The 109,614-nt window shown below is 68.2% G+C and carries 122 protein-coding genes, 6 tRNA genes, 1 other RNA gene and 1 pseudogene (1 of these 130 cut by a window edge); 79 read left to right on the forward strand and 51 right to left on the reverse strand.

The genetic code is table 11. The features are described 5' to 3' along the window. Positions 1–91 precede the first annotated feature (91 nt). A complete protein-coding gene (locus K3G64_RS10335) occupies positions 92–1,288 on the forward strand; it encodes a cysteine desulfurase-like protein (RefSeq protein ID WP_238949630.1) in 1,197 nt (398 codons plus the stop codon). An 8-nt stretch (positions 1,289–1,296) separates the two neighbouring features. On the opposite strand, the gene K3G64_RS10340 is transcribed toward K3G64_RS10335, so the two are convergent. After that, a complete protein-coding gene (locus K3G64_RS10340) occupies positions 1,297–2,271 on the reverse strand; it encodes an NAD(P)H-quinone oxidoreductase (protein ID WP_238949631.1) in 975 nt (324 codons plus the stop codon). Positions 2,272–2,348: 77 nt separating this feature from the next. On the opposite strand from K3G64_RS10340, the gene K3G64_RS10345 reads away from it, so the two are divergent. Further along, complete coding sequence (locus K3G64_RS10345) at positions 2,349–2,861, forward strand: MarR family winged helix-turn-helix transcriptional regulator (protein ID WP_238949633.1); 513 nt, start codon at positions 2,349–2,351, stop codon at positions 2,859–2,861. A 42-nt stretch (positions 2,862–2,903) separates the two neighbouring features. Next, a tRNA-Ser gene (locus K3G64_RS10350) sits at positions 2,904–2,990 on the forward strand. Here K3G64_RS10350 and K3G64_RS10355 read toward each other — a convergent pair. Both K3G64_RS10355 and pdxR read right to left on the reverse strand, forming a co-directional pair. Next, positions 2,972–4,378: an HNH endonuclease signature motif containing protein gene (locus tag K3G64_RS10355; RefSeq protein ID WP_238949635.1), complete on the reverse strand. Its 1,407-nt coding sequence runs from the start codon at positions 4,376–4,378 to the stop codon at positions 2,972–2,974. The genes K3G64_RS10350 and K3G64_RS10355 overlap by 19 nt on opposite strands. Before the next feature lie 98 nt (positions 4,379–4,476). Continuing rightward, positions 4,477–5,862 (reverse strand): annotated as a pseudogene (gene pdxR / locus K3G64_RS10360) (MocR-like pyridoxine biosynthesis transcription factor PdxR). 46 nt (positions 5,863–5,908) lie between these two features. On the opposite strand from pdxR, the gene K3G64_RS10365 reads away from it, so the two are divergent. Next, positions 5,909–6,319 carry a hypothetical protein gene (locus tag K3G64_RS10365; protein WP_238949636.1) on the forward strand — a complete coding sequence of 137 codons (411 nt, stop codon included), beginning with the start codon at positions 5,909–5,911 and terminating at the stop codon, positions 6,317–6,319. After that, on the forward strand, positions 6,319–7,242 hold the full coding sequence (locus K3G64_RS10370; RefSeq protein ID WP_238949638.1) for an NAD-dependent epimerase/dehydratase family protein: 924 nt from the start codon (positions 6,319–6,321) through the stop codon (positions 7,240–7,242). The genes K3G64_RS10365 and K3G64_RS10370 overlap by 1 nt, the downstream gene beginning before the upstream one ends. Here the strand turns inward: K3G64_RS10370 and K3G64_RS10375 are convergent. Then, the gene (locus K3G64_RS10375; RefSeq protein WP_238949639.1) at positions 7,229–8,053 is read right to left on the reverse strand and encodes a crotonase/enoyl-CoA hydratase family protein; all 825 of its coding nucleotides are present in this window, start codon (positions 8,051–8,053) and stop codon (positions 7,229–7,231) included. The genes K3G64_RS10370 and K3G64_RS10375 overlap by 14 nt on opposite strands. Before the next feature lie 17 nt (positions 8,054–8,070). After that, positions 8,071–8,529, reverse strand: a complete 459-nt coding sequence (locus K3G64_RS10380) for a hypothetical protein (RefSeq protein ID WP_238949643.1) — start codon at positions 8,527–8,529, stop codon at positions 8,071–8,073. A 41-nt stretch (positions 8,530–8,570) separates the two neighbouring features. Between K3G64_RS10380 and K3G64_RS10385 the strand changes: the two genes are divergently transcribed. Further along, on the forward strand, positions 8,571–9,164 hold the full coding sequence (locus tag K3G64_RS10385) for a TIGR03086 family metal-binding protein (RefSeq protein ID WP_238949645.1): 594 nt from the start codon (positions 8,571–8,573) through the stop codon (positions 9,162–9,164). Here the strand turns inward: K3G64_RS10385 and K3G64_RS10390 are convergent. Then, positions 9,161–9,643: a DUF4334 domain-containing protein gene (locus tag K3G64_RS10390; RefSeq protein ID WP_238949646.1), complete on the reverse strand. Its 483-nt coding sequence runs from the start codon at positions 9,641–9,643 to the stop codon at positions 9,161–9,163. The two genes, K3G64_RS10385 and K3G64_RS10390, sit on opposite strands and share 4 nt — an antisense overlap. Next, a complete protein-coding gene (locus K3G64_RS10395) occupies positions 9,640–10,704 on the reverse strand; it encodes a pyridoxal phosphate-dependent aminotransferase (RefSeq protein WP_238949648.1) in 1,065 nt (354 codons plus the stop codon). The genes K3G64_RS10390 and K3G64_RS10395 overlap by 4 nt, the downstream gene beginning before the upstream one ends. 83 nt (positions 10,705–10,787) lie before the next feature. Here K3G64_RS10395 and K3G64_RS10400 point away from each other — a divergent pair. From K3G64_RS10400 to K3G64_RS10410, 3 genes are all read left to right on the forward strand, one after another. Next, positions 10,788–10,876: transfer RNA gene (locus K3G64_RS10400), tRNA-Ser, on the forward strand. Positions 10,877–10,917: 41 nt separating this feature from the next. Then, a tRNA-Arg gene (locus K3G64_RS10405) sits at positions 10,918–10,990 on the forward strand. 231 nt (positions 10,991–11,221) lie between these two features. Next, positions 11,222–11,977: a L,D-transpeptidase gene (locus tag K3G64_RS10410; protein ID WP_238949649.1), complete on the forward strand. Its 756-nt coding sequence runs from the start codon at positions 11,222–11,224 to the stop codon at positions 11,975–11,977. Between the two features lie 22 nt (positions 11,978–11,999). Here K3G64_RS10410 and K3G64_RS10415 read toward each other — a convergent pair whose 3' ends face one another. Next, a complete protein-coding gene (locus K3G64_RS10415; protein WP_238949654.1) occupies positions 12,000–12,611 on the reverse strand; it encodes a hypothetical protein in 612 nt (203 codons plus the stop codon). Positions 12,612–12,821: 210 nt separating this feature from the next. After that, entirely contained in the window at positions 12,822–13,094 is a 273-nt protein-coding gene (locus tag K3G64_RS10420; protein ID WP_370647182.1) for an SHOCT domain-containing protein, read from the reverse strand. A gap of 160 nt (positions 13,095–13,254) precedes the next feature. Here K3G64_RS10420 and K3G64_RS10425 point away from each other — a divergent pair, with 160 nt between their 5' ends. After that, the gene (locus tag K3G64_RS10425) at positions 13,255–13,926 is read left to right on the forward strand and encodes a hypothetical protein (protein WP_238949658.1); all 672 of its coding nucleotides are present in this window, start codon (positions 13,255–13,257) and stop codon (positions 13,924–13,926) included. A 24-nt stretch (positions 13,927–13,950) separates the two neighbouring features. Here K3G64_RS10425 and K3G64_RS10430 read toward each other — a convergent pair whose 3' ends face one another. The 3 genes from K3G64_RS10430 to K3G64_RS10440 all read right to left on the reverse strand — a co-directional run bounded on the left by K3G64_RS10430 (position 13,951) and on the right by K3G64_RS10440 (position 16,227). After that, positions 13,951–14,694: a DUF4396 domain-containing protein gene (locus K3G64_RS10430; protein ID WP_238949659.1), complete on the reverse strand. Its 744-nt coding sequence runs from the start codon at positions 14,692–14,694 to the stop codon at positions 13,951–13,953. Positions 14,695–14,899: 205 nt separating this feature from the next. Next, positions 14,900–15,847, reverse strand: coding sequence for a M56 family metallopeptidase (locus K3G64_RS10435; protein ID WP_238949660.1), 948 nt, complete (start codon positions 15,845–15,847; stop codon positions 14,900–14,902). After that, positions 15,844–16,227 (reverse strand): BlaI/MecI/CopY family transcriptional regulator, encoded by a 384-nt coding sequence (locus K3G64_RS10440; protein WP_238949661.1) that lies wholly within the window; start codon positions 16,225–16,227, stop codon positions 15,844–15,846. Before K3G64_RS10440 ends, K3G64_RS10435 begins: the two co-directional genes overlap by 4 nt. Positions 16,228–16,404: 177 nt before the next feature. Here K3G64_RS10440 and K3G64_RS10445 point away from each other — a divergent pair, with 177 nt between their 5' ends. From K3G64_RS10445 to K3G64_RS10460, 4 genes are all read left to right on the forward strand, one after another. Next, positions 16,405–17,514 carry an FAD-dependent oxidoreductase gene (locus tag K3G64_RS10445; RefSeq protein WP_238949662.1) on the forward strand — a complete coding sequence of 370 codons (1,110 nt, stop codon included), beginning with the start codon at positions 16,405–16,407 and terminating at the stop codon, positions 17,512–17,514. Between the two features lie 227 nt (positions 17,515–17,741). Further along, on the forward strand, positions 17,742–18,245 hold the full coding sequence (locus tag K3G64_RS10450; protein ID WP_238949663.1) for a metallophosphoesterase family protein: 504 nt from the start codon (positions 17,742–17,744) through the stop codon (positions 18,243–18,245). Beyond that, positions 18,238–18,651 (forward strand): MmcQ/YjbR family DNA-binding protein, encoded by a 414-nt coding sequence (locus K3G64_RS10455; protein ID WP_238949665.1) that lies wholly within the window; start codon positions 18,238–18,240, stop codon positions 18,649–18,651. The genes K3G64_RS10450 and K3G64_RS10455 overlap by 8 nt, the downstream gene beginning before the upstream one ends. Before the next feature lie 82 nt (positions 18,652–18,733). Further along, complete coding sequence (locus tag K3G64_RS10460; RefSeq protein WP_238950586.1) at positions 18,734–20,617, forward strand: alkyl/aryl-sulfatase; 1,884 nt, start codon at positions 18,734–18,736, stop codon at positions 20,615–20,617. A 42-nt stretch (positions 20,618–20,659) separates the two neighbouring features. Here the strand turns inward: K3G64_RS10460 and K3G64_RS10465 are convergent, their stop codons facing one another. Further along, a complete protein-coding gene (locus K3G64_RS10465; protein WP_238949677.1) occupies positions 20,660–21,430 on the reverse strand; it encodes an SDR family NAD(P)-dependent oxidoreductase in 771 nt (256 codons plus the stop codon). 17 nt (positions 21,431–21,447) lie between these two features. On the opposite strand from K3G64_RS10465, the gene K3G64_RS10470 reads away from it, so the two are divergent. The 3 genes from K3G64_RS10470 to K3G64_RS10480 are packed head-to-tail and all read left to right on the forward strand — an operon-like array spanning position 21,448 to position 24,056. Beyond that, positions 21,448–22,047 carry a histidine phosphatase family protein gene (locus K3G64_RS10470; protein ID WP_238949679.1) on the forward strand — a complete coding sequence of 200 codons (600 nt, stop codon included), beginning with the start codon at positions 21,448–21,450 and terminating at the stop codon, positions 22,045–22,047. Between the two features lie 46 nt (positions 22,048–22,093). Beyond that, positions 22,094–23,122, forward strand: a complete 1,029-nt coding sequence (locus tag K3G64_RS10475) for a phosphotransferase family protein (protein WP_238949680.1) — start codon at positions 22,094–22,096, stop codon at positions 23,120–23,122. A gap of 1 nt (position 23,123) precedes the next feature. After that, positions 23,124–24,056, forward strand: coding sequence for an alpha/beta fold hydrolase (locus K3G64_RS10480; RefSeq protein ID WP_238949682.1), 933 nt, complete (start codon positions 23,124–23,126; stop codon positions 24,054–24,056). A gap of 18 nt (positions 24,057–24,074) precedes the next feature. On the opposite strand, the gene K3G64_RS10485 is transcribed toward K3G64_RS10480, so the two are convergent. Next, complete coding sequence (locus tag K3G64_RS10485) at positions 24,075–24,464, reverse strand: LapA family protein (RefSeq protein ID WP_238949686.1); 390 nt, start codon at positions 24,462–24,464, stop codon at positions 24,075–24,077. 121 nt (positions 24,465–24,585) lie between these two features. Between K3G64_RS10485 and K3G64_RS10490 the strand changes: the two genes are divergently transcribed. Genes K3G64_RS10490 through K3G64_RS10510 form a run of 5 tightly spaced genes read left to right on the forward strand, consistent with a single transcriptional unit; the run spans position 24,586 to position 28,764 of the window. Beyond that, on the forward strand, positions 24,586–25,530 hold the full coding sequence (locus K3G64_RS10490) for an ABC transporter substrate-binding protein (protein WP_238950587.1): 945 nt from the start codon (positions 24,586–24,588) through the stop codon (positions 25,528–25,530). 28 nt (positions 25,531–25,558) lie between these two features. After that, a complete protein-coding gene (locus tag K3G64_RS10495) occupies positions 25,559–26,668 on the forward strand; it encodes an ABC transporter ATP-binding protein (RefSeq protein ID WP_238949687.1) in 1,110 nt (369 codons plus the stop codon). A 4-nt stretch (positions 26,669–26,672) separates the two neighbouring features. After that, on the forward strand, positions 26,673–27,356 hold the full coding sequence (locus K3G64_RS10500; RefSeq protein ID WP_238949688.1) for an ABC transporter permease: 684 nt from the start codon (positions 26,673–26,675) through the stop codon (positions 27,354–27,356). A gap of 5 nt (positions 27,357–27,361) precedes the next feature. Further along, positions 27,362–28,162 (forward strand): ABC transporter permease, encoded by an 801-nt coding sequence (locus K3G64_RS10505; RefSeq protein ID WP_238950588.1) that lies wholly within the window; start codon positions 27,362–27,364, stop codon positions 28,160–28,162. A gap of 53 nt (positions 28,163–28,215) precedes the next feature. Further along, positions 28,216–28,764, forward strand: coding sequence for a putative glycolipid-binding domain-containing protein (locus K3G64_RS10510; protein WP_238950589.1), 549 nt, complete (start codon positions 28,216–28,218; stop codon positions 28,762–28,764). On the opposite strand, the gene K3G64_RS10515 is transcribed toward K3G64_RS10510, so the two are convergent. After that, positions 28,727–29,686 carry a prephenate dehydrogenase gene (locus K3G64_RS10515; protein WP_238949689.1) on the reverse strand — a complete coding sequence of 320 codons (960 nt, stop codon included), beginning with the start codon at positions 29,684–29,686 and terminating at the stop codon, positions 28,727–28,729. The genes K3G64_RS10510 and K3G64_RS10515 overlap by 38 nt on opposite strands. A 92-nt stretch (positions 29,687–29,778) precedes the next feature. On the opposite strand from K3G64_RS10515, the gene K3G64_RS10520 reads away from it, so the two are divergent. From K3G64_RS10520 to K3G64_RS10540, 5 genes are all read left to right on the forward strand, one after another. Beyond that, positions 29,779–30,300, forward strand: coding sequence for a tRNA adenosine deaminase-associated protein (locus K3G64_RS10520; RefSeq protein ID WP_238949690.1), 522 nt, complete (start codon positions 29,779–29,781; stop codon positions 30,298–30,300). Between the two features lie 21 nt (positions 30,301–30,321). After that, positions 30,322–30,777 carry a nucleoside deaminase gene (locus tag K3G64_RS10525; protein ID WP_238949691.1) on the forward strand — a complete coding sequence of 152 codons (456 nt, stop codon included), beginning with the start codon at positions 30,322–30,324 and terminating at the stop codon, positions 30,775–30,777. 29 nt (positions 30,778–30,806) lie between these two features. Continuing rightward, a tRNA-Ser gene (locus K3G64_RS10530) sits at positions 30,807–30,897 on the forward strand. A gap of 286 nt (positions 30,898–31,183) precedes the next feature. Further along, on the forward strand, positions 31,184–31,426 hold the full coding sequence (locus tag K3G64_RS10535) for a hypothetical protein (protein ID WP_238949692.1): 243 nt from the start codon (positions 31,184–31,186) through the stop codon (positions 31,424–31,426). 198 nt (positions 31,427–31,624) lie between these two features. Then, on the forward strand, positions 31,625–32,632 hold the full coding sequence (locus tag K3G64_RS10540) for an acyl-ACP desaturase (RefSeq protein ID WP_238949693.1): 1,008 nt from the start codon (positions 31,625–31,627) through the stop codon (positions 32,630–32,632). Here K3G64_RS10540 and K3G64_RS10545 read toward each other — a convergent pair. Further along, the gene (locus tag K3G64_RS10545; protein ID WP_238950590.1) at positions 32,623–33,774 is read right to left on the reverse strand and encodes a SpoIIE family protein phosphatase; all 1,152 of its coding nucleotides are present in this window, start codon (positions 33,772–33,774) and stop codon (positions 32,623–32,625) included. The two genes, K3G64_RS10540 and K3G64_RS10545, sit on opposite strands and share 10 nt — an antisense overlap. 2 nt (positions 33,775–33,776) lie before the next feature. Further along, positions 33,777–34,586, reverse strand: coding sequence for an alpha/beta fold hydrolase (locus tag K3G64_RS10550; protein WP_238949694.1), 810 nt, complete (start codon positions 34,584–34,586; stop codon positions 33,777–33,779). Between the two features lie 234 nt (positions 34,587–34,820). On the opposite strand from K3G64_RS10550, the gene K3G64_RS10555 reads away from it, so the two are divergent. Genes K3G64_RS10555 through K3G64_RS10565 form a run of 3 tightly spaced genes read left to right on the forward strand, consistent with a single transcriptional unit; the run spans position 34,821 to position 38,037 of the window. Further along, positions 34,821–36,032, forward strand: coding sequence for a PP2C family protein-serine/threonine phosphatase (locus tag K3G64_RS10555; RefSeq protein WP_238949700.1), 1,212 nt, complete (start codon positions 34,821–34,823; stop codon positions 36,030–36,032). Continuing rightward, a complete protein-coding gene (locus K3G64_RS10560) occupies positions 36,029–37,600 on the forward strand; it encodes a sensor histidine kinase (protein WP_238949701.1) in 1,572 nt (523 codons plus the stop codon). The genes K3G64_RS10555 and K3G64_RS10560 overlap by 4 nt, the downstream gene beginning before the upstream one ends. After that, entirely contained in the window at positions 37,597–38,037 is a 441-nt protein-coding gene (locus K3G64_RS10565) for a response regulator (protein WP_238949702.1), read from the forward strand. Before K3G64_RS10560 ends, K3G64_RS10565 begins: the two co-directional genes overlap by 4 nt. Here K3G64_RS10565 and K3G64_RS10570 read toward each other — a convergent pair. Both K3G64_RS10570 and K3G64_RS10575 read right to left on the reverse strand, forming a co-directional pair. Further along, positions 38,010–38,450, reverse strand: a complete 441-nt coding sequence (locus tag K3G64_RS10570; RefSeq protein ID WP_238949704.1) for an ATP-binding protein — start codon at positions 38,448–38,450, stop codon at positions 38,010–38,012. The two genes, K3G64_RS10565 and K3G64_RS10570, sit on opposite strands and share 28 nt — an antisense overlap. 149 nt (positions 38,451–38,599) lie before the next feature. Continuing rightward, positions 38,600–38,971 carry a hypothetical protein gene (locus K3G64_RS10575; RefSeq protein ID WP_238949705.1) on the reverse strand — a complete coding sequence of 124 codons (372 nt, stop codon included), beginning with the start codon at positions 38,969–38,971 and terminating at the stop codon, positions 38,600–38,602. A 55-nt stretch (positions 38,972–39,026) separates the two neighbouring features. Here K3G64_RS10575 and K3G64_RS10580 point away from each other — a divergent pair, with 55 nt between their 5' ends. Beyond that, positions 39,027–39,374 (forward strand): DUF732 domain-containing protein, encoded by a 348-nt coding sequence (locus K3G64_RS10580; RefSeq protein ID WP_238949706.1) that lies wholly within the window; start codon positions 39,027–39,029, stop codon positions 39,372–39,374. Positions 39,375–39,443: 69 nt separating this feature from the next. Here the strand turns inward: K3G64_RS10580 and K3G64_RS10585 are convergent, their stop codons facing one another. Next, positions 39,444–39,905, reverse strand: coding sequence for a lipoprotein LpqH (locus K3G64_RS10585; protein WP_238949707.1), 462 nt, complete (start codon positions 39,903–39,905; stop codon positions 39,444–39,446). Positions 39,906–40,028: 123 nt separating this feature from the next. After that, positions 40,029–40,463 (reverse strand): lipoprotein LpqH, encoded by a 435-nt coding sequence (locus K3G64_RS10590; RefSeq protein ID WP_238949708.1) that lies wholly within the window; start codon positions 40,461–40,463, stop codon positions 40,029–40,031. Between the two features lie 17 nt (positions 40,464–40,480). Here K3G64_RS10590 and tgt point away from each other — a divergent pair, with 17 nt between their 5' ends. The 4 genes from tgt to K3G64_RS10610 all read left to right on the forward strand — a co-directional run bounded on the left by tgt (position 40,481) and on the right by K3G64_RS10610 (position 45,559). Further along, positions 40,481–41,731 (forward strand): tRNA guanosine(34) transglycosylase Tgt, encoded by a 1,251-nt coding sequence (gene tgt, locus K3G64_RS10595; RefSeq protein WP_238949710.1) that lies wholly within the window; start codon positions 40,481–40,483, stop codon positions 41,729–41,731. Between the two features lie 4 nt (positions 41,732–41,735). Next, positions 41,736–42,950 (forward strand): cytochrome P450, encoded by a 1,215-nt coding sequence (locus K3G64_RS10600; protein ID WP_238949711.1) that lies wholly within the window; start codon positions 41,736–41,738, stop codon positions 42,948–42,950. A 65-nt stretch (positions 42,951–43,015) separates the two neighbouring features. Further along, positions 43,016–44,221 carry a saccharopine dehydrogenase family protein gene (locus K3G64_RS10605; protein WP_238949713.1) on the forward strand — a complete coding sequence of 402 codons (1,206 nt, stop codon included), beginning with the start codon at positions 43,016–43,018 and terminating at the stop codon, positions 44,219–44,221. Positions 44,222–44,242: 21 nt separating this feature from the next. Continuing rightward, entirely contained in the window at positions 44,243–45,559 is a 1,317-nt protein-coding gene (locus tag K3G64_RS10610) for an acetyl-CoA hydrolase/transferase family protein (RefSeq protein WP_238949715.1), read from the forward strand. A gap of 8 nt (positions 45,560–45,567) precedes the next feature. On the opposite strand, the gene gluQRS is transcribed toward K3G64_RS10610, so the two are convergent. The 5 genes from gluQRS to K3G64_RS10635 are packed head-to-tail and all read right to left on the reverse strand — an operon-like array spanning position 45,568 to position 49,087. Then, positions 45,568–46,437, reverse strand: a complete 870-nt coding sequence (gene gluQRS, locus K3G64_RS10615) for a tRNA glutamyl-Q(34) synthetase GluQRS (protein WP_238949717.1) — start codon at positions 46,435–46,437, stop codon at positions 45,568–45,570. 46 nt (positions 46,438–46,483) lie between these two features. Continuing rightward, positions 46,484–46,909: a hypothetical protein gene (locus tag K3G64_RS10620; protein ID WP_238949719.1), complete on the reverse strand. Its 426-nt coding sequence runs from the start codon at positions 46,907–46,909 to the stop codon at positions 46,484–46,486. Between the two features lie 34 nt (positions 46,910–46,943). Continuing rightward, on the reverse strand, positions 46,944–48,065 hold the full coding sequence (locus K3G64_RS10625; protein WP_238949722.1) for an ATP-dependent DNA ligase: 1,122 nt from the start codon (positions 48,063–48,065) through the stop codon (positions 46,944–46,946). Between the two features lie 15 nt (positions 48,066–48,080). Further along, positions 48,081–48,488 (reverse strand): DUF1801 domain-containing protein, encoded by a 408-nt coding sequence (locus tag K3G64_RS10630; RefSeq protein WP_238949724.1) that lies wholly within the window; start codon positions 48,486–48,488, stop codon positions 48,081–48,083. Continuing rightward, the gene (locus tag K3G64_RS10635; protein ID WP_238949725.1) at positions 48,485–49,087 is read right to left on the reverse strand and encodes a glyoxalase; all 603 of its coding nucleotides are present in this window, start codon (positions 49,085–49,087) and stop codon (positions 48,485–48,487) included. The genes K3G64_RS10630 and K3G64_RS10635 overlap by 4 nt, the downstream gene beginning before the upstream one ends. A 70-nt stretch (positions 49,088–49,157) precedes the next feature. On the opposite strand from K3G64_RS10635, the gene K3G64_RS10640 reads away from it, so the two are divergent. The 4 genes from K3G64_RS10640 (at position 49,158) to K3G64_RS10655 (ending at position 52,572) form a co-directional block, all read left to right on the forward strand. Beyond that, complete coding sequence (locus tag K3G64_RS10640; protein WP_238949728.1) at positions 49,158–49,811, forward strand: TetR/AcrR family transcriptional regulator; 654 nt, start codon at positions 49,158–49,160, stop codon at positions 49,809–49,811. 63 nt (positions 49,812–49,874) lie between these two features. Then, entirely contained in the window at positions 49,875–50,927 is a 1,053-nt protein-coding gene (locus tag K3G64_RS10645; RefSeq protein WP_238950591.1) for an ATP-dependent DNA ligase, read from the forward strand. Position 50,928: 1 nt separating this feature from the next. Further along, positions 50,929–51,987, forward strand: a complete 1,059-nt coding sequence (gene ligD / locus K3G64_RS10650) for a non-homologous end-joining DNA ligase (protein ID WP_238949730.1) — start codon at positions 50,929–50,931, stop codon at positions 51,985–51,987. A 72-nt stretch (positions 51,988–52,059) separates the two neighbouring features. Beyond that, positions 52,060–52,572, forward strand: a complete 513-nt coding sequence (locus tag K3G64_RS10655; protein WP_238949731.1) for a hypothetical protein — start codon at positions 52,060–52,062, stop codon at positions 52,570–52,572. Between the two features lie 7 nt (positions 52,573–52,579). On the opposite strand, the gene K3G64_RS10660 is transcribed toward K3G64_RS10655, so the two are convergent. Beyond that, positions 52,580–53,647, reverse strand: coding sequence for an NAD(P)H-dependent amine dehydrogenase family protein (locus K3G64_RS10660; protein ID WP_238949732.1), 1,068 nt, complete (start codon positions 53,645–53,647; stop codon positions 52,580–52,582). Between the two features lie 88 nt (positions 53,648–53,735). Between K3G64_RS10660 and K3G64_RS10665 the strand changes: the two genes are divergently transcribed. Next, complete coding sequence (locus K3G64_RS10665) at positions 53,736–54,398, forward strand: TetR/AcrR family transcriptional regulator (RefSeq protein ID WP_238949733.1); 663 nt, start codon at positions 53,736–53,738, stop codon at positions 54,396–54,398. Here the strand turns inward: K3G64_RS10665 and K3G64_RS10670 are convergent. The 3 genes from K3G64_RS10670 to K3G64_RS10680 all read right to left on the reverse strand — a co-directional run bounded on the left by K3G64_RS10670 (position 54,395) and on the right by K3G64_RS10680 (position 56,388). Further along, positions 54,395–55,396 carry a S1C family serine protease gene (locus K3G64_RS10670; RefSeq protein WP_238949734.1) on the reverse strand — a complete coding sequence of 334 codons (1,002 nt, stop codon included), beginning with the start codon at positions 55,394–55,396 and terminating at the stop codon, positions 54,395–54,397. The genes K3G64_RS10665 and K3G64_RS10670 overlap by 4 nt on opposite strands. A gap of 28 nt (positions 55,397–55,424) precedes the next feature. Beyond that, complete coding sequence (locus K3G64_RS10675; protein ID WP_238949735.1) at positions 55,425–56,231, reverse strand: hypothetical protein; 807 nt, start codon at positions 56,229–56,231, stop codon at positions 55,425–55,427. Positions 56,232–56,302: 71 nt separating this feature from the next. Continuing rightward, positions 56,303–56,388: transfer RNA gene (locus K3G64_RS10680), tRNA-Ser, on the reverse strand. A gap of 68 nt (positions 56,389–56,456) precedes the next feature. Here K3G64_RS10680 and ffs point away from each other — a divergent pair. From ffs to K3G64_RS10695, 3 genes are all read left to right on the forward strand, one after another. Then, positions 56,457–56,551: signal recognition particle sRNA small type (gene ffs, locus K3G64_RS10685), an RNA gene on the forward strand. A gap of 46 nt (positions 56,552–56,597) precedes the next feature. Then, on the forward strand, positions 56,598–57,884 hold the full coding sequence (locus K3G64_RS10690) for an aminotransferase class I/II-fold pyridoxal phosphate-dependent enzyme (RefSeq protein WP_238949736.1): 1,287 nt from the start codon (positions 56,598–56,600) through the stop codon (positions 57,882–57,884). Positions 57,885–57,933: 49 nt separating this feature from the next. Further along, positions 57,934–59,790, forward strand: coding sequence for a DNA polymerase III subunits gamma/tau (locus K3G64_RS10695; protein ID WP_238949737.1), 1,857 nt, complete (start codon positions 57,934–57,936; stop codon positions 59,788–59,790). Here K3G64_RS10695 and K3G64_RS10700 read toward each other — a convergent pair. Continuing rightward, positions 59,787–61,100: a class I SAM-dependent methyltransferase gene (locus K3G64_RS10700; RefSeq protein ID WP_238949738.1), complete on the reverse strand. Its 1,314-nt coding sequence runs from the start codon at positions 61,098–61,100 to the stop codon at positions 59,787–59,789. The two genes, K3G64_RS10695 and K3G64_RS10700, sit on opposite strands and share 4 nt — an antisense overlap. Positions 61,101–61,203: 103 nt before the next feature. Beyond that, on the reverse strand, positions 61,204–62,595 hold the full coding sequence (locus K3G64_RS10705; RefSeq protein ID WP_238949740.1) for an FAD-binding oxidoreductase: 1,392 nt from the start codon (positions 62,593–62,595) through the stop codon (positions 61,204–61,206). A gap of 70 nt (positions 62,596–62,665) precedes the next feature. On the opposite strand from K3G64_RS10705, the gene K3G64_RS10710 reads away from it, so the two are divergent. After that, positions 62,666–63,112, forward strand: coding sequence for an SRPBCC family protein (locus K3G64_RS10710; protein ID WP_238949741.1), 447 nt, complete (start codon positions 62,666–62,668; stop codon positions 63,110–63,112). Here the strand turns inward: K3G64_RS10710 and K3G64_RS10715 are convergent. Then, positions 63,109–63,846 (reverse strand): Rv3717 family N-acetylmuramoyl-L-alanine amidase, encoded by a 738-nt coding sequence (locus K3G64_RS10715; protein WP_238950592.1) that lies wholly within the window; start codon positions 63,844–63,846, stop codon positions 63,109–63,111. The two genes, K3G64_RS10710 and K3G64_RS10715, sit on opposite strands and share 4 nt — an antisense overlap. A 148-nt stretch (positions 63,847–63,994) precedes the next feature. Here K3G64_RS10715 and K3G64_RS10720 point away from each other — a divergent pair, with 148 nt between their 5' ends. The 4 genes from K3G64_RS10720 to K3G64_RS10735 all read left to right on the forward strand — a co-directional run bounded on the left by K3G64_RS10720 (position 63,995) and on the right by K3G64_RS10735 (position 66,362). Further along, positions 63,995–64,327 (forward strand): YbaB/EbfC family nucleoid-associated protein, encoded by a 333-nt coding sequence (locus K3G64_RS10720; RefSeq protein WP_238949742.1) that lies wholly within the window; start codon positions 63,995–63,997, stop codon positions 64,325–64,327. Between the two features lie 9 nt (positions 64,328–64,336). After that, positions 64,337–64,948, forward strand: coding sequence for a recombination mediator RecR (gene recR / locus K3G64_RS10725; RefSeq protein ID WP_238949744.1), 612 nt, complete (start codon positions 64,337–64,339; stop codon positions 64,946–64,948). Between the two features lie 11 nt (positions 64,949–64,959). After that, positions 64,960–65,358 (forward strand): hypothetical protein, encoded by a 399-nt coding sequence (locus tag K3G64_RS10730; protein ID WP_238949747.1) that lies wholly within the window; start codon positions 64,960–64,962, stop codon positions 65,356–65,358. Positions 65,359–65,474: 116 nt separating this feature from the next. Continuing rightward, on the forward strand, positions 65,475–66,362 hold the full coding sequence (locus K3G64_RS10735) for an endonuclease domain-containing protein (protein WP_238949749.1): 888 nt from the start codon (positions 65,475–65,477) through the stop codon (positions 66,360–66,362). Between the two features lie 45 nt (positions 66,363–66,407). On the opposite strand, the gene K3G64_RS10740 is transcribed toward K3G64_RS10735, so the two are convergent. After that, positions 66,408–67,079 (reverse strand): type 1 glutamine amidotransferase, encoded by a 672-nt coding sequence (locus K3G64_RS10740; RefSeq protein WP_238950593.1) that lies wholly within the window; start codon positions 67,077–67,079, stop codon positions 66,408–66,410. 37 nt (positions 67,080–67,116) lie between these two features. Next, a complete protein-coding gene (locus tag K3G64_RS10745) occupies positions 67,117–68,376 on the reverse strand; it encodes a Mur ligase family protein (protein WP_238949754.1) in 1,260 nt (419 codons plus the stop codon). Between the two features lie 85 nt (positions 68,377–68,461). Between K3G64_RS10745 and K3G64_RS10750 the strand changes: the two genes are divergently transcribed. Both K3G64_RS10750 and K3G64_RS10755 read left to right on the forward strand, forming a co-directional pair. Next, positions 68,462–69,451 (forward strand): DEDDh family exonuclease, encoded by a 990-nt coding sequence (locus K3G64_RS10750; protein ID WP_238949755.1) that lies wholly within the window; start codon positions 68,462–68,464, stop codon positions 69,449–69,451. Further along, on the forward strand, positions 69,452–69,742 hold the full coding sequence (locus tag K3G64_RS10755; RefSeq protein WP_238949756.1) for a hypothetical protein: 291 nt from the start codon (positions 69,452–69,454) through the stop codon (positions 69,740–69,742). On the opposite strand, the gene leuA is transcribed toward K3G64_RS10755, so the two are convergent. Then, complete coding sequence (gene leuA, locus K3G64_RS10760; protein ID WP_238949757.1) at positions 69,739–71,571, reverse strand: 2-isopropylmalate synthase; 1,833 nt, start codon at positions 71,569–71,571, stop codon at positions 69,739–69,741. The two genes, K3G64_RS10755 and leuA, sit on opposite strands and share 4 nt — an antisense overlap. Positions 71,572–71,769: 198 nt before the next feature. Between leuA and K3G64_RS10765 the strand changes: the two genes are divergently transcribed. From K3G64_RS10765 to egtE, 17 genes are all read left to right on the forward strand, one after another. Continuing rightward, the gene (locus K3G64_RS10765; RefSeq protein ID WP_238949758.1) at positions 71,770–72,219 is read left to right on the forward strand and encodes a hypothetical protein; all 450 of its coding nucleotides are present in this window, start codon (positions 71,770–71,772) and stop codon (positions 72,217–72,219) included. 103 nt (positions 72,220–72,322) lie between these two features. Then, positions 72,323–73,588 (forward strand): aspartate kinase, encoded by a 1,266-nt coding sequence (locus K3G64_RS10770; protein WP_238949760.1) that lies wholly within the window; start codon positions 72,323–72,325, stop codon positions 73,586–73,588. Between the two features lie 2 nt (positions 73,589–73,590). Further along, positions 73,591–74,625 (forward strand): aspartate-semialdehyde dehydrogenase, encoded by a 1,035-nt coding sequence (locus tag K3G64_RS10775; RefSeq protein WP_238949762.1) that lies wholly within the window; start codon positions 73,591–73,593, stop codon positions 74,623–74,625. Between the two features lie 44 nt (positions 74,626–74,669). Continuing rightward, positions 74,670–75,779, forward strand: coding sequence for a DUF4185 domain-containing protein (locus K3G64_RS10780; protein WP_238949764.1), 1,110 nt, complete (start codon positions 74,670–74,672; stop codon positions 75,777–75,779). Positions 75,780–76,054: 275 nt separating this feature from the next. Next, positions 76,055–76,570, forward strand: a complete 516-nt coding sequence (locus K3G64_RS10785) for a YkgB family protein (RefSeq protein ID WP_255727996.1) — start codon at positions 76,055–76,057, stop codon at positions 76,568–76,570. Then, positions 76,567–77,202, forward strand: coding sequence for an RNA polymerase sigma factor (locus K3G64_RS10790; protein WP_238949766.1), 636 nt, complete (start codon positions 76,567–76,569; stop codon positions 77,200–77,202). The genes K3G64_RS10785 and K3G64_RS10790 overlap by 4 nt, the downstream gene beginning before the upstream one ends. Further along, entirely contained in the window at positions 77,199–77,435 is a 237-nt protein-coding gene (locus tag K3G64_RS10795; protein ID WP_238949768.1) for an anti-sigma factor family protein, read from the forward strand. The genes K3G64_RS10790 and K3G64_RS10795 overlap by 4 nt, the downstream gene beginning before the upstream one ends. A 73-nt stretch (positions 77,436–77,508) precedes the next feature. Then, positions 77,509–77,898 (forward strand): hypothetical protein, encoded by a 390-nt coding sequence (locus tag K3G64_RS10800; protein WP_238949769.1) that lies wholly within the window; start codon positions 77,509–77,511, stop codon positions 77,896–77,898. Positions 77,899–78,136: 238 nt separating this feature from the next. Continuing rightward, positions 78,137–78,517, forward strand: coding sequence for a hypothetical protein (locus K3G64_RS10805; protein WP_238949771.1), 381 nt, complete (start codon positions 78,137–78,139; stop codon positions 78,515–78,517). A gap of 231 nt (positions 78,518–78,748) precedes the next feature. Further along, the gene (locus tag K3G64_RS10810) at positions 78,749–80,209 is read left to right on the forward strand and encodes a catalase (RefSeq protein ID WP_238949772.1); all 1,461 of its coding nucleotides are present in this window, start codon (positions 78,749–78,751) and stop codon (positions 80,207–80,209) included. 45 nt (positions 80,210–80,254) lie between these two features. Continuing rightward, positions 80,255–80,683: an organic hydroperoxide resistance protein gene (locus K3G64_RS10815; protein ID WP_238949774.1), complete on the forward strand. Its 429-nt coding sequence runs from the start codon at positions 80,255–80,257 to the stop codon at positions 80,681–80,683. A 4-nt stretch (positions 80,684–80,687) separates the two neighbouring features. After that, positions 80,688–81,371, forward strand: coding sequence for a sensor domain-containing protein (locus tag K3G64_RS10820; RefSeq protein ID WP_238949776.1), 684 nt, complete (start codon positions 80,688–80,690; stop codon positions 81,369–81,371). 123 nt (positions 81,372–81,494) lie between these two features. Continuing rightward, positions 81,495–82,790 (forward strand): ergothioneine biosynthesis glutamate--cysteine ligase EgtA, encoded by a 1,296-nt coding sequence (gene egtA / locus K3G64_RS10825; protein WP_238949777.1) that lies wholly within the window; start codon positions 81,495–81,497, stop codon positions 82,788–82,790. Next, positions 82,787–84,115 (forward strand): ergothioneine biosynthesis protein EgtB, encoded by a 1,329-nt coding sequence (gene egtB / locus K3G64_RS10830; RefSeq protein ID WP_238949778.1) that lies wholly within the window; start codon positions 82,787–82,789, stop codon positions 84,113–84,115. Before egtA ends, egtB begins: the two co-directional genes overlap by 4 nt. Further along, entirely contained in the window at positions 84,115–84,822 is a 708-nt protein-coding gene (gene egtC, locus K3G64_RS10835; RefSeq protein WP_238949780.1) for an ergothioneine biosynthesis protein EgtC, read from the forward strand. The genes egtB and egtC overlap by 1 nt, the downstream gene beginning before the upstream one ends. Next, a complete protein-coding gene (gene egtD / locus K3G64_RS10840; RefSeq protein ID WP_238949781.1) occupies positions 84,819–85,784 on the forward strand; it encodes an L-histidine N(alpha)-methyltransferase in 966 nt (321 codons plus the stop codon). Before egtC ends, egtD begins: the two co-directional genes overlap by 4 nt. Beyond that, positions 85,781–86,905, forward strand: coding sequence for an ergothioneine biosynthesis PLP-dependent enzyme EgtE (gene egtE / locus K3G64_RS10845; RefSeq protein ID WP_238949783.1), 1,125 nt, complete (start codon positions 85,781–85,783; stop codon positions 86,903–86,905). Before egtD ends, egtE begins: the two co-directional genes overlap by 4 nt. On the opposite strand, the gene K3G64_RS10850 is transcribed toward egtE, so the two are convergent. Beyond that, positions 86,902–88,386: a glutamate--cysteine ligase gene (locus tag K3G64_RS10850; protein WP_238949785.1), complete on the reverse strand. Its 1,485-nt coding sequence runs from the start codon at positions 88,384–88,386 to the stop codon at positions 86,902–86,904. The genes egtE and K3G64_RS10850 overlap by 4 nt on opposite strands. A gap of 215 nt (positions 88,387–88,601) precedes the next feature. Here K3G64_RS10850 and K3G64_RS10855 point away from each other — a divergent pair, with 215 nt between their 5' ends. Then, positions 88,602–89,765 carry an acyltransferase family protein gene (locus tag K3G64_RS10855; RefSeq protein WP_238949787.1) on the forward strand — a complete coding sequence of 388 codons (1,164 nt, stop codon included), beginning with the start codon at positions 88,602–88,604 and terminating at the stop codon, positions 89,763–89,765. A 28-nt stretch (positions 89,766–89,793) separates the two neighbouring features. Then, positions 89,794–89,931: a hypothetical protein gene (locus K3G64_RS10860; protein WP_238949789.1), complete on the forward strand. Its 138-nt coding sequence runs from the start codon at positions 89,794–89,796 to the stop codon at positions 89,929–89,931. Here the strand turns inward: K3G64_RS10860 and K3G64_RS10865 are convergent. After that, positions 89,907–90,677: a class I SAM-dependent methyltransferase gene (locus tag K3G64_RS10865; protein WP_238949796.1), complete on the reverse strand. Its 771-nt coding sequence runs from the start codon at positions 90,675–90,677 to the stop codon at positions 89,907–89,909. The genes K3G64_RS10860 and K3G64_RS10865 overlap by 25 nt on opposite strands. A 1-nt stretch (position 90,678) precedes the next feature. Here K3G64_RS10865 and glpK point away from each other — a divergent pair, with 1 nt between their 5' ends. Continuing rightward, positions 90,679–92,253 (forward strand): glycerol kinase GlpK, encoded by a 1,575-nt coding sequence (gene glpK, locus K3G64_RS10870; RefSeq protein WP_238950596.1) that lies wholly within the window; start codon positions 90,679–90,681, stop codon positions 92,251–92,253. 1 nt (position 92,254) lies between these two features. Here the strand turns inward: glpK and K3G64_RS10875 are convergent, their stop codons facing one another. Further along, positions 92,255–92,776, reverse strand: a complete 522-nt coding sequence (locus K3G64_RS10875) for a PadR family transcriptional regulator (RefSeq protein WP_238949798.1) — start codon at positions 92,774–92,776, stop codon at positions 92,255–92,257. A 76-nt stretch (positions 92,777–92,852) separates the two neighbouring features. On the opposite strand from K3G64_RS10875, the gene K3G64_RS10880 reads away from it, so the two are divergent. Continuing rightward, positions 92,853–94,202 (forward strand): carotenoid oxygenase family protein, encoded by a 1,350-nt coding sequence (locus tag K3G64_RS10880; RefSeq protein ID WP_238949800.1) that lies wholly within the window; start codon positions 92,853–92,855, stop codon positions 94,200–94,202. On the opposite strand, the gene K3G64_RS10885 is transcribed toward K3G64_RS10880, so the two are convergent. Further along, complete coding sequence (locus K3G64_RS10885; RefSeq protein WP_238949801.1) at positions 94,199–95,041, reverse strand: RDD family protein; 843 nt, start codon at positions 95,039–95,041, stop codon at positions 94,199–94,201. The two genes, K3G64_RS10880 and K3G64_RS10885, sit on opposite strands and share 4 nt — an antisense overlap. 28 nt (positions 95,042–95,069) lie before the next feature. Between K3G64_RS10885 and K3G64_RS10890 the strand changes: the two genes are divergently transcribed. Next, on the forward strand, positions 95,070–96,062 hold the full coding sequence (locus tag K3G64_RS10890; RefSeq protein ID WP_238949802.1) for a stage II sporulation protein M: 993 nt from the start codon (positions 95,070–95,072) through the stop codon (positions 96,060–96,062). On the opposite strand, the gene K3G64_RS10895 is transcribed toward K3G64_RS10890, so the two are convergent. Genes K3G64_RS10895 through K3G64_RS10915 form a run of 5 tightly spaced genes read right to left on the reverse strand, consistent with a single transcriptional unit; the run spans position 96,059 to position 101,315 of the window. After that, positions 96,059–97,399 (reverse strand): DUF58 domain-containing protein, encoded by a 1,341-nt coding sequence (locus tag K3G64_RS10895; RefSeq protein ID WP_238949803.1) that lies wholly within the window; start codon positions 97,397–97,399, stop codon positions 96,059–96,061. The two genes, K3G64_RS10890 and K3G64_RS10895, sit on opposite strands and share 4 nt — an antisense overlap. Further along, positions 97,399–98,361 carry an AAA family ATPase gene (locus K3G64_RS10900; RefSeq protein WP_238949804.1) on the reverse strand — a complete coding sequence of 321 codons (963 nt, stop codon included), beginning with the start codon at positions 98,359–98,361 and terminating at the stop codon, positions 97,399–97,401. Before K3G64_RS10900 ends, K3G64_RS10895 begins: the two co-directional genes overlap by 1 nt. Beyond that, positions 98,358–99,512: a DUF4350 domain-containing protein gene (locus tag K3G64_RS10905; protein ID WP_238949805.1), complete on the reverse strand. Its 1,155-nt coding sequence runs from the start codon at positions 99,510–99,512 to the stop codon at positions 98,358–98,360. Before K3G64_RS10905 ends, K3G64_RS10900 begins: the two co-directional genes overlap by 4 nt. Further along, the gene (locus K3G64_RS10910) at positions 99,509–100,162 is read right to left on the reverse strand and encodes a DUF4129 domain-containing protein (protein WP_238949806.1); all 654 of its coding nucleotides are present in this window, start codon (positions 100,160–100,162) and stop codon (positions 99,509–99,511) included. The genes K3G64_RS10905 and K3G64_RS10910 overlap by 4 nt, the downstream gene beginning before the upstream one ends. Position 100,163: 1 nt before the next feature. Further along, positions 100,164–101,315 carry a hypothetical protein gene (locus tag K3G64_RS10915; protein ID WP_238949807.1) on the reverse strand — a complete coding sequence of 384 codons (1,152 nt, stop codon included), beginning with the start codon at positions 101,313–101,315 and terminating at the stop codon, positions 100,164–100,166. Between the two features lie 83 nt (positions 101,316–101,398). Between K3G64_RS10915 and K3G64_RS10920 the strand changes: the two genes are divergently transcribed. From K3G64_RS10920 to K3G64_RS10930, 3 genes are read left to right on the forward strand one after another with little or no spacing between them, the layout of a single operon-like run. Next, complete coding sequence (locus K3G64_RS10920; protein WP_238949808.1) at positions 101,399–101,863, forward strand: GatB/YqeY domain-containing protein; 465 nt, start codon at positions 101,399–101,401, stop codon at positions 101,861–101,863. Positions 101,864–101,900: 37 nt separating this feature from the next. Then, positions 101,901–102,887, forward strand: coding sequence for an LLM class F420-dependent oxidoreductase (locus K3G64_RS10925; protein ID WP_238949809.1), 987 nt, complete (start codon positions 101,901–101,903; stop codon positions 102,885–102,887). Positions 102,888–102,899: 12 nt separating this feature from the next. Next, entirely contained in the window at positions 102,900–103,061 is a 162-nt protein-coding gene (locus tag K3G64_RS10930; RefSeq protein WP_238949811.1) for a hypothetical protein, read from the forward strand. Between the two features lie 15 nt (positions 103,062–103,076). On the opposite strand, the gene K3G64_RS10935 is transcribed toward K3G64_RS10930, so the two are convergent. Further along, positions 103,077–103,748 (reverse strand): phosphodiesterase, encoded by a 672-nt coding sequence (locus K3G64_RS10935; RefSeq protein WP_238949813.1) that lies wholly within the window; start codon positions 103,746–103,748, stop codon positions 103,077–103,079. Positions 103,749–103,871: 123 nt separating this feature from the next. Here K3G64_RS10935 and K3G64_RS10940 point away from each other — a divergent pair, with 123 nt between their 5' ends. Together K3G64_RS10940 and K3G64_RS10945 are read left to right on the forward strand one after the other, a co-directional pair. Further along, positions 103,872–104,564, forward strand: a complete 693-nt coding sequence (locus K3G64_RS10940) for a HemK2/MTQ2 family protein methyltransferase (protein WP_238949814.1) — start codon at positions 103,872–103,874, stop codon at positions 104,562–104,564. Continuing rightward, positions 104,561–104,791 (forward strand): CDGSH iron-sulfur domain-containing protein, encoded by a 231-nt coding sequence (locus K3G64_RS10945; RefSeq protein WP_238949815.1) that lies wholly within the window; start codon positions 104,561–104,563, stop codon positions 104,789–104,791. Before K3G64_RS10940 ends, K3G64_RS10945 begins: the two co-directional genes overlap by 4 nt. On the opposite strand, the gene K3G64_RS10950 is transcribed toward K3G64_RS10945, so the two are convergent. Continuing rightward, positions 104,771–105,790, reverse strand: a complete 1,020-nt coding sequence (locus K3G64_RS10950) for an iron-containing redox enzyme family protein (protein ID WP_238950597.1) — start codon at positions 105,788–105,790, stop codon at positions 104,771–104,773. The genes K3G64_RS10945 and K3G64_RS10950 overlap by 21 nt on opposite strands. A gap of 136 nt (positions 105,791–105,926) precedes the next feature. Here K3G64_RS10950 and K3G64_RS10955 point away from each other — a divergent pair, with 136 nt between their 5' ends. Continuing rightward, positions 105,927–106,172 (forward strand): hypothetical protein, encoded by a 246-nt coding sequence (locus tag K3G64_RS10955; protein ID WP_238949817.1) that lies wholly within the window; start codon positions 105,927–105,929, stop codon positions 106,170–106,172. Between the two features lie 175 nt (positions 106,173–106,347). Next, positions 106,348–106,725, forward strand: a complete 378-nt coding sequence (locus K3G64_RS10960; RefSeq protein WP_238949818.1) for a helix-turn-helix transcriptional regulator — start codon at positions 106,348–106,350, stop codon at positions 106,723–106,725. A 22-nt stretch (positions 106,726–106,747) separates the two neighbouring features. Here K3G64_RS10960 and K3G64_RS10965 read toward each other — a convergent pair. The 4 genes from K3G64_RS10965 to ponA2 form a co-directional block, all read right to left on the reverse strand. Continuing rightward, positions 106,748–106,821, reverse strand: a tRNA-Pro gene (locus tag K3G64_RS10965). A gap of 277 nt (positions 106,822–107,098) precedes the next feature. After that, positions 107,099–108,214, reverse strand: a complete 1,116-nt coding sequence (locus K3G64_RS10970; protein WP_238950598.1) for a PLP-dependent cysteine synthase family protein — start codon at positions 108,212–108,214, stop codon at positions 107,099–107,101. Continuing rightward, positions 108,214–109,173: a metallophosphoesterase gene (locus K3G64_RS10975; protein ID WP_238949819.1), complete on the reverse strand. Its 960-nt coding sequence runs from the start codon at positions 109,171–109,173 to the stop codon at positions 108,214–108,216. Before K3G64_RS10975 ends, K3G64_RS10970 begins: the two co-directional genes overlap by 1 nt. A 75-nt stretch (positions 109,174–109,248) precedes the next feature. Next, a protein-coding gene (ponA2, locus tag K3G64_RS10980; protein ID WP_238949820.1) for a transglycosylase/D,D-transpeptidase PonA2 crosses the window boundary here: on the reverse strand, positions 109,249–109,614 show its end. Its footprint extends 2,094 nt past the window's final position; 366 of the gene's 2,460 nt are visible here — the last part of the coding sequence; its start codon lies beyond the right edge, outside the window; the stop codon is at positions 109,249–109,251.

The following is a 109,614-nucleotide window of genomic DNA, read 5'->3' on the forward strand; positions in this document are numbered from 1 at the left end:
GGTGACCCAGTCCGACACGGCGGGTCAGGGCCGCAACAGGCCAGAATCGTGTCGGTATGTGCATTTCACAGACGCTCTAAGGTGGGCTGGCATGGCATACGACGTCGCCCGGGTGCGCGGTCTGCACCCGACCCTGGGCGATGGCTGGGTGCGTTTCGACGCCCAGAACGGGATGTTGCTGCCCGACACCGTCGGCAGGGCGGTGTCGACCGCCTTCCGCGGTTCGACGCCCACCCCGGTGGGGCCCCATCCGTCGGCGCAGCGCAGCGCCGCCGTCCTCGACGCCGCCCGCCAGGCGATGGCGGATCTGGTCAACGCCGACCCGCGCGGTGTGGTTCTCGGGGCGGACCGGGCGATCCTGCTGACGTCGTTGGCCGACGCGTCGTCGTCCCGGGTGGGACTCGGCTACGAGATCGTGGTGACCAGACTCGACGACGAGGCCAACATCGCTCCGTGGTTGCGGGCCGCCAACCGGTACGGCGCCAAGGTGAAGTGGGCCGAGGTCGACATCGAGACCGGCGAATTGCCGAGTTGGCAGTGGGAGAACCTGATCACCCGGCCGACGCGGCTGGTCGCCATCACGTCGGCGTCGGCGACCCTGGGAACCGTCACCGATCTGCGCGCGGTGACCAAGCTAGCGCACGACCTCGGCGCGCTGGTGGTGGTCGACCATTCCGCGGCCGCGCCCTACCAGTTGATCGACATCGACGACATCGATGCCGACGTCGTCGCGGTCAACGCGTTGGCCTGGGGCGGACCGCCGATCGGCGCGCTGATCTTCCGCGACCCTTCGCTGATCGACACGTTCGGCTCGGTGTCACTGAACCCCTACGCCATCGGCCCGGCGCGGCTGGAGTTGGGCGCCCACCAGTTCGGCCTGCTCGCCGGAGCGGTGGCCAGCATCGAGTACCTGGCCTCGCTGGAGGAGTCGGCACACGGCACCCGCCGCGAACGGCTGACGGTGTCAATGCAATCGGCGAGTTCGTACATGAACCGGCTGTTCGACTACCTGTTGATGTCGCTGCGCTCGTTGTCGGCGGTGATGGTCATCGGCAGCCCTGAGGCCCGAATCCCGGTGCTGAGCTTCGCGGTCAGCGACGTGCCCGCCGAGCGGGTCGTGCAGCGGCTCGCCGACAACGGCATCCTGGCGATCTCGAACGCAAGCTCACGGGTGCTCGACGTCATCGGCGTCAACGACATCGGGGGTGCCGTGACCGTCGGTCTCGCCCACTACACCACCACCGCCGAGGTCGACCAGCTGGTACGCGCGCTCGCCTCGCTGGGCTGATCTAGAGTTCAGTCGGCAACGCGCAGAAGGACTTTGCCCGCCACCTCGCCGGAGTCAAGCAACTCGTGTGCGGCGCCGGCCTCCGCGACCGGGAACTCGGCGCCGATGATCGGTCGCACCTGGCCCGTCTCGATCATCGGCCATACGTTGGCGACCACCTCGGCGACGATTTCGCTCTTACTGCCGGGCCCGCTGACCGGGCGCGAGCGCAGGGCGGTGGCGATCACGCCTGCGCGTTTGCCCAGCAGCTTGCCGATGTTAAGTTCGGCCTTCACGCCACCCTGCATCCCGATGATCACCAGTCGACCACCCACGGCGAGTGCGTCGATGTTGCGGTCGAGATAGGCGGCGCCCATGATGTCGAGAATCGCGTCGGCGCCACCCTCGGCCCGGACCCGCTCGACGAAATCCTCGTCGTGGTAGTTGATGGTCAGCTCGGCGCCCAGTTCGGCGCACAGGTCGAGCTTGTGTTGTGAGCCTGCAGTCACCGCGACGCGACTGCCGATGGCGCGGGCCACCTGCACGCCGTGTGTTCCGATGCCACTGGCGCCGCCGTGGATCAGCACCAGTTGTCCGGCCCGCAACCCGGCCGTCATCACCAGGTTCGACCACACGGTGCAGGCGACCTCGGGCAGCGCCGCGGCCTCGTGCAGCGACACCGATTCCGGCACCGGCATCACCTGTCCGGCGGGCACAGCGACGTATTCGGCGTAGCCACCGCCGGCGAGCAGCGCGCACACCTGTTGCCCCACGGGGCGCTCAGTCACCCCTGCGCCGAAGGCGGCGATGGTTCCCGAAACCTCGAGACCGATGACGTCGCTGGCGCCGGGTGGGGGCGGGTACTTTCCCGCCGCCTGCAGCAGGTCGGCCCGGTTGACGCCGGCGGTGCTCACCTTGATCAGCACTTCGCCATCGGAGGGCCTGACATCGGGAACGTCGCGCCAGCTCAGTCGGCCTTCCGGCGAGGCCACGATCGCACGCATTCAATTAACGCTACAGCCTGCACAAAGAGTCTGATCAATCGCTCCGCAGCAACATTCCCGGCGTTTACCATGACCGGATGGAGGGGATGATCGCGGGGCGTACCGCAAGCGCGATGCCCGGCTTGGACATCGCTGAACAGCGCAGTTGGCAAAATTTTCTGGACTCGGCGTTGAGGCTGTACGCGACCCTGAACCGGTCGCTGGTCGACACACATCAGCTGACGCTCAACGATGTCCGGCTGCTGGACATGCTCGACAAGTCCGCGAAGGGTTCGGCGCGGATGGGCGATCTCGCGGACGCCCTGATGTCGCTGCCGAGCAGGGTCACGCGGCAGATACGCCGACTGGAGATGCAGGGACTGGTGCGCCGGGGCGCGAGCCCGGACGACGGCCGCGGCGTGCTGGCCAGCATCACAGACGAGGGCACAGCCGCCGTGCGCAAGGCGATGGTCACCTATGGCGAGGGAGTGCGCGCGCATTTCCTCGGGAGACTTTCGCGGCCACAGGTCGCGGCGATGGGGGAGAACTGCAGGCGTATCGGTGTCGCACTGAAGGACGGGGTACCGAACGCCAAGGTCGGTCGGGTCTGACCTCTTCGCCGCCGAGGCGCCGATGGCCGTACTCTTGTCGGCGGTGGCGTGGCAGAGCGGCCTAATGCACTCGCCTTGAAAGCGAGAGACGGCTAACACCGTCCGGGGGTTCAAATCCCTCCGCCACCGCTCTCTTCATTCGTCCTCCCATCGTCGTCATCCGGCAGCAGGTACCGCTGCGGATGGTGGTAGTTGTTGACCCGAGCCTGGCCGGTATCGAGCAACGGCGGCGGAATCCATTCGATGCGACCGTCTTTTCGTTTTCGCGTCGTCCATCCACCCTCGGTGACGAGGCGGTTGTGCGGGGGACACGCCAGCACCTCATCGGTGATGTTCGTCAGTCCACCGTCGACCCAGTCCAGCACCGCGTGGTGCACCTCGGAGCCGTACCCGGGCACGGTGCAGCCCGGTGCCGTACACCCGCGATCCCTGGAATGCAACACAATTCGCTGCCCGGCAGAGGCGAGCCGCTTGGTTCGCCCGAGATACAGCGGCTCCTGTGTGTGCTTGTCGAAGATTGCAAGATAGTGGTGGGCATGGCGGGCCAGGCGGATGACGTCGCTCATCGGCAGCGTCGTGCCGCCGCCTGTCACCGCAATGCCGGCGGCGGACTCCAGGTCCTGCAGCGTCGTCGAGACGATGATGGTCACCGGTAATCCCCTGTGCTTACCCAACTCTCCTGATGAGAGCACGGAGCGGCCCATCGCCTTCAGGGCATCGTGATTGCGCTGGCTCTGTGTGCGTTGATCGGCGCGCACGTGGACTTCGCTTGGCTCGCCGTCGACGCACGGTGCCTCGTCGTCTGGGTTGCACATGCCCGGCGCCGCCCACTTGCCCAGCACCGCATCGAGCGTCGCGCGTGCTTCCGGATCGAGCAGCCCGCGGACAGGGCTCATCCCGTCGGCTTCCTGCTTGCCGATGGTGAAGTGCCGACGGCGGGCCCGGTCCACGTCGTCGAACACACCATCGGGATTCACCAGTGCGGCCAGCCGGTCGGCGGCCTGGCGCAGTACGTCCGGCGTGTGCTCTGCGGCCAGCTGCGCGAGCGTCTCCTCGCACCCTTCGCGCGTCTGATAGTCCACTGCCACTGGCAGTTCGCGGAAGAACTTGCGGATCACCCGGACATGGTCAGCGCCGAGTTCGCCCGCGGCCTGGCGCTTGGCGACGTTGGGCAGCGGTGGCTCCAGAGCCTCCCCGGTCATCGTGCGCCGAGGGCCCAGATCCTTGGCTTCGTCCAGGCGCCTGCGCGCGTCGGAGACGCCGATTCGTAGCCGCCGTTGGAGCACCTCACTCCAGTTCTTGGCGCCGATGTCTGCCGGTGCGACACGGCGGCTGAGCTCCCCGAGGATTTGGTGTTCGAGCGCCGGCGCGCGACGTCGGTCGCTTTCGAGAGTGTCGAGCAAGCCCAGCAGCTCACCGACGTCCGCCGCCTCGAGGCGCAGGTCCATGAGGCCGTCCCGAGCGGCCCGCAGGCGTGCGACTGCCGCCTCGACCTCGCTACCGGGCACCAAACTCATAATTCGAACATATATTCGACCACCGACAAGAAGTGTCGATCCGGGGCCAGTGGTGCCAATGAGTTCAGAGTTGTTCCGCTGTGCCCGTCGAGCCCTGCTCAGTCGACCAGCTGCGCCAACGTCCGCACGCCCGAAACGATCTGCGACTCGGTCAGATTGGCGTAGCCGAGCAGCAACCCCGGCGGTGCGGCCCCGGGATCGGCGTAACACGGCGCTAGCGCCTCGATGCGCACTCGCCGACCCGCCGCCCGGCGCACCAGTTCGTCGATCACGAAGCCATCGGGGAAGCGCACGGTGAGGTGCACTCCAGCGGCAGCGCCGAGCACGGTCGCCTGCGGCAGGTGCTGCGCCAGCGCCCGCAGCAGCACGTTGCGGCGGTTGAGGTAGCGGCGACGCATCTGACGCAGGTGACGGTCGTATCCGCCCGATGACAGGAGGTGCGCGAACGCCAACTGGTCCATCACCGAACTCCCGGTGTCGGCAAGGCCTTTCGCCCGCGCGATCGGCCCCGCCAGATGAGATGGCACCACCATCCAGCCGATCCGCAGTCCCGGAGCCAGCGTCTTACTCGTCGATCCCATGTACACCACGCGGTCGGGTGTGATGCCCTGCAGGGCGCCCACCGGCGCTCAGTCATAGCGATACTCGGCGTCGTAATCGTCCTCGATGATCAGCCGACCACCACGGGCCCATTCGGTCAGCGCGGCGCGGCGCGCCGCCGATAGCACTACACCGGTCGGCGACTGGTGCGCCGGTGTGGTCAACACCGTATCGGCGCCGCTGCCTGCGAGCGCTGCGACGTCGATGCCGTCCTCGTCGACCGGCACCGGGATCGGTTCGACGCCGTTGTGCCGCAGTATCTTTCGATGTAGCCAGAAGCCTGGGTCTTCCATCGCCAGCGGCGCAGGGCGCAGCGACTGCCCCAGCAGCGCGACGGCCTGGGTGGCGCCGGAGCACAACACGATGCGCTGCGGGTCGGCGTGCACCCCGCGGGCGCGGCGCAGGTAGTCGGCCACCGCGACCCGGGCTGCCAGCAGGCCCTGCGGCGCGACGTAGCCGAAGGCGTCGGCCTCCGCATCGGCCAGGCCCTGTCGCAGTGCCCGTAGCCAGGCGTGCCGTGGAAAGCTGTGCAGGTCCGGCAATCCCGGCAGAAAGTCGACCTCGTAGCGCGGTTGGCGGTCCACGCCGCCGGTGGGATCGCCTGCGGCGGCATCCACCGTGGCCACCACGGTGCCCGAGCCATGCCTGCTCAGCAGGAAGCCCTCGGCGACGAGTTGGCCGTAGGCATCGACCACCAGACGGCGCGACACCCCGAGGTCGGCGGCCAGCACCCGCGTCGACGGCAGCCGGGTGCCCGGGCTGAGGTGACCCGTCCGGATGGCGTCGCGCAATCCGGCTGTGAGCTGTCGGTGCAGCGGTTGACCGTCGGCGCGGTCCAGTTCCACCAGCAATTCTGGACCGGAAGTGGTACCCGAAATGGGCATCGAAGTGGTGCCTATCTTGAGGCCAGTGGACAACTAGCGTGACCGTATGACAACCACGCCGACGCGCACAAGGGCTGGATTCGTCGAAGTCACCCTCATCGCGTTCGGGGTCTACGCCCTGGCCATCGGCCTGTTTATGATCGTCGCCCCCGGAACGTTCTTCGACACGCTGGGCGCCTTCGGCGTGCGCAACGACCACTATATCTTCGACAACGCCTCCTTCGAGGTGCCGCAGGGCCTGATGCTGCTGGCGGCGGTGCGATGGCCGTCGTGGCGTGTTCCCGCTCTGGCCTTCGCAACGGTGCACTGGGCGCTGCACTCGATCAGCCACCTCGTCGACCCCCACCACGCCGCCGGCGACTGGGTCGGGTGGCTGGAGGCCGGCGGACTGGTGGTCACCACCGCGATCCTGGCGCTCGCGCTGCGCAGCAGCCTGGCGGCGGAGCGAAGCCGCTGATGCGGGTGCTGGTCGCCGGTGCGACGAGCGTGCCGGGGCTGCCGTTGCTGCGGGAGCTGATGAGGCGGGGCCACGACGTCGTCGGCGTGACCCGGTCGTCGGACAAGACCGCCGACATCGCCGCGGCCGGAGCGAGGCCCCTGGTCGCCGACGTGTTCGACGCCGAGAAGATCGACAAGGTGGTCGCCGACGTCGGCCCCGAGGCGGTGGTGTCGCTGCTGACCACCCTGCCGAAGTGGGGCCCGTTGCGCTACAAGCACTTCGAGCCTGCGCGGGAATTGTGGAGCCGCGGTGCGCCCAACCTGGTGCGCGCCGCACAGCGGTCCGCGGTACCGCGGGTCATCGCCGAGTCGGTGATCTTCGCCTACGGCTATCCGAGCAGCGGGCCCGCGCTGATCGACGAGTCCGATCCCTACCCCGGCCCGCCGCCCAAGGGCGGGGAGGCGATGCTCGCGGCGCTGCGCAGCATGGAGCAGACGGTGCTTACGTCGGGCCGCAGCACCGATACCGAGGGGATCGTGTTGCGCTACGGCGCGTTCTACGGGCCCGGCGTGCCGCACGACGAGTTGATCACCCGGCTGGCGAAGTTCTGGGCGTTCCCTGCGGTCAGCGGCAGCGGGGTCGTGTCGTGGGTGCACATCGACGACGTCACGACGGCGACGGCCCAGGCGCTCGAGCACGGCAGGGGCGGCGAGATCTACAACATCGTCGACGATCGGCCGCAGTCGTTCGGCGACTACGTCCGCGAAGTGTCGGCCAACCTGGGCCGGCCTCGGCCGCTCCCTGTGTCGCCGAAGCTGGTAGGCCTCGTGGCGCCGTATGCGGCGGCGGCGTTCGGCACCACGTGGCTGCCGTTGTCGAACGCGAAGGCCAAGGCCGAACTCGACTGGACGCCGCGCCCCCGGTCTACTACTCGCCGGTGAAGTTCGGTGCGCGCTTCTCGAAGGTCGCCTTGATGCCCTCGCTCAGATCCTTGCTCGGCAGGAACGCGGCATTCCAGGCGGCGACATAGCGCAGCGACTCGGACACGCGGGCGATGCGCTGCTGGTCGAGCACGTCCTTGACGCCGTTGACCACCAGCGGCGGGTTGGCGGCGATCTCGGCGGCGGTCTGGTGGGCGGCCGCCAGCGAAGCCTCGGCATCGGGGTAGACGTCGTTGACGAGCCCGATTCGTTCGGCGCGCTCACTGTCTATGTCCTTGCCCGTCAACGCCAGCTCGCGCAGATGGCCGTCGGACAGGATCAGCGGCAGCCGCGCCAGGCTGCCCACGTCGGCGACGATCGCGATCTTGACCTCGCGGACAGAGAACTTCGCGTCGGCGCTGGCATAGCGGATGTCGACCGCCGAGATCAGGTCCACCCCGCCGCCGATGCACCAGCCGTGCACCGATGCGATGGTCGGTGTGCGGCAGTCGGCGACGGCGTTGATGGCTCCCTGCATCCGCAGGATCGTGGCGTGAAAGTCGGCTCTGGGGCGGGCCGTCGCACCCTCGGCCAGCACCTCCGACAGCGAGCCGCCCATCGCCATCAGATCCAGGCCGTAACTGAAGTTCTTGCCCGAGCCGGTCAGCACGATGGCCCGCACGTCGCGGTCGGCGTCGAGCTTGGCGAACACCTCCGGCAGCTCGGTCCAGAACGCGGGTCCCATGGCGTTGCCCTTGCCGGGACCGATCAACGTCACTCGCGCGACGTGGTCGTTGATGTCGACGGTGACGGATTCATAGGTGTCGGCCATGGAAAAAGGCTAGCGACTCACCCGCCGGGGATCCCGATCACCACCTCGTTGACTTCGGCGTCGGGCATGAACTGGCACAACGCGTCGGCCATCAGCAGCGCGGCGAGTTCGGCCTCGGGCACGGGCGGGTTTGCCCCATCGGCGATGATCGCCCGGATGACCGCCAGCTTGGTCGCCTCGTCGAGGTCGGTGTACTCGCGGCACGACATGGTCGTCGCGTTCGGTGGCGCAGGCACCTCGGGCACGTCGGTGCTCGGCAGACCGGGGATCTGGATGTCGGGCAGGCCCGGGATCGACGGGAGCCCCGGGATGCCGGGCGTTGACGGCGAGCGCGGCGTCGTCGGCGACGACGTCAGCGGCGGCCCTGGTTCGGTGGTCATCGCGACCGACCCCTCGGTGGTCTGCGTGCATCCCGCCACGGCAAGAAGGATCAGCGCCGCCCCGGCCAACCAAGCGATCCGCACGTGCGTCCTCACCCCGGCAACGATATGCCCATGCGCGACGTAGCGTGTGCCTCATGCCCGATGACTTGCGACCCGGCCCCGAATCCCCGCCGACCGACGAGCTGCGCAGCGCCGAGAGGTCCTTCGCGGTTCTGCAGCAAGTCCTGCACGGCATCGCCGCCGACGATCTGCACAAGCAGACCGGCTGCCGCGAGTTCGATGTCGCCGCGCTGACCGACCACCTGCTCAACTCGATCACCACGATCGGCGGAATGGCCGGCGCCGAGTTCGGTGAACGAGATCGCGACGCCTCTGTCGAGGAGCAGGTGGTTCTCGCGGCGCGGCCCGCCCTCGACGCGTGGCGGCGCCGTGGCATCGACGGCACCGTCGCGTTCGGTGGCAACGAGGTGCCCGCCAAGGTGATGGTCGGCATCCTGTCGCTCGAGTTCCTGGTGCACGCCTGGGATTACGCAAGCGCTGTCGGTCGTGAGGTCGACGCCGAGGAATCGCTGTCGGACTATGTGCTCGGCCTGGCGCGCAAGATCATCACGCCGGAGGGACGGGCCGACGCCGGCTTCGACGACCCGGTCGAGGTGCCTGCCGACGCCGCGGCGCTGGACCGGCTGCTGGCCTACACCGGCCGCCGGGCCCAGTCACCTAGCAGCTAAACCCGCTCGAGGTAGAAGTACAGGTGCCGCCCTGCCCCAGAGCTGAAGTCGAGGGCGCCCTTGCCGTTCATGATGCCGACGACGGCGTTCTCGTCGACCACCTTGAAGTGATCGTGCACGGGGGCGCCGTCGTAAACCATCGACGCGACGACCTCGCCGCGGAACTCCTCCATCCAGAGGCTGGCTTCGCCCTTCATCGCCTCGGTGTTGGAGAACCTGTTGCCGTCGGCGTCAAGGCAGACGAGCGGCTTGGCGTCGGCGGCCGAGTGGAACGTCTTGCCGAACCAGTTGAGTCGCTCCATGAAGCCGTTGGCCTTGTGGCCGGTGTGGAACTCGCCGCCCTTCCACTCGCCGAGCATGAACTCGATGGTGGCCGGCTCCAGCGTGGCCCAGAAGTCATCGAGTTCGGCGTCGGTCAGCTGGTCGGTGCGCTCCTTGAGCGCGGTGAACGTCTCACGTGCGGTTCGCGTGGCGGTCATGCGGTTCCTTTCCAGCGTCGGGCGAATTCGATGAAGGCGTCATTCTCTTGCGGCGCGGCCACGGTGACGCGCACGCCGTCGTCACCGTAGGGGCGGACGATGATCCTGTTGTTCGCCGCGGCCTCGGCGAATTCCTGGGCGCGGCCGAGCAGCGGCAGCCAAACGAAGTTGGCCTGCGAGTCCGGCACGGGGTAACCGGCGTCGCGCAGCACCGCGGTGACACGCGACCGTTCGGCGACGACGGCGTCGGTGCGTGCGAGCAGTTCGTCGGCCGCATCCAGCGAGGCGATCGCCGCGGCCTGCGACACGCTGGTCGCGGTGAACGGCACGTACACCTTGCCCAGCGTGGTGATCACGTCCGGGTCGCCGACCGCGTAACCCACCCGCAGCCCCGCCAGCCCGTACGCCTTCGAAAAGGTACGCAGCACAACGACGTTGCTGTGCCTCTGGACCAGACCCAGGCTGTCGGGCCGCATCGGCTCGCGGATGTATTCGACGTAGGCCTCGTCGATGGCGATCAGGATGTGCGGGGGCACCGACGCGACGAAGCGGGCCAGCGCGTCGGGGTCGACGACCGTGCTGGTCGGGTTGTTCGGGTTGCACACGAAGATCAGCCGCGTGCGATCGGTGATCGCGGCGAGCATGGCGTCGAGGTCATGGGTGTGGTCGACCAGCGGCACCTGCACGGGCGTGGCGCCGGCGGTGCGCACCTGCAGCGGGTAGATCTCGAAGCTGCGCCAGGCGAACAGGACCTGGTCGCCGGCGGAGGCGGTGATCTGGATCAACTGCTGGCACAAGCTGACGGACCCGCAGCCGACCGAGATGTGCTCGGGGGCGAATGCCCCGTCGCCCACGTGCTTGGCCAACCGCTCCTTCAGTTCGACGTAGCCGTTGTCGGGATAGCGGTTGATGGTCTCGGTCGCCTGCACGATCGCGGCGCGCACACTCGGGAGTGGACTGTCGACGGTCTCATTGCTGGCGATCTTGATCGCGCCGGGCACCGTCCTGCCCGGTGTGTAGGCGGGCAGGTCGGCCATCTCGGGGCGCAACCGGACTGTCACCGGACCAGTCTAGGGGCCGCCGACGTGCGCTTTGCCTGCTGCCATGGCCGATGTGTACGCTGTCGGATCGGCGGTAATCGTCGGGAGGCGTGCCAGAGCGGCCGAATGGGGCTCACTGCTAATGAGTTGTCGCCCTCAAAGGCGACCGGAGGTTCAAATCCTCTCGCCTCCGCCGAGCCGACGAACGTCGGCCGACAACTGAAGATCGACCATGCGCCCGTAGCTCAACGGATAGAGCATCTGACTACGGATCAGAAGGTTAGGGGTTCGAATCCCTTCGGGCGCGCCCACTCACCCTCTTGTTGTGCCGTGGCCAATGGCGTGGCGCCATGACCCGACACTGTGTAGGAGCCGCCGGTCGCCTGCACCGAAGTCGAGCATCTCGTCGGCACGCTCACCGTGAAGCGGACGGGCGAGCGGATTGGGTGACTCTCGGGTGACACCGTCGAGGTTTGGTCTTAACTACGTATGTCAATAGTAGATTGGACCGGTATCACCGTCGAAGAAGAGGGAATCGATGCTCGCCATTGCCCGCGCTCCGCTCGCGGTCCTAGCCGCCGTCACGCTCGTGTGTGCCGGTTCGGGCGTTGCCGGTGCCACGGCGGCGGACGCTGTTCGGAATAACGCCGCTGTCACCGCCATCTCTCCCGGCAACGGCCAGGTCGTGGGCATCGCCCATCCCGTCATGGTGGAGTTCGCCGCCCCGGTGCGCTATCGGCTGGCCGCGCAACGGGCAATGACGATCGAGACACCGAGCGAGGTGTCCGGGCGTTTCACATGGATGTCCGACCGGGTGATGCAGTGGGAGCCGACCACCGTCTGGCCCGCCTACACCCCGGTCTCGGTGACCGCGGGTGATCTCTCGGTGGAGTTCGACGTCGGCGCGGCGGTCACGTCGGTTGCCGACATCTCGTCGCACACGTTCACGGTCAGCATCGACGGACAGGTGGTTCGGGAGATGCCGGCGTCGCTGGGCAAGTCTGGATTCGATACTCCCGTCGGCAGTTTCACCGTTCTCGAGAAACAGCGCCGGGTCAAATTCGACTCTCGGACCATCGGAATTCCGCTCGACGACCCGGAGGGGTATCTAATCGACGGCGAGTACGCGGTGCGCATCACCTGGGGCGGCGTGTACGTGCATTCGGCGCCATGGTCGGTCGGTTCTCAGGGGTATGCCAACGTCAGCCATGGCTGCATCAACCTGAGTCCCGAGGACGCCGCATGGTATTTCGACATGGTCGGCATCGGCGATCCGGTGACCGTGCGAAGTTGACGCGCACCAGGCCGCGGCTATGTCAGGGCGGATGCATCATTCCGCCGTGCCCCATACCTCCGGGACCGCCCATGCCGCCTGGACCCATTCCGCCCATTTGACGCATCATCGCTGCCATCCCCTCATCGACGAAGCCGGTGACCTCCCGGGCGTGGGCGCGGATGGCTTCGATGACAACCGGATCGTCGGCGACCTCCTCGGCAACGACACCCTTGGCCGTCATCGTCAGATTCCGGCGATAACCCCCGGCGTTTCGAAACAACGTCGGCAGGCTGTCGCTCATACAGGTGACCTCGGCACCGTTATCGAGGTGGTTGTACATGTTCGCGACATGCTGTTGCAGTTCCGCAGTGAGCGTCGGGGAATCCGATTGGGTGGTGGTGCGCACACCGCCGGGAATCTCCTCGACCACACGGTTGATTTCACGGTGCCGATGGAACATTTGGGCGTAGGTGCGCATATCCACCGGAGTGACGCCGCCCATCATGCCCATCGCACCGCCGCCCTGTTCGTGATCGACCAACCGCATCAACGGTGCATTGGCCCCTGTCAGCCGGAGCACATACCCCAGGACAACGGCCGCTCCGCCCGCCCCGGCCGCGGCAAGGGCGGCCCGTCGCGTGATTTGACGCATCAGCGTTCTTCACCTCCGATAGCTGGCTTATCCGGATTGCGAGGATTCGAGCTCACCGCAACACGACGCGCTTCAGCCTGGCAGCGGTGGGGGTCGGCGGCGGTGACGAAGTCGGCTACGCGATCACGCGGTTGCCACATCATATACCATACCCGATGGGGTATACGCGACACGGGCTGCATCACCGGGGATGCACCAACCAACCGTGCGCTAAGGGCGACTGTGCTCGTGGAGAAGCCGCAAACGGTTCTCATAATCGGCTTCATCGATCTCGCCCCGGGCGAAGCGGTCGGCCAGAATCTCCTCAGGCACGCGGTAGTGCTGCTGCGGTGGCATCGACGCCGTGCTTCCGGAGTCCTTGGCGCCCAGGCTGACGCGGATGAGTGCAACGATGCCGACGACGACAAGCGTCCAGAACAGCACCATCCCGATACCCATGCCGGCGTAGCCCCACCAGCCCATGTCGTGGCCATACCAAAACATCACGATCGACCTCCGTAGACGTGTGTTCGATTGTGGTCGTGGACCCGCTGAGATGTCAGGGTCGATCGCAATGAGGCATAGGGACTTTTGACCCCACTCGGCCAAGCCGGCGCTCGTGTCGCTTCAAACGACCCCTTGGCGCTGTGTCATCATCGGGTCAGTGGCACAAAGTAAAGCGCAGAAAACCGACAGCGGGCTGGCGGCCCGCGTCGCAGCTCTCGCGTCAGCGGGTGCCGCGGTGATCCACATCGCTGTGACTCCGACGCACTGGCAGGAATGGGTGCTGTCGGGCATCTTCTTCGCACTGCTCGCGCTATTTCAGTTCGTGTGGGCGTGGCTGGTGGTGACGCGGCCATCGACTCCGGTGCTTGGCGCGGGGATCGTGGTGAATCTCGGGTCCGTCGCGGTATGGGCCCTGTCCCGCACCGCGGGGGTACCGTTCGGCCCCCACGCCGGTGAACCCGAACTGGTGCGTGCTGCGGGAATCTGTGCGCTCCTGCTCCAGTCCTACATCGTCATGGGAGCCGCATGGGTGTGGGTGCGAGGCCATCGATCACGATCGGTACCACGCCTCGGCTACGGCATGGTGCTGGCCGGCGCAGGCACGGTGATAGCGGTGGCGGTTGCCGTGGGAGTGGTTTCGGGCCTCCAGCACGGTCATCACTCCTCCGGCGGAGAAGCAGAGCATGGTCACCACCCGCCGGACGGCGCCGAAGAAGGTCACCACGGGGTCCCGGCACCCCCACCGGCGCCGCGTCCGGCAGCACCTCAGGATCCCGCTCAGGAACCAGCACCTGCGCACGACCACGACGACCACCACGACCACGGCTGACACGACGTGCGCGACGGGCGGGCGCTAGGCGGTCTCCGCGGTCTTGGCGGGTTCCAGCACAGACTGCGGTGTGCCGCGGGCCAGCAGCCACCACACCATCGGGTAGGCGGTGATGAACCCGAGCGTGATGCCGCCCCACATCACCAGCCAGAACGCCATCGAGGCATGGGGATACCCGAGCACGAAGGCGACGAGCAGCATCGTGGCGCCCATGCCGAGGTCGAATGCCAGGACCGCCAGGGCCGAGATCAGGGTGGCGACCCGTAGTCGCCTGCCCGACGAGGACTGCCGCCCCAATGTCACCGTCAGCGCGTGGTATTCGAAAGCGATCAGAAGAGGCAGTGCGAACACGGCGATCAGCAGGATCATCGGCCACACGTGCTCACCGGCGATTGTGATTCCGGTCAAGGTCACGATCGGCACCGCGATGGCGTGACCCACGAACGAAGCCGCGCCGCCGGGGATCACCTCGACCGCGACCTTCGCCGGCATGCCCAGCTCCGGTGCGCTGCCATGTTCACTCTGCCATTTGGGGCTCGCTGGACGGCCCCAGCGGTAGTAGGCCCAGAGTCCGAGCGGGCCGGACCAGACGGCGGTGATCGGCCACACGAGCTCCATGCCTCGTACTCGTTGGCGATACCCGCCCACATAGGTGTCAACGAGGATCCAGGCGGCAAAGAGTAGTCCGGCGACGGTGTAGATCCAGGCGAAAACCGTCACCCAGGTGGGGATTACCGCGACCTGCAGGTGAACCATGTGGTCATCCATCGCACGCCCTCTCCTTGAGGTGTCACTAGATAGAGCTCTTCCGCATAGCGGCCGACGCAGTCACCGATGCGGCGCTCCGCGGCCGGCCTCATCACGAGGCACGCGCGATACTTCTCCGTATCTACTACGTAGGTATACAGCTAGGAATTCGCACGGTCAAGCAGTGAAGACGGCGCGCCGAGCCGATGAAGGGGACCGGCAACCCCTATTGCATCCCGCACATCAGCAGTCCGGATGCGGCCATGGCAGCAATCAACACCGGTCCAGCGGCGATCACGGTCATCGTGCCCGTCAGCGCGGCCGCACAGCGCCGGTGTGCCGGCGCTCCGCGGGAAGAGGTGAGGCGGTGGGCGCGTTCGAGAACCGCGACATCGGCCGCTCCGAGGGCGCCGGCGGGGGTGGCACCCGACATGGCGAGCAAGCCGGCCAACAATGGTTGTCGACCGTGACGTCTGGCAGCAGTGTCATCGGCGCACATCTCCAATAGTCGGGAAATATGTTCGGCGCCTTCGGTAATCAGTTTCACGCGTGGGAGGGCCTTGGCGAGCACCCGCAGGGCGGCGACGACCTGGGGGTGGTACCCGGCAAGGTGGGCGCGCTCGTGAGCGATTACGGCCTCTAACTGCTCTTCGTTCAGGGCAACCACGGCGGCGCTCGTCACCACGATCGCGGGCGGGCGAGCGGACACGCAGTAGGCGGCGGGTTCGTCGGCGTCGAGAACCAGAACATCCGGCGCGGCGGTACGCCTGCCCACCACGCGTACGGCCTCGGCGTGTCGATGCGAGCGTCGACGCATGGCGGTGAGCGTGGCAGCAAGCCGGGCCGCGGTGGCCATCACGAGCACGGCAGCGGCAATCGCGGCGCCCAGCAGGGCGAGTCGGGGAAGTGTGCCGGCCTGACCGGTCGCGATGACTCGGATCTGGGCGACACACGATGCGATGAGGTACTGACGATGGTCCCAGTGGTTGACAAGCTGGGCGAGCAGGGCTGCCACGGCTGCCACACCGCTGATCAGCATGGTGGCGATGGCGGTCAGCCAGGCCGCCACGCCGAGGCGCGGAAGCTGCGCGCTGCGGGTCAGGCGGCGTAACACGGGAGGCCCGACGAGGAGCACCACGAGGCCGTAGAGCAGTAGGCACGCCGCGACGGTCACCGGCGCCCCGCCCGCCTCGACAACCGTCGCAGTGCTGCGCGCAACCCGGCGGACTCCTCGGCGTTCATCTGCTCGACGAAGTGGCTGAGCACCAGATCGGGCCGGCCCCCACCCTCGAGCGCCTCGCGCATCAGGCGCGCGCTGTGCTCTTCGCGCGAGAGCGTCGGCCAGTACCGATACGCCTTGCCGTCGCGCTCGCGCGCGAGCCAGCCCTTGCCGTGCAGGTTGTCCATCGTCGACATCACCGTGGTGTATGCGATGTCCCGCTCGACGGAGAGTTCGTCGAACACGTCTCGCACGGTAGTCGAGCCGGTCGCCTCACGATCCCAAATGCGGTCCATGATGACCGCTTCGAGCTCACCGAACCCTCGTACCCGCATGCCTGCCTCCCCGGCGCTTGTCTCTGGGCAGTGTACTTGCTCGCGCGCGCCTGACGTCGGCATTGCCACCCAGATGTACTATCTACGTACATAGACCGTAGAAAGTCGGAGCGTGGTCCGTTCGCAGGAAGGAGTCGATGCCGTGCAGTCGTGCCCACCCCGTCAGGGAGTGCCGACATGACAAGCCATCGCGATGGTCCGGGTGCCGTGGTGGTCGGCGCAGGCGTCAGCGGCCTCACCACGGCGCTGGTGCTGGCCCGCCGCGGGTGGCGGGTGAGTGTCGTCGCCGACCGTTTCGGCGCCGGGACGGTCACCACCGTCGCCGGTGCGGTCTGGGAACTGCCGCCCTCGGTGTGCGGACGTCACCACAGCCAGGCCGTGCTGACGCGCTCGGCGGACTGGGCGATGGTCTCCTATCACCGGTTCGCGCAGCTCGTAGCCGACCCACACGCTGGGGTGAGCCTTCGGCCTGCGGTGTTCTACTTTCGGCATCGCGTCACAGACCACACGGGCGAACACGACAAGATGCGCCAGCTCCAAATGCAGGTCCCCGGCTTCGTCCACGACGCGACACTGATCGACGCATACGGTGTCAACCGCGAAATCGGGCTGGTCGATGCGTACTCCTACCTTGCGCCGACCGTCGACACCGAGCGCTACTTGACGTGGTTGGGCACCCAGGCCGAGGCGGCGGGCGTGCAGGTCGTGCATGGCGCGGTGACGGGCTCGCTGGTCGCTGAGCAGGATCGGCTGTGTTCGGACTTCGCGGCCGAGGTGATCGTGAACTGCACCGGCCTGGGGGCCGTCAGCCTCGCCGCCGATACCGCGATGGACCCGCACCGCGGGGCCTTGCTGCGGATGGTGAACGACGGGGCCACGATGCCGCGGATCACGGCCGTCCATGCGGTCGCCAACGACGCCGACACCGACGCACAGAACATGATCTTCATCGTCCCCCGCGGCGAGGACCGGCTTCTCATCGGTGGATTGGTCGAACCCGGTGAGTGGGACACCGATCTCAGCCTGGACGACCCGCGTATCCGTGACATGTTCGATCGAGCGGTCGAGTTCCTGCCGATCCTTCGGGCCGCTCAACCGGACCCGGTTGATCCCTTGCGCACCGGGTTGCGCCCGTTCCGCGCCGGTGGCGTGCGCCTGGAGGCCCAACCGGGCACCCGGGTCGTGCACAACTACGGGCACGGCGGCGCCGGGGTGACGTTGTCGTGGGGGTGCGCCGAGCAGGTTGCCGACATCGCCGAAACCGTCGCGGCCGCCACGGTGGTCTGAGACACGCATCGGACTGCCTCGCGGCGGCTACGGCGCTGACCTCATCGCTGTTCACACACCACGGCGCCGAGGCGCCACCCCTGCCGCCGACTCTGTCGGCCGAACCACCGCACACCGGGAAAGCGTTGACAGAATGCACGATTGACTTCCAGATGGGGATGGGCATGGGAAGTCGCGGTATGACGTACACCATCGACGGACGACCCGCCCGCGCTAGATTGGCAGCTGTGCGGCTCCTGCTGATCGCCGATACCCACGTTCCCAAGCGCGCCAAGGATCTGCCAGCTCCGGTGTGGGAGGAAGTGTCGACTGCCGACGTCGTCATCCACGCCGGAGACTGGGTGGAACCCATGCTGCTCGACGAACTCGACGCGCGCGCCACACGACTGGTGGCGTGCTGGGGCAACAACGACGGCGCCGAACTGCGACGGCGGCTACCCGAACGCGCCGACGTGACGCTCAATGGCCTACGGTTCACCGTCGTCCACGAGACCGGGGCGGCGGCCGGACGCGAGGCGCGGATGGCCAGGCAGTACCCCGACACCGACGTGCTGGTGTTCGGGCACAGTCACATCCCGTGGGACACCACCGCGAAAAGCGGCCTGCGCCTGCTCAATCCCGGCTCGCCCACCGACCGGCGCAGGCAACCGCACTGCACCTACATGACTGCCACCGTGCGCAATTCCGCGCTGTCGGACGTGGTGCTGCATCGGTTGGACCGCCGTGCGTGAGCGGCCCGCCCGCGTGGCCGACGTGCATGCGATCGCCGCGTCGATGCCGCACACCAAGCGCATCGAGGGACCGAAGGGCAACGCGATCTATCAGGTCGGCGGCAAGTCGTTCGTGTTCTTCCGTACCCCTCAGCCCGACGCCGAGGACCCCGAAACCGGCGAACGCTATGCCGACGTGATCATGATCTGGGTGGAGTCGGAGATGGACAAGTTGGCGCTCGTCCAGGACCGGGCGTCGCCGTTCTTCACCACCGATCGGTTCGACGGTCACCCCTCGGTTCTGGTGCGCGCCAGCAGATTGGGCGAGGTCGGCACGGCCGAGCTCACCGAACTCATCCAGGATGCGTGGCTGTCGCGGGCGTCGCGCCGCCGGGCCGAGGCGTGGCTGGCCGAACACAAGGTGTAGAGCACGGCGCGTGTGGGCACGGTCAAGGGTTCGACGTTCGTGACCTAAGTCCCCTCCGCGTGCACGCGTGGCTCAATATGGTGTGGCCATGCAACCCAAGCCGCCCACCGCCGCCATCGAGTCCGCCCACCGTGACCACCTGAGCATCCTCCCGTTCGACGACACCACCGACTTCGGAAACGCCGACCGCGGATTCATCGGGGCGCTGAACCCCTGCGTCGTCACGGCCGCAGACGGTCGCGTGGTCTGGGACAACGACCTGTACGCCTTCCTCGATTCGCAGGCGCCCACCTCCGTGCACCCGAGCCTGTGGCGGCAGAGCCAACTGTCGGCCAAACAGGGCCTTTACGAAGTGGTCGAGGGCATCTACCAGGTTCGCGGTCTCGACCTGTCCAACATCAGTTTCATCGAAGGCAACACCGGCGTCATCGTCATCGATCCGCTGATCTCCACCGAAACCGCCGCGGCCGCCTTGGCGCTCTATCGCAGGCACCGCGGTGATCGTGAGGTCACCGCGGTCATCTACACGCACAGCCACGTCGACCACTTCGGCGGCGTGCTGGGCGTGACGACACAGGACGACGTCGACACCGGCCGTGTCGTCATCATCGCTCCCGAGCACTTCACCGAGCACGCGGTCCAGGAGAACGTTTACGCGGGCACCGCGATGGCTCGCCGCGCCGGTTACATGTACGGCGCTGCGCTGCAACGGGGCACGCAGGGACAGGTCGGCTGCGGGTTGGGGCAGAACACGTCCACCGGCGAGGTCGCGCTGATCGTGCCGACCCTCGACATCCGGGAGACCGGCGAGACGCACACCATCGACGGCGTGGAGATCGAGTTCCAGATGGCGCCCGGCACCGAGGCGCCCGCCGAGATGCATTTCTACTTCCCGAGGTACCGCGCTCTGTGCATGGCCGAGAACGCCACCCACAACCTCCACAACCTGCTGACCCTGCGCGGGGCGTTGGTGCGAGACCCGCACCGCTGGGCCGGTTACCTGACCGAGGCCATCGACACCTTCGCCGACCGCACCGACGTCGTGTTCGCCTCGCACCACTGGCCGACATGGGGCCGCGACGACATCGTCGAGTACCTGTCCCTGCAACGGGATCTGTACGCCTACCTGCACGACCAGACGCTGCGCCAGTTGAATCAGGGCTACACCGGGATCGAGATCGCCGAGACCTTCCAGATGCCGCCGGCGCTGGATAAGGCCTGGCACACCCACGGCTACTACGGGTCGGTCAACCACAACGTCAAGGCGGTCTACCAGCGGTACATGGGCTGGTTCGACGGCAACCCCGGCCGGCTGTGGGCCCACCCGCCGGAAGCCATCGGACCGCGCTACGTCGAGGCCATCGGCGGCATCGACCGGGTGGTGGAGATCGCACGCGCGGCGTTCGACGGTGGCGACTTTCGTTGGGCAGCAACCTTACTCGACCATGCTGTGTTCACCGACGAGAACCACGTCGCCGCGCGCGAGCTTTACGCCGACACCCTCGAGCAGATGGCGTACGGCGCCGAGAACGCCGTGTGGCGCAACTTCTTCCTCTCCGGTGCCACGGAATTGCGCGACGGGAAGTTCGGAACGCCGACGTCGAGCGCGTCGCCGTCGATGCTGGCTCAGCTCACTCCGGAGCAGATCTTCGACGCGCTCGCCATCAACGTCAACGGCCCGCGCGCCTGGGATCTGGACCTGGCCGTCGATATCGGCTTCCTCGACACCGAATCCAACTACCGCCTCACGCTGCGCAACGGCGTGCTGGTCTACCGACGCGTGCCCGCGGACGAGGGCACCGCCCACGCCACGGTGACGTTGGCGAACAAGATGCGGCTGTTGGCGCTGGCCTGGGGCGACAACAGCTCGCCGGGAGTGGAGATCAGCGGAGACGCCGCCGCGCTGCAGTCGTTGCTCGGTGTGCTGGACCGCCCCGATCCGGGTTTCGACATCGTGACCCCATAGCGGCGATCCCTTTCGCCGCCCAAGAGTGGCGCGCTCACACCCCTACGGGATGCCACCGTCGACGCGGATGGTCGAGCCGCTGGTGTAGCTCGAGGCGTCCGACATCAAATACAGTGCGGCGCCGATGATCTCGGGCGGTTCACCGAGCCGCTTCAGGGCGAAGTGCTGCGCGCCCTTCGTCGTCGCGGGGATGTCCCACGCCTTGCTGATGTCGGTGAGGAACGGGCCGGGCATCAGCGTGTTGACCCGCACCGTAGGGCCGAACGCCAATGCGAGGCCCTCGGTCAGCGCGTTGAGCCCCGCCTTGGCCGCCGAGTAGGGCAGCTGCTCGGGCTTGGGCCGGCGTGACCCGCTGGAGCTGACGTTGACGATCGACCCGCCGCCGTCGGCGACCATCCGCGCGCCGACCAACGTCGACAACCGGAACGGGCCCTTGAGGTTCAGGTTCACCACCGCGTCGAACAGCTTCTCGGTGACCGATCCCAGCGACTCGTACAGCGGCGACATGCCGGCGTTGTTTATCAGCACGTCCACCCTGCCGAACCGGTCATAGGCCGCATCGACCAGCCCGTCGAGCTCGTCCCACCGACCGACGTGCACCGCGTAGGGCAACGCGCTGCGACCGGTGGCTGCGGCGATCTCCTCGGCGGTGGCCACGCAGGAGTCGTACTTGCGGCTTGCGATGACCACGTCGGCGCCACAGCGAGCGGCCGCCATCGCCATCTCTTTGCCGAGCCCGCGACTGCCGCCGGTGACCAGCACGACGCGGTCGGTGAGGTCGAAGAGTTCGTCCGCGTAACCCCGTGAAGTCATGGTCATATGGTGGCACGGTGCAGTTGCTCATCATTCGACACGCGCTGCCCCTGCGCAGCGAGCCGGGCCAGGGTTCGGATCCCCACCTCTCCGAAGAGGGGATCGAGCAGGCCAAACGGCTGCCCGAGGCGCTGGCGCGCTTCCCGATCTCCCGGCTGGTCAGCAGCCCGCAGCGACGGGCGATCCAGACTGCCCAGCCCGTCGCCGACGCCCTGGGCCTGACGATCGACGTCGACGAGCGCCTCGCCGAATACGACTACGGGCTGTCGCACTACGTGCCGATCGAAGAGGCGTCAGAGGAGGACGTGCAGCGCCTCATCGCCGGGCGCCTGCCCGGCAACGTCGACGAGGACGCCTTCAAGGAGCGGGTCAACGCCGGAGTCGCCGACATCGTCGCCGCCGCCGACCATGAGGACACCGTCGCACTGTTCAGCCACGGCGGCGTCATCAATGCGCTGGTGCACACCATCATGCAGACCGAGCGACTGCTCTGCGTCCAGGTCGACTACGCCGGCGTCACCCGTGTGCTGTCGTCGCGCACGGGCAAGCTGGGCGTCGCGTCGGTCAACGGCACCGAACACGTATGGGACCTGCTGCCGCGGAACCTCCGCTGGTGAGCGCTTGCGCGAACCGCCCATCCCGACCGGTGGTAGACATCTTCTGATGACCGACTCACCCGAAGGCCTCGACCTCGACGCCCTGGACCGTCACCTGCGCGCGGAGGGCATCGCACGCTCCGGCGACCTGCGCGCCGAATTGATCTCCGGCGGCCGGTCCAACCTGACGTTCCTGGTGGCCGACGACGAGTCGAAGTGGGTGCTGCGCAGGCCACCGTTGCACGGGCTGACACCGTCGGCCCACGACATGGCCCGCGAGTACCGCGTCGTCGCCGCGCTGCAGAACACAGCGGTTCCGGTCGCCCGAGCGGTCACCATGCGCAACGACGACGCGGTGCTCGGGGCACCGTTTCAGATGGTCCAATACGTTGCGGGCCGCGTCATCCGCCACACCAGCGAGCTCGCGGAACTGGGCGGCAAGGCCGAGGTCGACGCCTGCGTCGACGCGCTGATCGAGGTCCTCGCCGACCTGCACGCCATCGATCCCGAGGAGGTCGGGCTCGGCGACTTCGGCAGGCCCACCGGGTATCTGGAGCGGCAGGTCAAGCGCTGGGGCGGCCAGTGGGAGCTGGTGCGCCGCGAGGACGACGAACGCGACGCCGACGTCAAGTCGCTGCATTCGGCGCTCGGTGAGGCGGTCCCGGCGCAGAGCCGCAGTTCGATCGTGCACGGCGACTACCGCATCGACAACACGATGCTCGACGCGACCGACGGCACCAAGGTGCTCGCGGTGCTGGACTGGGAGATGTCCACGCTGGGTGACCCCATCAGCGATGCAGCCCTGATGTGCGTCTACCGCCACCCGATGTTCAACCTCGTGCACGCCGACGCCGCGTGGGCCTCGCCGCTGATCCCGCCCGCCGACGAGCTCGCGCAGCGGTATTCGGTGGCGTCGGGTCAGTCGCTGGACCACTGGGAGTTCTACATGGGGCTGGCCTACTTCAAGCTGGCCATCATCGCCGCGGGCATCGCGTATCGCGGCCGGGTGGGCGGCGCGGCGCCGGACTTCGTCACCATGGTCGACGATGCGGTCGCCCCGTTGATCGCCGCGGGACTGGCCGCGCTGAAAGGCTGACGTGCGCAGGCTGGTGCGTGTCGCACTCGGCGTCCTCGTCGTGGCGCTGGTCGCGTTGACGGTGCTGAACCACACGTGGGCCAAGCTGCCGCCGATGCCGCAGGCCGACGGTGAATTCCTCAACCTGCACGGCAGGCAGATCCATTACGCCGAGCGACCCGGGCCCGGGGTTCCCGTCGTGCTCATCCACGGCTTGCCGGGCACCCACAAGGACTTCGAACCGATCATTCCGAAAATGAGTGGCCTGCATTCGATCTCATTCGACCGCCCGGGCTTCGGCTGGTCGCGCGGCGGCTGGTTGCCGTTCCAGGAGCAGGTGGATATGGTGCACCAACTCCTGGCCGAACGCCGATTGGGCCCGGCCGTCGTGGTGGGCCACTCGTTCGGCGCCGTGGTGGCGATGGGTCTCGCGCGACGCTATCCGCGCGACGTCGCCAGGATGGTTCTCGTTGCGCCGGGTGCGGGAGGACTGCGCTCAGCGACAGCCGATCTCCTCCAAGCCCGCTATATCGAGTTCAGTCAACTGCCGGTCATCAGTGCGGTCATCGACGCCGTCGCCGGAGACGTCTTCAAGCGGATATCGGCGACCTCGGGTGCGGCGCACGCGTTCGAGCCCCACGATGTAGACCCGGGCTATGAGCAGCGGCTCATGCCGGTCACGATGACGCCCGGCAACCTGCGCGCATTCGCTCATGAGCAATTCGAATTCGACGCCACCTCGGCCTGGCTCGACGAAAACGTCGACCAGATAACGGTGCCGTCGGTGATCATCGGCGCCGAGGATGATCAGCTGGTGGGCATCGGGCACGCCCGCCGGCTGGCCGAGACTCTTCCCCACACCGAACTGGTCACCGTCGAGGGTGGTCACATGATTCCCTACAGCCACCCCGACGTGGTCGTCGGCGAAATCCGCCGAGCTGTTGCGCAACGTTGATCGCCGAAAGACAAAGCGCTACCGAGTGGCCGCCTTGTAGTTCTTCTTCGCCGCGCGGCGCAGCTGGACCATGCGCGCCGCCCCGGCCAGTGCGGTGATCAGGCCGCCGCACACGGCAGCCAGCAGGATCGCCACGCCCAGCGGCAGGTTCCACTGCCAGCCGAGGAAGGCGAACTGAGCAGACTCGGTGTTCTGCGCGATGAAGATCAGCAGCACGATCAGGATGAGGAAGCCGCCGATCACCGAAGCCCACAACGCGGCCGCGCGGGTGAAATGGACCTGTTTGACCGACGCCGAGGAGTGGCCGTCGGTCTCGGAGTCCTGCGGCGGAACGGGCGGGCCGGGATTGGGAGCATCGTAGGGCTCTGGCTCGTGTCGCCCTGTCGGCCCATGCGGATCGGTGCTCATGTGTTCAATACTGCCCCTTCTGCCTGCGGTCGAACCGCTTTCGACGGTCACGGTCCGGTCAAGCCGAGCCAAACAGGGGCGTAGCTGCGGCGATGTCGATACTGTCGGGTCCATGACCTTGATGCCGCGACGCCGGCGAGGCCCCTTCGTTGCGGCGGTGGTTTCCGTTCTCGCCCTGCTGATGGCCGCCTGCGGAAGCTCGAACCCGCTCGGTGGCGGGGAGATCTCCGGTGACCTCAAGACCATCGCCGTGGGGTCGGCCGACTTCACCGAATCGAAGATCATCGCCGAGATCTACGCCCAGGCGCTGGAGGCCAACGATTTCAGCGTGCGCCGCCAGTTCGGCATCGGCAGCCGCGAGACCTACATCCCGGCGGTGCGGGACCACTCCATCGACCTCATTCCCGAATACACCGGAAATCTGTTGCAGTACTTCGACGAGGACGCCACCGCGACCACCCCGGACGCCGTGCTGCTGGCACTGCTGCGGGTGCTGCCCGGCGACCTGTCGATCCTGTATCCCTCGCCCGCGGAGGACAAGGACACCCTGGCGGTGACCGAGGCGACCGCGCAGCGGTGGAATCTCAAGACCATCGCTGACCTCGCCGCGCATTCCGCTGAGGTGAAAGTCGGTGCGCCGTCGGAATTTCAGACCCGCGTCACCGGACTGGTCGGGTTGAAGGAAAAGTACGGCCTCGACATCGCACCGGCCGATTTCGTGGCCATCAGCGATGGCGGCGGTCCGGCGACCGTGCAGGCGCTGAACAGTGGGGCGATCACCGCGGCCAACATCTTCAGCACCTCGCCGGCGATCGAGCAGAACGACCTGGTGGTGCTCGAGGATCCGGAGAACGTCTTCCTGGCCGCCAACGTGGTGCCGCTGGTGGCGTCGCAGAAGAAGTCGACCGAACTCAAGACCGTGCTCGACGCAGTCAGCGCCCAACTGACCACCGAGGCACTGATCGAACTCAACACCTCCGTGGAGGGCAACCGAGGCGTCGACCCCGACGAGGCGGCCCAGAAATGGGTGCGCGAGCACGGATTCGACCAGCCGGTGCCGCGATGAGCGCTTGCGCGAAGAGCAGAGGACTAGCGTGATCACCTTCACCAACGTCACGAAGAAGTATCCGGACGGCACCGTCGCGGTCGACGACCTGACACTCGACGTGCCCGAGGGCACGCTCGCGGTGTTCGTCGGTCCGTCCGGCTGCGGCAAGACCACCTCGATGCGGATGATCAACCGGATGATCGAACCGACGTCGGGCACGCTGACCGTCGGCGGCGCCGACATCAGCGACGTCGACCCGGTCAAGTTGCGTCTCGGCATCGGCTACGTCATCCAGAGTGCGGGGCTGATGCCGCATCTGCGAGTCGTCGACAACGTCGCCACCGTTCCGGTGCTGCGGGGCCAATCCCGGCGCAGCGCACGTAAATCCGCGCTCGAGGTGATGGAGCGCGTCGGGCTGGACCCGAAACTCGCCGACCGGTACCCCGCCCAGCTCTCGGGCGGGCAGCAACAGCGCGTCGGCGTGGCGCGGGCGCTGGCCGCCGACCCGCCCATCCTGTTGATGGACGAACCGTTCAGCGCCGTCGACCCGGTGGTGCGCGAGGACCTGCAGACCGAGATCCTGCGCCTGCAGAATGAATTGCACAAGACGATCGTCTTCGTCACCCACGACATCGACGAGGCGGTCAAGATCGGCGACAAAGTCGCGGTGTTCGGCCGGGGCGGCGTGCTCGAGCAGTACGCCGAGCCGGCCTTCGTGCTGTCGAACCCGGCCAACGAGCACGTATCGGGGTTCGTCGGCGCCGACCGCGGCTACCGGGCTCTGCAGTTCTTCCGGGCGACGGGGCTGCCACTGCACGACATCGCGCACACCGCCGAGGACCGTGTCGACGGTCTTGAGCTCGGCCCCGGCGAGTGGGCGCTGGTGACCAAGACCGACGGCACGCCGTACGCGTGGATCAACGCCGACGGCGTCGCCGTGCACCGCGGCGGGAAGAGCCTGTACGACAGCACCATCGGCGGCGGATCGCTGTTCCGCCCCGCGGGCAACCTGCGCCAGGCGCTCGATGCGGCACTGTCGTCTCCCAGCGGCCTCGGCGTCGCGGTCGACGAGTCGGGCCGGGTGCTCGGCGGGGTGCGCGCCGACGACGTGCTGGCCGCGCTCGACAGGCAGCGCCGACTGCCGGAACTGGGTTGACAGCATGCGCTATCTGCTCACTCACCTCGACGACCTGTGGGCGCTGACGCTCATTCACCTGCGCCTGTCGCTGATCCCGATCGTGCTGGGCCTGCTGATCGCCGTCCCCATCGGGGCGCTGGTGCAGCGGACCACCGTGCTGCGCCGGCTGACGACCGTCACCGCGAGCATCGTGTTCACCATCCCCTCGCTGGCGTTGTTCGTTGTGCTGCCGCTGATCATCCCGACGCGCATCCTCGACGAGGCCAACGTCATCGTGGCGCTGACGCTCTACACATGTGCGCTGTTGGTGCGCGCGGTGCCCGAGGCACTCGACGCGGTGCCCGAACCGGTGCGTGACGCCGCCACCGCGGTCGGCTACCGGCCGCTGACCCGCTTACTGAAAGTAGAACTGCCGCTTGCTGTTCCGGTACTCATCGCCAGCCTGCGCGTCATCGCCGTCACCAACATCTCAATGGTGGCGGTGGGCTCGGTGATCGGCATCGGCGGGCTGGGCACCTGGTTCACCGAGGGCTACCAGGCCAACAAGAGCGAACAGATCGTCGCGGGCATCATCGCCATCTTCGTGCTGGCGATCGTGGTGGACACCCTCATCATGTTGCTGGGCAAGGCGCTCACCCCTTGGACCCGTACGAATCGTGCGCCCCGAGCGTCTCGCACCGGTCGCGCGAAGGCGGTTCCCGCATGAGCCCGATGACCTTCCTGACCGATGCGCTGGCCTTCATCTTCACCGCGGAGAACTGGGGCGGGCCTGCCGGCCTGACCGCCCGCATCCTCGAGCACCTGCAGTACACCGCGGTCGCGCTGTTCTTCTCGGCACTGATCGCGGTTCCGATCGGCATGCTGATCGGCCACACCGGCCGCGGCACCTTCCTGGTGGTGACCGGCGTCAACGCGCTGCGCGCGCTGCCGACGCTCGGGGTGCTGCTGCTCGGGGTGCTGCTGTGGGGGCTGGGGCTGGTGCCGCCGACGGTGGCCCTGATGCTGCTCGGCATTCCGCCGTTGCTGGCCGGCACCTACGCCGGGATCGCGAACGTGGACCGCGCCGTCGTCGACGCCGCCCGGTCGATGGGCATGACGGAGCGACGCATCCTGCTGCGCGTGGAGACGCCCATCGCGCTGCCGCTGATCCTCGGCGGTCTGCGTACGGCCACTCTGCAGATCGTTGCGACCGCGACGATCGCCGCCTACGCCAGCCTGGGCGGGCTGGGCCGGTACCTGATCGACGGCATCAAGGTGCGGCAGTTCTCGCTGGCGCTGGTGGGCGCGCTGATGGTGACGGCCGTGGCGTTGCTGCTCGACGCCGCGCTGGCGTTCGCGGTGTGGGCGTCGGCGCCGGGCACCGGCCGGTTGCAGAAATTGCGGAGCATGCCGCAGCCGTTGCTGGGTGACGAAGTCGCTCTCGAATCGCGTCCGCGCGCAACATCACACGGCCGGGCGAAAGGCGCCACCGAAGCACGTTACGAACGAGGGGATCCTTCGCCTACGGTATAGGGGTGAGTGAAGCAGTCGGCTCCGATGCCGCGGGACACGCCTGGCCGGCGATCATGACGTGGCGGGCGCATGACGTGCCGCGGATGGAATCGGTTCGGGTGCAGTTGTCGGGCAACCGGATCAAGGCGTACGGCCGGATAGTGGCCGCCGCGACGTCGTCGCACCCGGCTTTCTCGGCGTCCTACGATCTGGTCACCGACGAGGCCGGCGCCACCAGAAGACTCTCCATGACGGTCACCCTCGCCGAGCGGGAGCGCCAGCTGTCGATCGCCCGCGACGAGGAGAACATGTGGCTGGTGCAGGACCACACGGGCAGGTCTCAACGTTCGGCCTTCGACGGCGCCCTCGACGTCGACGTGGTCTTCAGCCCGTTCTTCAACGCGCTGCCGATCCGGCGTACGGGCCTCTACAAGCGGTCGGACTCGATCAGCTGCCCGGTGGTCTACGTGCGGCTGCCGGAGGTATCGGTCGAAGCGGCGGTGCTCGGCTACAGCAGCGCCGAAGACGGCATCAAGCTGCACTCGCCGGTCGCCGAGACCACTATCAGCGTGGACCCCGACGGGTTCATCCTCGACTATCCCGGACTGGCAGCGCGGATCTGATCACACCGCCGGCGCGTCCGGCCGCGGCCAGTTCGTCGCGCCACTGCTGCTCGCCGATGGCGATCGTGACGATGTCGGGCCGCTCGAAGCTGTCGTAGCGCACGCGTGCGGAGTGTCCGGCCTCGACGAGGTCGGTGATCGGCTCGCGACGGGCCAGCGAGTCGCGCGCGTGGTTGAGCAGTTCCAGTGAGTGGTCGAGCACGGGCAGCAGGTGCTCGGCGTTGGCCTCGCACATGGCGCGGACCAGGTCGGGCGCGGTGCCGGCGACGCGGGTGCCGTCGCGGAACGAGCCCGCCGCGAGCGCGTAGGCCAGCGGCACCTCGCCCGCGGTCGCGGCCAGCGCCTCGGCCAGCAGGTGCGGAAGATGCGAGATGGTGGCTGCCGCGGCGTCGTGTTCGTCCGAGCGTGCGGGCACCACGACCGCTTTGCAGTCCAGTGCCAGCTGCATCACCAGCATCCACACCTCGGGATCGACGTGGTCGTCGACGCTGACCACCCACGGCGCGCCTGCGAACATCCGCGCGTCACCCGCCTGCCATCCGGAATGCGCGGTGCCTGCCATCGGATGGCCGCCGACGAACCGGTCCAGCAGGCCGTATGACCGAACTTCCTCCAGGACAACACCTTTGACGCTGGTCACATCGGTCAGCGGGCAGCCCGGCGCAGAGCTGCGGATGTGATCGAGCAGCTGGGGCAGAGCGGGGACCGGAACCGCCAGCACCACGAGGGCGTCTCCTGCGGCGGCCCGGGTAAGCACGGCGTCGATGTTCTCGTCGGCGTCGAATCCGTCGGCGCGGGCCGCCTCGACGGCTTCCAGCGACCGGTTGTAGCCGAACACCTCACGCCCGGCTGCGGCAGCGGCCCGCATCACCGAGCCCCCGATGAGCCCGAGACCGAGCACACAGACCGGCGTTTTCGTCATCCCACCAGACTGGCACATCGGCCGCATCGACCGACGTCAGCCTTGGTGCGGTTCCCTGGTCAATGACCTGGTCGGCGACTACCGTTGCCGACATGGCAGCACAGCGGGCACCGGTCCAGGAACAGGCCGGCGACGCCCCAGACGGGTTCGGCGTGGCCGTCGTCCGCGAGGACGGCAAGTGGCGGTGTGCGCCGATGCGGCGCGCGGTACTGAACAGCTTGACCGACGCGGAGACCGAGCTGCGGGAGATTCGAAGTGCCGGAGCGGTATTCGGGTTGATCGACGTCGACGACGAGTTCTTCGTGATCGTGCGCCCTGCGCCCGCGGGGACGCGGCTGTTCCTGTCCGACGCCACGGCGGCGCTCGACTATGACATCGCCGCCGAGGCGCTGGAGATGCTCGACGCCGACATCGAGCCCGAGGAACTCGAAGAGGCCGAGCCGTTCGAGGAGGGCGACCTCGGGCTGCTGTCCGACGTCGGCCTGCCCGAGGCGGTGCTCGGCGTGATCATCGACGAGTCCGACCTCTACCCCGACGAGCAGCTGGGCCGGATCGCCCGAGAGATGGGGTTCGCCGACGAGCTGTCGGCGGTGCTCGATCGCTTAGGTCGGTGAACCGACGATGAGCCTGAGTCGGTGACCGACGAAGACCTGATTCGCGCCGCGCTGGCGGCCGCCCGCGCCGCCGGACCGCGCGACGTACCGATCGGCGCGGTCGTCGTCTCGGCCGACGGCACGGAGCTGGCTCGCGCCGCCAACGCGCGCGAGGAACTGGGCGACCCCACCGCGCATGCCGAGATCCTGGCGATCCGCGCCGCCACCGCCGCGCAGGGCGACGGCTGGCGGCTGGAGGGCGCGACGCTGGCGGTCACCGTCGAGCCGTGCACGATGTGCGCCGGTGCGCTGGTGATGGCCCGCGTCGCTCGGGTGGTGTTCGGCGCGTGGGAACCGAAGACCGGTGCGGTGGGCTCGTTGTGGGACGTCGTGCGCGACCGGCGGCTCACGCACCGGCCACAGGTGCGCAGCGGCGTGCTTGCCGAGGAGTGCGCGGCGCCGCTCGCGGAGTTCTTCGCCCGACAGCGATTGGAGTGAAGGCCCCGCCGCCCGGTAAGCTGCCACACGGTGGCGTGTCCGAGCGGCCTAAGGAGCACGCCTCGAAAGCGTGTGACGGGTAACCCCCGTCCGAGGGTTCAAATCCCTCCGCCACCGCCAAGTCTCCTGCGTATCCGTGCCGGGAGAGACTCCGCCGCGGTATGCCGCAGATCGTGCGGAGTGATCGCCTGCTCCTCCGCCCGCTTCACCGCCCCGGCGAACCAGTCGGCGTCCAGCTCTACCGGGGCCTCGATGGCATCGTCGACCGCATCGTCGACCGCATCGTGATGATGTGTAGGCGGCAAGTCGCCGAGAGCCGTGATGCCCCAACCGTGATCTTCTCAGCGGCTATTGCGAACTCTAAGATGGATGGCGGCTCGCTACGTGTGACACGGGAGTCACGAAAATGAAAATTAAGCAGTTCAAGTTGGTGTCGGCGGCCGTGGGTGCTGGAGCGTTGCTCGGCATGGGACTGTCACCGGTGGTGTGGAACGGCGCCAGTTCTGCCAATGCGGTGCCGGTCGCGCCGCAGGCCCCAGAGACCAAGACCATTGAGATGAAGTCCGTCGAGATGAAAGGTCCAGTGGTGGTGGGCAGGCCGCCGATCACGACTGCGCCATACACCATCCCGACCGGCGAACCGCAGTAATCGGTTGCACGCGCGCAAGGTCCCGCTTGGATGCCTCGGGACCGCGCTGATCCATGTCCTGAAGCTGACGCGGTTGCAGTCCTAACCACGTCTTCTGCGCCGGCCCCGCTTGGTAGTCCCTCGGCGCGCCGGGTTACGTCGCGTCAGTTGGCACGGGTATCTTTACTGCAACTGGAGGACACAGATACCGGAGAGCCCATGTCGAGCGACCTGACCGACCTGCATCTGCTGAAGGCGCTCGAACCCGTCGTGGAGAAGGGCCTCAACCGGCACCTGTCGATGCACAAGGACTGGAACCCGCACGACTTCATCCCGTGGTCGGAGGGCAAGAACTACTACGCGCTGGGCGGCCAGGACTGGGACCCCGAGCAATCGACGCTCTCCGAGGTCGCTCGGGTGGCGATGATCCTCAACCTGCTGACCGAGGACAATCTGCCGTCCTATCACCGCGAGATCGCACAGAACTTCGGCCTGGACGGCGCGTGGGGCCAGTGGGTGAACCGCTGGACGGTGGAGGAGAACCGGCACGGCATCGCGTTGCGTGACTACCTCGTCGTCACCCGTGCCATCGACCCCGTCGAGCTCGAGCAACTGCGCATCGAGCAGATGACCCGCGGCTTCTCGCCCGGCCAGAACGATCAGGGCGAGGACATCCTGTTCGCGACCCGCCTGTTCGACTCGGTCATCTATGTCACCTTCCAGGAACTCGCGACGCGCGTTTCGCACCGCAACACCGGCAAGGCGTGCCACGACACCATCGCCGATCAACTCCTGCAACGGGTTTCGGCTGACGAGAACCTGCACATGATCTTCTACCGCGACGTCTCGGAGGCCGGCTTCGAGATCGCGCCGAACCAGGCGATGCACTCGCTGCACCACGTGCTGCGCAACTTCAAGATGCCCGGCTACACCGTTCCCGACTTCCGTCGCAAGGCCGTGACGATCGCCGTCGGCGGCATCTTCGACCCGCGGATCTTCCGCGACGATGTGGTGATGCCGGTGCTCAAGAAGTGGCGCATCTTCGAGCGCGACGACTTCGCCGGCGAGGCGGCGCGCCAGCGTGATGACCTCGGCGCGCTCATCGACGAGCTCGACGACTCCGCACGGAAGTTCGAGGAGTCCAAACAACGCCAGCTGGAGCGCCAAGCCCGCGCGGTCGCCGCGCGCAACGGGCACCGGGTGCCGGTGGCCGCAGCTCAGGCCTGAACCAGTTGCCGCTCGGCGCCGATTGCGAGCAGCGCCACGTCGTCCTGGACCCCGTCGCCCAACTCGTCGAGCAGGTGGCCCAACGCGGCGACGAGCTGTGCGGGACTGGCCGGCGCCAGCCGTCCGGTGAAGTCGAGCAGCCCGCCGGCATCGTCGAAGCGGTCGCGGCCGGATCCGGTGCGGGCCTCGGTCAACCCGTCGGTGTAGAGCAGCAGCGTGTCGCCCGGCGTCAACTGCACCGTCGCGTCCACGAAACGCGGGTCGGCGATGATGCCGACCGCCTGCCCGCCCATTGTGGACACCTCCTCGACGGCGCCGTCGGCGCCGAGCCTGAACGCGGGTGGATGGCCACCGCTGGCGAGGTGCACCTCGACTCCTCCGTCATTGGGCGCCAGCGTGCCGACGATGACCGTGGTGAGGGTCGGCTTCGCACCGCCGTACCGCTGGTTCAGCACGGTGTTGAGGGTGTGCAGGCTCGCGACGAGGTCCTCGCTCATGACCGCGCTCGCACGCAGCGTGTAGCGCGTCAGCGAGGTGAGTACCGCCGCCTCGGCACCCTTGCCCGCGACGTCACCGAGGAAGAAGCCCCACCTGTCGGTCGACAACGGGAACAGGTCGTAGAAGTCGCCGGCGACGTCGTCGGTCGCCGGGTGATAGAGCACCGCGGCCTCCAGCCACGGCGGCGGCGTGAGTAGCGGCGGCAGCAGCGAGCGCCGCAATGTCGACGCCAGCAGTTCCGCGCGGGCCCGCTCGCTCTCGGCGCGCCTGCGTTCGGACAGCAGCTCACGCTCATAGGACCGCCGCTCCGAGGATGAGAGCACCGCCATTCGAATGACCGGGTCGTCTCCAGATCGTGTGCGGTCGGCGGTGATCAACACCGGCATCCGGGCGCCGCCCGCGGTCACCAGGTCGACGGCCCACTCGGCCACTTCACCGTTGACCTCCAGAAGCAGCGCCACGTGCGTCTCGTAGTGAATGCGACCGCCACCGCTGAAGAACTCGGTGAACCGTCTTCCGATGAGCTCTTCTGGTGGGTGGCCGAGCCAGCCGGCCATGGTGCGATTCACCGCGGTGATCCGCCGGTCACCGGCCGCGCACAGGAGACCACACGGACCGTCGTCGAAGACCTCGCCGTCGAGCATCGTCACGACGTCCCGTCGACGAACGAAGCAATCGCCGCCGCGGTGGCCTCCGGCAAGGTCAGCTGCGGGCAATGCCCGTCGGTGTCCAGCGTGATCAGGTGGCTCGAGGTGATCTGCTGTGCCACGTATGCGCCCACGCCAGTGGGCGCGATGGCGTCCTCGGCGCATTCGAGCACCAGCGTCGGCACCGCCACCAGGGGCAGATCCGCGCGGTTGTCGGACAGGAACGTGGTCCGCGCGAACACCCGGGCGCAGGCGGGATCGGTGCGACAGAAACTCTCGGCGAGTTCCTCAGCGAGCTCAGGGCGGTCCGACGCACCCATGATGGTGGGAGCGATCGCCTGCGACCAGCCGAGATAATTGCTGTCCAGCGACTCGAGCAGGTCGTCGATGTCGGCACGGCTGAACCCGCCGCGGTAGTCACCGTCGTCGATGTAGCGCGGGGACGGCGCGACCAGCACCAGCTTGGCGAACGCCTCCGGCCGGGCGCAGGCGGCCAGCACACCCATCATCGCGGCGACCGAATGGCCGACGAAAACCACGTCGCGCAGTTCGAGTTCGTCGACGATATCGAGGACGTCACGGGCGTAGCTGTCCAGCGTCGCGTAGCGGTCGGCATCCCACGCCGACGGATCCGACCTACCGGAGCCGGCGTGGTCGAACAGCACGATGCGATATCGCCGGCTCAGCGGCGCCGCCACGAGCCGCCACATGTTCTGATCGCAGCCGAAGCCGTGCGCGAGCATGAGGGTCGGGACACCGTCGCCCTCGGCGCCGAGGACTCGCACGTTGTTGCGTTCACGCACGTTCATCGCGATCACCTTCGCATCGAGGCGGCCGACTGTCACCACCGGCCGCGAATGGATTCCGGGCGGCCCGCCGTTATAGTCTCGAACGACTCGGGGGAGTCAACGGGATGGTCAGCACAGCAGACGAGTTTCCATCGTCTGTGCCGCTGCGCCGTCCACGCGGACGCTATTGTCAGTCAGTCACTAAAGCAGAGGTCAGGGCGACCGCGGTGACCAACCCGAAAGAACTGGTTGCTTATGCGCGCGCTTCATGACCAAGGGCCGGTGCCCTCGGCCGGTGGAGGCTTGCCGCTGACCCCCTTCAACGTGCTCCTGGTCGAGGACGACCGAGGCGACGCCGTTCTGGTCGAGGAACTGATCGCCGATGCGGACGCCGACATCAACGTCGTGTGGGCGCCGTCGATGGAGGAGGCCCAACGCCAGCTGGACAAGGACCGGCCCGACTGCGTCCTGCTCGACCTGAACCTGCCCGACGCCGACGGCATCAAGGCGCTGGACCGGATCTTGCGGCGCGACGTCACCATGCCCATCGTCGTGCTCACCGGACTCAACGACGAGCACTTCGGCATCTCGGCGGTCGCCGCGGGCGCGCAGGACTACCTGGTCAAGGGCCGCGTCGAGCCCGACACGCTGCGCCGCGCGCTGCTGTACGCGGTCGAACGCAAGCGCGCCGAGCTCACCGCGGTCGAGCTGCACGCCAGCGAGCTGCGTGCCAGGGAGAACGCCCGGCTCGAGCGCGGGCTGTTGCCCTCGCCGCTGCTGCTGGACGGCCCAGACGTCGACATCGTCGCCGAATACCGGCCCAGCAGGCAGCACGCGCTGCTCGGCGGCGACTTCTACGACTTCGTCCAGACACCCGACCGCACCGTGCACTTGATGGTCGGCGACGTCGCCGGGCACGGTCCGGACGAGGCCGCGCTGGGGGTGGCGCTGCGGATCGGCTGGCGCGCCCTGACCTTCGCCGGGCTGCGGGGCAACGAGCGCATGCGCCAGCTCGAACGCGTCCTGCGCACCGAACGGCCGGGATCGAGCATCTTCGCGACAGTCGTCAGCGTGGCGATGTCGCCGGACAGTCTCAGCTTCAACGTGGTTTCCGCCGGCCATCCGGGCATGCTCCTGCACGGGCCGGACGGGGTGGAGTGGCTGGAGCCGGAGGGCGGCCCGGCGCTCGGAATCAACGGCGGCGGATGGCCGCTCAACAATTACGACCTCCCGCCGGGATGCGGCTTGGTGCTGTTGACCGACGGCCTGTTCGAGGGGCGGTCCGGACGCGGCACCGAGCGGCTCGGGGAGAAGGGCCTGCTGGAGATCGCCAGGACGTATGCACACCTTCCGGGCCGGGAGTTCGTCAGGGAACTGATCGACGACGTCGAGCGCCGCGCCCAGTCCGTCGGCGGCATCAGCGACGACATCGCCGTCGTACGGGTGGAGCGGACATCCGCCGGATGAGGTCACGGTTCACGGTTCAGGGCTGGCAGAACCTCGTGCTGGCCGCGATGGGTGTCGTGGTGCTCGCGGGGGCGATCGCCGGTGCGGTGCTGCTCAATCGCACCGACGAGGCGGCGACCGAGATCACCAACGAGATCGGGCCGATGCGCATCGGCGCCTACCAGCTACAGGCCGCCCTGCGCGACCAGGAGACCGCGGTGCGCGGTTACGCGATGTCGGCCGACCCGCGGTTCCTCGAGCCCTACTACGCCGGGCAGCGCGCCCAGGATGCGGCGGTGCAGCAGATCCGCAACTACGCCGGGGACCGGACGCAGGTGCTGGCCGACGTGGACGCCGTCGAGCGCGCCGCCGGCATGTGGCGCGGGGTGTACGCCGAACCGACGATCGCCGCAGTCACACCGGGCCGGGTCATCGCGCTGCCACCGGAGACGGTCCGGCGCGGGGAGGCGGCGTTCGACAACCTGCGCAGGCTCTTCGACGAGCAACTCGAGCATCTGCGGCAGGCCCGGGCCAGTACCGACGAGAACCTCGCGCAGACCAAGCAGTGGCGCGACACCGTGCTGATCGGCGTCATCGTGGCGTTCCTCGTCGCGGCGATCCTGCTGGCGCTGGTGGTCCGGGTTGCTGTCACCCGGCCGCTCGAGGCGCTCGCCGCGTCGTGCCGTCGCATCACCGAGGGCAGCTTCGACGAGAAGATCGTGCCGCGGGGGCCGCGGGACATCCGTAGCATCGCCTCCGACGTCGAGGACATGCGGCAGCGCATCGTCGACGAACTCGACTCCTCGCACGAAGCACGCACCCGGCTGGCCGACCAGGCCCTGGAACTGCAGCGCTCCAACGCCGAACTCGAGCAGTTCGCCTACGTCGCCTCGCACGACCTGCAGGAGCCGCTGCGCAAGGTCGCCTCCTTCTGCCAATTGCTCGAGAAGCGCTACGGCGACAAACTCGACGACCGCGGCAAGGAGTACATCGGCTTCGCCGTCGACGGCGCCAAGCGAATGCAGATCCTGATCAACGACCTGTTGACTTTCTCGCGGGTGGGCAGGATCAACTCGACCGAGACCGAGGTCGACCTGGGTGGCGCGCTCGACGCCGGGGTCGAGAACCTGTCCACCTCCATCGAGGAGGCCGGCGCCGAGATCGTGCGGCGGGGCCAACCGCTGCCGTACGTGAAGGGTGACCCGACGCTGCTGACCATGCTGTGGCAGAACCTCATCGGCAATGCGATCAAGTTCCGGCGTCCCGACGTCGCGCCGTGCGTGGTGATCGACTGCGCCGCGGGCACCGAGTCGCGCGACGGGTCGTGGATGTTCACGGTGACCGACAACGGCATCGGCATCCCAGACGAGTTCGCCGAGAAGGTTTTCGTGATCTTCCAGCGCCTGCACGGGCGCGACGGCTACAGCGGCACCGGCATCGGTCTGGCGTTGTGCCGCAAGATCGTCGAATATCACGGTGGCAGCATCTGGATCGACACCGCCTACACCGACGGCACCCGGTTTCAGTTCACCATCCCCACCGCTGTGGACGAGCGTGTCGCAGCCGACTTGGAAGGAAGCACCGCATGACCAGCGAGGCGAGGGCGATCGACGTACTGCTCATCGAGGACGATCCCGGTGACGAGCTGATCACGCGAGAAGCGTTCGAGCACAACAAGATCAAGAACAACCTCCACGTCGCCCACGACGGCGAGGAGGGGCTGGACTTCCTCTACCGCCGCGGCAAGTACTCCGACGCGCCGAGGCCCGATCTGATCCTGCTCGACCTGAACCTGCCCAAGTACGACGGCAGGCAGTTGTTGGAGCAGATAAAGTCCGACGCCGACCTCAGCCTGATCCCGGTGGTGGTGCTCACGACGTCCTCGGCAGAGGAAGACATTCTGCGCAGCTACAAGCTGCATGCCAACGCCTACGTCACCAAGCCGGTGGACCTCGACCAGTTCATGAACGCGGTGCGCCAGATCGACGAGTTCTTCGTTCAGGTGGTGCGGCTGCCGCACTCCTGAGCCGTGCCGGCGGTGTGGAAGGTGATCCGCACGGTGGTGCCCGACGCGCTTCGCATCAGCTCGACGAGGTCACTGGTGGCCTCCATGATGGGCAGCCCGCGGCCGCGTGTGGTCGGTTCGCTGCTGGGCGGGCGCCATGAGCCGTGATCGCTGATGCAGACGACGATGGTGCCGCCCTCGACCGACGCCTCGATTTCGATGGTGCCGGCATCTTCATTGCGGTAGGCATGCTCGACGCTGTTGGTACACGCTTCGTTGACCGCGAGCACGATGTCGGCGACGACAGCATCGGGGGTGCCGAGCGGCTCGATCCATTGGAGCAGACGATGCCGGATCTGTGCCAACCGTTCGGCGGTCGCCGAGATCTCGAAGCACAAGGGGTCCACTATTCGCGGACGCGCATCCAACCCCACGGTGGTGGTTGTACCCCTTACGGGCCCATAACCCACGTAGGCCACGCGTGCGCCGCCCGTTTCACAGCGGCATCGAGGCGCAGATCACAGTGTGGAAGGGGAGGCCTCGCGGGCAACGGTCCGCGGCGCGCGGGTGTCGATGCGGCGCCTCAGCCGTAGAACATCACGTGGAAGTCCTGCGTCCAAGCGCCGTCGATGCAGCTGAGCGGGAAGCCGTCGGGAGTCTGCGCGACGCCGCTGGCGTCACCGCAGGGCAGCCGCTGGGTGCGGATCCCGACCAGTGGCGGCGATGCGATCCATACGTTGCGCGAGTTGCAGGCCAGGGTGTTGCCCGCGGCGTCGATGCCGAAGTTGTAGCGGGTGTTCGCTCTGCAGAATGCCCCTTCGACGGCGGTGCGGTCGACGTACTCGATGCAGTCCGCGCCGTCGCAGTACCCGGGGGACGCCGGTGCATTCGCGGCGGTGAACAAGGGCGCGGCGACGAACCCGCACGCGAGCGCAACTGCAGCCGTGAGCTTCATGCGCTTAGCCTATGTGCCGGACAATCGTGGCGGACAGGGAATAGGCTCATCTGTCATGAAGCGCGTCATCGGAGCCGTCGCAACCGCTCTCGCAACGGTCGGCACCGCGCTCGCCGTCGCCCCGGCGGCCAGCTCCGACACCGTCGCCTACCTGGTGAACGTGCATGTGCGACCGGGATACAACTTCCCCAACGCCGAGGCCGCAATCGGCTACGGCAACTCCATCTGCGACCGCGTCGCCGCGAAGATGGGCTACGCCGAACTCGTCGAACAGGTCAAGGCCGACTTCCGGACGCGGGACTACTACCAGGGCGCCTACCTGATCAACCAGGCGGTCAACGAACTCTGCCCGGCACAGATCTGGCAGCTCAGACAGTCGGCGGCCGGTTACACCCTCCCGTAGCGACTCGGGCCGCAACGACGACGGCGGCGCCCCCGCCGGGACGCCGCCGCCTGTCGAATCGATGACCTGCTAGGGGCAGCTGACCTCGATCTCGAACGGTTTGGTGATCGGCTGCAACGGGTTCGCCATGTCGATGCCCGTCGCTTTGCCGGTGATCGTGTAGGTGTTGCCGTCCTTCTCGACGTTGGCTTCACCCTGACCCGTGCCGCTGGTGTAGCCGAGGGTCACGCCGTTGACATTGCCGAGCCCGACGGACTGCACGGTGGGCGAATCACCGGAGCTGATCACGGCGCCGATGCCGGTGGTGGCGTCGCCGATCGCGATGTTGGTGTTGCCGCCCATGCTGCTGCACACGACGGTGCCCTGGACTTGCTGGTCCTGTCCGTCGATCGTGACGGTGGTCTTGCCCTCCGCGGCGGCGGCCGTCGATGTTTCACCCGAGGTGGACGACTTGTCCTCCGACGAACAGCCGGCCAGACCGGCGATCACGAGCGCCGCGCCGCCGATGGCGACCACGAGTCCATGCTTCACCACTGTTCTCCTTCATGTTTGCGTGACCCGTCAAGATCGGATCATCTAGAGCAGTATGGTGCGCCGCATCCCGCTGAGCACTGAATTGGCAGAAATACGGCGCCGATACCCCGGCTGAGCCGGCTAGCAGGACACCTTGATGGCGAAGGTGGCCGGTGCGCGAAAGCTCGGCGCGTCGGTGTCGTATCCGTAGGCGGTGCCGGAGATGTCGTAGGTGAGCCCGGTCATCGTCACGTCCGCCTCGCCTTGTATGCCCACGTTGTAGCTGCCGGTGAAACCGCCGAGATCCCTGATGCGGACGAACTGGGTGCTCAGGTCGGTCTCGTTGGACACCATCGCCGTGAGGCTCGAGCCGTTTTCGTCGGTGGTGATCGTGCTCAACGGTCCGGTGGTGTCGCAGGTCACGGACTCGATGACGCCGGCGTCGCGGCCGTTGACCGTCACCTCCGCCGTGCCTGCCGCGAGTTCACCCGCGGGCGGGCGATACTCCGGAGGGTCCGACGAGCACCCAACGAGCACCAGCGCCGCCGCAGCGGCGGCCATCCACCGAATCCTCACAGTGCAGAATCTACGGCGTGGCCGACTCGAAATCCGCGTCTGTGAAGAATGAGGCGGCCCCGTACTTCAGTGTCGCCGCGCAACTGCCGGACCGGCTCGGGCGCACGGGTGTGATCCGCACCCCGCACGGAGAGATCCACACCCCGGCGTTCATCCCGGTCGGGACGCAGGCCAGCGTCAAGGCCGTCCTGCCGGAGGCGATGAAACAGCTTGGCGCACAGGCACTGCTGGCCAACGCCTACCATCTCTACCTCCAGCCCGGTCCCGACATCGTTGAGGAGGCCGGTGGCCTCGGCGCGTTCATGAACTGGTCAGGACCCACGTTCACCGACAGCGGCGGGTTCCAGGTGCTGTCCCTGGGGGCCGGCTTCCGCAAGGTGCTGGCGATGGACACCGACCGCGTCCAGGCCGACGACATCATCGCCGAAGGCAAGGAACGGCTCGCCGACGTCGACGACGACGGCGTGACCTTCCGCTCTCACCTCGACGGCTCGACTCACCGGTTCACCCCGGAGGTGTCGATCGGCATCCAGCATCAGCTGGGCGCCGACATCATCTTCGCGTTCGACGAGCTGACCACGTTGGTCAACACCCGCGGCTATCAGGAGCGGTCGGTGCAGCGCACGCACGAGTGGGCGGTGCGGTGCGTGGTCGAACACGCCAGGCTGCAGGCGGCACGGCCGGACAAACCGAGGCAGGCGCTGTTCGGCGTGGTGCAGGGTGCGCAGTACGAGGACCTGCGCAGGCAGGCCACCCGCGGGCTGGTGTCGATCGGCGACTTCGACGGCTACGGCATCGGCGGGGCGCTGGAGAAGCAGAACCTGGCAACGATCGTCGGGTGGGTGTGCAGCGAGCTGCCCGCCGACAAGCCGCGGCATCTGTTGGGCATCAGCGAACCCGACGATCTGTTCGCCGCCGTCGCCGCGGGCGCAGACACCTTCGACTGCGTGTCACCGTCGCGGGTGGCGCGCAACGCGGCGGTGTATTCGCACGAGGGCCGGTTCAACGTAACCAACGCGCGGTTCCGGCGGGACTTCACCCCGATCGACGAGGGCTGCGACTGCTACACCTGCGCGCACTACACCCGCGCCTATCTGCACCATCTGTTCAAGGCCAAGGAGATCCTCTCGGCCACGCTGTGCACCATCCACAACGAGCGGTTCGTGGTCCGGCTGGTGGATCGGATGCGGGCGGCGATCGAGGCCGGCGACTTCGACGAGCTGCGGGACGACACGCTCGGCCGGTTCTATTCGACGCGGGCACGATGAACAGATGACGACAAGCACCGACTCCCAGGCGCTGCTGCTTCGGCTCCTCGACCCCTCGAACCGGTCGGATCCGTATCCGATCTACGAAGAGATCCGCGCGCACGGTCCGCTGCGGCTGCCGGACATGAGCCTGGTGGTGTTCTCCTCGTTCGCCGACTGCGACGAGGTCCTGCGTCATCCGGCGTCGGCCAGCGACCGCTCGAAATCCACCGTCGCCCGGCGCCAGCTCCAGAGCGGCGACGAGCGGACGGAGCCGCCGAGCTTCCTGTTCCTCGACCCGCCCGATCACACCCGTCTGCGCAGGCTGGTCAGCAAGGCGTTCGCACCGAAGGTCGTCAACGCGCTGCAGCCCGACATCACCGCGCTGGTCGATTCGCTACTGGCCGGTGCCGGATCGCACTTCGACGTCGTCGACGAGCTGGCCTACCCGCTGCCGGTCGCGGTGATCTGCCGCCTGCTCGGAGTGCCGATCGAGGACGAGCCGCAGTTCCGGCGGGCCTCGTCGATCCTGGCGCAGGCACTCGATCCGGTCTTCAGCTTCACCGGGGAGACGCCGGAGAGCTTCTCGGAGATGATGGACGCCGGGATGTGGCTGCGCGGCTACCTGCGTGAGCTGATCGAGCGGCGCCGCTCCGAACCGGCCGACGACCTCATCTCGGGGCTGATCGAGGTGGAGGAGTCCGGCGACCAGCTGAGCGCAGCCGAGATCGTGTCCACCTGCAACCTGCTGCTCATCGCCGGTCACGAGACGACGGTCAACCTCATCGCCAACGCTGCCCTGGCGATGCTGCGGCGCCCCGATCAGTGGGCGGCATTGGCCGACGACCCGCACCGGGTGCCGGCAGTTGTGGAGGAGACGCTGCGGTTCGACCCGCCCGTCCAGCTCGTCGGCCGCATCGCGGCCGCCGACATGACGATCGGGCAGACCCCGGTGGCCGAGGGTGACGTGATGATGCTGCTGCTCGCCGCCGCGCATCGCGACCCGACGGCATTCGATCGGCCCGCCGAATTCGATCCCGACCGAGGCTCGATCCGCCATCTCGGGTTCGGCAAGGGGCCGCACTTCTGCCTCGGGGCCCCGCTGGCCCGACTGGAGGCCGCGATCGCACTGTCCGCCCTGACGGCCCGGTTCCCCGACGCCCGCATGGTCGGTGAACCGGAATACAAAGCCAACCTGACCCTGCGCGGCATGTCTTCGCTTTCCATAGCTCTTGGGTGAATTCAGCACGCGAATCGTCGCTGAGAGGCCATAAGGGCTATCGAAACCACACTAGGGTTCCAGCCATGCGAATCCTTCTGATCGGCGCGGGCGGAGTCGGAGCGGCGTTCTGCTCCATCGCCGCGCGCCGCGACTTCTTCGACGCCGTGGTGGTCGCCGACTACGACGAAGCGCGGGCGCGGCGGGCCGCGGAGGCCGTCGGCGACGACCGGTTCACCGCGGCGCATGTCGACGCGGCGTCGGCCGACACGGTCGCCGACCTGATCCGCCGCCACCACATCACCCATGTGATGAACGCCGTCGACCCGCGGTTCGTGATGCCGATCTTCACCGGCGCACTGGCAGGCGGCGCGGACTACCTCGACATGGCGATGAGCCTCTCGCAGCGGCACCCCGAACAGCCCTACGCGCTCACCGGGGTGAAACTGGGCGACGAACAGTTCGCGCTCGACGAGCAGTGGCGTGCGGCCGGGCGGCTGGCACTGGTGGGCATCGGCGTGGAGCCGGGGCTGTCCGACGTGTTCGCGCGCTACGCCGCCGACCATCTGTTCTCCGACATCGACGAGTTGGGCACCCGCGACGGATCCAACCTCACCGTCGACGGTTACGACTTCGCGCCGTCGTTCTCGATCTGGACCACCATCGAGGAGTGCCTCAACCCGCCGGTCGTGTGGGAGGCCGACCGCGGCTGGTTCACCACCGAACCGTTCAGCCATCCCGAGGTGTTCGACTTCCCCGACGGCATCGGCCCGGTCGAGTGCGTCAACGTCGAGCACGAGGAAGTGCTGCTGATGCCCCGTTGGGTCAAGTGCAGGCGCGCGACGTTCAAGTACGGGCTCGGCGAGGAGTTCATCGACGTGCTCAAGACTCTGCACAAGCTGGGCCTCGACCGCACCGAGAGGGTGACCGTCGGACCGGTCGAGGTCAGCCCTCGCGACGTGGTGGCCGCGTGCCTGCCCGACCCGGCGACGCTGGGGCCGCAGATGCGCGGCAAGACGTGCGCGGGCCTGTGGGTGACCGGCACCGGCACGGACGGCGATCCGCGCTCGACGTACCTGTATCACGTCGTCGACAACGAGTGGTCGATGGCCGAATACGGACACCAGTGCGTGGTATGGCAGACCGCGATCAATCCCGTTGTGGCGCTGGAACTCCTGGCCGACGGCAGCTGGAGCGGCAGCGGCGTGCTCGGCCCCGAGGCCTTCGATGCGGTGCCCTTCCTCGAACTGTTGACGGCCTACGGCTCATCCTGGGGGATGCGGGACAGCTAGCGCTCGCGGAAGATGAGCGCCATGCCCGAGGAACTGACCACCGAGCAGGCCGCCGATCGCCTGCGGCCCGCCGACAGCCTGGGCATCCCGCTCGGCCCCGGCCAGCCGCCTGCGTTCCTGCGCGCGCTCGGCGAGCGCACCGACTGGACCGACCTGCGTGTCTACGGCGCACTGCTGGCCGTGGGTACGGAGTTGTTCGCCCGGCCGGGCGTGCACTATCTGTCCGGTTTCTTCGGCCCGCTGGAACGGGCGCTTCGCGACAGCGGCGCCAACATCGAGTTCGTGCCGGCCGATTTCCGCCGCTTCGGGCCGCTGCTCGAGCGGCAGGCGCCGCGGGTACTGACAACGGTCGCGACCCCGCCCGACCGCGACGGCTGGTGCTCGCTGTCGCTGCACGCGGGCGGCACGGTCGAGGAGCTGCGCCGGGCGGGCGCGGACGCCGAACGCCTGCTCGTCGTCGAGGTGTCCGACGCCTTTCCGCGGACATTCGGGCTCGGCGCACGCCATCGGCACGCGCTGCACGTCGACGAGATCGACATCCTGGTGCGATCCACCGACGCCCCGCTGGCCCTGCCCGAGGGCCCGCCCACCGACGTCGACAAGCAGATCGCGCGGCACGCCGTCGGCTTCATCGGATCGGGCGCGACGCTGCAGACGGGCATCGGGTCGATTCCCAGCCAGATCGCCGCGATGTTGGCCGAGGGTGACGGCGGCGGTTACGGCCTGCACAGCGAGATGTTCACCGACGGATGCATGCGACTGCACCAGTCGGGCAAGGTCACCAACACCAGCAAGGGCCAGTACGACGGCATCAGCGTGACGACGTTCGCGCTGGGCTCGACCGAGCTGTACGCGTGGCTGGACGGCAACGACGACGTTGCATTCCTGCCCGTCGAGATCGTCAACGCGCCGGACGTCATCGGCGCCAACCACGACATGATCTCGATCAACGGCGCGCTCGCGGTCGACATCCAGGGTCAGGTGGTGGCCGACACGATCGACGGCGAACAATTCAGCGGGATCGGCGGCGCCGAGGACTTCGTGGCCGGTGCCGGACTCGACCTGTTGGACCGTTCGCTGATCTGCCTGCCGTCGACCTTCGAGAAGGACGGGGTGCTGCGGTCGCGGATCGTGCCCTGGTTCGGACCGGGCGCAGTGATCACCACGCCGCGGCACCACGTCGACGTGATCGTCACCGAGTACGGTGCGGCCGAACTGGAGGGCAAGACCGTCCAGCAGCGCGGCGAGGCGCTGGCCGCGATCGCGCATCCGCAGTTTCGCGACGACCTTGTCGCCGCGGCTGCGCGGGCCGCCAAGGGACGCTCACCGGTGGTGTAGCGGGGGTCTCAGGGGCGGTAGATCCACGGGTGCCGGGGCAGGCGCGAGGGGTCGAACTCCGCCAGCATCTCGTCGACGGTCGAGGCTCGCCAGCCCAGCGACGAGCTGATCTGGCGCACCGCCCGGGTCACGCCGATCTCGGCGAGCGTCACCGCGCCGTCGCGTTTGGCCAGCCGCGCACCGTCGGCGTTGAGCACCAGCGCGACGTGCGCGTACATCGGTTCGGCGTACCCCATCAGCCGCGCCAGGTAGGCCTGGCGCGGCGACGACGGCAACAGATCGTCGCCGCGCACCACCTGGTCGACGGCTTGGGCGGCGTCGTCGACGACGACGGCCAGGTTGTAGGCCGGCACGCCGTCGCCGCGGCGCACCACGAAATCGTCGACGATGCCGGTGTGGTCACCGTGCAGCACGTCGTGAACGGTGTAGGTGATCGCATCGGTGCGCAGCCGCAGCGCGGGCGGGCGGCCCGTCTCGGTCCGGCGCTCGGCCCGCTGGTCATCGCTCAACGAGCGGCAGGTGCCCGGGTAAGCTCCCTGCGGCGCGTGCGGGGCGCGGGGCGCCTGCGCGATATCCCTTCTGCTGCAATAACATTCGTACAGCAACCCGCGGTGGGCCAGCCCCGCGATGGCAGCGTCGTAGCGCTGCGGGTGCGAGGTCTGCCACTCGGGCTCCGAGTCCCAGGTCAATCCGATAGCGGCCAGATCGTCGAGCTGGCGGCGGCCGATGTCGGCGTTGGTCCGGTCGTCGAGGTCGTCGACGCGGATCAGGAAGCGGCGACCCGTGGACCGGGCGAACAGCCACGCCAACACCGCGGTGCGCAGGTTGCCGATGTGCAGATCGGCCGACGGGCTCGGGGCGAACCTGCCGGCGCTCATCCCCGCAATCTAGCCAGGGCCGTCGCCACCTGAGACCGTCGGGCGGCTACACCGGCTGCAGGCTCACCGGATGCTGGGCCTGCAGGACGTTGGGATCGTTGCAGGCGCCGGGTTTCGACGTCAGGCTGACGGTGCCCGCCAGCGTCGCCGCGTCGAAAGCGTAGGACACATCGCCAGCGCCGGTGCTGCCGTCCGGGCAGATCCAGCCGTTGGGCACGTCGTGCCGGTCTACCGTCCACGGCCCACCGGGAGTCTTCACGATCGCGGCGGTGAGCCCGGTGGACGTCGTCAGGGTGCCCCCGCACTTGCCCTCGGGATTGCACTGGGTGGTGATCGCCCACCTGTTGACCGTCGGGCCGTTGACGAACGTGTATTCGCCTTCCAGTGGCGGGTCGGCCCATGCCTGGCCCGCCGTTCCGACGGCGATGCCGGCGAACGCGACGGCGACGGCCACCACGCGCGTGGTCCTCATGTGACTCCTCACCTCCACCGACCCGGATCTGTAGTCACGAAGCATCACACGTATCTGCCGCCGAGGCCGCGAAACCAGTGAATCGTCCCAGCCCGGGCACGATGTCGCTGAGCCGGAAGGACACCGGCTCTTCGAGCTGGGCGTAGGTGCACGAGTGTGGATCACGATCGGGGCGCCAGCGGTTGAACTGCGCCGTGTGGCGGAACCGTTCGCCCTCCATGTGGTCGTAGCGGACCTCGACGACGAGTTCTGGCCGCAACGGCACAAACGAAAGATCCTTGCCCGCGTTCCAGCGCGAGCCCTCGTTGCGCCGCGGGGTGCGCTCGCCGGTCATGTGGGCGGCCCAGTTCCACGGATGCTCGTCGAAAGTCGTTACCAGCTTCTGTAATTCGGAGAACAGCTCGCGGCGTCTGGCCATCGGGAACGCGCCGATGACCCCCACCGAGGCGAGCGTGCCGTCGTCCTTGTACAGCCCGAGCAGCAGCGAGCCGATCGCGTCGTCACCTGACTTGTGCAGCCGGTAGCCGGCGACCACGCAGTCCGCGGTGCGGTGGTGCTTGATCTTGAACATCACCCGCTTATCCGGCTGATACGTCAGCGACAGCGGCTTGGCGAGCACGCCGTCCAGGCCCGCGCCCTCGAACTCGTCGAACCAGCGACGTGCGGTGGCGATGTCCGTCGTCGCGGGAGTGAGGTGGATCGACGGACCGGACCGGGCCAACGCCTCCACCAGCGCGGCGCGCCGCTCGACGAACGGCAGGCCGGTGTAGTCGTCGTCGCCGAGGGCAAGCAGGTCGAACGCGATGAACGACGCGGGCGTCTGCTCGGCGAGCATGCGCACCCGTGAGTCGGCCGGATGGATGCGCTGCTGCAACGCTTCGAAGTCCAGGCCGTGTTCGGTGGCGATCACGATCTCGCCGTCGACGACGCAGCGCTGGGGCATCTCCGCGCGCACCGCCTCGACGAGTTCGGGGAAGTACCGCGTCAGTGGGCGTTCATTGCGGCTGCCCAGTTCGACCTGGTCGCCGTCGCGGAAGCAGATCGACCGGAAGCCGTCCCACTTCGGCTCATAGGAGAGCGCGGAGGGATCCACGGGTATGACAGCGACCGACTTGGCCAGCATCGGCGACACCGGGGGCATCACGGGCAGGTGCACGAGCCCATTCTCGCGTCACATCTTCTCTCCCGGCAGCCGGGCCGCCTGCTCGAACCACGACCTGAGTCGGCTCTCGTCGAGTTCGTCGTCCTCATGGATGTCGAGGTAGCGGACCTCCTCGTGCTTGGACGCCTTCGGCGGCACGGGGTCCAGCGATGTCCCTTTGAAGAACTGCAGCTGCACGTAATTCGTGTAGCAGCGAAACGACACCACCCAGGACTTGTCGTCATGGCCGTAGAACGGCTGGTTCCACTTCACGGCCTTCTGCACTTCCGGGATGGCCTCGACGATGAGGGCGTCGAGGCGTCGGCCGACGGTGCGTTTCCAGCCGGGCATCGCCGCGATGTAGTCCTGTACGGGACCGTCGCCTGCGCCCTTGGGGATCTGCGGGTTGCCGCCCGAAAGCAGTTTCGGCCGGCTCATCCGGCCGTCCACCTGAACCCGTCGGGATCGGTGAAGGTGCCGAGCGGCCCGTTGATGGTGATCCCGTGCGAAGCCGCGCCGTCCGGCGAGACGTCAACGGTCTTGGCGAGTGCGCGGCGGCCGTACAGCGCCAACGTGATGGGGCCGCTGTCGAACTGCACGTACCTGCGGCCGAAGCTCTTCGCCACCGCGAGGCCGCGCTCGACGTAGAACTTCCTGCTCTCGGCCACATCGTCGACGCCCAGTTGGAGAACGAAGTCGTCGATCCGGCCGGTGTCTGGGCCGCGGTTCCTCTTCGAGGACGACGCCACCGTCCAGATCGTGCCGTCGGGGCCGCAGATCGCGCCGCCGTAGCCCCACAGGCTCTTCCGCGGCCGCTTCAACTCGGCGGCGCCTGCCTCCAGCGCCGCCCCGACGAACGCGTCGACGGTGGCGGGTTGGGGCACCACCAGCGACAGCGTGAACCCGCGGAAGCCGCTCGCAGGGGTCTCCGGGGCACGGGTCTTGACCGGCAGATCCCGACCGAACGCCGCCTTGTGGAAGGCGTCGGTGGCGACAGGGTCGGACGCTTCGAGCGTGACGGACTCGATGCTTGTCATGATTTTCTCCTTTCGTAGCGCTGTAATATTGAGAGTACTACTCTCAATATAAGAGTAGTAGTCTCAATGTGTGGTGACCTCGGAGCGGGGCGGTCGTGCGGTCGACGGACGGGGACAGGCCAGGACCCGCCTGGCCCGCGCGGCGGTGATCAGCGCGGCGCGGGCGTTGTTCGTCGAGCAGGGTTACGGCGCCGCGACGGTCGAGGCCATCAGCAACCGGTCCGATGTGCCGCCGGCCACGGTGTACCGGCTCTTCGGCTCCAAGCTCGGGATTCTCAAGGCCATCCTCGACGTGTCCATCGGCGGCGACGACGAGCCGGTGGCGATGCCAGACCGTACGCAGGTCCGCCAGCACCTCGCCGATCCCGATCCGCAGACGCAACTGGCGGGCTTCGTCGCCGTCACCTCCGAGGTGAACTCGAGGACTGCCGCGATGTATCGCGTACTCGTCGGCGCGGCGAGTTCGGACCGCGGCGCCGCCGGTCTGCTCGAGGAGATCAACCGCCAGCGGCACGCGGGTCAGGGGCAGGTGGTGCGCGCGCTGGCTCGCGCCGGCGCAGTGCGGCATGGCCTTGCCGAGCGCGACGCCGCCGACATCGTCTTCGCGCTGATGTCCCCGGAGGTCTACCGACTGCTGGTGCTCGATCGCGGCTGGCCGCCACGACGGTACGAGCGCTGGCTGACCGAGACCATCGCCGCTTCTCTCCTCGCGCGGGATGAGTGAGCCCGCCTGTCGCGTCGATGACATCGCCGGGTGTCGGCGGTCTGTTGTGTCATGGACGCCACAATGGACACCGTGGACCTCCCCGTGCTGCCGCCGCTCGAGCCGATGCTGGCCAAGGCCCAGGCCAAGGTGCCGACCGACACCGGCGTCTGGTCGTACGAGCCCAAGTGGGACGGCTTTCGCGCCCTGATGTTCCGCGACGGTGACAAGGTGGTGCTGCAGTCGCGCAACGGCAAGGACCTCGGCCGCTACTTTCCGGAACTGCTCGACGCGCTGCGCGACGAGGTGCGCGTGCGCTGTGTTCTCGACGGCGAGATCGTGGTGCCGCGTGAGATCGACGGCCGCACCCGGTTGGACTGGGAGTCGCTCTCGCAGCGTGTGCACCCGGCCGCCAGCCGGATCAAGATGCTCGCCGAGCAGACGCCTGCCCACTTCATCGGCTTCGACGCGCTGGCCACCGCCGACGCGTCTCTGCTCAAGGAGCCGTTCCGCGTCCGTCGGCGGGCGCTCACCGATGCGATCACGGCCAAGCGGTGGTGCCACGTCACCGGCACCACCGAGGACCCCGAGGTCGGTGCCAAGTGGCTCGAGGAGTTCGAGGGTGCGGGTCTGGACGGCGTGATCGCCAAGCGGCTCGACGGTGCGTACCTGCCGGGCAAGCGGGAGATGGTCAAGGTCAAGCACGCCCGCGACGCCGACTGCGTGGCAATCGGCTACCGCATACACAAGAACGGCGAGGGCATCGGATCGATCCTGCTCGGACTGTACCGCGACGACGGCGAGCTGCAGATGGTCGGTGGCGCGGCGTCATTCACCGCCAGGGACCGCGTCAACCTGCTCGCTGAACTCGAACCGCTGCGGGAGGGCGACGATGTGCGCGAGGGTGACCCCAGCCGGTGGAATTCGGCGGCCGACAAGCGGTGGATACCGATCCGTCCCGAGCGGGTGTGCGAGGTCGCCTACGACCAGATGGAGGGGAACACCGTGCACGGCGGGAGATTTCGGCACGCGGTGAAGTTTCGCCGGTGGCGGCCCGACCGCGACGCCCGTAGCTGCACCTTCGACCAGCTCGACGTGCCGCTGAACTACGACCTCAACGACGTCCTGGAGTCCTGAGATGGCCGGAAAGAGCAGCACCGCAGAGGAAATCGACGTCGACGGCGTCAAGGTGCGGCTGACCAACCGCGACAAGGTCTACTTCCCGAAACTTGGAGCCGGCGGCACCAAGGGAACGCTCTTCGACTACTACCTGTCGGTCGCCGCACCGATGGTGGCGCTGTTGCGCGACCGGCCCGTCCACCTGCAGCGCTTCCCCGACGGCATCGACGGCGAGGAGATCTACCAGAAGCGGGTGCCGCAGAAGCATCCCGATTACCTTCAGACCTGCGAGGTGACGTTTCCGTCCGGTCGCACCGCCGATGCGCTGAAGGTCACCCATCCGTCGGCGCTCGCCTGGGCCGCGCAGATGGGCACGGTCACGCTGCATCCGTGGCAGGTGCGCTGTCCGGACACCGAACATCCCGACGAGCTGCGTATCGACCTCGACCCCCAGCCCGGAACGGATTTCGCCGACGCCGGCGCGGTCGCCGTCGACGTGCTCAAGCCGCTACTCGACGAACTCGGAATGGTCGGTTACCCCAAGACCTCCGGCGGCCGCGGCGTGCACGTGTTCGTGCGCATCAGGCCCGAATGGGACTTCATCGCCGTGCGCCGCGCAGGCATCGCGCTGGCCCGCGAGGTGGAACGCCGCGCGCCCGACGCGGTGACCACGGAGTGGTGGAAGGAAGAGAGGGGAGCACGGGTCTTTCTGGACTACAACCAGAATGCCCGCGACCGGACGTTCGCGTCGGCCTACTCGGTGCGCAAGACCCCGATCGCCACGGTGTCCACGCCGCTGACCTGGGACGAACTCCGCGACGCCGACCCCGACGACTACACGATGGCCACGGTGCCGGACCTGGTGGGCGGCCGTGACGACCCGTGGGCCGACATCGACAGCAACGCCCAATCGCTGCAACCGCTTCTCGACATGGTGCGCGCCGAAGAGGACCGCGGACTCGGTGACCTACCCTATCCGCCCAGTTATCCGAAGATGCCGGGCGAACCGCCCCGCGTTCAGCCGAGCAAGAAGGTGGCCGCCAATTGGGACGACGAGGGAAATCCGGTCAAGGCGTGACTGACGGATCGGTATCGCGCCACGCCCCCGGAAACGCTGCGCGACTGGGCGAGCAGAGGGTTACCTAGTCGCATGCGTGTTTCGTCGACTGTACGCAAGTGGTCCGCCGGGCTCGCGCTGTTAGCGATGGTCGCCGGCGCCGTCGGGGTGGCAGCGGTGATGATCTTCGGCAGCATGAACTCGCCGCAGACGCCTCAGGCGGCGACACCGCGTACCACGCTGGCGGCGCCGACGCCACAGATGCCGACGCCGGTGGAGTTCAACGTCAACGTGGTGGTGACCGACACCCAGTGCCCGCCCGGCGCACCGGCCTGCGCCTACAAATACACGATCGAGCCGAAATACATTGGGCTGCATCCATTGCCGGAGACGCCGTTCACCGTCTTCTACGAAGTGGTCGGCGGCATCGCTCCGCAGCGTGGTGAGTTCACCGTGATGAGGGATCAGGCCCAGATCCTCAAGGACGTCGTCCTCGAGGGACCCCCCGGGGCACGGTTGACGGCGAATGTGCTGGAGGTCAAGGACGCTCCGGTCCCGCCGCCCCCGCCGGGAGCGCCGCCGCCCGCAGCGCCCCCCGGTCCCTGAGCTGAGATCAGTTGCCGGGCACCACGCCGCGCGCCTGGGGAAGGGTCAGGTCGGTGTAGGTGGCGATGCCCGGCGCCGCCGCCACCACCGCCGGAATCGCATGGATCGGCGGCATCGCGGTCATGATGTGGCCGAGCACGAAGAAGTCCTCGATGGTCTTGGCGTTCTCGATCATGTCCTGCGGCGGCATGAAGCCGACCGCCATGTTGACCGTAGGCCGTCCGTCGATGGTGATCTTCCAGCCGTCGCCCTCGATCTGCCAATCAGGCTCGAGGGTCTGGCCCTTCTTCCAGCGGACGTTGATGTCGATGACGGTTCTGCCGGCCACTATCCCCTGCCAGCTGGCGTAGACGCCCGCAACGTGGCCGGCCGGGATGGTCCAGGAGGCCATCCCCAAATCCTCTGTGGTCTGGGCGTATTCGGAGACACACTGGATCTCGTCGAGCTCGACGCCCAGCGCGTCGGCGACCAACCGGACCGCCTCGGCGAACACCGCGGTGCCGTTCTCGGCCATCGGTGGCAGGGCGGGGTCGTCGATGGCGGTGCCGAAACCGGTGGGCCGCTCGGTGTCGGGGGAGTCGTAGAGCGTGGTGTCGGCGGACTCGGCGATGGTGATCTTGTCGACGCGGTCGCACGCCGTCGCCGCTACGATCGCGAGCAGCTCGGCGAAACCCGGGCTGACGCCGGAGCCGAACAGCGTCGAACCGCCTCGGCGACAGGCGTCTCCGAGTCGGTCGCGGCCGTCGCGCAGGTTGTGCCCGGTGATGAAGGACGCCGACGCGACGACGTTCACCCCGGCCTCGAGGATTCGGACGAGCTCGTCGACGTCGATCCACATCGGGTTGTAGACCACGGCATCGGGCTTGAGTGCCAGCAGGGCGTCGACGTCGTTGGTGGCCGTCACGCCGAGCGGTTCGATGCCGGCCAGCTCGCCGGCATCCTTGCCGACCTTGTCCTGCGACCACGCGAACACGCCGACGAGTTCGTAGTTCGGGTTCTTGGCGATCGCCTCCACCGAACTCTTGCCGACATTGCCGGTGGTCCACTGGACGACGCGATAGGGGATGTTGGGCACGCGCACAGCTTAGGGTGGACGGCTGGGCGGGCGTGGCGTTTTTGCCGACTGGCGAAAATTCATCGAGGCCCGGCTTAGGGTGGCGGGGATGACGCGTCCGACCAGGGGCCGCCCGGCGCGGATCAGCCGCGAGCAGATCGTCGCTGCGGCCCGCGGCCTCGCGAGCAGGGACCTGACCATGCAGGCGGTCGCTGACGCCCTCGGCGTCAGCCGCAAGGCCCTGCATTACTACGTCGGCGACCGCGAGGGACTGCTCACACTCGTCGTGCTGGACCGCTTCGAACGCGAACTCGACAGTGTGAAACTGCCCTCGGACGGCGATTGGCCGGCCGCGTTGCGGGCCTATGCGGTCGCGTTCCGCGACGGTCTGGTCCAGGTCGGCGTCCGGACCGGCACCGCGACCGACTTCACCCGGTTGCGCGGGATCGGCGCGGCGGCCGCGTTGGCGCTCGCCGATCGGGTCCTCGACGCGCTGCTGTCTGCGGGCTTCGATCCCGACACCGCCCGCCACGGGCTCACCGCGGCGTCCAACATCGCGCAGTCGGCCGCTCAGAGCGTGGCAGCGCAGACGGCGAGCGGGGTGCACCGGCACCGCGCGCAGACCTGGGAGGCCTTGCAGCACGAACCAGACGACACCTACCCGGCGCTGCGCCAGGTGCTCGTGTCGGCCGAGGCCGAGGCCGGCGACGCCGAGCGACAGTTCGAGTTCGAACTCGAGCTCTTGATCGCCGGCCTGGAGCGCTCGGTCTAGAGCGTCGCCTTGCCCGTCCGCTCGAGGCCGTTGACGTCGATCCACGTCAGGTCGATGACGTCGCCGGGGTAGTGCCGATCCAGCACGTAGGTCAGCTCGGTGGCCGAATTCAGCGGGGTGCCGTCGATCACGGTGAGGACATCGCCGTCGACCAGGCCGGCCCGTTCGGCTGGCCCGCCGCGGAGCACCTCGGCGATGAGCACCCCTGGGCCGCGCTGCGCCGAGCGCACGCCGACGCCCAGCAGCACCGGCGGCCCGATGTGGACCTCCGCCGACGGCGCCCGCGACCGGATCTGGTTGGCGATGACGATCGCGTCGTTGATCGGGATCGCGAAGCCCTCGCCGCCGGGACCGAACTGGAAGGTCACCGACGCCGCGGTGGTGACGCCGACGACCTGGCCGAGGCTGTTGACCACCGGTCCGCCGGAGTCCCCGGCGACCACAGGGGCGGCGAACTCGATCAGCCCGGTCAGCTCCTCGGTGCTGCCGGTCAGGGCGTCTTCGGCCTGCACGGTGCGGCCGAACGCGGTGACGGTGCCGGTCTCGCGAGTCAGCGGCCCGCCGCTGCCGTTGGCATTGCCGAGCGCGACGACGGGCTCGCCGGCTGCCAGCTGCGCCGAGTCGCCGATCGGTGCGGTCGGCAGCCCGGCAGCACCGAGCAGTTGCAGCACCGCGATGTCGCGCCTGCGGTTGTAGCCGACCAGTTCGGCGGGATACGAACGGCCGCCGACCGTCGCGGTGATCCGGTCGGCGCCGGAGACGACGTGGAAGTTGGTCAGCACCTGGCCGCCGGGGTCGATGACGAACCCGGTGCCGTTTCCGAAGGCCCCCTGATAGTCGATTTCGGTGTCAATCTGCACCACTGCCGGTTCGACCGGCGCGGCGGCGGAGATCGGATCACCCGGAGCGGCGATGGCCACCGGGGTGACCAGTGCGAAGAGTGCGGTCAGCGCGATCACCAGGGTGGTGACCGAGCGGCGCACGGGTAAATTTCCCATGCGCCCATATTGCCTGAAGTTGTGGGCGTTAATCTTCGACGGCCACACCACCGCGCAACCGCCTGCGACGGCGCCGCGCGGGCTCGGTCTTCCCCGACGGTCGGCGGTTGCGCAGTTTGCCGTCGGCGTCGTCGTCTTCACCAGCCCTTTCAGGCTCGGCCGCTGGCTCCTCGTCCGTCGTTTCGGTCTCGGCGGCGCCGGACTCGGGCGCCTCAGCGGTCACTGTTTCGTCTTCGGTTTCGTCTTCGGTCGACTTCTCGGCGGCCTCATCCTCGGCAGCGGTGTCTTCGGCTTCTTGAGCGTCTTCGGCGTCGGCTTCCGGTTCCTGGGCGTCCTCGGCGTCGGCGGCGTCCCTGCGGCCCCGGCGGCGCTGTTTGGGCTGCTTGACCTTCAACGGTTTAGGCGGTGGCGGCGGCATCTCGGCCACCCAGGCCAGGTGGAAGGCGAAAATGCCGAGCAGCGCGATCGCCGCGGCGGCGCCGTAGATACCGAACAGCCAGCGGCCGGCGTCATCGAGGGAAAGCCAGATCTCGCTGATAGCGGCTCCGATGATCAGCACACCGGCCAGCACGTGCAGCACGATCGAGACGGTCCGCAGGGTCAGCGCCAGCTGTGGCGTGCCGAACTCCGGCCTGCGGGTGCGCATCAGCGTGAACACCACCGGCAGTGCGGCCAACCCGATCAGCGCGCCGACCACGATGCGCAGCACGGTGCCCAGCGTGTGGGCGGTATCACCCATCAGCTCGGGCCAGCGGGGCAGGACGAAGAAGAAGTACAGGACACCGGCGGCGGCGCAGAACGACGCGTGCCAGATCACCGCGACAGTGCGGCTCATAGCCCTCCTTGATGTTTTTGGCCGGGGTGCGACCGGGCCGACGGCCAGCGTGTCGCACCCCGGGCCGAGTGCGGAGGATGCGGGATTTGAACCCGCGAGGGCTATTAACCCAACCCGCGTTCCAGGCGAGCGCCATAGGCCACTAGGCGAATCCTCCGCGGGCCATGGTAACCGACCTGGCCGGTGCACCCGTCCAGTCGGCCGCAGGAGTGGTACTAGACTCACCGTGGACCCCGCGCGGCGTCCATCCTGTGAACTCCCCCAGGGCCGGAAGGCAGCAAGGGTCAATGGGCTCTGGCGGGTGCGCGGGGTCCCCTCTTTTTCTCGCTCCGGATCGAAAGATCCCCTCGTCGGAAAGGTGTACGTGTGTCGTTTCTGTCGCTCGGCCGAGATGAACTCTCCGCACAGCACGAGCAGCAGCAGCGCAATTACGCCGAACTGCAGGCCAAGGGGCTCAAGCTCGACCTGACCCGCGGTAAGCCGGCGCCCGCACAGCTGGACCTGTCCAACCGGCTGCTCGAGCTGCCCGGCAGCGCTGACTACCGGGACGGCGACGGCACCGACGTGCGCAACTACGGCGGCGTCCACGGCTTGCCCGAGCTGCGCGCCATTTTCGGCGAGCTGCTGGGCATCCCGGTGCAGAACCTGATCGCGGGCAACAACGCGAGCCTGGAACTGATGCACGACGTCGTGGTGTTCGCGATGCTGCACGGCACCGCCGACTCGCCGCGGCCATGGATAGCGGAGCGCACCGAATCCGGACTCAAATTCCTGTGCCCCGCGCCCGGTTACGATCGCCACTTCGCGATCACCGAGAGCCTGGGCATCGAGATGATCACCGTGCCGATGCGCGAGGACGGTCCGGACGTCGACCTGATCGAGGAGCTCGTCGCCGCCGACCCCGCGATCAAGGGCATGTGGTGCGTGCCGGTGTACTCCAACCCCACCGGCATCACCTACTCCTGGGAGGCGGTCCGCCGGCTCGTTCAGATGCGCACCGCCGCACCGGATTTCCGATTGATGTGGGACAACGCCTACGCGGTGCACACGCTGACCCACGACTTCGTCCGCAACATCGACGTCCTTGGTCTCGCCGAGGCGGCGGGCAACGCGAACCGGCCGCTGGTGTTCGCCTCGACGTCGAAGATCACGTTCGCCGGCGCCGGCGTGAGCTTCCTTGGCGGATCGCTGGGCAACATCGCCTGGTACCTGCAGCACGCGGGCAAGAAGTCGATCGGCCCGGACAAGCTGAACCAGTTACGCCACCTGCGCTTCTTCGGCGACGCCGACGGGGTCCGCCTGCAGATGCAGCGCCATCAACAGCTGTTGGCGCCGAAGTTCGGCGCGGTGCTGGAGATCCTCGAAGAGCGGCTCGGCGAGTCGAAGATCGCATCGTGGACCGAGCCCAAGGGCGGCTATTTCATCAGCCTCGACGTGCTGCCGGGCACGGCCAAGCGCACCGTCGCGCTGGCCAAGGACGCCGGTATCGCGGTGACCGAGGCGGGCGCGACGTTTCCGTATCGAAAAGACCCGGAGGACAGAAACATTCGCATCGCGCCGACATTCCCGGCCGAGCCCGAGCTGCGCGCTGCGATCGACGGCCTGGCCACCTGCGCCCTGCTGTCGGCCACCGAGTCGCTCCTCAAGAGCTGATGGACCGGCCGACCCCACGCCGTCGGACCGCGTCGGTAGCCTGCTGAACGTGGCGCTCTACCGCAAGTACCGGCCTGCGACATTCGCCGAAGTCGTCGGCCAGGAACATGTCACCGAGCCGCTGTCGACGGCGCTGACGTCGGGCCGGATCAACCACGCCTACCTGTTCTCCGGTCCGCGCGGATGCGGCAAAACCTCGTCGGCGCGCATCATGGCCCGCTCGCTGAACTGCGTGCAGGGGCCGACCGCCACCCCGTGCGGAGTGTGTGACTCGTGTGTCGCGTTGGCGCCGAACGGACCCGGCAGCGTCGACGTCGTCGAACTCGACGCGGCCAGCCACGGCGGTGTGGACGACACCCGCGAGCTACGGGACCGGGCCTTCTACGCACCCGCGCAGTCCCGGTACCGGATCTTCATCATCGACGAGGCGCACATGGTCACCACGGCCGGCTTCAACGCGCTGCTCAAGATCGTCGAGGAGCCGCCGGAGCATCTGATCTTCGTGTTCGCCACCACCGAACCCGAGAAGGTGCTGCCGACCATCCGCTCGCGCACCCACCACTACCCGTTCCGGTTGCTGGCGCCGCGCACCATGCGCTCACTGGTCGAACACGTCTGCGCCCAGGAGGGCGTGACCGTCGACGACGCGGTGTATCCACTGGTCATCCGCGCCGGCGGAGGCTCGCCGCGAGACACCCTGTCGGTGCTCGACCAGTTGCTGGCCGGCGCGCAGGGCGATCACGTCCACTATGGGCGGGCGCTGGCGCTGCTGGGTGCGACGGACGTCGCGCTGATCGACGACGCGATCGACGCGCTGATCGCCAACGACGCCGCCGGGTTGTTCGGTGTCGTCGAGGCCGTCGTGGACGCCGGCCACGACCCGCGCCGCTTCGCCAGCGACCTGCTGGAACGGTTCCGCGACCTGATCGTGTTGCAGTCGGTGCCCGACGCCGCGGCCCGCGGTGTGGTCGACGGACCCGAGGACGTGCTGGACCGGATGCGCGACCAGTCGTCCCGGCTGGGCACCGCGACGTTGACCCGCTACGCCGAGGTGGTGCACGCCGGGCTCGGCGAGATGCGCGGTGCGACGGCGCCGCGACTGCTGCTGGAGGTGGTCTGCGCCCGGCTGCTGCTGCCGTCGGCCAGCGACACCGAGGCCGCGCTACTGCACCGCGTCGAACGCATCGAGACGCGGCTCGACATGTCGATCCCCGCAGGTGAGGCGGAGGCGTCGCAACCGGGCGCGCCGCCCAAGCAGTACGCCCGTAAGAGTCAGACCTCCGAGGTCGAGGCGCCGCCGGCGACCGAGCCGCCGCGCCCCACACCCGAGGCCGAGGCGCCCAAGACCGAACCGCCATCGGCGCACCGCCCACTGCCCACGCGTGACCCAGAGGCGCCACCGTCGCCGCCGCCGGTGCGCCCACCGTCGGATCCCGTGGTGGAGGTGCCACCGCCCGCCGCGGTCACCGGCGAGCCCAACGCCGCCGCGGTGCGCAGCATGTGGTCGACGGTGCGCGAGAAGGTTCGTGAGCGCAGCCGAACCACCGAGGTGATGCTGGCCGGGGCCATCGTCCGCGCCGTCGAGGGCGGCACCCTGGTGCTCAGCCACGAGTCCGCGCCGCTGGCCAAGCGGCTCAGCGAACAGCGCAACGCCGACGTCATCCGGGAGGCGCTCAAGGACGCGCTGGGGGTGGACTGGCAGATCCGCTGTGAGACGGGTGCGGCGCCGTCGGAACCCGCCGCACCTGCCGCACCGGTGGCGGCCCCTCGGAAACGCGACGACGACGAGGAGGAACTGCTGGCCGAGGCCGGCGCCGCCACGTCCGACGCGCCGCGCCGCGATCCGGAGGAAGCCGCTCTCGAGCTACTGCAGAGTGAACTCGGCGCACGCCCTATCGAGGGCTAGGGAGTCCACCACGGTCGCAGCGGCAGCCCGCCGTCGTGCCCGTTGCCGTCCGCCTTGACGGCCAGGACCTGATGCAGCTGAACGACATTGGTCTCGAAGCCCAGCCGTGACCCCGCCATGTAGAGCCCCCACACCTTGGCGGTCGGCAGCCCGACTTCGGCGACGGCCTCGTCCCAGTGCTCGACGAGGTTGAGGCACCAGTCGCGCAGGGTCATCGCGTAGTGGTGGCGCAGGTTCTCCTCGTGCACCACCTCCAGGCCCACATCCTGAGCCTCCAGGATGATGCGGCCCGACCCCGTCAGCTCCCCGTCGGGAAACACGTAGCGGTCAATAAAGCCTCCAGCAGCCGCTCCCGCTCGGTTGTCGGGCCGGGTGATGCAGTGGTTGAGCAGCAGCGCGCCGGTGCGCATCTTCGACTTGAGGAACCGGAAGTACGACGGGTAGTTGTGCACCCCGATGTGCTCGGTCAGCCCGATCGAGGACACCGCGTCGAACCCGTGCTCGCGCACGTCGCGGTAATCGCCGTGACGCACTTCGGCGAGGTCGGCCAGGCCCTCCTCGGCGATCGACTTCTGCGCCCACGCGGCCTGCTCCGCCGAAAGCGTCACGCCGATGGTCTTGACGCCGTGGCGGGCCGCGTAACGCACCATGCCGCCCCAGCCACAGCCGACGTCGAGCAGCCGGTCGCCCGGTGCCAGCCGCAGCTTCTCGAACACCAGCCGGTACTTGTTGTCCTGCGCCTCCTCCAGCGTGGCGTCCGGCTGCGGATAGCAGGCGCAGGTATAGGTCATCGAGGGCCCGAGCACCCACTCGTAGAACCGGTTGGACACGTCGTAGTGGTGGTGGATCGCCTCGGCGTCCCGAGTTCGGCTGTGCCGCAGGCCTTCTGCGATACGGCGCCAGCGCGGCAGCGCCTCCTGCGGGGGCGGGGCGATCGGCTTGAGGTGCTCGATGCCGATCGAGCGCACGATGTCGACGAGCACCCGCGCGGGCGGGCGCTTGAAGTCCATCTTGTCGGCCAGCGCCTTGAGCAACTCGTAGGGATCACCGGGATGCACACCGTGCGCTTCCAGGTCACCGGACACGTACGCGCGCGCCAGGCCGAGATCACCCGGAGCCGTGGCCAGATACGTGGTGCCGCGCGGGGTCAGCAGTTCCAGGCCGATCGGCGCGTCGGCGGGTCCGGCCGAGCTGCCGTCGTAGGCGCTGAACTTCAGCGGCAGTTGGCCGGCCGCGAAAATCTCCAGTATCTCGGCAAGCGTCAGCTTCCTCTCGGGGGCGTGTGCCGTGCCTTCTCGGAACGTCGTCATCGGGGGTCTCCGCTCTTGCCGCAAGCGCTCATCGTTCGCTCATCGTTATTGTCTGCTCTTCGCGCAAGCGCTCATCGTCATTGTCCGCTCTTCGCGCAAGCGCTCATCGTCTTTGCACCGCTTTCGCATACAGGTCGAGGAGTCGCGAATCTGGGTCGTACGTCTTTTTTACGGTCTTGTACGTTTCCCCGCCATAGAGTTCGTCGAACTCCTCCCGGCTGTAGTAGGCCTCGGAATACAGGGACTTGTGCCCGTCGAGTTCGCTGACCCTACGCTCGATCAGCTTGTTGGTGTGTCCCTCTTCGGGGCCGGCGGGCACCGACGACCAGAAGCCGACGTTGACGTAGGTGTGGTGCGGCCGGATCGGATACAGCGGCCAGGCCCCGCCTGCGTCCGGGCCGTCACGAAGGCGCAACGGACACAACCAGATCGGCTCGATGGGCACGGTGTCGAGGAACCAGTCCAAGAACTCGGCGACCCGGCCGATCGGCACCTCGACGTCCTGCACGACCCGTTCGCGCGGCGGTCTGCCGTTACGCTTCTCGATGCGATCGGCGATGTCGAAGCGCTGGTCGTAGCCGATGAGCTTCCAGTAGAAGCTGCTGCGCCGATACCGTCGCGGCCAGAATCGCCGGATCGTCGGGTGCTGCGCCCCGAACGCCCGCGAACACCAGAACCAGTCGGTGTCCCAGCGCCACAGGTAGTCGTGAATCGTCAACCGGTCGTGCTTGTCACCGCCGGCGTGCTGGATCGACCGGTAGTAGATCTGCTGGCCGGTGTAGTCGCTGACCGGGCCGGGCGTGCCGGTCATCGATCCCAGCGTCAGGTAGCTCTCGCCGGCCGAGAACACCACGCCGTCGACGTAGTCCACGGGGGCGCCGTCGTGCTCGTGGGTGTCGGTGATGCGCTGCATCGCAGCGACCAGGTCGTCGATCGAATCGAATCGCAAGTGCCGCAACGCCACGAAGGGCTTGACCGGCTCCAGCTCGATTTTGATGCGTACCGAATAGCCGAGAGTGCCATAAGAATTGGGAAAGGCATGGAAAAGATCGGGGCAGACGTCCCGACTTGCGGTGACCACGTCGCCGGTGCCGGTGAGGATGTCCATCTCGAGCACCGATTCGTGCGGCAGCCCGTTGCGAAACGATGCGGATTCGATGCCGAGTCCGGTCACCGCGCCGCCGAGGGTGATGGTCTTCAGTTGCGGAACCACCAGCGGCGAAAGGCCGTACGGCAGCGTGGCGGCGACGAGGTCCTCGTAGGTGCACATCCCGGCCACGTCGGCGGTGCGCGTGTCGGGATCGACGGCGATCACGCCGGTCAGGCCGGAGACGTCGAGGCCCTTGACGGTGGTCTTGGCCCGCGCGCGGAACAGGTTCGACGTGGGTTTGGCGAGCCGGACGGTCGCGTTCGGCGGGATTTCGCGGTAACTGGCGACGAGCCTGCGCACGCCCGCGGCGTGACGAGCATGTGCGTCAGTCTCGGCAGCAGACACGGATATACGCTAGTCCGCGGTCGCATCCGACGCGACCTCACCACCCCCCGACATCAAGGAGCTCCTAGCAATGGGACAGGTCAGCGCGTCCAGCACCGTCTTGATCGACGCGCCGCCGGAGACGGTGTTGTCGGCCGTCGCGGACTACGCAGGCGTGCGCCCGAAGATCCTCTCGTCGCACTACAGCGAGTACCGGGTGCTCGAAGGCGGGCAGGGTGCAGGCACCGTGGTGAGTTGGAAGTTGCAGGCGACCCAGAAGCGGGTGCGCGATGTGGAGGCGACCGTTGACGTGGCAGGCCACACGGTCATCGAGAAGGACGCCAACTCGTCGATGATCACCAACTGGACCGTCGCGCCCGCGGGTCCCGGCTCGTCGGTCACGGTCAAGACGTCGTGGCAGGGTGCGGGCGGCATCGGCGGCTTCTTCGAGAAGACCTTCGCACCGCTGGGCCTGCGCAAGATCCAGGCCGAGGTGCTGAACAACCTCAAGAAGCAGGTCGAGGGCGGCCCTGGCTAGGTCGAACCCAGGAAGCCGGCGATGCCGCGCACCACGGCGTCGGCGTACTTCTGCCTGCCCTCAGGGGTCTTCATCAGCGCGGAGTCGACGGGGTTCTTCATGTTGCCCAGTTCGACAAGGATCGACGGGTACTGCGCGAGGTTGAGCCCGGCGATGTCGGAGCGCGGGTTGAGACCGCCCGAGCCGATGTAGGTGGACGGCACGAAGCCGGACGACTTCAGTTGATCGCGCATGATCGCGGCGAACCGCGGCGACGGCCCCGCCTGCGCGTCGTTGAGCGGCGGCGCCGAGTACAGGACGTGGAATCCGCGCCCGGTCGGCGGTCCGCCGTCGGCGTGGATGCTCACGACCGCGTTGGGCTTCAGCGAGTTCGCCATCGCTGCGCGCTCGTCGACGCAGGGACCCAGGCCGGTGTCGTCACCGCGCGACATCGCGGTGCGCACGCCCAGCGCGGTGAGGGCCTGGCGGATCCGCAGCGTGGTGTCCCAGGCGAAGGTGTGCTCGGGGAAGCCGTCGTCGGTGGCTGTGCCGCTGGCCTGGCAGTCCTTCGTGCCGCCGCGACCGGTCGGCACCTGCCTGCTGATCGAGGCGTCGTTGGAGCCATTGTGGCCCGGATCGAGGAATACGATCTTGCCGGCGATGCTGGCCGGAGCGGCTTCGGCCTCGAGCAGCGGACCGGCGACCACCGTCGCGGCGACGAGCAGATAGGCGGCCACCGCGGCGCAGACACGCATTGCTCCGGTGGCCCCGACACGCAGGCGGGCAGGCACGGGCGTCACCGTAGCGGCAACCGCGACTACGCTGAAAGACCAAACCGCCACGTGCGGGCGAGGCGAGACCAAGTCGAAACCGGACCGCGACCAACAGGCAAGGGGACCAGGCATGCAACCCGGAGGCCAACCCGACATGTCGGCCCTGCTGGCGCAGGCGCAGCAGGTGCAGCAGCAGTTGATGGAGGCACAGGAGGCGTTGGCCAGCGCCGAGGTGCACGGCCAGGCCGGCGGCGGCCTGGTGCAGGTGACGATGAAGGGCAGCGGCGAGGTCGTCGGGGTGTCGATCGACCCCAAGGTGATCGATCCGGCCGATCCGGAGACGCTGCAGGACCTGGTGGTCGGTGCCATCGCCGACGCGTCCAAACAGGTCACCATCCTCGCGCACGACCGGCTCGGGCCGTTGGCCAGCGGGATGGGCAATCTCGGCCTGCCGGGGATGTAACCGCCCTCCATGTTCGAAGGACCCGTCCAGGATCTGATCGACGAGCTCGGCAAGCTGCCCGGTATCGGGCCCAAGAGCGCGCAGCGGATCGCGTTTCACCTGCTGTCGGTCGAGCCGCCGGACATCGACCGGCTGACGGCGGTGCTCAACAAGGTGCGCGACGGGGTGCGATTCTGCGCGGTGTGCGGCAACGTCTCCGACGAGGACCGTTGCCGCATCTGCTCCGACCCGCGGCGGGACGCGTCGCTGGTCTGCGTGGTCGAGGAACCCAAGGACGTGCAGGCAGTCGAGCGCACCCGCGAGTTCCGTGGGCGCTACCACGTCCTGGGTGGGGCGCTGGATCCGCTGTCCGGTGTCGGACCCGACCAGCTGCGGATCCGGGAGCTGCTGAACAGAATCGGCGAGCAGGTCGATGGCGTGGACGTCAGCGAAGTGATCATCGCGACGGATCCCAACACCGAGGGCGAGGCCACCGCGACGTACCTGGTCCGCATGCTGCGTGACATCCCGGGGCTCACCGTGACGCGCATCGCGTCGGGTCTGCCGATGGGCGGGGACCTCGAGTTCGCCGACGAGTTGACCCTGGGCCGCGCGCTGTCGGGCCGCCGGGCGATGGCCTGAGGAGAGGAACTATGGCCGACGAGGAGTACAAGGTCGAGGTCGAGCTCGGCAGCGACGAGCACCGGCTGTCGTTCTGGGAGAAGCTGCGCACGCTGGACCTCGACGACGACGCCCGCAAGCGGCTCGGGTCGACGGTGACGGTGACACGCGACGGCGACCGCATCCAGCTCTACACCCGCAGCCTCGCCGACGCGCAGGAAGCCGAGCGCACCGTGCGCGCGCTGGTGGCCGACGACGATGTGAGCGCGGGCTACACGCTCAGCCGATGGGAGCCCGCACGTCAGGAATGGGTGGATCCGGCCAGCGGACAGGAGGTCGCCGACGACGCACCCGAGTCCCCGGCGCCCGACCCGCGCTACGTGATCCTGGAGGCCTACAAGCCGGAGTTTCTGCGCGACCTGGGCCTATAGCTTCGTCGCGCCCTTTCTTTCGCCCAAACCGACGTTTCGCCGCACAAGTGCGAGTAGATCCCGCCGTTATGTCGATCTCGGGGTGGATGTCGGACCGCGGAGCAACGATGCATGCCATGGGGGAGGTATTCCTGGGCCGAGAGGCGCTGGCAGACGGAATAACGCGGCATGAACTACGGCGGTGGTACCGGACGATCTTCCGCGGCGTCTACATTCCGAAGTCGACCACGCCGACACTCTACGACCGCGCTGTCGGCGCCTGGTTGGCATCGAATCGGCGAGGCGTGCTCTCCGGTGTCGTGGCGTCGGCTCTACACGGCGCGAAGTTCGTCGATGCCGATCACCCGATCGACATCATCGACCACGAGCGCCGTCGACAACGCGGCTTGGTGATCCACATGGACCGCATCGCCGACGACGAGGTGACGAGCGTATCGGGGCTGCCCCTCACCACGCCGGCGCGGACAGCCTTCGACCTGGGCCGACTCCTGGCGCGACACGACGCGCTCGCCCGTCTCGATGCGCTGATGCGGGCGAGGCCGTTTCAGGAAGACGACGTAGCGAAGCTGTTGCACCGATACGGCCCGGCACGCGGCGTCCGTCAACTCCGCGAACTGCTGCCGTTGGTCGACGTCGGTGCACAATCGCCGCGAGAGAGTTGGCTCCGTCTGTTGCTCATCGACGCCCGTTTCCCCGTGCCGGAGACCCAGATCCCGGTGCTCGACGGCGGTTTTCCGATCGCGTATCTCGACATGGGGTGGCGCCAGCTTCGGCTCGGAGTCGAATACGATGGCGACCAGCATCGCACCGACCGGGGGCAATACGTCAAGGACATACGCCGAATCCGCATGCTCGAGGAGCGTGATTGGCGGATCGTTCGGGTCGTCGCCGAGGATCGGCCGACGGAGGTCATCGCGCGGGTGCGCGCCGAGTTCACTCGCCGGTCCGCTCGCCGCGCCCAGATGGACGAACTGGCAGGTTCTTCCAGTGATTTCGCGGCGTAACGTTGGTTTGGGCGAAAAGGGCCGCAAGGCGCGGCGGCGTGGGGACTACACCCGGCGAGGCGCGGCCAGGCGCTCCCGGCGCAACTGCTCCACCTCGTCGAGAGGCAGAGGTACCAACTCCCCGACGACACGGCTCAGCAGGTGGTCGGCCAACTCCGGGTTGCGGGCCAGGCACGGGCCGTGCAGATAGGTCGCCACGACGCTGCCCTGCACCGCGCCGTCGATGCCGTCGCCGGCACGGTTGCCCGCACCCTTCTCGACGCGAGCCAGCGGCTGCGCCTGCGCGCCGAGAGTGGTTCCGCCGCGGTGGTTCTCGAAGCCGGTCAACCGCTGGGTCAGACCCGGCAGCAACGGCTTGGACACCACCTCGCCGATCGTGCGCTCGGCCTGCGGCGAGGTGGTGAGGTCGAGCAGGCCGACGCCGTCGACCCGCTCACCCGCGGACGTCTCGTACCAGTGGCCGAGCACCTGGATGGCCGCGCAGATCGCCAGCACCGGGGCGCCCCGCGCGGCGGCCTGCTGCAGGCCCGGGTAGCGCAGCAGATGCTTGGTCGCCAACCGCTGCGCGTAGTCCTCGGCGCCGCCGAGCGTGTACAGGTCCAGTTCGGCAGGCACCGGGTCGGCCAGCGTGATCTCGACGACCTCGGCGTCGATCCCGCGTAGGCGCAATCGCTCTCGCAGTACGACGGAGTTGCCGCCGTCACCGTAGGTGCCCATCACGTCGGGCAGCACCAGCCCGATCCGCACCGTCGACTCAGGCACGGCGCTCCAGTCTCCGGTTCAGTTGCAGGAAGGCCGTGTAGTTCGCGATCACCTCGACGTGTCCGGGCGGGCACGACGCGATGGCCGCGAGCGTGTCGTGCACCAGGGTGTGCTCGACGCCTGCGTAGCCCAGTCGCACCGCGAGGTCGGTACCGCGTTCGCCGGCGGCCACGACATTCGTATCCCCGAAGTGCTCGAACCGCACGTCCCACAACCAGGACAGGTCCTCACCGTCGGGCACCTGACCGTTGACCGAGATGACGACGCCAGCACCGTGTTTGTCGACCATCGAGAGCGCCTCCTGCCAGCCGGCGGGATTCTTGGCCAACAGCACCCGCACGGTGTGCTCGCCGATCCGTATGGTGCGGTACCGGCCGGCGACCTCGTCGACCGAGGACACCGCTGCCACCGCCGCGGCCGGGTCGGCGCCCATGGTGACCGCGGCCGCCACCGCCTGGGTGGCGTTGCCGCGGTTGACGGTGCCCGGCAACGCCAGCGTCATCGGCATGGAGAACCCGTCGGGTCCGTGGATGTCGGTGTCGTCGTACCACCAGTGCGGTGTCGGCCGTTTGAAATCGATTCCGGTCGAATACCAGTCGCGTCCGTCGCGGACGATGATCTCCCCCGACCGCGGGCAGCTGACCGAGTCGTTGGCCCAGCTGCCGCCCGCGGCGACCCACACGACGTTCGGGCTGTCGTAGGCCGCCGACGTCATCAGCACGTCGTCACAGTTGGCGACCACGACCGCCGCGGGGTGACGGGCCAGCCCGGCCCGCAGCGTCCGCTCGATGTGGTTGATCTCGCCAACCCGGTCCAGTTGGTCGCGCGACAGGTTCAGCAGAACGACGACGGCCGCGTCCACCGCATCCATCACGTGCGGCACATGCATCTCGTCGACCTCGAGAGCGGCCAGGGCGGCGTCGCGGGCACCGGCCAGGGCCGCCACCAGCCCGGCGTCCATGTTGGCGCCGGTGTCGTTGGTGGCCACGGTTCGATGTCGCCGACCGCCGGGCTCCGTCGAGCCGATGGTGCGCAGGGCGGCCGCCACCATCCGCGTGGTGGTGGACTTGCCGTTGGTGCCGGTCACCACGACGCTGCGGCGGCCCGCGCCGAGCTGGCGCAGCAACGACTTGTCCAGCGCCAGCGCCACCAGCCCACCGATCATCGCTCCTGCGCCGCGGCCGGTGACCCGCGACGCCCAACGCGCACCTGCGCCCGCCGCCAGCGCGACGCGTCCACGAGTGGTGACCATCGGAGGCATTTTAGGTAGCCGACACGTTATCGAGCGACTCGGCGAGCTCCCGGGCATTGTCAGCGCACCGTGCCATCCTGACGAAGTGAGCCGAACCTGGGGTAGGCCGGCGACGGAGACCGGTGCGGGGTGGGCGGTCGTCGACGTGGAGACCACGGGTTTCCGGCCCGGCCAGGCTCGCATCGTCAGCATCGCGGCCCTGGCCCTCGGTGACGACGGCAACGTCGAACAGAGCCTGTACAGCCTGCTCAACCCCGGAGTCGATCCCGGGCCCACGCACGTGCACGGCCTGACGGCCGAGATGCTCGAGGGCCAGCCGACCTTCGCCGACATCGTCGGTTCCCTCGTCGAGCTGCTGGAGGGACGCACCCTCGTCGCGCACAACGTCGGCTTCGACTACTCGTTCCTGGCCGCCGAGGCCGAACTCGTGCGTGCCGAGCTGCCGACGGACACCGTGATGTGCACGGTGGAGCTGACCCGCCGGCTGGCTCTGGGCGCCGAGAACCTGCGGTTGGAGACGCTGGCCGCCCACTGGGGCATCACGCAGATGAAGCCGCACGACGCGCTCGACGACGCGCTGGTGCTCGCGCAGATCCTCAAGCCGGTACTGGTGCGGGCCCGCGAGCGGCGGGTCTGGTTGCCGGTGCACCCGGTAACGCGGCGAAGCTGGCCCAACGGGCTCGTCACCCACGACGAGCTGCGGCCGCTCAAGGCGGTGGCAGCACGGCTGCCGTGCGCGTACCTGAACCCCGGTCGGTACGTGGCGGGGAGGCCGCTGGTGCAGGGCATGCGGGTCGCGCTGTCGTCGGAGGTGGAGCGCACCCACGAGGAGCTCATCGAGCGGATCCTGCACGCCGGCCTGGCCTACACCGACAGTGTCGACCCGCAGACGTCGCTGATCGTCTGCAACGAACCGCGGCCCGAACAGGGCAAGGGGTATCACGGCAACGAGCTGGGCGTCCCCCTGGTCAGCGACGGCGAGTTCATGCGCAGCCTCGACACCGTCGTCGGCGGTCGGGGCATCGAGGAGTTCACCGATGCCACACATGCGGGCGACCAGTTCGCCCTGTTCTGAATGGCGATTCACCGCATCACGCTGGTGGACGTCGCGACCGCCGCGGCGCTCGCCCAGATACTGCCCGTACTGCTGCTGACCCTGGCCGTCGAGCTGCGAAGGACTCAGCTGCACCGGGGACAGCCGCGCGTCCTGCTCGGCGCCTTCCTCGTCCTGTTCGGGCTCGTCGAGACCATCCTGGTGCTGTCGATCGACGGCTCGCTCTACCCGTTCCAGTGGTTCGACCTGGTGTCGGCGCTGGTGATCTTCGCGCTGCTGGGCGTGATCTTCCGGCTCTCGCTGGTCGACTAGGTCGAGCGCGCGGCGCGGTTGACCGCCGAGACCACCGCACGCAGCGACGCAGTGGTGATCGACGTCGCGATGCCCACGCCCCACACCGTGCGCCCGCCGATGGACGCCTCGACGTAGGCCGCCGCCTTCGCCTCTTCCCCTGCCGACATCGCGTGCTCGGAGTAGTCCAGCACGTTGACGTCGTATCCGACGGCCCCGAGCGCGTCGACAAACGCCGCCAGCGGCCCGTTGCCCGCACCGACGATCTCGCGCTCTGCGCCGTCGATCTTGACCACCGCCTCGATGGTGTCGGTACCGCCGTCGACCTCTGACGCGGTGACCCTCTGGCGAATCCGCTCAAGGGGCCGAAGCGGCGTCAGGTACTCCTCGGCGAAGACGTCCCACATCTCCTTGGGTGAGACCTCGCCGCCCTCGCCGTCGGTGATCCGCTGGATCGCCTGACTGAACTCGATCTGCAGCCGGCGGGGCAGAACCAGGCCGTGGTCGGCCTTCATGATGTAGGCGACCCCGCCCTTGCCGGACTGCGAGTTCACCCGGATCACGGCCTCGTAGGTGCGCCCCACGTCGCGTGGGTCGATCGGCAGGTAGGGCACCTGCCAGAGGATGTCGTCGACGTCGGAATCCGCCTCGTCGGCGGCGATCTTCATCGCGTCCAGGCCCTTGTTTATCGCGTCCTGGTGGCTGCCGGAGAACGCCGTGTAGACCAGGTCGCCGCCGTAGGGATGGCGCTCGGGCACCGGCAACTGGTTGCAGTACTCGACGGTGCGGCGGATCTCGTCGATGTTGGAGAAGTCGATCTGCGGGTCGACGCCGCGGCTGAACAGGTTCATGCCCAGCGTCACCAGGCAGACGTTGCCGGTGCGCTCCCCGTTGCCGAACAGGCAGCCCTCGATGCGGTCGGCGCCCGCGGCGTAACCCAATTCGGCTGCGGCAACGGCTGTTCCGCGATCGTTGTGCGGATGCAGGCTCAAGATGATGGCATCGCGCGGCGTCAGGTGCCGGTGCATCCACTCGATCGAGTCGGCGTAGACGTTCGGGGTCGCCATCTCGACGGTGGCGGGCAAGTTGACGATCAGCGGCACCTCGGGAGTCGGCTCGATGATCGCGGCGACGGCGTTGCAGACGTCGACCGCATACTCCAGTTCGGTACCGGTGTAGGACTCGGGGCTGTACTCGAACCGCCACTTGGTCTGCGGGTACTTCGCGGCCTCCTCGACGCACATCCGCGCGCCGTCGGTGGCGATCGCCTTGACGGCCTCGCGGTCGGCTTTGAACACCACGCGGCGCTGCAGGATCGACGTGGAGTTGTAGAAGTGCACGATCGCCCGCGGTGCGCCCTCGCAGGCCTCAAACGTGCGCTCGATCAACTCGGGACGGCACTGTGTCAGCACCTGGATGGTGACGTCGTCGGGCACCGCACCCTCGGTGATGATCTCGCGGACGAAGTCGAAGTCGGTCTGGCTGGCCGACGGAAAGCCGACCTCGATCTCCTTGTAGCCCATGCGCACCAGCAGGTCGAACATGCGGCGCTTGCGGGCCGGGCTCATCGGGTCGATCAGCGCCTGGTTGCCGTCGCGCAGGTCGACCGCGCACCACATCGGCGCGCGGTCGATGATCTTGTCCGGCCAGGTCCGGTCGGGCAGGGCGATCCGCTCGACCTCGTCGGAGAAGCTGCGGTAGCGGCCGACCGGCATCGCCGAGCCGCGCTGGGTGTTCCAGGCGGGCTGGCCCGGATGCGGCGGGCCGACGGGCTGCTGGATCTGGCGCGCGTCAGCCGACCAGGCGAAGGCGTCAGGCGAATCGGGTGCGGGTTTCGAGAAGGTGGTCACGGTGTCTGCTCCGGGTTGTCGATGGACTCACGACCGGCGCATCGCGAACACCCGCGACGGGAAGCCGGTCTGGTCAGAACCCGTCGCGGCTGCCGAGAAGGAGCACCCGCTGCACCCGCGTCACGATACTCCCGACCCGGCCGCCACACCAAACCCGGCCGGGAGGATGACGACCGGGCCGCTGGCTAGAGTGCGAGCGTGAGGCTCGATCGACGGTGGTGGGTCGCGATCGGTGTCGCCGTCGTGGCGCTGATCGCGCTGGTGTACTCCGTGATCAGGCAACCTCCAGAGGAGTGCCGCCCGGTGCTGGAGTTGTTGGAGTTCAACACGTCGCAGGGCCAGGCCATCGAAGCCAAGAGCGAAGGCACGACAGGGTTGCCGAGCTCGGCCGACGAGATCGCCTACCGGCAGTGGGCCGACGGCCTGGCCGAACGTGCGCGCGCCATCGACGCCCCTGAGCTGCGTTTCACCGCCGTCGAGGTCGCCGACTTGGCGGACCAGTTCGTGCGCAAGCTACCCGAACTGCGCACCGCCTCGGGCGCGCAGGCCCCTGGCGCCCCCACCCCGCGGGTCGTCTACGAGATGGCTGCGCTCGACGACCAGATACAGCAGAAGCTCGCCGACCTGTCGGAGGCCTGTTCCGGCTGATCAAGGTCGGGTCCTGAGTGCCCGCCCCCCGGCGGGATAAATCGGATGCACCGAACCCCTTATCCTTGGTGCAATCTTCCCCGGCAATTGAAAGGCATGGTCAGTGGCGCTCGTCGTGCAGAAGTACGGCGGATCCTCGGTGTCGGACGCCGAGCGGATTCGTCGCGTCGCCGAGCGGATCGTCGAGACGAAGAAGCAGGGCAACGACGTTGTCGTCGTGGTCTCGGCGATGGGCGACACCACAGACGACCTGCTCGATCTCGCCCGCCAGGTGAGCCCGGCGCCGCCCGCGCGAGAGATGGACATGCTGCTGACGTCGGGTGAGCGCATCTCCAACGCGCTGGTGGCGATGGCCATCGACTCGCTGGGGGCCCAGGCCCGTTCGTTCACCGGGTCGCAGGCCGGCGTGATCACCACCAGCACGCACGGCAACGCCAAGATCATCGACGTCACTCCGGGCCGGTTGCGTGAAGCCCTCGACCTGGGACTCATCGTGCTGGTCGCGGGATTCCAGGGGGTGAGCCAGGACAGCAAGGACGTGACCACCCTGGGCCGGGGCGGTTCGGACACCACCGCCGTCGCGCTGGCCGCGGCGCTGAACGCCGACGTGTGCGAGATCTACACCGACGTCGACGGCATCTTCACCGCCGACCCGCGGATCGTGGCGAACGCCAAGCACCTCGACGCCGTGACGTTCGAGGAGATGCTCGAAATGGCGGCGTGCGGCGCCAAGGTGCTGATGCTGCGCTGCGTCGAGTACGCCCGTCGCTACGACGTTCCGATTCATGTGCGTTCGTCGTACACCGACAAGCCCGGCACCCTCGTCAAAGGATCGATAGAGGACATCCCCATGGAAGACGCCATCCTGACCGGAGTAGCCCACGACCGCAGTGAGGCCAAGGTGACGGTCGTCGGTCTGCCCGACGTTCCCGGCTACGCCGCCAAGGTGTTTCGCGCGGTCGCCGACGCCGACGTCAACATCGACATGGTGTTGCAGAACATCTCCAAGATCGAGGACGGCAAGACCGACATCACGTTCACCTGCTCGCGCGACAGTGGGCCGGGCGCGGTGGAGAAGCTGACGTCACTGCAGGAGGAGATCGGGTTCTCCAAGGTGCTCTACGACGACCACATCGGCAAGGTGTCGCTGATCGGCGCGGGTATGCGCAGCCATCCCGGCGTCACCGCCAGGTTCTGCGAGGCGCTGGCCGAGGTCGGGGTCAACATCGATCTGATCTCCACCTCCGAGATCCGAATCTCGGTGCTGATCAAGGACACCGAACTCGACAAGGCCGTCGGCGCGCTGCACGAGGCGTTCGGGCTGGGCGGCGACGAGGTGGCCGTCGTCTACGCGGGGACGGGGCGCTGACGATGGTCGACATCGGGGTGATCGGCGCGACCGGTCAGGTCGGCCAGGTGATGCGAACGCTGTTGGAGCAACGCGACTTTCCGGCCAGTTCGGTGCGGTTCTTCGCCTCCGCGCGATCGCAGGGCCGCAAGCTGCCGTTCCGCGGCCAGGAGATCGAGGTGGAGGACGCCGCGACCGCCGACCCGGCCGGTCTGGACATCGCGTTGTTCTCGGCAGGCGCGACGATGTCGCGGGTGCAGGCGCCGCGGTTCGCCGAAGCCGGCGCCGTCGTGATCGACAACTCGTCGGCGTGGCGCAAGGACCCCGACGTGCCACTGGTGGTCAGCGAGGTCAACTTCGAGAGGGATGCCGGACAGCGGCCCAAGGGCATCATCGCCAATCCGAACTGCACCACGATGGCCGCCATGCCGGTGCTCAAGCCGTTGCACGACGAGGCGGGCCTGGTGCGCATGATCGCCTCGACCTATCAGGCGGTTTCGGGCAGTGGGATCGCGGGCGTGGAGGAACTCTTCGGTCAGGCCACCGCGGTGGTCGCCGCCAGCCGGGACCTGGTGGCCGACGGCGGCGCGGTGGATTTCCCGGAGCCGTCGAAGTACGTCGCGCCGATCGCGTTCAACGTCGTCCCGCTGGCCGGTTCCTATGTCGAGGACGACTCCGGCGAGACCGACGAGGACCAGAAGCTGCGCAACGAGAGCCGCAAGATCCTCGGCATCCCCGACCTCGCGGTGAGCGGGACGTGTGTGCGTGTACCGGTGTACACGGGCCACTCGCTGTCGCTGAACCTCGAGTTCGCCCATCCTCTTTCGGTGCAGCGCGCCAAGGAGCTATTGGCAGGAGCGCCGGGTGTCGAACTGGTCGACGTGCCGACCCCGTTGGCCGCCGCCGGCGTCGACGACTCCCTGGTGGGTCGCATTCGCCAGGATCCGGGTGTTCCCGACGGGCGCGGTCTGGCGTTGTTCGTATCCGGTGACAACCTGCGAAAAGGTGCTGCGCTCAATACGATTCAGATCGCCGAATTGCTGGCCGCCGCGTTGTGACCCCATCTCGCCGAAACTCACGTTTGGGCGACAAAGTACGAGTGATGCTCGCCATTTCGTCGATCTCGGCGGTCCCGAGTGCGGTCGCTGTGCCAATTGTGCACGCACAGCCCGCAGCGCCGATCCCCGATCCCGTACTTCCGCCGCTGGCGCCTGGGCAGGTGATCCGCATCGGCCCAACGGCCGGAACCGGTACGCCCACCCGTGATTACGGTATCGGCGCGACGGATCTGTGCGAGTTCATGGAGTTCCCCAGCGGCATCCTGCAGGTGTGCGGCGACAGCTTCGCTGGTCAGGGTGTCGGCTACGGCGGCTGGTACTCGCCGATCGCGCTGCACGTCGAGACGGACTCGATCGACGATCCGGCCGGTGTGCGCTACGACGGCGTGACCGGCGTCGACAAACCACTGCTCGCCGAACCCGCGCCACGGGGCGAGTCACAGCTGCCTGCCGGCGTCGTGCAGATCAACCGGGAGAACTATCTGCTCGTCACCACTACCAAGGAGCTCGAACCGCGCACGTCACGGCTAGTGAAAGCCGATGCGGCGCAACCGCAGTGGCCGACCGTGCCGCGTTCGACGCGGGCGGCGTCCTATGCCGACGGCGGACAGTCGCAGATCAGCGGCTACTACGATCCGATCCCGCGGCCGGACTCCGAGCGCGGGTGGGTGTACATCGTGGCCAACAACTTCGACCGCACCGACCCGCTGACGCTGTACCGCACGACACCGCAGGACTTCGCGGACCGGTCCGGCTGGCAGGGCTGGTCATCGGTCGACGGCTGGGGTCATCCGCCGACACCGCTGTGGCCGGACCTGATCGGGGAGATGAGCATCCGCCAGATCGACGGCAAGACGGTGCTGTCATACTTCAACGCCACCACCGGCAACATGGAAATGCGGGTGGCCGACGATCCGACACGGTTGGGCACAGCGCCGGTGACGACGGTCGTCGTCGCGACCGAATGGCCCGAACCCGCAGAGCAACTGGGGCCGCCGGAGAACAACAGGCTGGCCCAGCCCTACGGCGGGTACATCTCACCGGGATCGACGCTCGACGAGGTGCGGGTGTTCGTCAGCCAGTGGAACACCGGCCCCCGCGGCGGTTCGCCCTACCGGGTCATCCAGTTCGCGGTGAACCCGCTCAAGCCGTGAGACGTCGAGCGGGAATCCATCCCGGCGGGATCCGCTGTGATGCGAGGGGGTTGCCTCCGATAGGCCGATCACAGTGCACGTTGGGGGACGAATCGGACTTGGTAGTCGACCCCGGCCGGATGGACACAGCATGTCTAGCGCATCGAACGTGCATCGATCAAGCATTCTTGCGAAATCAAAGTCGTCTGCTTCGACGGCTGTAACGCTTCCGCCCTGCCGAGGCACTCAGCACTGTACGCAGCACCGCACGCGCTGCCCGGAGTCGAAGGAGTGTCATGACCACCATCAAGGATGTCTTCACCAGCAGGACGGCCGCCACCGTCGAGTCGACAGTGCACCCGAGCGCGGCGTTGTTGCGCTTCGGACTGGCGCTCGTGATCGGTTGGATCGGGCTGCTCAAGTTCACCGCTTACGAGGCACAGGGGATCCAGCCGCTGGTCGCCAACAGCCCGTTCATGGGTTGGCTCTACGAGATCTTCTCGGTGACGACGTTCTCGGCGCTGCTCGGCGTCATGGAGGTCGCGACCGCGGTGCTGATCGCCGTCAAGCCGTGGTGGCCGAGAGTCTCAGCGCTCGGCAGCGTGCTGGCCATCGGCATCTTCGCGGCGACGATCAGCTTCCTGTTCACCACACCCGGTGTCTTCGAAGCGTCGGCCGGCGGCTTCCCGTTCCTGTCGGTGACGGGCCAGTTCCTCATCAAGGACGTGGTGCTGCTCGGCGCCGCGGCGTGGACCCTGGCCGATTCGCTACGCGCCGCACGGTCGACCGGAGTTACCCTCGCTGCACGATGACGGCCGTCGCCGAAGACGAAGGCGCCCTCGTCGCCGCACTGCGGTCAGGCGACGAGAGCGCATTCGCGCTGCTGGTCGAGCGCCACACCGCTGCCATGCTGCGGGTGGCGCGCGGCTACGTGTCCACCCGGGAAATAGCCGAGGACGTCGTGCAGGAGACGTGGATCGCCCTGCTCAAGGGAATCGGCGCATTCGAAGGTCGATCGAGCGTGCGGACATGGCTCTTCACGGTTCTGATCAACATCGCGAAGAAGCGGGGCCTGGCCGAACAACGCAGCGGCGACGCAGAGTTCGCCGCGTTCACCGGAAGCACGGTCGATGCGGCGCGATTCCGCAACGTGGACGACCGGTGGGCCGGGCATTGGAGGGCCGACTCCATGCCGTCGCCCTTCCCGGAGTCTCCGGAGGGATCGGTGCTCCGCGACGAGATGGTCGCCGTCGCCCGCCGCGAACTGGACAAACTGCCGGACAACCAGCGCATCGTCGTCACCTTGCGCGACATCTATGGCTTCGACTCGAAAGAAGTGACCGAATTGCTCGAGATCAGCGTCGCGAATCAACGAGTGTTGCTGCACAGGGGGCGGGCCGCCGTCCGTCAGGCACTCGAAACGTATCTGGCGGCAGGGTCATGAGCACAGGACCGATGGACTGCAACGAACTGGTGGAACTGGTCACCGCGTACCTCGACGGTTCGTTGGACCTCGATTCGCGTGCGCGCTTCGACCTGCACCTGGTGGAGTGCGACGGCTGCCAGAACTATCTGCAGCAATTCCGCACGACGATCACCACACTGGCCGATGTCGGCGATGAACTCGATCCGGAGTTCCGCAACAAACTCCTGGCGACCTTTCGAGACTGGCGGTGAGTCGGTCGGCCTCACAGCCGATTCACAGCGAAAACAGGACCGGCGCATGGGTTCGGTTCGCAGAATCGACGCCATGACTGAACCAACGTCGTCCTCCGCCGAATCCGTGACGGACCCCGCCGCGACAACTCCGCCGCCCGCACCCCCCGCGCACGTTCAGACGCGCGGGTCGCGCCTCACCACCGTCGCCGCCTGGGTCGGCATCGTCGCCGGGGTGGTGTTCATCGTCGCCGTGGTGTTCTTCTCCGGCTTCATCCTCGGCAAGAATGCCGACGGGCAGCGGGGCGGCGGGCACCGCGGCGATCACGACTCCGCGTTCTTCCATCGTGGCGGGCCGCCGATGTTCCCGATGGGTCCGCGGGCCGACGTCATGCGGCCACCCTCCGGCGCTCCCGGCATGCAGCCCCCGCAATCGCCCCAGTCGCCGAGTGCACCGACCACGACAACCACTCCCCGGCCGTAGCGTCAACCGATCGAGGGCCCGCCGTTCGCGCGCCGGGCCCTCGACTGTGGCCAACGGTTGATGACCGCGCGAGGGAAAGATCATCGAAACCGCCGTTAAAGTGCACCTATGCACTCGGCCCCCGGCGGCGTAGGGTCGCTTATACCACAGAGTCGCGAACCATTCACCTTTCGGCGTCAGGGTCCGCGTTTCCTGGCTGTGGCAGCCGGCGCCGGACAACGACGTGAAAGGAAATCGGATGACCAACCAACCCTGCGTCCGCCGACTCGTCCGGACGGCCGTCGTCGCAAGCGGTTTCGCTGTGACGGCTGCCCTGTTCACATTTCCCGCGAACGCGGAGTACAAGGAACAGGACTTCGCATCGTGCCTGGAGCGCGACATGCCCACGGATTACTGCTGCGAACACGCCGGGGGCGTGATGCGCACCGGGGCGTGTATCGATCCGGAAACCCTCAAGAACGCCGTCGAACCCGCCAACCCCGCGCTGCCGCCCCGTCAATTGCCCGACGTGACAGGGCCGCCGTTGACTGAGGTCGATCCGGGTCGCGCTCCCGTCTGCACGCTACCCATCGGCTGCACCAATGCACCCCCCGCCATCGCGGTGAATCCGGCGCCTTGAGTCTCCCGCGGTGCGCACGGATCCTCACCCGATCGAGTCACAGCCGAACGCGCCGCAGTCGCCACCCGCGGCATCAGGAACCCACCGGCCTCTGAGCCACACCGCAGGGCGCCGATTCAGGCGAATGAAGCATGCGGCCCTCGGCGATCTGCGATGTTTGGAATCGATCCACATAGGGGGACTCCCCTCACGGCGGCTCGGCCCGCAGCCGTCCGACTTCCAGGAGACCTGATGACCGAGAAGTACACGACGAACGACGCAGGCAACCCGATCTCGAGCGTTGAGCACTCGCTCACCGTCGGCCCGGACGGTCCGATCCTGTTGCACGACCACTACCTGATCGAGCAAATGGCCAACTTCAACCGGGAACGCATCCCGGAGCGTCAACCGCACGCCAAGGGCGGCGGCGCGTTCGGCCACTTCGAGGTCACCCACGACGTCAGCGAGTTCACCAAGGCGGCGGTGTTCCAACCGGGCACCAAGACCGAGATGCTCGCCCGCTTCTCCACCGTTGCCGGCGAGCGGGGTAGCCCGGACACCTGGCGCGATCCGCGCGGCTTCGCGCTGAAGTTCTACACCTCCGAAGGCAACTTCGACATGGTGGGCAACAACACGCCGGTGTTCTTCGTGCGCGACCCGATGAAGTTCCAGAACTTCATCAGAAGCCAGAAGCGGTTGCAGGCCAGCAACGTTCGCGATCACCACATGCAGTGGGACTTCTGGACGCTCTCGCCCGAGTCGGCTCATCAGGTCACGTGGCTGATGGGCGATCGGGGCATCCCGAAGACGTGGCGGCACATGAACGGCTACTCCAGCCACACGTACAGCTGGCTCAATGCCGACGATGAGATGTTCTGGGTGAAATACCACTTCAAGACCGACCAGGGCATCGACTTCCTCACCCAGGAGGACGCCGACCAGCTGGCGGGTGAGGACGGCGACTACCACCAGCGCGACCTGTACGACTCGATCGAGGACGGCGACTTCCCGAGCTGGACGCTGCACGTGCAGGCCATGCCGTTCGAGGACGCCAAGAGCTACCGCTTCAACCCGTTCGACCTGACCAAGGTCTGGCCGCACGGCGACTACCCACTGCACGAGGTGGGCAAGATGACGCTGAACCGCAACGTGACCGACTACCACACCGAGATCGAGCAGGCGGCGTTCGAGCCCAACAACATCGTGCCGGGTACGGGCCTGAGCCCGGACAAGATGCTGCTGGCCCGCGGCTTCTCCTACGCCGACGCGCACCGCCACCGGCTCGGAGTGAACTACAAGCAGATTCCGGTCAACGAACCGAAGGTCGATGTGCGCGCGTACTCCAAAGACGGTGCGATGCGGGTGCGCAACGTGACCGATCCGATCTACACCCCGAACTCGATGGGTGGGCCCGAGGCCGACCCGCGGCGGGCGGCCGAGGTGCACTGGGCCTCCGACGGCGACATGGTGCGCGTGGCCTATACGTTGCGCGAAGACGATGACGACTGGGGCCAGGCCGGCACCATGGTTCGCGAGGTACTCGATGACGAGGCACGAGATCGTTTGGTGCACAACATCGTTGGTCATGTTTCTAAGGGTGTGCGCGAGCCGGTGCTGTCGCGAGTGTTCGAGTACTGGCGCAACGTGGACCCCGACCTTGGCAAGAAGGTCGAGGAGGGAGTGCGGGCCAAGGTCGACGGCAACGGAGCCTGACAGGGGCGTCTTGCCCTCAGCGCTCGTGCTGGCATGATCGAGCTCATGAGCATTGAGGTCAAGTACACCGCAGAGTCCACCGCGTCCGGAGGTGGCCGCGACGGCCACGTCAAGTCGGCCGACGGCCAGATCGATCTCGACACCCGCCCGCCGAAGGAGGTCGGCGGCAGCGGTGAGGGCGTCAACCCCGAATTGTTGTTCTCCGCCGGCTACGCGGCCTGTTTCCTGGGTGCGTTACGGCTGATGGCGCGCAACAACGGGATCGACGTCGACGAGGCCAGCTCGATCACCGCGCAGATCGGCTTCGGCCCGGATTCCGAGGGTGGCTTCGGCCTCACCGCGCACATGATCGGCTACCTGCCCGGTCTCGAGCAGAGCACCGCCGACGACCTGATGAGCCAGGCGCACCAGGTGTGCCCGTACTCGAAAGCCACCCGCGGCAACATCGACGTCAAGCTGTCGGCGAAGGTCTAGTCGGGTGACGCTCCGGCGGCCGCGCAACGGCGGGGGTAAGGCGCCCGCCGCCGTCGCGGGCGTCGGTCTGGCGGTGGGTGTGCTGTTGGCGGCGCCGGCAGACGTGGCGTCCGCGCGTCCGTCGGACCCCGGCGTCGTCAATTATGCCGTGCTGCCGAAGGGATCGGTGGGCAACATCGTCGGCGCCACACTGCGTTTCGAGTCGGTGTTCACCGAACCGTTCCAGGCGTTCTACGTCGACGTCCCGGTCTGCAACAACTGGGCCGACATCGGCCTGCCGGATGTCTACGCCGACCCCGACCTGGCCTCCTTCAACGGTGCGGTGGCCCAGGAGTCCCCGACGGACGCGACGCACTTCGTCAAGCAGGCGGTCGGGGTGTTCGCCACGAATGACGCCGCCGAGCGGGCCTTCCGGCGCGTCGTCGACCGCACCGTCGGCTGCAGCGGCCAGACCACCGCCATGCACCTGGACAACCTCACCACCCAGGTGTGGTCGTTCACCGGCGGGCCCACCACCGCGACCGATACCGACTGGGTCAAGCAGGAGGCGGGCATCGACCGCCGCTGCTTCACCACCACTCGGAAACGGGAGAACGTTCTGCTGCAGGCGAAGGTATGTCAACCTGGCAACGGCGGTCCGGCCGTGAACGTCCTGGCCGGGGCGATGCAGAACACGCTGGGGCAATAGCGGTCGCGTGGGAGTCGGGTACCTGTAACCAAGGCGTCATCGGTAAACCGCGCGACTTTGTCGGTGTCCTCTCCGAAGATGGGTGGAAGCGGCAATCGGCCCAGCGGGAAGGGGATGGTTCGAATGACCTTCACCATCACATCCGAGGTGGACGACGCGCACCCACCCTCGACCGCTGCGGCCGAGCTGTCGAACGCTTACAGCGCGGCGTTGCACATCGGGGGCAACTGCCTCACCGACGGAGCGGTGGGGCAGGTCGGACTGGAGATCGAGGCCCACTGCTTCGACCTCGCGGACCCGATGAAGCGGCCCTCGTGGGATCAGCTCACGGCCACCATCGCCGATCTCCCCCAGCTGCCGGGGGGCAGCAGGGTGACCGTCGAACCCGGGGGCGCCGTCGAACTGTCCGGCCCGCCTATGCCGGGAGCGCTGCCTGCCATCACGGCGATGACCGCGGACCGCGAGGTGCTGCGCGGCGCGTTCGCCCGCGCCGGGCTCGGTCTGGTGCTGCTCGGCGCCGACCCGCTGCGTCCGCCCGCACGCGTCAATCCCGGCGCCCGCTATCGCGCCATGGAGATGTTCTTCGACGCCAGCCAGACCGGTGCCGCCGGCGCGGCGATGATGACGTCGACGGCTTCGGTGCAGGTCAATCTTGACGCCGGTCCGCGCGACGGCTGGGCCGACCGGGTGCGGCTCGCCCACGCGCTGGGCCCGGTGATGATCGCCGTCGCGGCCAACTCGCCGCTGCTCGGTGGCCGCTTCTCCGGCTGGCGCTCCACCCGACAGCGGGTGTGGAGTCAGCTGGACTCGGCGCGATGCGGACCCATCTTGGGCTCCAGCGGCGACGACCCCGCCAGCGAGTGGGCGCGCTATGCCCTCAAGGCGCCGGTCATGCTGGTCAACGACGACGCCACCGGAGCGGCCGAGCCTGTGACCCAATGGGTGCCGTTCGCCGACTGGGCCGAAGGCCGGGTGCTGCTCGGTGGTCGACGACCCACCCAAGCGGACCTCAATTACCACCTGACGACGTTGTTCCCGCCGGTGCGGCCGCGCCGGTGGCTGGAGATCCGCTACCTCGACAGCGTGCCCGAGGCGGTGTGGCCTGCGCTGGTCTTCACACTGGTGACGCTGCTCGACGACCCGCAGGCCGCCGAACTCGCCGCCGAGGTGACCGAGTCGGTCGCCACCGCGTGGGACCGCGCGGCACAGATCGGGCTGGGCGACCGCCGCCTGTGGGCCGCCGCGCAGCGATGTGTTCTGGCTGCCGCCGAACGCGCTCCGGCCGGTGTGCAGGAATCGATGCAGCAGCTGGTGCGTTCGGTCGAACAGGGACGGTGTCCGGCCGACGACTTCGCCGACCGCGCCGTGAAACACGGGATCGCGCCCGCGGTCGCCCAACTCGCACAAGGGGAGACGTGACTTCACGCGAGACCATCGCGCGCGAACTGACCAGGGCACGGGACCGCACGCTGCGACTCGTCGACTTCGAGGACGCCGAACTGGGCCGTCAGTACAGCCCGCTGATGAGCCCACTGGTGTGGGACCTCGCGCACATCGGCCAGCAGGAGGAGCTCTGGCTGCTGCGCGATGGCGATCCGGACCGCCCCGGGATGCTGGCCCCGGCCGTCGAGCGCCTCTACGACGCCTTCGTCAACTCGCGCGCCAGCCGGGTGAACCTGCCGCTGCTGCCGCCCTCGGATGCCAGGACGTACTGCCGCACAGTGCGGGACAAGGTGCTCGAGCGCCTTCACGCTCTGCCAGACGACGACTCGGGATTCACCTATGCGCTCGTGATCAGCCACGAGAGCCAACACGACGAAACCATGTTGCAGGCGCTGAACCTGCGCACGGGCGCACCGCTGCTCGACGCGGGTGCACAACTGCCCGCCGGCCGCGGGGGTGTCGCGGGCACGTCGGTGCTCGTACCGGGCGGCGAGTTCGTGCTCGGCGTCGACGCGGTGAGCGAGCCGCACTCGCTCGACAACGAACGTCCCGCCCACGTCGTCGACGTGCCCGCCTTCCGGATCGGCCGGGTGCCGGTCACCAACGGCGAGTGGAAGGAGTTCGTCGACGACGGCGGCTACGACGAACCCCGGTGGTGGTCCCAACCCGGCTGGGCGCACCGGCAGGACGCCGGGCTGCGGGCGCCGCAGTTCTGGAACACCGGGGATCTCGCGGGCACCCGCACCCGGTTCGGCCGCGTCGAGGACATCCCCGCCGACGAACCCGTACAGCACGTCACCTACTTCGAAGCCGAGGCGTACGCCGCTTGGGCCGGTGCCCGGCTGCCCACCGAGATCGAGTGGGAGAAGGCCTGCGCCTGGGATCCCGCGGTGGGCGCGCGGCGCCGCTATCCCTGGGGTGCCTCCGAGCCGACGACACATCTGGCCAACCTCGGCGGCGATGCGCTGCGGCCTGCACCGGTGGGCGCCTATCCGGCGGGCGCATCGGCCTATGGTGCCGAGCAGATGCTCGGCGACGTCTGGGAGTGGACCACCTCGCCGCTTCGGCCGTGGCCCGGTTTCATCCCGATGATCTACGAGAGCTACTCGGTGCCCTTCTTCGAAGGCGGTGGGGCGGGTGACTACAAGGTGCTACGCGGCGGTTCGTGGGCGGTCGCGGCCGGCATCCTGCGGCCGAGCTTCCGTAACTGGGACCACCCGATCCGGCGGCAGATCTTCTCCGGCGTGCGCCTGGCCTGGGACGCCGGCGATGAGCCGCTCGCGCGAAGAGAAGAAACCTGATGTGCCGGCATCTCGGATGGCTCGGCGAGCCGGTGTCGGTGGCCTCATTGGTGCTCGAACCTGCCAATGCCCTTCTCGTGCAGTCTTATTCGCCGCGACGCCAGAAGCACGGGCTGATGAACGCCGACGGTTGGGGGGTGGGCTTCTACTCGGCCGATGCGCCTGACGGCGACACCCCACGCAGATGGCGCAGCGCCACGCCGCTGTGGGGTGACGCCTCGTTCGCGTCGGTGGCGCCTGCGCTGCGCAGCGGCTGCATCGTCGCGGCCGTGCGGTCGGCCAGCGTCGGGATGCCGATCGAGGCGACGGCCGCGGCGCCGTTCACCGACGGGCGCTGGCTGCTGTCCCACAACGGGCTGGTGGACCGAGCGGCGCTGCCGCTCTCCCCGCGCGCGGAGTCCACCAACGACAGCGCCCTGCTGGCGGCGCTCATCTTCGACCGCGGCCTCGACACTCTCGGCGACACGGTCGTCGAGGTCGCCGCCGCCGACCCCGGCGCCCGCCTGAACGTCCTGGCCGGCGACGGGTCCCGGCTACTGGCTACCACCTGGGGCGACACCCTGTCAGTGCTGCGCAGACCCGACGGTGTGGTGCTCGCCAGCGAGCCCTACGACGACGACCCGGGCTGGCGGGAGATCCCCGACCGTCATCTCGTCCGCGTGCAGGGAAGAGATGTCGAACTGGTGGCGCTGAAAGGATCGTCATGACCCTCTCGCTGTCGAACTACCTGTCCGCCGACTCCGCCGCGGTTGCGCTGCGTAAAGACGTGCTCGACGGGCTGACGAAGACGCCCAAGTCGTTGCCGCCCAAGTGGTTCTACGACTCGGTCGGCAGTGACCTGTTCGACCAGATCACCCGCCTGCCCGAGTATTACCCGACCCGCACCGAGGCGCAGATCCTGCACGAGCGCTCGGCGGAGATCGCCGCGGCATCGGGCGCCGACACTCTGGTCGAACTCGGCAGCGGCACCTCGGAGAAGACGCGGATGTTGCTCGACGCGCTGCGCGACACCGGCTCACTGCGCCGGTTCATCCCGTTCGACGTCGACGCCGGTGTACTGACGGCGGCGGGGTCCGCGATCGGCGATGAGTATCCCGGCGTCGATATCGACGCGGTATGCGGCGATTTCGAACAACACCTGGATCGGATCCCGCGCCATGGGCGGCGCCTGTTCGCGTTTCTCGGCTCGACGATGGGCAACCTGACCCCCGGCCCGCGTGCCGACTTCCTGGCGGCGCTGTCGGACACCATGGCGCCCGGCGACACGCTGCTGCTGGGCACCGACCTGGTCAAGGACACCGGCCGACTGTTGTGCGCCTACGACGACAGCGCGGGGGTCACCGCGCGGTTCAACCGCAACGTGCTTGCGGTGGTCAACCGGGAACTGGGCGCAGACTTCGACCTGGCCGCATTCGACCATGTCGCCAAGTGGAACGCCGACCAGGAGCGCATCGAGATGTGGTTGCGCGCCAACAGGTCTCAGCGGATCACCGTCACCGACCTCGAGCTGACCGTCGACTTCGCCGACGGTGAGGAGATCCTCACCGAGGTCTCGTGCAAGTTCCGGGCCGACGGGATAGCGGCCGAACTCGCCGCGGCAGGTCTGCGGCGCACTCACTGGTGGACCGACGCCGCCGGTGACTTCGGCTTGTCGCTGTCGGCGAAATGAGCATCGCCGACCACTGGCGCGCGGCGCGGCCGCCGGTCGCCGGCGTCCACCTCGACAGCGGTGCCGCGTCGCGCCAGAGTTACGCGGCCATCGACGCCGCCGCCGCACACGCCCGCCACGAGGCCGAGGTCGGCGCGTACGTCGCGGCAGAGGCCGCCACGCCCGCACTGCACGCGGGCCGCGCCGCGATCGGCGTGCTGACCGGACTCGGCCCGGCCGGCGTCGCCTTCACCACCGGCGCCAACAACGCGTTGGACCTGCTGCTGTCCGCATGGCCGGGCCCACGCACCCTGGCCTGCCTACCGGGTGAGTACGGACCGAACCTGGCGATCATGTCCGCCAACGGTTTCCAGGTCCGCCCGCTGCCGGCTGACGCGGACGGACGCCTCGACGTCGACGCCGCCGCCCAGCGGCTCGCGGCGGATCGTCCCGCTCTGGTGCACCTGACCGCGCTGGGCAGCCACCGCGGCGTGGCGCAGCCGCTCGCGGCGCTGGCCGCCGTCTGCGAGGACCTGGACCTGCCGCTCGTCGTCGACGCCGCGCAGGCGCTGGGGCATCTCGACTGCGCGGTCGGTCCGGCGGCGATCTACGGTTCGTCGCGCAAGTGGATCGCAGGCCCGCGCGGCGTGGGCTTCCTGGCCGTCGCGCCGCAGACGGCCGAGCGACTGCGTCCGCGCTTGCCACCGCCGGACTGGAATCTGCCGTTGACCGTCATGCAACGTCTGGAGTACGGCGAGGCGAACATCGCCGCGCGCGTGGGTTTCTCGGTCGCACTCGGGGAACATCTGGCGGCCGGTCCGGCCGCGGTGCGTGCGCGGTTGGCCGAGGTCGGCCGGATGACCCGCGAGGCGGTGGCCGATGTCGTCGGCTGGCGCGTCGTCGAGGCGGCCGGCGAGCCGACGGCCATCACCACGCTCGCCCCGACCGGCGGCGCCGACCCGCAGAAGGTGCGGTCGTGGCTGATCGCCGAGCGCGGCATCGTCACCACCTATGCCGAACAGTTGCGCGCGCCGTTCGAGATGACGGGGCCGGTGCTGCGGGCATCGCCGCATATCGACGTCACCGGCGACGATCTCGCTCAGTTCGCCGAGGCGCTGGCCGTCGCCGCCGAGAACATCTAGTCGTCGAACCCCTCGTCCCAGGTGTGCACGGGTTGGTTGCTGTGCATCCGCTCCCCGTACCGGCGCAGCATCTCGGCCAGTGCGGCCGGCCGGGGCATGCCGCGCTCCTGCAGCGCCCGCACGGTCGACACCTGCCAGGCGGCGCCGTTGCGCCCGGTCTTGGCGCGGCCCTCGATCACACTGAGATACCGATCGCGCACCTCGGCGGCGACCTCCCACCGGCGCAGTCCCTCGTGGGCCATCGGCAGCAGCTGGCGCAGCACCAGCTCGTCGGGCGTCACCTCGCCGAGCCCGGGCCAGTACAGCCGCGCCTCCATACCGCGCTGCGCTGCTTCGATGAAGTTGTGTTGCGCGGCAGCGAAACTCATCTTCGTCCACAGCGGCCGGTCCTCCTCGGACAGCGAGCGCAGCATGCCGTAGTAGAACGCGGCGTTGGCCATCATGTCGACCACCGTGGGGCCGGCGGGCAGCACCCGGTTCTCCACCCGCAGGTGCGGCCGGCCGTGCACCACGTCGTACACCGGCCGGTTCCACCGGTAGATGGTGCCGTTGTGCAGCCGCAGCTCGGCCAGCTTGGGGGTACGTCCCTCGGCCAGTTCCCGCGCCGGGTCCTCGTCGGACAGCTCGGGCAGCAGCGACGGAAAGTAGCGGACGTTCTCCTCGAACAGGTCGAATATCGATGTGATCCAGCGCTCGCCGAACCACACCCGCGGTCGCACCCCCTGCGCCTTGAGCTCGTCGGGACGGGTGTCGGTGGCCTGGGCGAACAGCTCGATGCGGGTCTCGGACCACAGCTCGTGGCCGAAGAAGTACGGCGAGTTGGCGCCCAGCGCGAGCTGCGGGCCCGCCAGCACCTGCGCCGCATTCCAGTTCTTGGCGAAGTCGGCGGGGGAGACCTGCAGGTGCAGCTGCATGCTGGTGCACGCCGACTCGGGGGCGATCGACCCGGTCTGCAGGCTCAGCCGCTCCGGTCCGACGATGTCGATCAGGATGTCCTCGCCGCGGGCGGTGAAGATGGAGTCGTTGAGCGCCTGGTAGCGCGTCGACTCGCTCATCCAGTGACCCGACAGGTGCTCGGGCATCAGCGTCGGCAGGATGCCGATCATCACGATGTGCGCGTCGTGACGGTTTGCCTTGGCCTCGGCGGCGTTGAGGCTGGCCCGCACCTCCTCCTCGAGTTCGAGGGCGGCACGACCGGGCAGCCGGCGGGGAGGAACGTTGAATTCGATGTTGTAGGCGCCCAATTCGGTTTGGTACGCCGGGTCGGCGATCGCCTCGAGCACCTCCTGGTTGCTCATGGCGGGCTGGTAGGCGTCGTCGACGAGGTTGCACTCGATCTCCATGCCGGTCAGCGGCCGCTCGAAGTCGAAGCTCGACTGGCTGAGCATGGTTTCGAACACGTCGAGACACTGTTGCACCTTGCGGCGGTACTCGCGGCGGTGCGCGCGGCTGTAGTCGGCCCGCTTCAGTTCTTCGCCCACCCCGCCATTGTCGGCGAGCGACCGTGTTTGCACCCGGACACGCCGCGATTGGTGGGCATTCTGCGGTCGCTCGGCGCGTGAGGCGCGCCCGGGCGGGTAGTCCACCCCGATGGACGTCACCGTCACCTTCATCGGCAACGCCACGACCGTGATCTCCGGCGGGCGGGTCATCGAATTGGATCGCGGTTACTCGGTCAGCATCTGATACTGACGCCGTGTCAGCGCCATGGTCAGGTGAGGCCGAGCAGGGCGGGCTCGAACAGGTCTCGACGGTCGACCGCGTCGCGTCGCTCACCGGTGTCAGGGCCGTCGCCGCCCTGCTCGTGATGGCCACCCATGCTGCCTACGGCACCGGCGCGTACAACCGCGGATACCTCGGCTACGTCTTCGCGCGCATGGAGATCGGGGTCGCGGTCTTCTTCGTGCTGTCGGGTTTCCTGCTGTTCGGCGCATGGGTGCGCGCGACGGCCGGTGACACCGCGCCGCCGTGCCTGCGCCGGTACGCGCGCAGTCGCGTCCGCCGCATCATGCCTGCCTACGTCGTGACGGTGTTGTTGGCCTACGGGGTGTACCAGTTCCGCGAACTCTCCCCGAACCCCGGCCACACGGCCGAAGGGCTGCTGCGCCACCTCACGTTGACGCAGATCTACAGCGAGAACTACCTCACCGCCTTCATGCACCAGGGGCTCACCCAGATGTGGAGCCTGGCGGTCGAAGTGGCGTTCTACGCGGCGCTGCCGGTGCTCGCCTACCTGCTGCTGGTGGTCTTGTGCCGCCGCCGGTGGCGCCCGGGGCTACTGCTGGCCGGCCTGGCCGCACTCGGGGCGATGAGCCCGCTGTGGCTTCTGGTGGTGCACACCACCGACTGGCTGCCCAACGGCGCCGGGTTGTGGCTGCCGCACTACCTGGTCTGGTTCGTCGGCGGGATGGTGCTCGCGGTGCTCGCCGCCGAGGGCCTGCGCTGCTACGCGCTGGCGGCGGTGCCGGTCGCGATCGCCACCTACCTCGTCACGGCCACCCCGATCGCCGGCGAGATCGACGCTCCGGCACTGACATTGGGCCAGGACGTGGTGAAGGTGACGTTCTACGCGGCGATTGCGACGCTCGTCGTCACACCGCCGGCCCTCGGCGACACCGGCTGGTACTCCCGACTGCTCGCCAGCGCCCCGATGGTGCGACTCGGTGAGATCTCCTACGAGATCTTCCTGTTGCACGTGCTCGTGATGGAGATCGCGATGGTGTCCGTGCTGCGTTGGCCGGTCTACACCGGTTCGGTGGTGATCCTGTTCCTCGTGACGCTGGCGCTCACCGTCCCGGCCGCCTGGCTGCTGCATCGGCTGACCCGGCCCCGTACGCGAAAGACGCCGGTCACGGTTTGACGGGCGGACAGGCGGGTATCAAGATCGCGTGAAGCTGATCGGTGTGCTGATCGCGCGGTATCCCGCGTTGTACGACGTGCTCGACGCCCTGATCGAGTACGGGCACGAACGCTGGCCGTCGGTGGGGCGCGCCGTCGAGCGTCAGCGGCGGGCCACCACCACCTGAGGGCCTAGGAACTTGCCGCGCAGTTCGAGTTCGATTCGCGGGTCGGCGTGTGCGGCGAGCGCGCGAAGCGCGGACGGGCTGTAGGTACGCAGCGAGCTGATCACGCCGTCGTGGGCGAACGGCAGTACCGGCGCCAGCGGCAGCATCATCGCGAGTTGCAGCAGGTGCAGTGGTGCTGGCGGGCGCGGCAGGTCGATGATCAGCAGCGCGTTGGCCACGCGGGTGCCCTCGGCGAGCACCCGCGACGCCGGCGAGGGCCGCAGATGGTGAAACGACAGCGCGAACACCGCGAGATCGAATTCGCCGTCGGCGGCGTCGATCGCGGTGGCGTCCATCCGTTTGACCACCGCGCGCGGGTGTGAGCCCAGGTCGCTTCGCGCCATCGCCGCGACGGACTCGGCCTCGACATCGGTGACGGTGAGCCGGGCGGTGGGATGCCAGTCGAGCAGCGTGCGCGACAACCCGCCGTGGCCCGCGCCCAGCTCGAGGATGCTGGGATCCGGTACGTCGGCGACCTCCTCGAGCGCGATCGCGGCGAATCGCTCGGTGTTGCCGAACTTCTCACCGGTCCACTCGAGCGCGCGGATGACGCTGCGCTTGCGCGCCTGCAGGGCGGCGTCGCCGTCGGAGTCGCGGTCGAGGTATTCCAGCCGATCCGTCTGCAACAGCCGGTCCAGGCACGACGCGTCGGGGCCGCCGCGCGGCATGCGGTCAATGTCGGTGAGCGGCTCTGCCATGTAGTCCATGATGGACGACGGACCGACGTCACCGAAGGGAGCAGTGTTGGCCGGCACCGGGGAGTTCGTCGCCGCCATCGATCAGGGCACCACCAGTACCCGATGCATGGTCTTCGACCGGAGCGGCGCCGAGGTGGGGCGCCACCAGCTCGAACACGAGCAGATCCTCCCCGAGGCCGGCTGGGTGGAACACAATCCGGTCGAGATCTGGGAGCGCACCGCCTCGGTGCTGATGTCGGCGCTCAACACGACCAAGCTGTCCGCCACCGACCTCGCCGCGCTGGGGATCACGAATCAGCGCGAGACGGCGCTGGTCTGGAACAAGCGGACCGGACGGCCCTACTACAACGCGATTGTCTGGCAGGACACCCGCACCGATCGCATCGCCTCGGCGCTGGACCGCGACGGGCGCGGCGATGTGATCCGCCGCAAGGCCGGGCTGCCGCCTGCGACGTATTTCTCCGGCGGCAAGGTGCAGTGGATTCTCGACAACGTCGACGGGGTGCGCCGCGACGCCGAGAACGGTGATGCGATCTTCGGCACGTCTGACTCGTGGGTGCTGTGGAATCTCACCGGCGGACCGCACGGCGGCGTGCACGTCACGGACGTGACCAACGCCAGCAGGACCATGCTGATGAACCTGGAAACGCTGGACTGGGACGACGAGTTGTTGTCGTTCTTCGGCATTCCCCGGCAGATGCTGCCCGAGATCAGGCCGTCGTCGTGCCCGCAGCCCTACGGTGTGACCCTGGCCGACGGTCCACTCGGCGGTGAGGTGCCGGTGACCGGAATCCTGGGTGACCAGCAGGCGGCGATGGTGGGTCAGGTCTGCCTGGAAGCCGGTGAGGCCAAGAACACCTACGGCACAGGCAATTTCCTGCTGCTGAACACCGGTGAAAAGATCGTGCGTTCGGAGAACGGCTTGCTCACCACGGTCTGCTACCAGTTCGCGTCCGAGGATGGTCCAGCGAAACCCGTTTACGCGCTCGAGGGTTCGATCGCCGTTACCGGATCGGCGGTGCAGTGGCTGCGCGACCAGTTGGGCATCATCCGCGATGCCGCGCATAGCGAGCCGCTCGCCCGCGAGGTCGCCGACAACGGCGGCGTGTATTTCGTGCCTGCCTTCTCGGGTCTCTTCGCGCCGTACTGGCGTTCGGATGCTCGGGGTGCGATCGTCGGCCTGTCGCGGTTCAACACCAACGCTCACCTCGCGCGGGCCACCCTGGAGGCGATCTGCTACCAGAGCCGTGACGTCGTTGACGCGATGGAGGCCGACTCCGGCGTGCACATGGAGGTGCTCAAGGTCGACGGCGGCATCACCGCCAACGACCTGTGCATGCAGATCCAGGCCGATGTGCTCGGTGTCGACGTCGTCAAGCCGGTGGTCGCCGAGACCACCGCGCTGGGTGCGGCATACGCGGCCGGTCTGGCGGTCGGGGTGTGGGAGAACCCCGACGACCTGCGCTCGAATTGGCAGGAGGACAAGCGCTGGACGCCGGCATGGAGTGATGAGCAGCGCGAAGAGGCCTATGCGGGTTGGCGCAAGGCCGTCGAGCGCACCCTCGACTGGGTCGACGTCGAGTGACTCACTTGCGGTCGTCGATGGCACGGATCACCGAGCGGGCCCAGTCTGCTTCCATCGCATTCGAGCGCAGACCGAAGTCGAGTGCGGCCAGGCCGTAGAACGAGCCCTCGTCGCGGCTCCACTCGATCGAGTCGCGAAGCGCCGTCAGGCGCTCGACCTCGGCGTCGGCGTGCTCGGCCATCGCCAGCAGGTGCGCCCGCGCCTGGGCGCGCGGAATCTCACCGAGCAGGAATATCCGCAGCAGCGCGGGGCTGCGAAACGGCGGATCGTCGTGCGGGCTGCTGATCCACCGGCGCAGTTCGGCGCGACCGGTGGGCGTGATGCGGTATTCCTTGCGGCCGCGCGGGCCGATGTCGGCGACCTCGATCAGCCCGTTCTCGGCCAACTTGTTCAGCTCGCCGTAGAGCTGGCTCTGCGTCGCGGGCCACACATTGGCCATCGACTTCTCGAAGAGACGCAGCAGGTCGTACCCGCTTGCCGGCCGTTGCGCCAGAAGTCCCAGTGCCGCCATCCGCAAACTCACCGGCTGATCGTACTGCCACTATTGACATGTCACTACTGACATGTCAGAGTCGACATGTCGAGTACAAGGAGACGACATGACCGAGACATCGGACGACTCAACACTCTTCGGCACCGGCGCTTTCCACCTGCAGGGCAACTATGCGCCCGTGGCCGACGAGTTGACCGAGTACGACCTCCCGGTGCACGGCGCCATCCCGCCCGAGATCGACGGCTGGTACCTGCGCAACGGCCCCAACCCGCGTCAGGCGACCGCGCACTGGTTCACCGGCGACGGCATGATCCACGGCGTCCGCATCGAGGGCGGCCGGGCCAAGTGGTACCGCAACCGGTGGGTGCGCACCGACAGCTTCACCAACGACTTCCCCGTGTACAACGCCGACGGCAGCCGCAACCTGCGGTCCAGCGTCGCCAACACCCACGTCGTCAACCATGCGGGCAAGACACTGGCGCTGGTCGAGTCGTCGCTGCCCTACGAGATCACCAACGACCTGCAGACCGTCGGTGCATACGACTTCGGCGGCAAGCTCGTCGACGCGATGACCGCGCACCCGAAGATCTGCCCGACCACCGGAGAACTGCACTTCTTCGGCTACGGCAACATCTTCGCCCCGCACGTGACCTATCACCGCGCCGACGCCGACGGCGAGCTGACCGTCAACCGCCCGCTCGACGTTCCCGCGTTGACGATGATGCACGACTTCGCCGTGACCGCGCAGCACGTCGTGTTCATGGACCTGCCGATCGTGTTCAACCTCGACGTCGCGCTCAGCGGGCAGGGCGACATGCCCTACCGATGGGACGACGGCTACGGCGCGCGCCTCGGTGTGCTGCGCCGCGACGACCCCCACGGCGCCGTCCGATGGTTCGACATCGACCCCTGCTACGTCTTCCATGTCGCCAACGCCTTCGACACCACCGGCGCCGAGGGGGCTTCGATCGTGCTGCAGGCGGTTCGCTACCCCGAGTTGTGGCGTGGTGACGGCGGTTTCGACTATGACGGCGCGTTGTGGTGCTGGACGATCAACCTGTCGACCGGCACGGTGTCCGAACGTCATCTCGATGACCGCGCTGTCGAGTTCCCGCGCATCGACGACCGGCTTGCGACGTTACCGGCCCGCTACGCGGTCTCGGTGGGTGACGGGCGGCTGGTGCGCTACGACCTGACCACAGGTGATGGTGTCGAGCACGCGTTCGGTTCTGCACAGAACCCCGGTGGTCCGGGGGAGGCGGTGTTCGTGCCCTCGACGTCCGGGCCGGCGGACGAGAGCAGCGGCTGGTACCTCGGTTACGTCTACGACCCGGCCCGCGATGGCAGCGACCTCGTGATCATCGACGCGTCCGATTTCGCCGGCCCACCCGTCGCGAGAATCCAGCTGCCGCAACGAGTTCCGTACGGCTTCCATGGGAACTGGATCCCAGCCTAACCCGGTGGGGTGAATCCGCCTTGCGGGTGGGCGGCCTGCGGCCGATGATGCGCCGGCCACTGCGGCGGCGGTGGTGGAACCGGCTGAGACACCTGCAGACGCGCCAGTTCGCGCCGGTGTCGCTCGGCCAACACCGCGGCGAGGACCAGTTCGGCGGGCGCGCCGGGTGGTGGCGGCGGTGAGATCTGGGCCACCACGTCACCGGCGATCCGGTGTGCCATCCGGTCGCGCACCGGGGGATCCAGCTGCGAAGCGCGGCTGAGGAATTGGCGTGCCAGCTCGGCCTGTTCGGGCCGCAACCCGGACAACTGCAGCGACGACGCCCACCACGCCAGGTGCGGCGGCATCATCGGCGGCGGCGATATCCGGGGCGCGCGCTCGCTGATCACCATGGTCCCGGCGAAGATATCGCCGATCCGCTTGCCCTTCGGCGACAGCAGGCTGCAGATGACCGCAGGCCCGCCGGTGAGCATCCAGATCTCGACGAAACCGGACAGCGCACGAAACAACGCCTGGCGGAACCGTTCCGGTCCACCGTCCTCCGACACCACCCGCAGGCCCATCGCCATTTTCCCGGGCGAACGCCCGCGCGTGGCGGTCTCGAACACCAACGGATAACCCACGAGGCTCAGCACCGTGAAGATGATCAGCACGGCGGCCGACAGCGCAGCATCGAAGTCCAGGAGCGTGACCGCCCAGAGCAGCATCCCGATGAGGTTGAGCAGCACGATGAGCGTGATGTCGATGATCGCGGCGAGTGCGCGGACCGGTAGCTGGGCGACCTGGACGTCGAGGACGACGGCGTCCCCGGTGACGACTGGTTCCTGGTGGCCGACCATACCCGTCCACGCTACTAGGATTCCGAGGGTGGATGTCGACGCCTTCGTGCTGGCGCACCGCCCGACGTGGGAGCGGCTCGAGCAGCTGATCAAGCGGCGCCGGGACCTCAGCGGTGCCGAAGTCGACGAGCTCGTCGATCTCTATCAGCGGGTCTCGACGCATCTGTCGATGGTGCGGACCGCCTCGACCGACTCGGTTCTGGTCGGCCGCCTGTCCGGTCTGGTGGCGCAGGCGCGCTCGGCGGTGACGGGCGCCCACTCACCGTTGTGGCGCGAGTTCGTCCGGTTCTGGACCGTGTCGTTCCCGGTGGTGGCGTATCGGGCAGGCCGGTGGTGGCTGGCGACGGCCGTCGTGTTCCTTGCCGTCTCGGCGCTGATCGCCGTCTGGGTGGCGGGCAGCCCCGAGGTGCGGGCGACGATCGGAACACCAAGCGAGATCACCGAACTGGTCGACAACGACTTCGCCGCCTACTACAGCGAGAATCCGGCCGGCTCGTTCGCACTGCAGGTGTGGGTGAACAATGCGTGGGTTGCGTTGCAGTGCTTGGCATTCGCCATACTGCTGGGCATTCCGATTCCGTACATACTGCTGCAGAACGCCGCGAACCTCGGCGTGGTCGGTGGGCTGATGTTCGGTGCGGGCAAGGGTGACATCTTCCTCGGCCTGCTCACCCCGCACGGCCTGCTGGAACTCACCGCTGTCTTCCTGGCGGCCGCGGCCGGGATGCGGCTCGGATGGACCGTCGTGTCGCCGGGCAACCGCCCGCGCGGGCAGGTACTGGCCGAACAGGGCCGCGCGATCGGCGCGGTGGCCGCCGGACTCATCGTGATGCTCCTGGTGTCCGGTCTGATCGAAGCACTGGTGACGCCGTCGCCGCTGCCGACCGCGGCGCGCATCGCCATCGGTGTGGCGGCGGAGGTCGTTTTCCTGGCCTACATCGTCTATTTCGGGCGCAAAGCCGACCGCGCGAACGAGACCGGCGACCTCGAGGACGCGCCGGACGTCGTCCCGACGGGTTAGAGCCGGCCGGTGGCCTTCATCGCCAGATAGTGGTCCGCCAGCGCCGGTGCCAGATCTTCGGGCGGGGCGTCGACGACGTCGACGCCGCTGCGGCGCAACCGGGCGGCCACCTCGCGCCGTTCGTTACGCGCCCGCTCGGCTGCCGCGGCGTCATAGACCTGCGCGGCGTCGGCGCGCCCGGCGGCCAGCAATTCGACGCGCGGATCGCCAACCGCCGCGAGCAGCACCTCGTGTCGTGCCGTCAGCTGGGGCAGCACCGCCATCAGCCCTTCGTCGAGCGAGGCGGCATTCAGGTCGGTGAGCAACACGACGAGGGCACGTCGGCGCACCCGCCGCAGCACGGCGGACACCATGGCCCGGGCGTCGGACTCCAGCAGGGCCGGCTCGACCGGCGCCATGGACGTCACCAGCTGGGCGAGCAGTTCGGTGCGCGAGGCGTTGAACACCGCGCCCCGCGTCACCCTGTCGTGGGCCAGGAAGTCGACGTGGTCACCGGCGCGCGAGGCCAGTGCGGCCAGCAGCAGCGCGGCGTCCATCGACCAGTCCAATCGCGGCCAGCCCGACGGATCGTTCGCCGCCGGGTGTCCGGCCGCAGTGGGGTCCACGCCGACCCGGCCCGCCGAGGTGCGGCCGGTGTCGAGCACGATCACCACGCGCTGGTCGCGCTCGGGCCGCCAGGTCCGGACCACGACGTCGGCCCGCCTCGCGCTGGCGCGCCAGTCGATCGACCTGACGTCGTCACCGATGACGTATTCGCGCAGCGAGTCGAATTCCGTGCCCTGGCCGCGGATCAGGACCGGCGTATTGCCCTCCAGTTCCCGCAGTTTGGCCAGCCGGGAGGGCAGGTGCTTGCGCGACAGGAACGGCGGCAGAATGCGGACCTGCCACGGCACGCGGTGCGAGCTCTGCCTGCCTGCCAGTCCGAGCGGTCCGATCGACCGCACGGTCACCAGGGCCGACGCCTGATCGCCCCGGCGGACGGGGCGCAGCGTCGTGGACACGGTGGTCTGTTGTCCAGCAGCCACGTGCACCGGATGCACCCGCGGCTCGGCCCGGGCGCTCGGGGGCCAGGCGTCCCGGGCGACGCCGCGCAGAGGCCTGCTACCGACATTGCGCAACATCAGCACCGCGTCAACCTGTTGGCCAAGGCGCGCGGTGGTCTCCCCGGTCCGGTGGAATTCGAGGCTGCGGGGGCTGCCGGCCAACCCGGTGTCGAGGGCCACCAGGACGAACAGCGCGACCGCCAGTACGACGAAAGTCGTGGCGGGCCAGGGAGACAACGCGATGGGCAGGACGCACACCAGTGCGGCCAGGCCGGCCCGTGCGGTGAGAACCACTACCGCGGCACCGGAACCGACGCGAGGATTCCCTCGAGTACGCCGTCGGGACTGGCGCCCTCCAGTTCGGCCTCGGGACGCAACTGCACCCGGTGGCGCAGCGTCGGACGCGCCATCGCCTTGACGTCGTCGGGGGTCACGTAGTTCCGCCCGGACAGCCACGCCCAGGACCGCGCGGTGGCGAGCAGTGCGGTGGCGGCGCGGGGTGAAGCCCCGAGCGCCAGAGACGGCGAAGTCCTCGTGGCCGCGGCGATGTCGACGATGTAGCCGAGAACCTCGTCGGCGACCAGCACCTGCCGCACCGCCTGGCGCCCCGCTGCCAGTTCTTCCGGGCCGGCGACCGGCCGGACCTCGGACAGATCCCGGGGGTCGAAGCCGGTGGCGTGCCGGTTCAGGATCGCGACCTCCTGCTCGCGGCTGGGCAGTTGGACCTGCAGCTTGAGCAGGAACCGGTCCAGTTGCGCCTCGGGCAGTTGATAGGTGCCTTCGTACTCGATCGGGTTCTGGGTCGCGGCGACGATGAACGGGTCGGGCAGGGGACGCGGCTGTCCGTCGACGCTGACCTGCCTTTCCTCCATGGCCTCCAGCAGCGCTGCCTGGGTCTTGGGCGGGGTGCGGTTGATCTCGTCGGCGAGCAGCAGGTTGGTGAACACCGGTCCGGAGCGGAATTCGAACTCGGCGGTGCGGGCGTCGTAGACCAGTGAGCCGGTGACATCGCCGGGCATCAGGTCCGGCGTGAACTGCAGGCGCTTGAAGTCGAGGCGCAGCGCGGCGGCCAAGGTGCGTACCAGCAGAGTCTTGGCGACTCCCGGAACTCCTTCCAGTAGCACGTGACCGCGGCACAGCAGCGCGATCACCAGCCCGCTGACGACGGCGTCCTGTCCGACGACGGCCTTGCCGATCTCGGCGCGCAGCGCCAGCAACGCCTGTCGGGCCGAGTCCTGTTCGCCTGCCTGAGTCACGACTGTGCGACCTGCCTTTCGATGGTGTCGAGTTCCCTTGCGAGGGTGACCAGTTCGGCGTCGTCGGTCGGCGGCGGGCCGAACAAGAGGTGTGTCGCCGAGTGTGGGTCCGCTCCGCAGCGGGCGGCCACGCCCTGCGCAACCGCGGCCGGATCGGCGTTGCGGCCCAGCCCGAGCCGCGGCACGATCCGTTGCAGGGTGGCGGTGCGCAGTGCGTCGGCGGCCCGGTCACGGGCGCGTCGCGACCGGTACAACCGTCCGCGCCCTTCCACGGTCTCCGACGCCCGCACGACGACGGGCAACCGCTCGGCGACCAGTGGGCCGACCCGGCGCGCCTTCCAGAAGGCCACCAGCGCGACCACGAGAACCAGCTGCCAGACGATCCAGATCACCTGCTCGGGAATCAGGTCCAACAATGTTGCAGCGCCGGTGGATTCACCTTCGGTGAACTGCGGGGCGTACCAGATCATCCGTGGGTTCGTCCCCGTCAGGTTCATCGCCAGTGCGGCGTTGCCCTCCTCGAGCAACGCCTCGTTGGCCATGAAGTCGGCGCTGCCGACGACGGTCACCTCTCGTCCTCCGGCGGAGTACCGGACCAGCGCACCCTCGTAGCAGCGGGTCACCGGGGTGGCACCGGACGCTTCGTAGGCGGCGCTCATACCGAGTTCGACCGCGCCGGCACGCGTCGCTTCGCGCAGCTCGCAGTCCGGCTGCCGGCCGGCGCCGAACGGCGTGCTCTCGGCGGTCTCGATCTCGGGTGCCAGCGCTTCGCGGGTTCGTGACATCGGTTCGACCAGCAGCCGATCCCCGGGCAGCGCGGCTAGCCTGTCCAACAACTCCTCGTCGACCAGGTGGTATGTCTGCGCGACCACGATGAGGGCCTCGGGGCCCGCTGCCGCTTCCACCGCCGCGACGTCGGGAGCCACGACGACGTCGACGCCCTGCTCGCGGACCAGCGTGACGAGGGCGTGTGCGCCGCCAGAAGCGGTCGACGTCGGGTCCATCCGGCCGCCGGGGCGAGGTGCCGTCAGATACGCGCTGAGCGCCGCGAGCGCGACGATCACCGTCAGGGCGAGCACTACCCACCGTGCGCCACGCCACCGCTGCCGCAGCGTCGGTCCGACCGGAGAGGCTGCTTCGGTGCGGGTCATCGGACTTCCGCCCAGCCCTGGGTCGGCGGGCCTGGCGGCGCAGACGCCGCGGCCGCACGCCGTTTGGCTCCCAGGTGTCGATCCAGGTCCTCGACCATCCGGTAGCCGGCTTCGGTTCCGGGTCGATCGCCGTACGTCACATCGTTGAAAGCGATTGCCGCAACTTCGAGTTCGTCGTGCAGATCGGGCAGCGCCCGACCCGTGTCTCGGGCGAGTTCGGTGGCCGTGCGCCCGGGAACTGCATCGAGGATGCCGCTTTCCTCCAGCTGTCTGGCGACGGCCCGAAGCCGGTGCCGGATCGCAGCGGCCCAATCACCCTCGGCTGCACTGTGTTCCGCGGCGGCACGGTGTTCGGCGGCGCTGAGATCGTGGCCACCGAACAAGGACTGGTCACGGCCGCGGCTGGTTCGCATCGTCCGCCGCGCGATGCGTACCGCGACCACCAGCGCAGTCACCAGCAGGATGAGCAACACCGTGATGGTCAACCAGCCACCGGGCACCGAAGCGCCCTCGGCAAGGAGCCGGAACAGCAGATCGTTGAGCCAGTCGAGCAGACGCTCGGTGAGCGACGGCTTGGGATAGATCGGTTTGGACAGCTCACGCTGAGCAGCGTCGTACGCGGTATCGCTGTCGATGTCTATCGTCGGCACGTCAGTGAGAGCGGGTCAACCACAAGTGGTCGGTCGAATCGGACGGTGCGGCGGGACCGTGACCGGCGCCGGTCTGCAGCACCAGGTCGAACGCCTCGCTGCGGATGCGGGCGTCGGTGTACTGCAGCACCACCACCCCCGCGGTGAAGGGCGCGATGATGATCTCGGCGATCGCACCACCGACGGTGATCAGGACCAACGCCAACAGCGCCGCGGTCGCTGAGGACGCCGACATCAACAGGAGCTGCCCGCCGAGACTGAACGGGATCGCCACCGCGGCCGCGATCAGCTGTGCGACGATCACCGCAAGCACCCGGATGCCCAGGATTCGCCAGAAGTCCTTCTTGACCAACCGGAACGACCGTGCGACCGCCGGGATCATGGGCATGCGCTCGAGCACGATGATCGCCGGCGTGAACGTCAGCATCGTGGCCAAATACACCAGCGCCGCAAGCATGGCGAGGACCAGCGGAATGCCGATGACGGCCGCGGCGGCGCCGCCTGCCGCCACCGCGACCCAGAAGATCAGGCCGACGACGACGGCGATCAGCAGTGCCGCGGCGAGTACCTCGAGCACGGTGAAGCCGATCAGCGCCCACAGTCGGCCCCGGAGTCGTTGCCACGCTTCACCGATGGTGATTCCGGTACCGAACACGGCCCGGCCGATCACGACGGTGAGCATGCCGCTCAGCAGGATCGATGTCAGCAGGGTGGCGATCGCCCCGCCGAGGCTGGACACCGTTGAACCGAGCAGCACACCGGTGGACACTTCGTCACCGGCCAGCCTCGGTGCGAGCTGGCCGGCGGCGGCGAGGGGACCGACGGACAGCACCAGCGCGAGGAGTTGCGTGGCGACCACCACCACCGTGGTCAGCCCGAGCGTGGCCTTCGGATTCGCGCGGACGTAGGTCACTGCGCCGTTGAAGATGTCCGCGAGGGTCAGCGGCCGCAACGGGATGACCCCCGGCTTGAGCGGCGGCGGTCCGTAGCCCGGGAATCCGAGCGGCGATCCGTAACCAGGCGGGGGCGATCCGTAGCCCGGCGGGGGACCGTAGCCCGGCGGCGGGCCGTACGGGGGTGGCCCGTAGCCGGGTGGAGGGTAGCCCGGCGGCGGGGGTCCGGGCATTCCCGATCCGCCGGCGTCGGTGCTCATGGCCACCATCCTGTCGATCATGGTGGGAATTGACAACGTCGCCTCCACCACCGCACGGTCACGTGCGGCGTAGCTTGGGGCGCATGGCCGAACTCAAGGAGCGGTTGCGGGCTGACCTCACAACCGCGATGAAGAACCAGGACAAACTGCGGATGGCGACGCTGCGCCTGCTGCTGGCAGCGATCCGCAACGAGGAGGTCGCCGGCAAGGAGTCGCGCGAACTCGACGACGCCGCCGTGCTCAAGGTGCTGGCGAAGGAATCGAAGAAGCGCGGGGAAGCCGCTCAGACGTACACCCAGAACGGCCGCGGCGACCTGGCCGCCAACGAGCACGCCGAGGCGCAGGTCATCGACGAGTATCTGCCCACGCCACTGACCGAGGCCGAGGTGGCCGACGTCGCCGACACGGCGATCGCGCAGGTCACCGAGGAGGTCGGTGAACGGCCCGGCAGGCAGCACATGGGCCAGGTGATGAAGGCCGCGACCGCCATCGCGGCGGGAAAGGCCGACGGAGCAAGGCTTTCCGCAGCGGTAAAGGCGCGGCTGTAGCCGTTTTCACCCGTTGCGGCGGGGGTACCCGGGATCCATGACTCGTTTCGGCTACACCCTGATGACCGAGCAGAGCGGTCCCAAAGACCTTGTCCGCTATGCGATCTCGGCTGAACGTGAGGGTTTCGACTTCGAGGTCTCCTCCGACCACTACTTCCCGTGGCTGTCGTCGCAGGGTCATGCGCCATACGCCTGGTCCATGCTCGGTGCGGTCGCCCACGCGACGGATCGGGTCGAGCTTTTCACCTACGTCACCTGCCCCACCATCCGGTACCACCCCACGATCGTCGCCCAGAAGGCCGCCACCCTGCAGATCCTCGCCGACGGCCGGTTCACGCTCGGCCTGGGCAGCGGGGAGAACCTCAACGAGCATGTCGTGGGCAAGCGGTGGCCGACGGTGGGACGGCGCCAGGACATGCTGCGGGAAGCGATCCATATCATCCGTGAGCTGTTCACCGGTGAACTCGTCGACTGGAAGGGCGAGTACTTCGAGGTCGACTCGGCCCGGCTGTGGGACCTTCCCGACACACCGGTCGCCATCGCCACGGCCGTTTCCGGTGAACGCTCGGTCGAGACCTTCGCGCCGATCTCGGACCATCTGATCGCCGTCGAACCCAGCAAGGACCTCGTCGACTCGTGGCACGAGGCCAGGCGCGGCACGGGCCTGCCGTCGGAGGTGCGTGTCGTCGGGCAGATCCCGATCTGTTGGGATCCGGACCGAAACGCGGCCGTGCGGCGGGCCCACGACCAGTTCCGTTGGTTCAGCGGCGGCTGGGCGGTCAACTCCGATCTGCCGACCACCGCCGGGTTCGACGGCGCCACGCAGTACGTGCGGCCCGAGGATGTCGCCGAATCCATCCCGTGCGGACCGGATCTCGATGCAATCGTCGAAGCCGTCAGCAAGTACTGGGAGGCCGGCTTCACTGACATCGCGATGGTGCAGATCGGCGACGAGAACCAGGATTTGTTCCTCAAGGAGGCGGCGGCTCCGCTGCTGGACAAGCTGCGCGCGGCCGCGCGCTAGGAAGGGATCGACATGCCAACGGGCAAGGGTATCTACGACGATGACGACGCCGAGGACCGCGACAAGCGCAAGGCGCAACGCACCGGTCCCACCGACGAAGGGGGCGAAGGCGGCATGTCGACCCGGGAGAAGGCGCCCGACGTCGCCGAGTCCGGCGGCGAGCCGACCGCGTGAGCCAGGCGTCGCGCCTCACTGGGCGTCGCGGCCCTGCCTGCTGCGCTTGTAGGCGGCGCGTCGAAAGTCGCCGAGCCAGCGCGGCGCCAGCTCGACCTCGGGGTCACTGTGCAGCGCCGGGTCGAAGGCTATGTCGTCACAACTGGGATCGACATGGCGCAGCGTCAACCGCGCCAGCGGCCGGAACGCACCGAAGCCGGGCGCCTGGTCGACGGTGAAACAGACGCCTTCGGAATCGATTTGGCGTTCGATTCCGTCGAGCGACAGGCCCTTGGCGTCGACCTCCGTCGCCAGCCGGGCGCGTATCCACCAGACCCCGCCTTGGTAGCGCAGCGGCATCAGGCTGGAGAACGTCGCACCGGACCACGACGCGGCGGGCGCCAGCGCGATGCGACTGCCTGCAATCGTGGAGGCCAACAGCAGATCCCACGGGCTGCACGAGCGCAGGTCGGGCGGCGGTGGGATGCGCCATGCGAGACCGGCGACGTCGGGTGAGCCGCCGGGCAGTCCGACGCCCTTGGAGACCCGGGCGATCACGCTGCACGAGTTCATCGGCAGCCCTTCGCCGTCCGGCGCGATCCGCTCGAGGGTGCCCTCGGCCATCACACCCGCGGGATGGAACAGCTTGCGCTGCCGGATGGCGGCGCCGAGGCGGATGGGCAGAGCGGCGATGTCGGAGGCTTGCACGACTCTAGGGGTAGCCGCGCGAGGGTCTGGCGAAACGGCCGCGACGTTTAACCAGGCCGATACAGGGCATTAATTCCGGCAGTGCTGCGGCGCAGCAGCAATTAGACCTGTCGAGAGGCCGATGTGACGACCGCATACACCGATGTCCAAGAACCGCTGGTCGCGGTCGAAGGCGTCTACGTCCCTCAGGAAGATTCCCGACTGCTCGTCGATGTCATGGCAGACATGGACCTGGCGCGCGGACGCGACGTCGTCGATCTGTGCACCGGAAGCGGCGTCGTCGCCGTCGGCGCCGCCGATCAAGGTGCGGCGTCGGTCACGGCGCTCGACATCTGTCCCCGTGCGGTGCGCTGTGCGCGTACCAACGCGCTGGCGGCGGGCGTGAGCGTCGACGTGCACCTCGGATCCTGGGCGCGGGCAGCGGAATTCGGACCGTTCGACCTGGTGACCTGCAACCCTCCCTACGTCCCGCACGATCCGGGAGGCTGCGATCCCCTCCCGGCGTATGTCGGGCCCGCGCGGGCCTGGGACGCCGGTTACGACGGCCGTCTCATCCTCGACCCGCTGTGCGAGACGGCGCCCCAACTGCTCGACAACGGCGGCACACTGCTTCTGGTGCAGTCGGAGTTCGCCGGTGCGCGGGAAACCCTCGGTGCGCTGGCCAGTGTCGGGCTCGACGCCGAAATAGTTGCCCGACAGTGGATTCCATTCGGACCGGTGTTGAGCTCGCGGGCGCAGTGGCTGGAGGAGACCGGCCGCCTGGAGCCCGGGCGCCGCGAAGAGGAGCTGCTCGTCATCCGGGCGGACAAGCCATGAGCGACGCCGAACCGCGCACCGTACGCATCGTTCCGTCGGGCCCGTTGATGGTGCAGGGCCCGGTCCGCATCGAGATGCCGGACGGGCGGGTCGTGGAATCGGACCGTTTCATGGTCGCGATCTGCACGTGCCGGCGCAGCAAGGACTATCCGATGTGCGACACCAGCCACCGCTGCCGCCCGCGGCGCGACTCGGCGGCCAAGGCGTCAGCCAAGCGGCCGGCGTAGCGACGAGCGGTTCTCGCTCCAGCACTCCATCAGGTGGCTTGCCAGCCGGTCCTCGACGACGTCGCGAGCGCGGATACCGAACACCACGTCACGGTCGAGGTGCGGTTCGCGGGCCACCAGATCGCCGACCACATCGGTGCGCACCACCTGCTCGTGGACCGCGTCGGCCACCACGTGCTCGCGGTAGAAGGCCACACATGGCTCCGGTGCGCCCATCCGCTCCAGAGCGTCGACGAGTCGGCGCGAACCCGGCGGGGACGTGATCTCGGTGGAGGCGAAATGGCCGATCGTCGCACCGCGTAACTCCCGGTGCAGGCCGAACAGCGACATCAGGTTCACCGAAGCCAAGGCGTAGGCCGACACGTTCCCGAGATAGGCGAGATAGGACGCGTCCAGGCCGGCCGCGTGCATGAGCTCCGCGAACAGATGCGCGTGCACATGGTCGCCACGACCACCGCCGTACTCGTCGAACTCGACGGCGACGAACGCCGCCTTGGCATGCCCGCTCAGCCGCGGGATCGCCCACGCGTGCGGATCCGCCTCCTTGAGGTGATACACCGAGCGGTGCACGAAGTACTCGCGCATCTGCTCGAAGGTGCCCTTGTCGCGCAGGTAGTATGACGGGCCCTCGCCGTCGAGCGGCTCAACCGCCAGCTTGTCCATCTCGGCTTCGGCGGTCTCGCCGGGCCCGATCTCGCCGACATCCTGGCGCACGGCGGCCAGGAACGACTCCTCGAGCCTGCCGCGCACATGCAGCAAGGCCGGGTTCCACTCCCACTTCGGGTTCACTCCGGCGAAGCCGCGGTAGTGCAGCTCGTAACAGATGTAGAGCGCGAGTTGTAGATCGAGGCCATAGGGATCGGCCTCGCACACCGGGACGTCGAACGGCCGCACATGCAGGGCGGGCCGTCCGCGCTGGAGCAGGTCGACAATCGTGGCGGACAGCGGCCCGACGGCCGCGGGGAGGGCAGGCTCGACTACCGTCGACGGAAGAGTCACATCGGTGTCAATACCCGCGTACTGCCCGTCGAACACATGTAGCGGATCGCAGGTCATGCACGCCCGGCGGCTCGTTTCGGTCTATGCTTGGCGGGGAATCCCGATCTGCATCGACGCGGGTCGAGGGGAGACGGCGATGCTCGACATGGAGCTCCTACTGGGTCTCTACTGCTGTGGCTGGATCGCCGTATCCCTCGGGTTGTTCTTCGCCGGTAGGCGGTTATCCCAATGCGATTCGCCGGCACCGCATCCAGTGTGGATCAGCGTGCTCGGCGGCGCGCTCTGGCCGTTGGTGTTGGTCGGCGTCATAGAACTGAGCTCTGTCGTCGTCTACAGCAGGGTTCAGCACAAGACAGACCCGGGCGTCGGCATTCGCGTTTGATGCGGTGTCGGTACCGCCTGACGAGTTCGCGCATCACTGGTGCGTCGAATGGCGGCGAAATGGGTACTTCTCGCGTAACGGCCCACCGTTCCGTCACGAGCGCGACCACCCCATCACACGCCCCGGGCGGCGGGCCACCGTTGTCATCACGCCGGCCGGAAGGTGGGTCCGAAGAGTGGGCTCCAGACGCGAGGAGAATCGACCAGCGCACGGTCCGCCGTGGCTCGGTCGGGCGATCGACTTCGTCGAGACGTACGCGCACACCCAGATCACGCTCGCCGATATCGCGGCGGTCGCGCACGTGACGCCGCGGGCGCTTCAACTGGCGTTCCGTGATCAGCTGAAGACCACCCCGATCGGCTATCTGCTGGCCGTGCGGTTGCACCGGGCGCATCTCGAGTTGACGACCTCGCATCCGTCGACATCGACGGTCAAGGAGATCGCTCACCGCTGGGGCTTTCGGCATTCCGGCCGGTTCGCGCGTCAATACCGGCTGAAGTACGGCCTGTATCCGGACGACACGCTCAAAGGCGGATATCAGACCGCCGGCTGACCGTCACCGGTCGCCTGTGCGGTCGGGGTGGCGGGATTCGAACCCACGACCTCTTCGTCCCGAACGAAGCACGCTACCAAGCTGCGCCACACCCCGCGTGAAGCGACGACAGCGTATCGCACCGGCGGGGTGCCAAGCCAAACGCCTGGGCGCCGTGCGCAGTGGTTGTCGTCCACCCGGAGAGGCGCATGTCACGACACGCCGCGGGAAGCAACGGGCATGTCGGTGGTGTTGTGCACACTGACGACAGCAACCGACGAAGCGAGGCAGAGATGACTGGGCTGGGCGCATCCATCTACGTGGGTTTCTTCGCTTTGGCCGCGGTGTGGCTGTTCCTCACCTCCGACGGCCCGCTATTCGGCGGGGCCGACGATCAGGGCCAGCGCCCGGAACGCTCGAACTCGGCGAGCACCGAGGCGAACTCCGAGGGATCCAGCCCCTGGCGCCTCACCCAGTCGTCGCAGAAGTAGGTGTCGGCGTAGCGGTCGCCGCTATCGGCGATCAGCGTGACCACCGACCCGCTGCGTCCCTCGGCGATCATGTCGGACAGCAGACCGAACGCCCCCCACAGATTCGTTCCGGTTGACGGCCCCACCCGCCGGCCGAGCACCGCGCTGGCGTGCCGCGCTGCCGCCACCGAGGCCGCGTCGGGGACCACCACCATGCGGTCGACGACGTCCGGCAGAAACGACGGTTCGACCCGGGGACGGCCGATCCCCTCGATGCGCGAGGAGATCCCGGTGACGACGTCGCGGCGGCCTTGGGCGTAAGCGGGGAAGAACGCCGAGTTCTCCGGGTCGACGACGCACAGGCGGGAGCCGTGGCGGCGGTAGCGGATGTATCGGCCGATCGTCGCGCTGGTGCCGCCGGTACCGGCACCCACCACGATCCACTCCGGCACCGGGTGAGCCTCTTCGCGCATCTGCTCGAAGATCGACTCGGCGATGTTGTTGTTGCCGCGCCAATCGGTGGCCCGCTCGGCGTTGGTGAATTGGTCGAGGTAGTGCCCGCCCGTCTCCGCAGCAAGCCGCTCGGCCCCGGCGTAGACCTGCGAGGCTTCGGCGACGAAATGGCAACGCCCGCCTTGTGATTCGATCAACGCGATCTTGCTGCTACTGGTCGACTTCGGCATCACCGCGATGAACGGCAAGCCGAGCAGCGCGGCGAAGTAGGCCTCCGACACCGCTGTCGAGCCCGACGACGCTTCGATGACGGTGGTGTTCTCGTCGATCCAGCCGTTGCACAGCGCATAGAGGAACAACGACCGCGCGAGCCGGTGCTTGAGGCTGCCGGTGATATGGGTCGACTCGTCTTTGAGATACAGCTGGACTTGGCATTCCGCGGGCAGCACGTCGCACCAGGCCAGCGGCAACGGATACCGCAGCAGATGCGTGTCGGCGCTGCGTCTGGCGTCGGCTTCGATCAGGCGGACCGCATCGTCGGCCCACGTGCGCGGCGCGGGACGCGATGCTGTGTGGAGCCCCTCGATCACCGCACCGACACGCTCGGGTGGGACCTGCCCGCCCGGGTGTCGGCGTCGCGGCCCCCGATCGGCGTCGCCACCAAGGTCAGCAGCGTGGCCTCCGGACGGCAGCAGAACCGCAGCGGCGAGTACGGGGAGGTGCCGATGCCGGCCGACACGTGCAACTGCGTGTGCGCCCCCCACCGCGACGGGCCCTTGACCCGCGACCGGTCGAGGTCACAATTGGTGACGATCGCGCCGTAGAACGGCAGGCAGACCTGGCCGCCATGGGTGTGGCCTGCCATGACCAGCTGATAGCCGTCGGTGGCGAAGCGGTCGAGCACCCGCGGCTCGGGCGAATGGGTCAAACCCAGTGTGAGATTGGCCGCCGGGCTCGGCCGGCCCGCGATCGCGTCGTAGCGGTCGCGCGACAGGTGCGGATCGTCGACCCCGGCCGCGGCGATATGCAGCCCCGCCACGTCGAACTCGCGGCGGGTGTGCGTCATGTCCAGCCAACCGCGCTCGGTGAACGCTGCCCGCAGGTCCTGCCACGGCAGCGGCTCACCGTGAATGCGGTGCCCCGGGTTGGTGATGTAGTTCATCGGGTTCTTCGGCCGCGGGCCGAAGTAGTCGTTGCTGCCGAACACGAACACGCCCGGCACCGAGAGCAGGTCCGACAGCGACTGCACCACCGCGGGCACGGCCTTCGAATGCGCGAGGTTGTCGCCCGTGTTGACCACCAGGTCGGGTTCGAGGGCGGCGAGTTCCCGCAGCCAGGCCTGCTTGCGCCGCTGCCCGGGCCGCATGTGGATGTCGCTGATGTGCAGCACCTTCAACGGCGAGGAGCCGGGGGACAGCACCGGCATCGTCTGCTCACGCACTGCGAAGGCGTTGCGCTCGATCAGCGACGCGTAGCCGACGCCGGCCACCAGCGCACCGGCGGCCGCGGCGGTGGAGTTCTTGATGATCGTCGAACGGGCGGACATGCCGGCCAGCCTACTGGGAGTCGGGCCGGCTCACCGAGTTCACCCGGCCGACGCGGGCGTGACCAGCGGGCCGGATCACGGTGGCGGGGGCGCCGGCGGCGGCGGTCCGAGCACCGGCACGGTGATCGGGGGCAGACCCGGGATCTGGACGACGGTCTGGCCGACCGGCGCGGGTAGCCCCGGAACGCCGGGGACGCCTGCCGACGGTGGCGGCGCTGGCGGTGGCGGCGCGATGCCGTTGGAGGTCTGCAGCGTGATGATCGAGCCGGGGACCGTCTGGCCGCTAGGTGACGTGCCGACCACCGACCCGTAGGACGCCGTGCTGTTCACCGGTGTGGACTGGTCAGCGACCTGGAAGCCCGCGTCGCGCAGCCGCTGCCGGGCCGCGTCCTGCGTCAGCCCCGCGACGCTGGGCACGCGTGAGCCGGCGCCGCCGTCGAC

It is taken from the genome of Mycobacterium sp. IDR2000157661 (assembly GCF_022317005.1).
GTDB lineage: Bacteria > Actinomycetota > Actinomycetes > Mycobacteriales > Mycobacteriaceae > Mycobacterium.

What these genes read in the sequence shown, in the direction of transcription:
- K3G64_RS10335 (WP_238949630.1), top strand. Translation starts at nt 92, where the DNA reads ATGGCATACGACGTCGCCCGGGTGCGCGGTCTGCACCCGACCCTGGGC.
- K3G64_RS10340 (WP_238949631.1), bottom strand. Translation starts at nt 2,271, where the DNA reads ATGCGTGCGATCGTGGCCTCGCCGGAAGGCCGACTGAGCTGGCGCGAC.
- K3G64_RS10345 (WP_238949633.1), top strand. Translation starts at nt 2,349, where the DNA reads ATGGAGGGGATGATCGCGGGGCGTACCGCAAGCGCGATGCCCGGCTTG.
- K3G64_RS10355 (WP_238949635.1), bottom strand. Translation starts at nt 4,378, where the DNA reads ATGAGTTTGGTGCCCGGTAGCGAGGTCGAGGCGGCAGTCGCACGCCTG.
- K3G64_RS10365 (WP_238949636.1), top strand. Translation starts at nt 5,909, where the DNA reads ATGACAACCACGCCGACGCGCACAAGGGCTGGATTCGTCGAAGTCACC.
- K3G64_RS10370 (WP_238949638.1), top strand. Translation starts at nt 6,319, where the DNA reads ATGCGGGTGCTGGTCGCCGGTGCGACGAGCGTGCCGGGGCTGCCGTTG.
- K3G64_RS10375 (WP_238949639.1), bottom strand. Translation starts at nt 8,053, where the DNA reads ATGGCCGACACCTATGAATCCGTCACCGTCGACATCAACGACCACGTC.
- K3G64_RS10385 (WP_238949645.1), top strand. Translation starts at nt 8,571, where the DNA reads ATGCCCGATGACTTGCGACCCGGCCCCGAATCCCCGCCGACCGACGAG.
- K3G64_RS10390 (WP_238949646.1), bottom strand. Translation starts at nt 9,643, where the DNA reads ATGACCGCCACGCGAACCGCACGTGAGACGTTCACCGCGCTCAAGGAG.
- K3G64_RS10410 (WP_238949649.1), top strand. Translation starts at nt 11,222, where the DNA reads ATGCTCGCCATTGCCCGCGCTCCGCTCGCGGTCCTAGCCGCCGTCACG.
- K3G64_RS10415 (WP_238949654.1), bottom strand. Translation starts at nt 12,611, where the DNA reads ATGCGTCAAATCACGCGACGGGCCGCCCTTGCCGCGGCCGGGGCGGGC.
- K3G64_RS10420 (WP_370647182.1), bottom strand. Translation starts at nt 13,094, where the DNA reads ATGTTTTGGTATGGCCACGACATGGGCTGGTGGGGCTACGCCGGCATG.
- K3G64_RS10430 (WP_238949659.1), bottom strand. Translation starts at nt 14,694, where the DNA reads ATGGATGACCACATGGTTCACCTGCAGGTCGCGGTAATCCCCACCTGG.
- K3G64_RS10440 (WP_238949661.1), bottom strand. Translation starts at nt 16,227, where the DNA reads ATGCGGGTACGAGGGTTCGGTGAGCTCGAAGCGGTCATCATGGACCGC.
- K3G64_RS10445 (WP_238949662.1), top strand. Translation starts at nt 16,405, where the DNA reads ATGACAAGCCATCGCGATGGTCCGGGTGCCGTGGTGGTCGGCGCAGGC.
- K3G64_RS10465 (WP_238949677.1), bottom strand. Translation starts at nt 21,430, where the DNA reads ATGACTTCACGGGGTTACGCGGACGAACTCTTCGACCTCACCGACCGC.
- K3G64_RS10475 (WP_238949680.1), top strand. Translation starts at nt 22,094, where the DNA reads ATGACCGACTCACCCGAAGGCCTCGACCTCGACGCCCTGGACCGTCAC.
- K3G64_RS10485 (WP_238949686.1), bottom strand. Translation starts at nt 24,464, where the DNA reads ATGAGCACCGATCCGCATGGGCCGACAGGGCGACACGAGCCAGAGCCC.
- K3G64_RS10490 (WP_238950587.1), top strand. Translation starts at nt 24,586, where the DNA reads ATGCCGCGACGCCGGCGAGGCCCCTTCGTTGCGGCGGTGGTTTCCGTT.
- K3G64_RS10500 (WP_238949688.1), top strand. Translation starts at nt 26,673, where the DNA reads ATGCGCTATCTGCTCACTCACCTCGACGACCTGTGGGCGCTGACGCTC.
- K3G64_RS10505 (WP_238950588.1), top strand. Translation starts at nt 27,362, where the DNA reads ATGACCTTCCTGACCGATGCGCTGGCCTTCATCTTCACCGCGGAGAAC.
- K3G64_RS10510 (WP_238950589.1), top strand. Translation starts at nt 28,216, where the DNA reads ATGACGTGGCGGGCGCATGACGTGCCGCGGATGGAATCGGTTCGGGTG.
- K3G64_RS10515 (WP_238949689.1), bottom strand. Translation starts at nt 29,686, where the DNA reads ATGACGAAAACGCCGGTCTGTGTGCTCGGTCTCGGGCTCATCGGGGGC.
- K3G64_RS10520 (WP_238949690.1), top strand. Translation starts at nt 29,779, where the DNA reads ATGGCAGCACAGCGGGCACCGGTCCAGGAACAGGCCGGCGACGCCCCA.
- K3G64_RS10535 (WP_238949692.1), top strand. Translation starts at nt 31,184, where the DNA reads ATGAAAATTAAGCAGTTCAAGTTGGTGTCGGCGGCCGTGGGTGCTGGA.
- K3G64_RS10540 (WP_238949693.1), top strand. Translation starts at nt 31,625, where the DNA reads ATGTCGAGCGACCTGACCGACCTGCATCTGCTGAAGGCGCTCGAACCC.
- K3G64_RS10545 (WP_238950590.1), bottom strand. Translation starts at nt 33,774, where the DNA reads ATGCTCGACGGCGAGGTCTTCGACGACGGTCCGTGTGGTCTCCTGTGC.
- K3G64_RS10550 (WP_238949694.1), bottom strand. Translation starts at nt 34,586, where the DNA reads ATGAACGTGCGTGAACGCAACAACGTGCGAGTCCTCGGCGCCGAGGGC.
- K3G64_RS10555 (WP_238949700.1), top strand. Translation starts at nt 34,821, where the DNA reads ATGCGCGCGCTTCATGACCAAGGGCCGGTGCCCTCGGCCGGTGGAGGC.
- K3G64_RS10560 (WP_238949701.1), top strand. Translation starts at nt 36,029, where the DNA reads ATGAGGTCACGGTTCACGGTTCAGGGCTGGCAGAACCTCGTGCTGGCC.
- K3G64_RS10565 (WP_238949702.1), top strand. Translation starts at nt 37,597, where the DNA reads ATGACCAGCGAGGCGAGGGCGATCGACGTACTGCTCATCGAGGACGAT.
- K3G64_RS10575 (WP_238949705.1), bottom strand. Translation starts at nt 38,971, where the DNA reads ATGAAGCTCACGGCTGCAGTTGCGCTCGCGTGCGGGTTCGTCGCCGCG.
- K3G64_RS10580 (WP_238949706.1), top strand. Translation starts at nt 39,027, where the DNA reads ATGAAGCGCGTCATCGGAGCCGTCGCAACCGCTCTCGCAACGGTCGGC.
- K3G64_RS10600 (WP_238949711.1), top strand. Translation starts at nt 41,736, where the DNA reads ATGACGACAAGCACCGACTCCCAGGCGCTGCTGCTTCGGCTCCTCGAC.
- K3G64_RS10605 (WP_238949713.1), top strand. Translation starts at nt 43,016, where the DNA reads ATGCGAATCCTTCTGATCGGCGCGGGCGGAGTCGGAGCGGCGTTCTGC.
- K3G64_RS10610 (WP_238949715.1), top strand. Translation starts at nt 44,243, where the DNA reads ATGCCCGAGGAACTGACCACCGAGCAGGCCGCCGATCGCCTGCGGCCC.
- gluQRS (WP_238949717.1), bottom strand. Translation starts at nt 46,437, where the DNA reads ATGAGCGCCGGCAGGTTCGCCCCGAGCCCGTCGGCCGATCTGCACATC.
- K3G64_RS10620 (WP_238949719.1), bottom strand. Translation starts at nt 46,909, where the DNA reads ATGAGGACCACGCGCGTGGTGGCCGTCGCCGTCGCGTTCGCCGGCATC.
- K3G64_RS10630 (WP_238949724.1), bottom strand. Translation starts at nt 48,488, where the DNA reads ATGAGCCGGCCGAAACTGCTTTCGGGCGGCAACCCGCAGATCCCCAAG.
- K3G64_RS10635 (WP_238949725.1), bottom strand. Translation starts at nt 49,087, where the DNA reads ATGACAAGCATCGAGTCCGTCACGCTCGAAGCGTCCGACCCTGTCGCC.
- K3G64_RS10645 (WP_238950591.1), top strand. Translation starts at nt 49,875, where the DNA reads ATGGACACCGTGGACCTCCCCGTGCTGCCGCCGCTCGAGCCGATGCTG.
- ligD (WP_238949730.1), top strand. Translation starts at nt 50,929, where the DNA reads ATGGCCGGAAAGAGCAGCACCGCAGAGGAAATCGACGTCGACGGCGTC.
- K3G64_RS10655 (WP_238949731.1), top strand. Translation starts at nt 52,060, where the DNA reads ATGCGTGTTTCGTCGACTGTACGCAAGTGGTCCGCCGGGCTCGCGCTG.
- K3G64_RS10665 (WP_238949733.1), top strand. Translation starts at nt 53,736, where the DNA reads ATGACGCGTCCGACCAGGGGCCGCCCGGCGCGGATCAGCCGCGAGCAG.
- K3G64_RS10670 (WP_238949734.1), bottom strand. Translation starts at nt 55,396, where the DNA reads ATGGGAAATTTACCCGTGCGCCGCTCGGTCACCACCCTGGTGATCGCG.
- K3G64_RS10675 (WP_238949735.1), bottom strand. Translation starts at nt 56,231, where the DNA reads ATGAGCCGCACTGTCGCGGTGATCTGGCACGCGTCGTTCTGCGCCGCC.
- K3G64_RS10700 (WP_238949738.1), bottom strand. Translation starts at nt 61,100, where the DNA reads ATGACGACGTTCCGAGAAGGCACGGCACACGCCCCCGAGAGGAAGCTG.
- K3G64_RS10710 (WP_238949741.1), top strand. Translation starts at nt 62,666, where the DNA reads ATGGGACAGGTCAGCGCGTCCAGCACCGTCTTGATCGACGCGCCGCCG.
- K3G64_RS10715 (WP_238950592.1), bottom strand. Translation starts at nt 63,846, where the DNA reads ATGCGTGTCTGCGCCGCGGTGGCCGCCTATCTGCTCGTCGCCGCGACG.
- K3G64_RS10720 (WP_238949742.1), top strand. Translation starts at nt 63,995, where the DNA reads ATGCAACCCGGAGGCCAACCCGACATGTCGGCCCTGCTGGCGCAGGCG.
- recR (WP_238949744.1), top strand. Translation starts at nt 64,337, where the DNA reads ATGTTCGAAGGACCCGTCCAGGATCTGATCGACGAGCTCGGCAAGCTG.
- K3G64_RS10730 (WP_238949747.1), top strand. Translation starts at nt 64,960, where the DNA reads ATGGCCGACGAGGAGTACAAGGTCGAGGTCGAGCTCGGCAGCGACGAG.
- K3G64_RS10735 (WP_238949749.1), top strand. Translation starts at nt 65,475, where the DNA reads ATGGGGGAGGTATTCCTGGGCCGAGAGGCGCTGGCAGACGGAATAACG.
- K3G64_RS10740 (WP_238950593.1), bottom strand. Translation starts at nt 67,079, where the DNA reads ATGGGCACCTACGGTGACGGCGGCAACTCCGTCGTACTGCGAGAGCGA.
- K3G64_RS10745 (WP_238949754.1), bottom strand. Translation starts at nt 68,376, where the DNA reads ATGGTCACCACTCGTGGACGCGTCGCGCTGGCGGCGGGCGCAGGTGCG.
- K3G64_RS10755 (WP_238949756.1), top strand. Translation starts at nt 69,452, where the DNA reads ATGGCGATTCACCGCATCACGCTGGTGGACGTCGCGACCGCCGCGGCG.
- K3G64_RS10775 (WP_238949762.1), top strand. Translation starts at nt 73,591, where the DNA reads ATGGTCGACATCGGGGTGATCGGCGCGACCGGTCAGGTCGGCCAGGTG.
- K3G64_RS10780 (WP_238949764.1), top strand. Translation starts at nt 74,670, where the DNA reads ATGCTCGCCATTTCGTCGATCTCGGCGGTCCCGAGTGCGGTCGCTGTG.
- K3G64_RS10785 (WP_255727996.1), top strand. Translation starts at nt 76,055, where the DNA reads ATGACCACCATCAAGGATGTCTTCACCAGCAGGACGGCCGCCACCGTC.
- K3G64_RS10790 (WP_238949766.1), top strand. Translation starts at nt 76,567, where the DNA reads ATGACGGCCGTCGCCGAAGACGAAGGCGCCCTCGTCGCCGCACTGCGG.
- K3G64_RS10795 (WP_238949768.1), top strand. Translation starts at nt 77,199, where the DNA reads ATGAGCACAGGACCGATGGACTGCAACGAACTGGTGGAACTGGTCACC.
- K3G64_RS10800 (WP_238949769.1), top strand. Translation starts at nt 77,509, where the DNA reads ATGACTGAACCAACGTCGTCCTCCGCCGAATCCGTGACGGACCCCGCC.
- K3G64_RS10805 (WP_238949771.1), top strand. Translation starts at nt 78,137, where the DNA reads ATGACCAACCAACCCTGCGTCCGCCGACTCGTCCGGACGGCCGTCGTC.
- K3G64_RS10810 (WP_238949772.1), top strand. Translation starts at nt 78,749, where the DNA reads ATGACCGAGAAGTACACGACGAACGACGCAGGCAACCCGATCTCGAGC.
- K3G64_RS10815 (WP_238949774.1), top strand. Translation starts at nt 80,255, where the DNA reads ATGAGCATTGAGGTCAAGTACACCGCAGAGTCCACCGCGTCCGGAGGT.
- egtA (WP_238949777.1), top strand. Translation starts at nt 81,495, where the DNA reads ATGACCTTCACCATCACATCCGAGGTGGACGACGCGCACCCACCCTCG.
- egtC (WP_238949780.1), top strand. Translation starts at nt 84,115, where the DNA reads ATGTGCCGGCATCTCGGATGGCTCGGCGAGCCGGTGTCGGTGGCCTCA.
- egtD (WP_238949781.1), top strand. Translation starts at nt 84,819, where the DNA reads ATGACCCTCTCGCTGTCGAACTACCTGTCCGCCGACTCCGCCGCGGTT.
- egtE (WP_238949783.1), top strand. Translation starts at nt 85,781, where the DNA reads ATGAGCATCGCCGACCACTGGCGCGCGGCGCGGCCGCCGGTCGCCGGC.
- K3G64_RS10865 (WP_238949796.1), bottom strand. Translation starts at nt 90,677, where the DNA reads ATGGACTACATGGCAGAGCCGCTCACCGACATTGACCGCATGCCGCGC.
- glpK (WP_238950596.1), top strand. Translation starts at nt 90,679, where the DNA reads ATGGACGACGGACCGACGTCACCGAAGGGAGCAGTGTTGGCCGGCACC.
- K3G64_RS10880 (WP_238949800.1), top strand. Translation starts at nt 92,853, where the DNA reads ATGACCGAGACATCGGACGACTCAACACTCTTCGGCACCGGCGCTTTC.
- K3G64_RS10885 (WP_238949801.1), bottom strand. Translation starts at nt 95,041, where the DNA reads ATGGTCGGCCACCAGGAACCAGTCGTCACCGGGGACGCCGTCGTCCTC.
- K3G64_RS10905 (WP_238949805.1), bottom strand. Translation starts at nt 99,512, where the DNA reads ATGACCCGCACCGAAGCAGCCTCTCCGGTCGGACCGACGCTGCGGCAG.
- K3G64_RS10915 (WP_238949807.1), bottom strand. Translation starts at nt 101,315, where the DNA reads ATGAGCACCGACGCCGGCGGATCGGGAATGCCCGGACCCCCGCCGCCG.
- K3G64_RS10920 (WP_238949808.1), top strand. Translation starts at nt 101,399, where the DNA reads ATGGCCGAACTCAAGGAGCGGTTGCGGGCTGACCTCACAACCGCGATG.
- K3G64_RS10925 (WP_238949809.1), top strand. Translation starts at nt 101,901, where the DNA reads ATGACTCGTTTCGGCTACACCCTGATGACCGAGCAGAGCGGTCCCAAA.
- K3G64_RS10930 (WP_238949811.1), top strand. Translation starts at nt 102,900, where the DNA reads ATGCCAACGGGCAAGGGTATCTACGACGATGACGACGCCGAGGACCGC.
- K3G64_RS10945 (WP_238949815.1), top strand. Translation starts at nt 104,561, where the DNA reads ATGAGCGACGCCGAACCGCGCACCGTACGCATCGTTCCGTCGGGCCCG.
- K3G64_RS10955 (WP_238949817.1), top strand. Translation starts at nt 105,927, where the DNA reads ATGCTCGACATGGAGCTCCTACTGGGTCTCTACTGCTGTGGCTGGATC.
- K3G64_RS10975 (WP_238949819.1), bottom strand. Translation starts at nt 109,173, where the DNA reads ATGTCCGCCCGTTCGACGATCATCAAGAACTCCACCGCCGCGGCCGCC.